A 114307-nucleotide genomic window follows, 5' to 3' on the forward strand; every position below is an offset into this window, starting at 1 on the left:
GCTGATTTACTTCGGTGAGGATAACTCTTTATTCTATTCTCCCTCGTTCATTACCTATTTGTGATTGCTGTATCAATGAGCCTACTGCTATTCAGCGAAAGTCAGAAGCTTCACAGGCAAACGATCACATTAGTCCAGAGACTCAACCTTTCACAGCCATTACTCCAGCACCACAAAATGCGGTCAACCGTTCAGCCGATGAGCAATCGACCTCAGTAGCTACACCGTCAGTACCATCCGAATCATCAGAGCCAAAATCATCAGAGTCAGGGGCGCAACCACCTTCTTCAACTCAGAGAAAGACTGAAAACAATCCAGCGCCTAGCGCAGCAACTCGTCAAGAGCGCTCCTTTTTACAGCGCTATTTTTCATCAGATCCAAAGCCCTCATCATCAAATTCAGCTAGTGCAGATTCCCCACAGCCTCAACCGTTAGATTCTAGTCAAGCTTTAAACAACCCGCCAGCTAATGAGCAGCCAAGCAACCAGCCAAATCCTGAAATAACTTCTACATCTAAAGCAGAGCCGATCATCAATCGCTCAGTAGAACAACCAAATTCTCTGCCTGTTGCAGAATCGGTTGAACAATCTTCACTCACGAACGCAGAACCCCACTCTGACCAAATTCAGCGCCAAGAATCATCAGCCAGTAGTGACATCGGTTCTACAGAAGTGCGATCGCACATTTCCCCAACTCAATCGTCTGAGCATCAGGGCATCTCTATCCAACAGCAGTCGCTGACAGATAGCGCTGGTGCAGAAGTGCGATCGCAACCCCAGCACTCTATTCAACGAGACACTGATATATCAGCAGCTACTTCTGAACCGCATACACCGTCGCAAATACAGCAAGAGCCAGAGAATCAACTTGAACAGGTTAATTTATCTACCGAATTATCGGCCACATTAGATAATCAGCCTTCTATTCAAGCTCAGCTTGAGCCAAGAAATATACTAGAAAACAATCAAATCGATCGGCCAAATAATCAGCAAGCTCGTTCCGCCCAGATTAATTTAGATCAAGTTAAGATTCAACAACAGTCTGACCCAGAGAGCATCAACAGATCAAGCTTAATTCCAGAACCACACAATATCTATTCAGAAGCAGATGACACAGCAAAAGACCAGATAATAGAAAAAAATCTAGAACCCACAACATCTACAAATCAACCTGTTGATTCGATACAACTTAAATCTGAAACAGCGACAAATCAAAGCATTGATTTTATACAAGCCCAAACAGATATATCTGGCCATGAATCTGTTAGTCAGACGCAACCTCAAATCCCAACAAATCAACCAGTTAAGCCAATTCAAAAAGTTGGCAATGCTGTAAATCGATTGATGCGATTTTTTGCAAACCAGGTCAATCCGTCCCCTACGAATCAGGCAAATCAACTCGATCAGACAGCAGCAGCAGAAGTCCAGCAACCAGAATCAGTCAATACATCTACGACTTTATCAGAAGATTCCAGAGTTGAATCGTCAACTCTGGCTAGTGATCTAGCTAGTAATTCAGGCACTCAGCCCATTCAACGATATTCTGATTACACCTCAGATCAAGGTCAGTCTGAAAATTTAAATTATCCTGAAGATAATGTCTCTTCATTACCCACTGAGTCAGAAACAACGTTTTCTACAAAATCAATAATTGAATCAGAAAATTTATCTTCTAAGACAGTCAGATTAAAATCGGATTCAGAGAATTCAAATATTGAGCAATCTTCACCTCTAAAGAATCAGATCATCTCTTCAGGTAGTGACACGGCAAATCTTCATGAGGCAGCAAAGCCGCACATACCTGATTCAGCCACGCCAAACCCTACTCCAGATATTCAACTTAAATCAGATCAAACTAAATCTGTTGATTCAGGTAATTCCCAAACCGACCTAGCTAAAGTCTCAGAATCGCCACCTAATCAGCAAATTCAAGCTTCAACTACTAGCTCTGTTACTAATTCAACAACTAGTTCAGCGACTTCTACAAGTATTGATAGTGAGGCTCAATCAGCTACATCAACTTCCAGCAATCAAATAGCGGAAGTTGATACTACATCTAGTCGTTTAGCTGCTGAGTTGCAAAGCCAGTCATCTAGCGCATTGCAACCTAATATGCTTCAGCGCTCTGAGCAGACAAAGATTGAAGCATTTACTGATTCTTCTACTACACCTTCAACAGAATCAAAAACTCTTTCTCGATCACCATCATCTAACCTTATAGGACAGCCAGATATAGGATCTACTGCTACTTCAGCTTCACCGATCAATGCCCCTAAGAATCAAGCGCTTACTCACTTAGCAGACGACACAATTCAAACAAAAACTGATGCTACTCAACCTACTTCTGATCTAGTTTCAGCTGATGCAGCAAATCAAGCAGCTCAGGTTAGGAATTCTATTTCAGAGCCAACAAGATCCGCAGAAAGTCAATCCGCTGATCATGTCCAGCGATCTAGCCAGGCTGAGGAATTCAGCAATGCTGTAGATGAGAATCTTGGCTCGGCTTCGGCTGGGAATATGACATCTGAGGATCAGCTAAGTGCTAAAGATGCGATCGCACCTGATCTATCATCAACCTTACACACTGACACGCCTCACGAACAGCCTCTTCAGCGCCAAATTGAAGATACTAGCAGCGTAATTGCTCAGGCAGATACTCATTTACAGCATAATATACATCAGTCTCATCAGCAGAATCATTCTGTAGAGCCATCTTCCAGCATCACGTTGGAAACGACAGCGGATTCTCAGCCCACCAACATACAACGTGCTTCAGCTTTAAGTATTGAAGATGCGATCGCATCTTCAGCTACTCCTACAATTCCAACTCCTGCCACTCCAAACGAAACTGTACAACGATTTACGGATTCAAACTTTACTGCTCCAGATGAAGCAGCCCAATCGTCTCACGCTATTGTTAGCAGTCTTTCTGAGCCTTCTCTAGACAATCCTATTTCAGCGGATAGTAGCTCAGTTTCTCCCGTAGTACAGCAATCCAGTACAGATCAGAATATTCTCAATCGAAACACAGATGAGATAACTTCAACTAGTGAACTATCTGCGGCTCAGCCGGTTTATGGTTCATCTGAGAGTTCTGCAATAGATGAGCGGCAATCTCTTTCAAATGAAGCATCTCAGGAAGCGCCAGGATCTTTGCTTGAAGAGGCATCTGGTATTCAAGCTAGCCATGTAACAATAACGCAAACTCCGAGTTCAGAACAATCGAATCAAGAGGTGCAGAAAGCGCCATTTGAAGGAATTCCCAGCATTCAAGCTAGTAGTGCACAAACAGTAGAATCACAAACTTCAGAGCAGCCAGATATTCAGCTACAACAGGATTCTGATCTGGGATTTAGATCTTTGCTTGAATTAGAGAACAATTTGCAGCGTAAATCTGAACCAGAAACCACTGACACATTTGAAACAGAGACAACAGCTAGGTCATCAGTTCAGCCTAATACGACGCCACAGCCAACAGCGCAAACACCATCTATTCAAGCACAATCAACGCAAGTAAACTCAATACAGGCAAGTTCAACGCAGACAAGTTCAACACAGGCAGTTCCAGAACAGCTAGCAACTCCAGACTTCAACCAGCCATCAGCACAGACACCAACTGTACAGGCTCAATCAACACAAACTGATTTAGAAAAAGCCACTATAAACCATCCAGAGCTGGCTGAACTAATACAGACTGATCCAGAACAAGTTGCTGTAAACCATCCAGAGCAGGCTCAATCAACGCAACTTCCTTCTGTACAAGCTAAGTTCACACAAGCAGATTCTGTAGAGGATCTAGACCAGGATCGGCTATCAACACAAGTTCCTTCTGTACAAGCTAAGCGTGAGCAGGCCGATCCAGAACCAACAGGTTCAGAGAACTTAGAGCCAAATCAGCCAGCGGCGGCAGCATCACCCGCACAACCATCACCAACACAGCCATCACCAGCGCAAACGCCATCCATACAGGCTCAAACTGTGCAGCCAGGTATAGAACAGGCAGATTCAGAACACGTAGACTTCAATCAGCTATCAACACCAGAACCATCCGTACAAGCCAAGTCTACACAAGCAAATTTAGAACAGACGGATTCAGAGGGCTTAGCACTCAATCAACCATCAATACCCGTACCGTCCGTACAGGCTAAGCCTACGCAAGTAAATCCAGGACAAGCGAGTTCAGAGGACTTAGAACTCAATCAGCCATCAACGCCAGAATCGTCTGTACAGGCTAAGCCTATACACACAGATTTAGAACCAGCGGGTTCAGAACAGTCAGTACCGTTGCAGCCATCGACGCAAATGCCATCAGTGCAGGCTAAATCTACACAGGTAAATTCTGTACAGCCGTCGTCAACACAAGCTCAATCATCACAGATCAACTCTGTACAACAACCTTTGGTACAGGCTAAGTCAGCGCAAACAAACGCTGAACACGAAGCAGCATCAACGACGGATCAGCAAGTTGACCAGACTCCAATTACCGTACTGCGACCGATTGGCATCTTGCAGTCTTTGACAACAACTCCTATTTCCACAACAGCCATTCAGTCTAAAGCAAGTCAGGATAAGCAAATTCAGCCACAAGCAAACACTGAGGCCAATATTCAGCACCAGAATGTGAGTTTGGCGACAGGTAGCTATCAAGATGAAACCTCTGCTGGAGAAAGGTTAGCAGGAAATAGCTTGCCTGCTCATACTGCTTCTAGTACATCTAACTTGCAGCGACAAATTGCGGCTACTAAGTTAGTTCTGAATGAGTCAATCGATGCTGTTCAATTTCAACAAACCGATCATAGCTATGCGGATCAACCTGAATCTCATCAAGGTTTAGCAGACATTCAGCGTCAGCCTAGTGATCAGATCAACCAGGTTAACCAGATTAACCAGACTAATCAGATCAACTCAAGTCCAAATCTTATAGAAAGCAGCCATTCAACTTCTCAGGCAGCAGAGCAGGATTCGAACGGTATGCCCACACCAGATTCGGTTCAACGCTCAATAGATTATCCAACAGCAAATCAAATTTCGACCGATCAGCCCAATCAACCTGTTATCAATCGATCTCTAGCCAATGCAGCTGATCCGGCTGCAAATCAGCAGGCTGCTCAATCTCAACCGTTGCTTGACACTTCTGTTAATCAAACTTCCGGTACATCGACTACGAGTGAAACAGGTAATCAGTCAGAAAGCTCTCGGCCAGAGGCACATAATCTACAAGCAAGCCCACAGATAGAGCAGTCAGAAAATTCTTTAACAGGATCACAGGAAGCAAGATCGACATCAGCAAACTTCGTTCAAAGATCCAAGGCTGAACAAACTGAGCAGGAAACACCCTCTCAGCTCAATCTTGCGCCAGATCAAATACAGCGCTCTCCATCAGCCGAGGCGCATCAAGCAGCAGATCCTTTAGCAGAAATTGTTCAGCTAGCGGATCAACAACCGGATAACATACAACGCGATCAGCTTACCGATAATAGTCAATCAGAAACGGCGACTCAGTCTGTTCAATCGTTTAGTCAAACACCAACTAACTCAATCCAGCGCGATCAGTTAGACAGTCCTCCACCAGCAGATTCTAGTCTAGAAGCGGGTGTTCCGACCCAATGGTCGAGTTTGGCTGACTTGGTTGAGCAAACGCAGCATTTATCGGCTCCCACGCCAACTGAATCTGCTCCAGGAGAAACTTTTGGACTTCCTGATGTTCAGCGCCAGGTAGATCCGTCCCGTGCTGCGGATTCTGAGACAATTCAAGATTCGACCGTCGATGTTCAAGAGAAAGGAGAGAGTGCGATCGCACCTCCTTCTTCCTCCGCACCTTCCTCTTCTCCCTCAATTCCTACACAATGGTCAAGTTTAGAAGACCTGGTGCAGCAGATGCCGTCCCTAGAGTCCTCTGCGGATACGGCTAGGCAACAGGCGGCAGCACCTCAACCCTCTCAAATTCAGCGGAAATCAACATCACAGAAAACGCCGCCGACCAGTTCAGTTTTATCGTCGCAAACAGAAACGCAGCCGAAATCGCAATCAACCCTGCAACCTGTTCGGCAGGCTGGTAAACCGCGATCAACCTTATCGGTTAGCCGAGTGGCACCTGCGCGATCATCCCGCAGTCTTCCGGCTACGCAGACCCAAGTGCAGGCCAAGTTCAGCCCGTCACACGCAAACTCAGGTGCAACACTAATTCAAGCGTCTGAGGATGAGCCGTTTGTGACGATTTCTCGCTCAGGGGGTAGCTCTGAGGCAGCGGCGGATTACGCTGAGGCATTGGAGTTGCTGGCTCAGGAAATCTATAGTCTGCTGCGGCAGCGGTTGGCGATTGAGCAGGAGCGCCACGGGGCTGGCTATCCGAATCGTTTCCGGTAGTTGTCGTCAAATGCGCTTGTAGGGAGGAGAAGCAATGACCAGTCTGGTGAAAGCGAAGCTGATTGCCCAAGGGGGCGGTGATGATATTGAGTTCATGTTTAACCCGACGGAGCTGGATTTCAGCCGCAGCATGAATCTGAATCGCTCGGATGGTGCCCGCACGGATGAGGGGTTACCAAAGGTGACGTTTGGTTCGCCGGAACCCTATAAGCTCTCGCTGAGCAATCTCACGTTTGATACCTATGAAACGGGCAAGAATGTCTACACGGAATACATCAGCAAGTTTCAGCAAGCGGTTGAGTTTTTGGATGATAAGGAACGCCCGCCGATTTATCTGTTCACCTGGGGCAGCCAGGAGTATCTGCGCTGTTTTGTGCAGTCGCTGAGCTACAAGCTGACGCTGTTTTTGGCGGATGGCACTCCCGTGCGAGCGGTGGTTAATTTATCCTTGGAGGAGATTGGCGAAACGACTTCCAATGGAAATACGAGTACGCCCAGTGGGAATCGCTCTAGCAGTAGTCGCTGGTAGTTGAAAATTGGCAGAGACTCACGATGGAATTTGAGTTTGATGACAATAAAAGCCAGTCCAATAAGCTCAAACACGGAATTGACTTCGTTGAAGCTCAAATCCTGTGGCAAGACAATAATCGCCTTGAAATTCCAGCTCGCACTGTAGATGAACCTCGTTCAATCATCATCGGTAGAATTGAAACAAAGATATGGGCTGCGGTTATAACCAATCGAAACGGAAAAACTCGAATTATTTCGGTGCGGCGGGCACGGCAGAACGAGGTGACACTTTATGAAAGCGGAAGAATTTGACCAAAAGTTTGACGATGGTGAAGAAGACATCATCGCTGATCTAGATTTATCTAAAATGAGACGACCTGCTTATGAGCAACGACCAATTAGCATCGATTTTCCGATCTGGATGATTGAAGCTCTGGATCGAGAGGCAAACCGTCTGGGAGTCAGCCGTCAATCAATTATCAAGGTATGGCTTGCTGAACGATTAGAACAGAGCGTGAGTGGATAACAATGTCAGTTGCCATCACTGAAGCAATTACGACGCTGGCAGAAGCAGAGGAGCGGTTTTCGCTGACTCGCACGGAAGACGATCAGTTTTTTCGGGAGTGGTATACAGATTTGCCTGAGCTGACAGATGCTGAAACGTTAGGGCTGGCTGAGATGCGCCGCCGCTATCTTTATCAGCGATGGTCAAAGACCGGTTCCAAGGAACCAACGCAGGGGCACTTGCTAGAGAGTACCGTGCTGCTGTTGTTTGCGTCGCCACTGTTGACGCTGGCTGGGTTTTACGATCCGCCGTTTCAGTTGAAGGCAGAGGAGTCTGTGCGGTTAACGTTGACCAATCCAGAGGAGGTTTTGCAGGGGCGTTTAGATGTGTTGGTTTTGAAGGAGCAGTTTTGGGTGGTGGTGCTGGAGTCGAAGAAAACAGCGCTGTCGGTTTGGTCTGTTTTGCCGCAAACGCTGGCCTATTTAACGGGGAATCCTCATCCTGAGAAACCTAGCTTTGCGCTGATGACGAACGGAGATGATTCGGTGTTTGTCAAGCTGGAGCAAGGGGAGGCAAGACAGTACAATTTCTCTCGCAGTTTTGCAGCCTTGGCCTCTGAGCAGGAACTGCATATGGTTCTACAAGTTCTAAAACGGCTCAGTCAAACGGTGGCTTAAGGTAACGTTTACTAGGAATTTTGTCTACAGAGCCAATACAAATTGCTTAAGAGAACTGAAATATCTTCTATAAAGTTAAGTTGAAGTGCAAAGCTCAATTTAAAGGATTGAAAATCGCCTTTTTACCTCTACACTCGGTTAGAAGCAAACAGAATATAATTATATCTCAAGAATAATGTTTATCGCATTTCGATACATCTAGATGAAAATTGTCAGTACAGATAAAAAGGCTGTAAGAGAACTAATAAAACAAAACAAGAAAAATGGGTTTTATGTTTATATTTTAATTCGACCAGATACAAATGATATTTTTTATGTAGGCAAGGGCAAACAATATAGATTATTTGCACATGAACAAGAAGCATTGCGACAAGAGGAAATAAATTCTTATAAGGTAAATATAATAAGAAAAATATTGAACCAAGGAAACCAAATTATTTATGGGATAGTTGATTTCTATATGGAGGAGGAGGATGCATTAGATCAAGAATGCAAACTCATAAAGGAAATAGGTCGATCTAATTTGGGTTCCGGCACTCTGACGAATCTTACAGATGGTGGAGATGGTTTCACAGGTTGGATGGATTTCGCAAAACATTCACGATCAGGAAGACCTTTAAGCAGAGAAGCTGGAAATCTAGACATCATGATGGAGAGAACAGAGGGGTTTTCAGAGGAGCAAGCTATTCTTTACCTCAAAGAAATTGGAATGGATGATGGTGAACCATGCTATGAATTATCTGAAGAGCCTCCCGAAGAGCTAAAGTGGATAGGCAAAAATTTTTGGAAAAAGCTTAGAACAGGATATGGAGCTAAAGACTACTTATATGACTATCTGTATGGAGAACTTAAAGATGTAATTTTCCAAAAAATAAATTTAGTCGAAAAGATAGATAATACTTTATTTCGAAGAGAAGATGAATTTTCCTGTATTATTAGACTGTTTTTAAGAGAAAAAAGCTGGATTAGTAAATCTGATATAGTTGATGTCCTTCTTGATTACATAGTTAAATTTAAGAATCTTGATAGGAAGGAAGCTGAAAGGATAGCTACTTACTTTTTAGAAGAATTAAGTAGATTGAACAAGATTGACAAAGAAGGCCAAAAGTTTAAGTGGAAGACAGAAAAGAAAGTATTTCAAGTTCAATGCGCTGACTTAAAGCCTTCCGAAATCATTGAGAAAATTGAGATCTTTTCGAAAGGCAATAAGAACATTTATGCCGCTTTTTTAGATCAGGAATACTCAGTGATAAAGGATTTCACCTTTTTCCCTCATCACTTTCGAAGCGGACTCAAAATCTTCTTCAGGCAGACAATTGTATTAACGATAAATACATACGATGTTTCGCATCTAAAAATAAGCAGCCTCTAATCGCGATCGCAGATCTCCTAGACAAGGAAGCCTAGCAGCTTTGCTCTGATGCGATTCTAGTTTTCTCAGGTTAAGTGCGATCTCACTTTTGAAAGCGCCGTACATCAAGTGGCACGATCGCAGATTTGGATGTGCATCAAGCGGCGCGATCGCAGATCTCCTAGATAAGGAAACCTAGCCGCTTTGCTTTGGTGTGATTCTAGTTTTCTTAGGTTAAGTGAGATCGCACATTTGAAAGTGCCGTGCATCAAGTGGCGCGATCGCAGATTTGAGAGTGCGATCGCAGAAAACTATCTTGCTATGATCAGGTCATCCCAACGGTTCCTAACTTCAGCCATGACCACACTTCTCAAGCCCTCGACCCTGATCCCAAAGGGATTGCGAGTTCAGCAGATCAATAACCTGCCCCTTTTTAAGTTCACCGATGAATTGGGTGAGCGGATGCAAATACTGCTGGATAAGAAGAAAGCAAATGATCTGACTCCAGATGAAGCCCTCGAACTAGAAGCGATTGGCGAGCTAGACGAAATTTTCAGCTACATCAACGCTGTCATTGCTGCTAGGGCAAATGGTCATTCCTAAATCGCTTTATGCAGCCATTCGCCAACGCGCCCAGTTTCGATGCGAATACTGTCACTATCCTGAACTGCTCAGTTCTGCTCCCCTCTCCATCGATCACATTCAACCCCAATCTCTTGGCGGTAGCGACGACTTAGACAATCTTGCCTTAGCCTGTCGTCGCTGCAACGAAAGACGTTATAACTTCACAACCGGAATCGATCTAGAAACGAATACTGAAGTTCCGTTGTTCGACCCACGTCAGCAAGAGTGGTCAGAACATTTTGTGTGGTCAGCAAATGCTTTAAAAATCATTGGCACAACCCCATCTGGACGTGCTACCTGTAATCGCCTCGATTTGAATGATGAACGTCGGGAAGAACCATTTATCCAAAATGCTCGACAGCAATGGATGGCTGCTCAGCTACATCCACCTGCCGATGATCCACAGCAATAACAGTGCGATCGCAGATCTACTAGAGAAGGAAACCTAGCAGCTTTGCTCTAATGCGATCCTAGTTTTCTCAGGTTAAGCACGATGATCGCAGTTCAAACTACGAGTCTTGCTCAACTAGCGGCCACAATATCCTCATCCAATCCCAGCCGCTCACACAGCGCCTCAACCGTTTCCGCTTCAACCGTATTCGCTTTAGCCCGATCTAGCGCCTTGAGCAGACGAGCTGCATTCGTGGGTGATTTCAGCAAATGTAGGGTTTCTAGTAAGCTGTTAAACTCCGTCTCAGAAATCAATACTGCGTTTTGCCCATCTTCTTGGGTAATCGTGATTGGCTGCTGTGTCGCAATGGCTTGCTGGCAAAGCTGTTTTAGATTTTTTTGAGCCTCAACTAGTGAAACTAGTTCTCTCATCGTTTTTACCTCTGAGGACACGCCACAGCATTACTTCAATTGTAGTGGTAGCGAGCTTGTAGAAAATTGATTTGTGCATCACTGACCAGATAAACGATCCGATGCTCTTTGCTGAGCCGTCGTGACCAAGCTCCAGACAAATTGTACTTGAGCGGTTCCGGCTTGCCAGTCCCTTCAAATGGATCACGCAGAATTTCCTGCACTAGCTTAATCAGACGTAGCGCCATCTTGCGGTCTGTTTTAACCCAAAACTCCATATCCTCAATAAACTCTGGCTGAAAAACAGCCTCACGTTTGCGCCGACTTGCACCCATCGATCATCGTGCGATCAAAAAAACATGCAGTAATCCTAACTCTGTTAATGGTGATCTAAAATCCCTGCTAGATTTAGCGCGATCGCAGATCTCCTAGATAAGGAAACTTAGCAGCTTTGCTCTGATGCGATCCTAGTTTTCTCAGGTCAGGTGCGATCGCAAATTTGAAGTGCATTAAGCAGTGCGATCGCACTTTTCAAAATCAGTGCAGCGTATAAAACTGCGATCGCACTTAACCCTTCTCTTATCCCTCAACCTGATCGCGATACTCGTCTGCCGAGAGCGCATCATCGAGATCTTCAATATTGTCCACTTTGACCTTGATCAGCCAAGCATCGCCGTAGGGATCATCGGCCAGTTGCTCTGGACTGTCAATTAGCGCTTCGTTGCGCTCTAGTACCGTTCCCGTCACGGGTGAGTTGAGTTCTTCAACCGCTTTTACCGATTCCACATTGCCGAAAGTTTCGCCTTTTTCGACCGTATCGTCTATCTCGGGTAGTTCAAGGAAGACAATATCCCCTAGCTGATCGACGGCAAACGCTGTAATCCCAATAGTGGCAACGTTGTCGTCGCTCAAGCGAACATATTCGTGGGTGTCGAGATATTTTAGATCGCTGGGATAATCAAAAGGCATCGTCAATCCTCACTTTTAGATAGACCGTACAGGGAACACTCATCAAAGACGTTGGAGCTAAGTGCTACTGAGAAAAGCAATATCCGATTCTTGTTTGGTGGGCGTTGTTCACCCAATTGATATTCAGTGCCACTCGACGAAAACGTTGCGTATTCTCCAAACTCTTGCAGAATAACATTTTGGCTGAAATCTAGACCGTATCGTTATGGAACCTCAAAGTATTTAATGTTGTGTCCATATTCCAGGGTCTTTTATATGACCAATGAATCAGATGGACAATGCCCACCCTACGAAGGACGTATCACAAGATACCAGCGGATTCATAAATCTGCCGTAAGACCGACAAGATCTTTTCGCCATATTTCGGATCTGCCGCCCAGCGACCACTGAGCTGGTCAACCAGGGGGGCAATGCCACGGGCCACAAAGCGAAATCTGGGATCAACAATTTCCTGCACTAGGGGAGCGGTACTAGCGTAGGCTTTCAGGTGCTGAACCTGGGCGCGGACACCAACGCGGGCACTGGGGAACGAGGCTCCTTGGGCATTGTTGCCAACTGCGCCTAGTCCGCCAAAGTTGTTCTGAGTAGGCTGCACGGTGCCGCCAAAGGTGAGGAAGCCAGTCTCGACGCACATTTGGGCAAAAGCGATGTCGTAGTTGACGCCTTCAATGGCCGCTTCTTGGCGATAGAGCTTGGGAAGTTCTGGGAAGCGGGTTAAACCCGTAGGATTGCGCGTTTCCAGAAAGACCCGCAGCTGTACCTCAGACGTGTTGCCCGCTCCCATAATTCGATCCACCTGCCCCGGACAAATTTGCAGCACCGATCGCAGCACAACGGTACGAGTTGGGTTTTCCCAACTGACAGAAATGGTGAATTTTCGCAGATCAACGGCTTTGACATAGACGACATTGCCGTAGCGGACGCGGTAAATACTAGGATCGGTGGCGATATTGACGCCAAGCTGATCGACCAGATCAACCGGAATGTAGGAGTTGCCGTTGATGATTAAGCCCTGTTCGGGATAGGTCGCTCCATTGATACGGATGTTGATGCCGGGGTAGACGGTGCCGGGGGGTGGATTGACGGTGGCGAGGGATTGGATGGGGATGGGGGACGGGGGAGTGGCGGGGGAAGTAGTTGAGGCTGTGGCTGTTGGAGCAGGGGTAGGGGTGATGGCAGAGGCTTGATTGTTAACCGCGCGACTCCAGACGGTAAGTCCTTCAGCGATGCCTTGGGCGAGGTCGCGGCGCTGGTTTTGCAGGATAAAGCGATCTTCGGCGTTGCTGAGGGAGCCAACCTGCATCAGCAGCGAGGGAATGACGGTTTGGCGACAAAAGGGCAGACTGCCAAGCGCCGACTGGGTATCGGGTTTAACTCCTTGGCTGGGCAACTGGGGAACTTGGCGCAGCAGGTTGAAGAGGAGAATTTCGGCGTGGCCTTTGCGTTCTTCGTTGTTGGCAATGTGGAAGACGCTGGCCCCCCGCAGCGCCACGTTAGAAAACGAGTCAGCATGGACTTCTAGGGCTACGTCATCAATTCGGCCCCGACCATTGATCCAGGCGATTGTCCCGTCGGTATCGAGGTCGTCCGGTACGGAGAGCACTTCTAAACCCTGCGATCGCAACATCGACACAATCTGATCCCTTAAGAGGATCATTTCCTGTGCTTCTGTGGTGCCACCTGCGATCGCACCCGCGTCATTAACCCCATTTTCCACGCCGCCATGTCCGGCAGACAAAAAGATACGTCCCATGCTTATCCTCAACTCCCCACATAATACGGAATCTGCTAGTAAAACCAATTTTGATTGTGTGTGACCGTCGAGCTTGGCTCGACGGTCACACACAATCAGTTTGGGATTTATCGCTAAATTTCGTATGTGCTTTTGCGTTTAGCGCAAAAAGCACCTAATGGTAGATCAATTTTGCAAAATCTGGGCAAGCCGTCGCATTTTGCAACGATAGGACGCTGCTCTCACCCCCCAGCCCCTCTCCCACAGGGCGAGGGGAGCCGGATCAGAAGCCCCTCTCCAGCGGGAGAGGGATTTAGGGTGAGGGCAATGCAGGATGTTTAGGTTGCGATCGCATAGTCGATCAGTTGCATAATTCGCTGGCGCAGGGTTTCTAGGCCAGTGCGATCGCGGGCGGAGATGAAGGCTGCTTGAGGGTATTCCTCTTTGGCCAGTTCGAGGTCTTCACTGCTGACCTGATCCATTTTGTTGAACACCAGTAGAATCGGCCCCGGAGTGACGGGCATATCGCCTAGAATTTCCATCACGTCACGGATTTGGTTTTGCCAAGCGGGATGGGAAACATCCACCACGTGCAGCAGAGCATCGGCTTCCGTCACCTCCTCCAGCGTGGCCCGGAACGCATCCACCAGCGAGGGCGGCAGTTCGTGGATAAAGCCCACGGTGTCCGTCAGCACCAGCGACGTTTGCTCATGGGTTTCCTCGTCGGTAATTGTCAGCCGTCGCGATGTCGGATCGAGGGTAGCAAAGAGCTGATCGGCGGCGTAGATGTCGGAATTGGTCAGCGCATTCAGCAGCGTGGATTTTCCGGCATTGGTGTAGCCGACCAGCGCAATCGAGGGCACATCCTGATTCTGGCGCTGTTGCCGCATCCGAGATCGATGCGCCTGGAGCTGAGTCACATCCTTTTGTAATCGCGAAATCCGTCGCTGAATGGCTCGCCGCTCGGTTTCCAACTTGGTTTCACCTGGGCCACGGGTGCCGATTCCGCCCCCCAGTCGAGACATCGTGCGACCCCGTCCAGCCAAGCGCGGCATCATATATTCCAACTGGGCCAGCTCCACCTGGAGCTTTCCGGCTCCGGTTTTGGCCCGCTGAGCAAAGATGTCGAGAATCACTTCAGTGCGGTCTACAACCCGGATGCCGATCTGCTGTTCCAGATTTCGCACCTGCGCGGGTGATAAATCGCGGTCAAACACGATCAGGTTTGCCCCTTTAGTCTGGGCGGCGAGGGCAATTTCCTGCACCTTACCCGCACCGACCACCGTTTGGGGATGAGGTCGCGATCGCGACTGACTAACGACGCCAACTACTTCAGCATTAGCCGATTCCACCAGCCGCTCCAGTTCAGCAATCAAATCCTGAAACCGCTGCGGCGTCAGGTCTTGCGTCATCAAGCCTACAATCAGCACCTGATCCTGATCCGGATCAACATGCTGCGCCACATATTCGCGGCGAAATTCTTCTTCTAGACCTTCGGCCAGCGCCAAAAAGTCCTGCTGCGCCACCTCATCCAGATCCAGCGGTGGCGATATCGTCCACTGAGCTTCGGGATGGGGCACGAGGTGAGCTAAGTAGGCTTCTTTCACGTAGCCCGTTGCGCCACCGCCGCGTCGCTCAAAACCTTCTCCAGTCAGCGTTAGCGTCAGCAGCACATCAAGTCGCTGGACGGCCATTGTGGTCAGTGTGGCATCGCTGGGCGGCTCCGTTTTGGTGCGAGTCGTAATACAGCGAATGCCACAGAGCCGCTCCGCACCATAGCGCGGCAGTTCCAGCATGGGAATCTGGGTTTGACGGAGATTACCCACGCCTACGCGGATCACCTGTCCCCGACGGTTGATATAGGCGGAAACAGGCTGGTTCAGGTCGGTACTCACGGCAGCGAGGCGCTGGGCGAATTCTGGCGTGATGATGCGATCGCCCGGTAAGCGCTGCTGGTAGAGTCGCCGCAGTTGCTTGAGTTGGCTCGGCTTTAGTCCTTTTAGGTTGCCGTAGATCGTTTCGATAGGCGTCACCTCACTTGGAGTAAGACTTGAGTGTGTATTCTCACATTTTGCATCAAAACCGAAGACTTCAGGGATCAAAACGGTACGGGTAGCCGTTCTGGAGTAGTCACAACGGGTGATGTTGTTGTCAAGGGATCGTAGCCAAGCTGTTCAGTGATGCGCTGTCTCCCTAATTCCCGATACTGCCAGAAATGTTCTCCTGCCGCACACAATCCGAGATACATATTCAGCATCTGTGGCTTATTCCAGAGGATGATCCAGAGCTGATGCCAAAATTGTTTCCGAATGCCCGGACGGCGAATTCCCTGATGCCAAATGAGTTGACTGACTAATCGTAATCCCCGACTCAGCGGAAACTGCATCATTTGCTTGCGACGCTCCAGCCCGCGAATCTTGAGGCACTGCTGTAAACAACGCCTGAGATAACGTTGGGGATCATACATGCGCCAAACTCCGTCCAGATATTCTCTGGCAATTTCTGCCGTTGGGCGGGTTGGGACAAAATTCATTAAGGTATTCTGGTCGCCAGTTGGATGGCCGTTACCTGCCATTAATCGCTGTTCTTGCTTGAGCCGATCCCATAGAGCCGTATTGGGTAACGCCTGGAGAATACCTAACATCGGCTGCGGAATGCTGGTTTGTTCAACGAAGGTCTGAATGCGATCGCCCGCACCGGATCGCTCTCCATCAAATCCAAGAATGAACCCAGCGTAGATGAGTAAGCCTGCATCATTAATCTTCTGGCAGGCTTCTATGAGGGGATTGCGGGTATTTTGCAGTTTTCGAGTCACTTGCAGGCTATCTTGATCGGGCGTTTCAATCCCCAGAAAGACGGCATAAAAGCCTGCTTCGCTCATCAGTTGAAGTAATTCATCATCTTCGGCCAAATTGACAGAGGCTTCGGTGATAAAACTGAACGGATAGTGATGCTGCTGCATCCAGGGAATCAGTTCTCTCAAAAACCGTTTGACGTTCCGCTGATTGCCGATAAAGTTGTCATCGACAATGAACAGTGAACCACGCCACCCCAAATCGTAGAGGGTTTGCAGTTCTGCTAGGGCTTGACTGGGTTCTTTGGTGCGGGGCTTGCGACCATAGAGAGAAATGATGTCACAAAACTCACAGTTGAACGGACAGCCGCGCGAAAACTGAATGGCCATCATCAAATAAGCCTCTCGCTTGAGTAAATCAAAGCGGGGCATGGGGCTTTGGGTGACGTCGGGTTTCTCACTGGCGCGAAAGATGCCTTCTGTCTGGCCTTGATGCAAAGCCTCAAGAAATAGGGGAACGGTGATCTCCCCTTCATCCAAAATCAAAAACTGTGCCCCAGCATCCAAGGCATCCTGGGGCACAGATGTGGGATAGGGACCACCAACGGCAACGGGTTTACCTAACTGAACGGCTTTGCGAATCAATGCTTGGAAATCGGGCTTTTGCACCAGCATGGCGGACAGGATAACGATGTCACACCACTGCCAGTCTGCTTCTGTTTCATATTCAACGTTGCGATCGCAAAACCGAATGTCCCAATCTGACGGTAAAAGGGCTGCAACCGTAATAATTCCCAACGGAGGAATGGTCGCCTTCAGTCCAGCAATCTCCATGAAGCGATCATAAGACCAAAAAGACTGGGGGAATCGAGGATAAAGCAGTAGGGCTTTCATAAGCTTCCTCATAATATTTTGGCTATGAAATCCAGCAAAAACCTAATTCTGTCAAAGGCTTGCGGTGCGAGCCTTTGACAGAACAAAGTTAGTGTTACCTAGAATTTGATATTCAGAAAAAGTTGGGCCTAGCGTCTGAAGAGGGCTGTGTACAAAAGACTTGTACAAATAGCTGTGTTGATTTGGGTTGAAGTTTTGAAAATATTGCTAATCCAACTTAATGATTCAACGTATAGCTTGATAATTATTTCTGGAAAAACTATCTAAAGGCAGATGTCGCGCCCATCTACCCGATCTGCGATCGCGCTTCACCCCGAAGCATTGTGCGATCGCACCGTGGCCGCAAAGGGAGTTGACCTGGATTCGTTTAAAGATTAAGTTATACAAACTTATCCAAAATCAGTTTTAGATGCTAAAGTGGCTTCAGAGAATAAATATCGGCTGCAGCATTTGTTTTTAGCATTAACGGTTTTTCACGTTTTTCCATTGACAAGCTTCTCTCCGAAATTTCACTCTCCATCCTTGCTATTTTGGAGACAATCCTATGTCAATCTATGTTGGTAACCTGTCCTACGAGGTTACAGATGCTGACCTAACTGCTGTTTTTGCAGAATATGGTTCAGTTAAGCGGGTTCAACTGCCCACCGATCGCGAAACGGGCCGTATGCGCGGCTTTGGCTTTGTAGAAATGGGTTCAGATGCTGAAGAAGCAGCTGCCATTGAAGCCCTAGACGGTGCAGAGTGGATGGGCCGCGATATGAAAGTTAATAAAGCCAAGCCTCGCGAACAGCGCGGTGGCGGCGGTGGTTCTTTCGGTGGCGGCGGTCGTCGCAACAATAGCTATTCCCGCAGCTACTAAATTGTCAGGCTGCATCTTGCTTTAGGCAAAATTAACCATCTTAACTAGGAGAGGCAAGCACATGTGCTTGCCTCTTTTCTTATCGCTTTATTGAATCGTTTTGTTGAAAACCTGCATCGTGAAACTGCCTACTGAGCAGGCAGTTTCACGATGCAAGCTTTTCCTGGGCTTCGCATTACTCGTGAATGCTGCCGTCTGGCATCTTGGTGCCCTTTAGATTAGCGGCATCAAGCTCTGCACCGTTGATTTTTGCCCAACTCAGATCTGCGCCGCGTAAATCAGCCCAGCGTAAGTCCGTCTCCCGGAGGTCAGCCCAGCGTAAATTAGCATGGCGCAAGTTAGCCCGAACTAAGTTCGCGCCTCGTAGGTCAATATAGCTGAGGCTAGCTGAACTAAGATCCACGTTATGAAAATCTCTTTCTCCCGCTGCGTAGAGCATTTGGAGTTCGGTGGTATCCATAGGCATGTGTGGCGATAGGTATACGCTTGTTGGTTGTATAGCAATGTAGCGTCCGCCATTGAAGATTGAGAGTTTTCGAGATGCAGCAGAGCTACTCTCTTAAATTTTAGTCAAACAACCCTTCTACCGTTTGCTGAAACGCAATTAAGGCGTACTGATCTTGCAGTGGTTTCAGTTGATCCATGATTTGGGATGCAACGTCGGCGGAAACAATCGTGGTGATTTCAATATTGGTATTGTAGCCAGCGATATCGCCCATGCGTCTGCCATGACTGCCTGCACCCTTGGCTGGAATGATGGTGTAGCCAGATACGTCTAATGTGGTGAGCATTTTGATCAGTCGATCTTGTAAAACGGCTTCACCAATGATCGTGACCAACGTACCCTGTGTTAATGACGAGGACATAAAATCTCCAAATAATATAGTGAGAGAATATTACTAAACGCTCTGGTCAACATCCTAATTGGCTCAATTATTGGCTCAATTTGACTCAATTAATGATGTAGAGACGATTAGGGTGCAGAGGGTTCTGAGAGTTGACCGACTACGTTGACCGAGTCGGCGTTGAGCTGAACTACGATTGCACTACCTGATCGAGGAACAATGTCGCTCAGAGCGGTAATATTCACTTGATGCGTCACCATCACAATAACACCAGAATCCTGTTGATTCGCCTTTAGATAATCTGTGACTTGAGCGGTTTGAGCATCAGCAGTACTGCGATCGCGGAAAAAGGAGTTCAACGGTGGAAAGGGTTCTACCGCACCAATATCCATCAGTTCTGCCGTCTCTAAACAGCGGCACCACTGGCTAGAGAGAACTTGCTTGACTGGAATGTTGCGATCGCGAAATGCTTGACCGATTGCTCTGGCCTGCTGCCGCCCCTCTTCCGACAGGTTGCGCTGAGTTGAACAGTCACCCAACTGAAAATTTGCTGGATCACCCGTGCCCGGTGCGATCGCATGTCGCAACAGCACAGCATAGGTTTCGTTTTCTGCATCAGCGTTTTGCAGCTTGGCCCAAATCTCTGCCTCTTCCGGTGGAATGCCTGCTTGATCTGCTTGAACCACTAGGATTTCCGGTTCAGCACTGGGTGAGGGTGCAGGACTGACGGTTTCTGGCGTGGCTGAGGCTAGCGGCTCTGGGTTTTCTGGGTTTTGGCTAATGTTTTGATTAGTGGCGCAACTGACGATGAGTAAATTGACAAGCAGACTAAAGCAAATGCCGCTCCATCGTCGAGTTTGAATCTGCATTCGGTCAAGATTCCGCATCAGCATCAGCGGGGCTAAGGATTACTGCATGTTTCTATTTGATAGCACAGTCATAAAATGAGGGCACTGGAGTATTGGCGGGTAATGGATGCCGAAAAGCATTGCCAGATAAGCATTTTGGGGATATTTTTAGGCAAACGGCTATAATTTCTGCTTCTAGTCAAGGCTCCTCGCAATTCATTACCTGTTTAAAGACTAGTACCGAGATGTGCTTGGGGTTACTGATTTTAGGGATGACAGCGATTTTGTTCGAGAACTTGGTATTGGTTAATGCGATCGCATCAGACTATTGAGTTTCTACATAGAATAGTACCTAAGCTGGCAGATTGATGAGGGTTAGCCCAAATGGTACAAGTCCCATCGAAAGCACTGACCTTAGCGGAGTTTTTGCAATTACCGGAAACAAAGCCGGCGAGTGAATACATTGATGGTCAAGTCATTCAGAAACCGATGCCGCAAGGGAAGCACAGTGTCATTCAAGGCGAACTGACGCCTGCCATCAATCGTGCCGTCAAGCCGCAAAGGATTGCACGCGCGTTTCCTGAGCTACGCTGTACCTTTGGAGGTCGTTCAACGGTTCCTGACATTGCTGTTTTTCTCTGGAACCGAATTCCTCGCGATCAGAATGGAGAAGTGGCAAATGTGTTTCCATCTGGGCCCGATTGGACAATTGAAATCTTGTCTCCCGATCAAAGCCAAACCAAAGTCACCAAAAACATTCTCCACTGCCTGAAGCATGAAACTCAGATGGGTTGGCTAATCGATCCAGATGAGCAAACGGTGTTTATCTATCGTCCGAAGCAAGAACCCGAAGTATTGGATATACCAACGGACGTTATCCTTGTGCCATCGTTTGCAAGTCATCTACAGCTTACGATTCAGGGGCTGTTTGCTTGGTTATTAGAGTAAGAAGAGAGATCTACAGTAACGTATTCGTCAAAAATGTCAGATTTAACAGATGCCTTGGAACGAATTCTTATTTATTTAGAGGAACATGAATCGTTAGAGTATGCTCGTTTTGAATCGCTTCAAGAAGGCCTGACCAGAGAAGAAATTGACGATCTTACAGCAGGATTACCCTTTCGTTTGCCTGTAGAAGTTTATGAACTCTACCAGTGGGGAAATGGAGCTTGGGTAGATGAAGAATGGCACGGACAATATTTTATGGGCGAGATATTTCTCCCATTAGAAACAGCAGTTGCAATCTACGAAGCCATAACGCAACCCCTTTCTAAGAAAGACTATGAGCAATATTACTATTTCTCAAGCGGCTACTCAGGTTTAATAGATCTAAATTGGGCTGATGAGTTGATAAACAGCATAGACGAAAGTACATTTGCCTGGGCACGTATTGTATGGCATCCTCGTCTTTTTCCAATTCTTTGGTCTTACGACACGGTTAAAGGATGTCATGCTGTCGTTGTTGATTCGGTACAACAAGATACAAGCCCTATCATCAGTGTTGATTTTGTAGGAGGAAAATATGATGAGTATCCCATTATTTATTCAAACTTGACTAAAATGGTGCAAGCAGAGGCAGAATGCTATGAAGCTGGCTTTCGACAGAAGTCTGATGAGCAACAAGAATCGTCAAAGATTTTGGGAAAGGTTTCAGAAATTCGCCGACAATATCAGGATTATCCTCAGAAATGGTGGTTGGTACCTGATTTCTAGATAAGTATTCCATTTTAAAAAGAGTATCTACGTATACAACACTCCGGACAGATTTAGGAGACTATCGCCCCGTAATCAAGCAGCTTTTGGTAATTAGGATGGGATTTAATTAAAGTCGGCTCCAAGTCAAACTGGTCAATAAATCGGTCTAAAAGATGTTGGTTGAGGGCCAGTCGTTTGAAAGAGGCGAGCGAGAAGCTCAGCGAATCATCGTCTTTCTGGTTGTTTTGCAACGCGACTTTAGCCAGGTTCAGTGCCATCAAACTGGCATTGACATGGGTGTCTATCGCTTCGGCAGAGCGAGCTTGACAGTCCACTAACCCGGTAAACTGACGAGCATCACGGAAAATAAATTCAATCTGAAATCGGGCCGTGTAGCACCGGTAAAGGAGGAACGGGTCAATGTTGAGGTCGGTAGAAAACAGCACGACATAACTGCGGCGACCCCGATGCTCTTTGAGCAGATAGGCCAACCGGATGTTGCGCTTGAGGCTGACCGACCAAACGATGGCGGTATAAAGATAAACTCCATCGTCCAAGCGTTTGACCAACTGAAATCGTCGGTGGTCTTGCAGGTTGACCTTGCCGTCAAAGCGTCGAGGAGCACCTCGCCCTTGGTATGGCCCCTCATAGAGGAACTTGAGGTTGGCATCACAGCGCAGTTTGCCAATCGCATGAAACCCGAGTTGCACCACGCCAGTGACCCACTTGTACTTGCTGTAAAACCCGTCGGCGACAATGTAGCGAATCCAAGTGGGGAAGAACGTCAGGCAGTAGGCCAGATGCCCCAGATAGAAGTCAATCCGGTTGCCCTTCGCGCCCTTTCCCTGTTTCGAAGACGCTCTCAAATGAGGTAAGTCTGCCTCGGTTTGCTGGGCAGACAGCGTGTACCCTGTATTCTGCTCCAGATCGACAATCGCCACCACTGACAGTTCTAAGCCCCGTTCTGGACGCTGGGTTTTACCGTTGTAGAACTGGTCTAGACCGTAGGTGTGCCGTCCACTTTTTTCCATAAAGGTGCAATCGACCACTGCGACCTGAACCGCCTCGTCTCGTCTTAATGGTTCTATCAGTGCTTGATTGAGTCCTTCGAAGCCAATGCCCCGTTCGAAGTGTCGACGGTAACTTCGCTCGCTTAAGTCACTGTAACGACTGAGGTTGGCGTAGTTCACCTTGCCACAGACCACGAAAATTGTGGTCATCAAGGTCAACAAAAACTGTTGTTGGGGTTTACCAAATGGCCTGCTGTCTCCAGCAAACCGGTTAGAATCCGATTGAGGCTATCCATTGGTGCGACATGTTAGGTACATTCGCACTCTACACGGTGGATAGCTTTCTTCGCACTCTCCCAAAAACTGTCCGGACTGTTGACGTATAGGTAAGAGATGCGATCGCGTTTTTAACAACACAAACATTATGATAAAAACTCAAGTTTTAGAAGCTATCAAACAAATGCCGAACGCAGAACGACTAGAGGTGATTGAATTTGCCTTACGGCTAGTGCGTGAAGATATGGAGAAGCCGGAAAAAACCAGCTTAGCAGCGGCAGCAGAAATTATGCGTCCTTTCTATATGGAGGGTAGCGAGTTGACTGAGTTTGTTGATACTGAGGATGAAGACTTTTGTGAGTATTCCGACTATGCGTAGAGGTCAAATCTGGATTTATGGTGCTGACCCTACCGTTGGTGATGAAATTGGCAAAACTCGCCCTTGTGTCATCGTTAGCAATGATGAGATTGGAATTCTCCGATTGAAAGTCGTTGTACCTATTACGGGCTGGAATGATGCATTTGCTCAGGTGCCGTGGATGGTAAAAGTTGAGCCGACGTCAGAAAATGGCTTAAGCAAGTTATCTGCCGTAGATACGTTTCAGGTTTGTTCCGTTTTCCAACAACGATTAACTAAGCAAATCGGCAAGCTTGATGAAGAAGTCATTCAAAAAGTCAGCCAGGCTTTAGCCATTGTTTTGAGCATTGGCAGCTCAGGGTAAATGAAGGCGCGATCGCACTTTCCGTACTTGCCCATTCGGTTTCCCTATCGCATTCCATTCAAGCGATTCATGTCGTCAGCGGGATCGGTTTGATACGATCAAGACGGAGGGAAACAAGCCATGAGAGACGCAGCATTTTTACAGGCCAAGAAGCATCGCGGCGAGAAGATTACGGCGCTGACCTGCTATGACTATCCCACTGCCGTGTTAGAGGAGCAGGCCGGGATTGACGTTCTGTTTGTCGGCGATAGCGTTGGCACCAACATTCTGGGCTATGACGATGAAACCCAGGTCACGCTGGACGACATCACCCATCACCTGAAAGCCGTCCGACGCGGCGCACCGGAATCCTACATTCTGGCCGACTTGCCTTACGCCACCTACGAGACGCCGGAGCAAGCGCTGACCAACGCTCAGCATTTGATGCAGAATGGGGCGGATGTTATCAAGTTTGAGGGAAATCGCACCGACATCGCGACGCATTTGATCCAAAACGGAATTCCAGTCTGCGGGCATTTGGGACTACAGCCTCAAACCCATTTAAAGAAGGCGGTGCAGGGCAAGACCTTTGAACAGGCAAAGGCCATCGTTGAAGATGCCCAGCGGCTAGAGCAAACAGGTATTCAGTTACTTGTTCTAGAGCTAGTGCCCGAAGAAGTGGCCAAGCTGATCACTGAAACGCTACAGATTCCGACCATTGGCATCGGAGCCGGACGCTACACCGATGGTCAAGTGCTGATTGTGAATGACATTCTGGGCATTACGCCGAGGAAGCTACGTCTCGCTAAGCGCTACCTCAGCTATGGTGAAACAACCCTAGCCGCCATGCAGCGCTATCAGAAAGATGTGGCTGAACAGTGGTTTCCGTCCGAAGACAATACTCGCCACATGCCCACCGAGGAGCTAGAGCTGTTCATCAACTGGGTGCGATCGCACTTCTGAATACTCGCGTAGATACTCACGCATCAGGCGCGGCCAAATCAGCAGAAAGAAGCCCATCCAGACGCCGACGGGTAGCGCCACCAGCAGCGTTAGCCAGCGCCAGTGAAACACCCACCAGCTCCCGCTAATCAGCGTTATGCCCGTCAGCGCAATTGACCAGGGCTGACACCACCAGGGCTTGTAGTGCCAGGGATTCAGCGAGTCAATCTCTGGCGCAAGTTCTTCTGGCATGAGTTCGGGTGGTTGTGAATCCGGTGAAGGGATAACGGCCATTCGCGACCTACACCTGCCACTTCAGGACGGATGCCTCAACGCCTTGTTCGCGCTTGATTTTGGCGTCGTTTTCAAACCAGGCAATGATCTGCTCGGTCGTCAGTTCTTCCACGGGCGTATCCAGGTCGTTGGCGATGTACTTAAGCAGCTTGTGCGTAGACAGGGTCAAGCGGGTTAAAAATTTTTCAGGCGAGGCCATCAGCGCAGCGTCAACTTGCGCGGATTCTTCGGGAGTCAGAAATTGAGCAGTTTGATCTAACATCGTACGGTTAAGGGTACAACTCAAGCTTCATTTCTATGATAAAGGAGGCGAAGGAGCAGGGGCGAGGGGAAGAAAGGGGAATAGTGAGATCGCACTTTTTGATTGCCCAAAGCGCGATCTCAGTTCTAGTTCCCAACTATCACGGCACAATGTAGCGGGTTAGAATCCGCAGGACTTCGCCTTCGACGGGTGAGGGCAGGGGCAGACTCCATTCGTGGATTTCGGCAAAGCCGAGCTGATGCAGCCGCAGGACGATGTCTTCAACGCCTGGGGGAATGCCGCAGACGAGCAGGCGGACGGGCTGTTTGCCTGTTGGGGCGTTAGGGATGGGCGTTTTGAGCAGCTCTGGCACGGAAATCGGCGCAGCAGAATCGGCGGGAGAGCTTTCCCGCAGTAAAGTGGCTATCATAATGGTTACCAAACGAATAAATGAACTCACCGCGATCGCACTTTTATCGGCAATGGAAGTGCGATCGCGTTTTTGTTGATGACGTTGAGTTTAATCCAAAGCCCTCCCAAAAATCAACCGCTGACGCTAATTAAATTTCTGATAACGCTATTTTTGCCACAGCTAAAAACGCAAAGTGATAGCATCTGCAAGCAAAGCAGCAGATTGGAAACGATTAGATTAAGTGGTAATTCACTGGCGATTGGCAGTTGTCATGGCGGAGCGAGACATCAGCAACAAGGAACTCGCACGCCAAATTGGGATGCATCCCACATCCGTTTCCAGGCTAAAAGTACGGCGACAATTTACCCGCATTGATGAAGCGACACTCAATGCCCTCTGCAAAGCCCTGAACTGTCAGCCAGGAGATCTGATGGTTTACGAAGCGGATAAGTGAGAGAAGTTGGAATGTGCGATTTTAATCACAACACAGATATATGGAGTGTTTTTCACTGTAGTTTGTATAAGACTCGCTTGAGCGGCTGCAAATAACTTTCGCCATGTACCAAGATCGGCTCTTCTGGGCACCTGGTGATAAGTAATGCTTATAACAAGCCTGGCAAGGGTTTCAGCCCCTTTGGCAAAAGCAGAGCATATCCTGTTATACAGCTTCAACCACAAATCCAGAAGAGCCCCAAGATCCTACGTCAGTCCGCTCCAAGCGAATTACTATACCGCACAAGTATGAAGTATTTCTTACAAAGAACTACTCTAACCTATGCTCGGATTGAAATTTATAAATTACCAAACCTTTGTTATACCTGTGGGAAGACCAACCCGCATGAAGAATCTAGCAAAAGCTTGAGACAAATGCTCCCGATAAGGAGGACGCAAGCGAAGTCTAGGCTGCTCTCTACTTTGCATGAGAGATTCAAGAAAAGTACGTGGCAAGGTAAATACATCATGAAAATCAACTACACGATGCGTTAAAACTAAATCTGCAACATTGCCTTCGTTCAACATAGAAAGGTTCCAGATATAGCCATTTTTGATGTCTTCACAGGTTCTTTGCCAAGCTTTTGAAGTTGGATTTTGGCTCATGGCTTTCATTGCTGCTTCCCACTCCTCTTTGTATTTATCCAACGACACATGAGGACAGAGAATTGCATTTTCTACTTTGTGTTGCTCTAAATCACAAGCTTGAGTTATTACAACAACATCGGCTAAAACAACCTCGATTGCCGACTTAAGGATCTCAAAACTGTCAACAGCACCAGGTTCAATAGATTTGGAAGCCCAACGAACAACAGGACAGTCAAGGATTATGTCTCCTTGTGTTAGTTCAATGTCTGCATTTACTACCTCATACCAGAGGTCATTCGTCATCATCTTCGAGGCGGTAACTATCAATTACAACATTGGGCTTCCAAACTGGTAACTCATCTACTCTAATTTCAATGTTCTCTGAAAATAAAACCTTCGTGCTATTTGACAAGGGAAAAACTCCTCTCCAAACTGCCTGCCCCTCATCTAACTCAGAATCTTGTAGCTTAGATTTTGGTTGTGGAAGATGAACAGAGGAAGAATGCAGTAGAGAAAACAAAAATCTTCCGCGTCTTAAGCTTGATAGTGGTTGAGCAAAACTAACATTTTGTCTCACGGTAGAGTGAGTTAGAGCGTGTACTGCAATATCATCAGACCTCAATTCTTTAGATTGATCCTCAATAGTTCTAAGTTCGTATGGTTGAGGTGGTAAAAATATACTTGCATAATCTATAAGACGTGGAGAGAGATAATAGCTTCTCGCATCATCAATGTCTTTGGCCGAAGTTTGTGCTATCGAACGTACTGAGCGAACTATTGCAATAGGGCGATTAGGAAACTTCTGTGCCGTTCGATTATTGAAAGTTGTTGAAACAGTTGAAAACTCTTCTTGTTCTTGTTCAAATACTTCAGATTGCGCCAGAATTGCAGTCATGGTCTTACTCCCTTCGCTTCCAAATTTTTGTTTGAGTCTCCTTATCTGTCAAATCAGCAAATGCACAAACAATCCACTCATGCGCCGTGTCAAACCAATTTTGCAATGTTTCTCGTGAAGTGTAACTCCCAATACCTCGCACAGTAAGTTCAAACAAAAGAGTTGCGTTTTCATTGAGAACGGCTGATTTGACTGAAGTATGTAGTCTGCCAACTGTATTAGGCAATTCAAAAGTGGTAGACCAGCTAATACTTTGAGGGTGGGCAAGAAACCTTGAAGAACTCACTTTCCAGCTAATATCAGGAAAAACTTTACCAATGTCTTCAAGGGTAACCCAAGCTTCTCCTTGTGGAATTTGATTTACATAAGTTAGTTCATACTGAAGTGGTTGAACCCTTCCCAGTTCAGCTTCCATCAAAAAATCATCAAAGTGTGCTAAATAATCCTGAAAAGATTTAATAAGACTGTCATACCTTGGATATTCAGTGTCTGTGCCAACTTTTCTCCAATTATGGATGAATCGATCCCGCTGAACCTGGATGATTCTTGTCCCATCCTGGTTAATAAACCAAACCCTTGGCAATGGTGGAACATTGCTTAGCTTCAATTGCGGCTCAACGTTCTGATCATCAAAAATTTCGACCCTTGATGCAATCGGAACAACATCATCACAAAATGGATATTCGGGCTGAAATCTTTGCCACAACAGTCCGATGTGGGGAGAAAGCAGTCCCTCAAGGGATGTAAACAGCACACTACAAGCCACTTCTGTAACGGGTGGCTGACCATAAGACGGTAGTTTTCCAGTGCTTGCTCCAACTGTCACATTAACTGTCCCACTTGCTCGGTTCACTGATTTATAGGTTATACCCTACTATCTAGACTAACTCAGGAGCAAGCAGATTCATCTAGCCTAAATTGCCGTACTAGCTTCGACAGTACAAAGAGAAATGGCACCTCAACAGCTTAAAGTTGCCTTTTGCAGATGGTTTAGCGGTCTAACTATCTATTCAACGTTAGATCTGATCGATAACACCTCTACTTTCCGTAGTTATACGTCAGATCTGATGGTTCACCTTGGTGACACAGGATATTATTATCCGTCAAAATTGCTGGATAACATCCTCTGTGCCGAAGTTATCCAGTTTATCCAGTATTTGTATCAGTGCTAATAAATAGTTGATAGATATGCGATCGCACGTTTAACAAGCAGTTGAGGGAGTTGCGATCTCATTTTCTTCGCCAGTCAGCACTAAGGCTCGTTCAACCCAGAAAGCGATTGACTGACACCTTGATTTCGGGAAAAGCCAAAGGACTCACCGTTCCCTCCGTTAGCTCAAATGTGCTCGTATAGTCTTGTCCAACTGGCTGACGAAACACCATTAGGCAATTGTCCGGCACATTCACCACCCAATACTCGCCAATACCCGCCGTAGCGTATATCTGTCGCTTTTGGTTCAAATCCGTCATCAGCGTCGTATCTGAAATCTCAATCAGCCAGAGGATATCATCAGCCCCCGGATGGCGATTGTCATAGCGATCCTCCGGCAACCGCACAATCGCCAGATCTGGCTCCGGTTCCGATTGCTGTAGCGTAATCGGATGCACCTCAGACACCAACGCCAACCCATTAAGCAAACTGCGGAGATAGTTGCCCACCTTCCGAATCCGTGACGCATGGATCGGCCCTTCTGGACTCACTTCGACAATATCTCCCGCTAGCAGCTCCACCCGACGATTTTGCAAGATTCCTGCCGCAATCATCTGGTGATAATCGTCAACTGACCATTTTATGAGCGTAGTCATCTTGAGAACTCCTCACGGCCTGCTGCATCACTATTTTACTGAACTGAATAGCTGTAGCTTGTGCAGAACCTCATCATCCTGATATGGCAGAAATCGACGTACAGTCAATCAGGACAGCCGTGCCGAAGCCGCTGTTGCGAGCATCCAGATAGGGAACAGCCTCCGACCATTCATATTCAACTTCGAGCGTATTGTGCTTATACGTGACTGTGCCCTCACCGCTGATTACCGCATCTGGACTTGCATCCGGAATATTGAGCACCCGAACAAGCGCATCTTTGAGTTGATGATGCAGTTGGGTGTCAGCCAGGGGACGGTGATCAAGATAGAACTGGATCAACCGTCCACCCCCAATCCAATCCGGGCCAATCTCACATCGCACAACCCACTTGACCCACAAGTCTGAAAACTCAATCTGGCCTAGCAGCGATTGGAGATCAGCAATAACAACAGTGTCAGACTCGGAATCTTCCATCAGTTCCTTACAAAGTTTGTTAGAAGCGCGATCGCACTTTACAACGAGCAGTTGAGAATGAGATCGCACTACAAAGAACGTGAGTAGTAGGTTTTGGCTACATTTACAAAATAGACTTTCTATATCTTTCTGTCGTCCATAAATCTATATTCCAAAACTCTTCGACTTTGTATTTGCCATCGACCCATCGTATTCCCCAGTGATAATACTGCACAGGTTCTACTGCATCGTTGAGTCCAATCGCTATGCAGCGACCAACGATATCAGCCTTTTCTCCTCTCTTATAGTATTTTTCAGCATTACATGCACTTGCAGACGGTATTCTGAAGCCCATATCTTGTTTAACTACTTGTATGAATGAATTAGCTAATTGCTCAAGCTTCTCGCTGACTTCCCATTTATATGTGTACTCTAGCTCTTCCATAGCACAACCAAGCATCATGGCAGTATATAGCGCTGCCGTTTCTCTGAGAGCAGCAACTACATAGGGCGAACCAAAAGCACAGGCCATACCAACAAGGGAGCAGTCATCATCGGAACACAGAGCTTTGGCCTCTTCTATCACCTTATTGAGGTTCCAATCTGGCGCAAGCTTCTCCAAAGATTTTGCAACTACATCTTTGCGTCTTGGCAATAGGCCAGATCTATCTTTATCGGGCTGTCCAAAAACTTTTGATCCACAGACTCTTGATAAACGTTCTAAGTTATTCTTGGATCTAATAACTTTGCTTTTACTGCTGCTATCAATATCCTGCAATCTCCTCACAAGCTTAAAATATTCTGTCAACTCTGGCGTCTCATGATAATATCCCTCTACGGGACAGTCTTTTGGTTCGATGCCCAATTCTGATGCAATATTTCTAGCGCATTCTAATAGCTCATTGGACTCAATAAATTTCATTTTATCTCTGAAAAAGTCATCCAGAGCAAGCAGAAAGATATCGTCCGTAACAACGCAAATATCAACCATACTGTCACCTATTCATAAGTAGTGAGAAAAGCGCGATCGCACTCTTAATGAACAGTAGTTGAAGGTGCGATCGCATCTACTGCATCAACCACTTCTCGAATCGATGAATAGCGATCGGTTCCCTCAAAGCTCATCGGTTCATTCTTGCTCAGCGCTTTCCAGCCGTAGAACAGATTCATGATGCCGCACATCATCATCGCTCCTCCGCGTAAGGTGAAGAGAGAGCGGCCAATTCTCCGCAAGACTGAGCGCAAACTAAACGCCGACCGCCATAAGTGCCGATGGGCCTGCAACAGCTCGGCGACGGTCATGTGATTAGGTAAGAACGTCACGTTATAGCCGTTGTAAAACTCCCAGCCGAGATGCGATCGCAACCGACCCGCATCCTGCATCTTTGCATAGGAGCGCGTGCCTTTGAAGGGCGTAAGAATGCTCAAAAACGGTACATCAACGCCAATTTCCTCCAGTTGATTTGCCATATCCCGAATGCTCTCCGGCGTATCACCATCCAAACCAGAGATGAACCCAGCCATTACGCCAATGCCGCGATCGTGCAGCTTTTGAATTTTGCTGCGGTACTCATTCACTTTATTTTGCCGCTTCCCCGCGTCGATTAGCGACTCCAGGCCAAAGGACTCAATGCCAAAGAAAATGCCGATGCAGCCGGAATCCCGCATCAGATCCAGCAGTTCATCATCCAGGGTGATGTCCATACTGGCTTGAGTCAACCACCACTTCCGCAGGGGAATCATCTGGCGCAGCAGTTCCTTGATATAGGGTCGATTGGCCGTTAGGTTATCATCCCAAAACCAGACCAGCTTGCGCTGCCACCACCACTTGAAATCGTTGTAGCGGATGTCGTTGAGCACCGCTTCAATCGGGCGGGTGCGAAAGCCTGGATTCAGGGTGGGAACGGTGCAAAAGGAGCAGGAAAACGGACAGCCGCGCGTCGCTTGCACCACCCGCCGCACAGCGTATTTAGGCGAGAGCAGGTCGTAGCGCGGTGTGGGAATGTCGGTCAGCGGCAGGGCTTCGCCGACGTAGCGGGGCTGCAACCGATTCTGTTCAATATCTTGAAACATCTGTGCCCAGACTGACTCGCCTTCGCCAATCACGACGCTATCGACAAACCGCAGCGCTTCCTCTGGCGCAAAGGTAACGTGTGGGCCACCCGCAATGGTGATCTTGCCGCGATCGCGATATTCAGTCGCCAAACGATAGGCTTCTGGTGCAAAGCCACTGAAAAACGAGAGCACAATTACGTCTGCATCGCTATCGAGGTTTACGGGCTCAACCTGCTGGTGAATCACTCGCACCGTATGCTGGGGCGGGGTCAGTGCTGCTAGGTGAATCCCGGTCAGCGGCGGCACAAAATCAGCCTCATGACCATTGCGATAGCGCTGAATGTAGACAATGACAATATCGATTTTCATAAGCTTTCCACCAACCGCACATTAGGCGTTGCTGGTTTTAAGTATGAATTGAGATTCGCAGTCTCAAACCGGAATAGATACAGTTCTTAGTTCTTTAAGAAGCTGGCGGTAGAGAAAGTGCGTAGAGGTGCGATCTCAACCGACTTGCGAAAAGATTTCTTACTGTAGTTTGTTTAACATTTCGCATCACCTACAAAAAAATAGGGTTAGGAGCGAACGGTATTTTTTGCTTACCAAGTATATACGATATTTTTGGCTTTATATTGAATCTTAACTCGTTGATATATAGTTGTCGCCAAATTCAAAATCTAATAGCTTCGTTGAATCTGAATCTTCAAAGCAAGACTCAATAAATGATATGAAGGTATTAGACGGTGTCGCTATACCGTAGCCAATTAAATCAGCCCGACCTTCAGCTCCTGCTGGTATTTGTGCAACAACACCTAACGCAAAACCGTCCTTTCCGACTATTGGTCCACCACTGTTACCGCCCTTTATTCTTGCTGTAAACAAAAAATAAGTTTGTTTATCTAGATAAGACTGCTCTAAACCCGTTAGCTGTCCAACTGTAGAACTCAAATAGCCAGATATATGTGCTTTTTCGGCAACTAATACGCTTTCAAATCCAGGAATTGGAGGATAACCCATCGTAATGATATCTTCTAAAATATTTCCTTCTCTAAATAAGAAACCAGGAACACCATCGAAAGGGTTTTTCGTGTTAAATTTCAAAAAAGCAAGATCTACGTTTTCTTCCAACGAAACATGAATGGCTGCCAAATTCTCTTCATTGAAACTCCAGCCTGGTATATATATTTTTCTCATTCCTTTTATACAATGTGCTGCTGTCGTAAAACCGCGAGTTGTAAAACTGTGATCAGACACTAGAAAGCCAGTTCCAATATCTTCTGTGCCATCTTCTCTTTCAACAATGATTGGAAGAACAGATTTTGAAAAGTAGTTACGAATATAAGGAAATCCAAAGCAAAGGAATTCATAAGTTCCATATTCAGCAAGGTTATCATCAAATCTATAGCAATAATAGTTATTATTCAAAGGAGGAGCACCTCTCAACTCTGAACCAGCAGGAACTAAAATATTTTCCGCTTCCAATCTCCTGCATATCTGGTACACATCAAAAAGGCATTGGATTTTTTGATTGTCATTTCCAATGAAGTCTCCAATCGATTTTGGACGTATGATTCCCTGAGCATCTCTTTTTCCATTTGCTATGAGAAAGTATCTTGCAATATCAGTTGCAGTTAATTGCAAATTTTCCATGATTTGTTATTCAAACACACATGCAAAGCTAGATTGAACAAGTAATACCCTTATACTTTGTAAGTATAAGCCAAAAATTATAGGCCAAACATAATAAGCTAGATCCCAATTTTCAGAAATTAGACAGATTTTTTGCTGTTTAGCTCTCCATTTTCAGGATGTTATTCATCAAAAATGCTAGATAGTATTCCAGATGCCGGAGTTATCCGACATTTTTCACGGTGTTGATAAGCAGATGGTGGAGGTACGATCGCAGGAGGTTTGTGAAATGAGAGTGCGATCGCATTTTTGATGAGTAGGTGGGTAAAGGTGCGATCGCACCTAGGGCGTGTCATCAATTAAGCCAGATGACGGTAGCCGCGAGATAAATCGCCCCTAGAAAGCTCTCGGCTAGCTTATCGTAGCGGGTAGCAATGGCTCGATACTGTTTTAACTTGGCAAAAAAGTTTTCAATCAGATGCCGGGCTTGGTAGAGTTCCTGGTCATACTCACGAGGCTGACGTCGATTGCGCTTAGGCGGAATCACGGGTGTGATGCCGTCGTGCTCTAAGCGCTTGATGACTCGCTCATCGGCATCATCGGCTTTATCAGCCAGCAGTCCATCCGCCTCCAAGTCGCTCAAGAGCACATCAGCTCCGTCTAAGTCACTCGCTTGTCCGGGGGTTAGATAGAAGGCGGTCGGATTGCCCAACGCATCGACACGGGCATGAATCTTGCTACTCAATCCCCCTTTACTGCGACCTATCGCTTGGGCAGAGGCATCCCCCCCTTTGCTCCGGCACTGTGCTGATGAGCGCGCACAATGGTCGAATCAATCATGGCATATTCATTATCCGGCTCATTGGCGAGCGCTTCAAATACTCTCAGCCAGACTCCCGTGCGACACCAGCGTCGAAATCGGGTATGGATTTTGCGGTAGTCCCCAAAGCGCTCTGGCAAGTCTCGCCATGGAATCCCGGCTCGATATCGATACAAGACCGCTTCCACGAACAGTCGATTGTCGCGAGCCGTCACGCCCACGCTGCCAGCTCGACCGGGCAACAGGTCTTTCATGCGCTCCCATTGGTCATCTCGTAGGGCATAGCGACGGGGCATCCTAACACTCCTAATTAGATCGATTGCTCAGCTGTGACTCTTGATTTTACGCTGTCACAGGTCTATTTGATGACACGCCCTAGCTCATTAACCATCGAAGGAGTTACTGTGAATGGCATGTTACTCCCCGATTTGATTCTTGCTGCCAGAGATCAGTCGTATCGTCGCGATCGGCTGCTGCTGCTTGCGATTGAGCCTCAATCGCAATGCTACGTCGAGCTTGAGTCAATCCGTTTGCTCAATACCGAGAAATCAGCAGAACTGCAAATCCTGAAAATTGTCCGAGCACCAGAATCTATCATTGTTGCGGCTCAGCCCCTACCCCGCACTGACGGAGACAAGAGCTGCTACCTGATTCAGCTTGATTTAACCCTGGCTGAAATCAAACGCATCGCGTTCAATAGCCTCACCGCATTAGAAACCGATGGAGAACACATTTTCATATCGGCAGAAGGCGATTTTATTGTCCTGAGCCTTGATTTAACAATTTTGAGCCGAGTTGAACTACAGGTTACAGGACTGGCCAAGAAAGATGCCCACGGTATAGTTGTCCATCAAAAAATTGCCTATCTTCTGGATAACATTTTTGTCCCTGTGTTTATTTTCAAATTTGATTGCTCCGATCCTAAAAACATTTACCTTTTGGATAAACAGGAGTTTGATGTTAGCCAGCCGCACCTGGATGCTCAGTGGATTGATGCCGCTGCCCAGCGCTGGTACGTCTTAGTTGACGACAGCAACCGATTCATCTCTGGACAACACCTTTACATCACTGAAGCGTCAAACCCGCTGGCTGAGATCAAATTTCATATGGTTCGTCAGGACACCGTGGAAATCTGGAATTATCTCAGCGATCGCACAGGTAATAAAATATTGGCCTCCACTCAGATGGTGCCACCGTGGGTTGTGGTTAAAGAAGGCACGGCGGCAAACCGATATCTTCCCGAAAAGCTCTACCTTGCTAAAGTGATCTGCGATCGCGAATTTGTCCGGATTGAGCCGTGGTTAGATTTGTATCCGCTCATTCTGGAAGGGGCAGCGGATGAAGCGCCAGTTTGGCATGACGACTTTAACAAGTTTCTAATTCACGCAGCAGGCAACCGTCTGATTCTAATTGCGTCCCGTCGCAATCGGTTAATCACGAAAGAAGAGTGGACTACCGCGACCCGTCAAGAAGAACAGATTACAGAATGGCTCAACGTTGATGAAGCCGTTCTGCTGGTCATCGACACTCAGAATCAGCCCCAAATTCTCCTGAACCAGCGTTTTGAAATTGATAATCACACTATCCAAGCATTTGCACTCAGGGCATGATGAATGTACTCATATTTTCTATTAACCCCCGAAAAGATAATTTGCCGCCGCGATACGGCGGCAAATTATCTTTTCGGATTTAGTCTGGGTAGTGGTATTCAGGTGATGATTTTGAGAACTGCCTTAGTCTGCAAGGTAGCAACAGATGCAAAATGTGGGTGTGCGAACTTGATGTAAAATTTACAGCTCTCTCTTCCTGAAACGAATAGTCTAAATAGTCATAATCTATCAACGCTAGCTGTGGATTCCGAGGGATATGTCCAAGGGTAAGGATTGGCTTGTTACAGAAACTGGGCAGTGCCAGCCCTGCCCGACTGCCCGCGAATGGGATCTGCTGGAAACACCCTACCGTTTCCATCGCTTCTTGACAGAGGTCGAAGATACCCTCAATCAAGCCACTACGGAGCATCAGTGTGATTGTTTTCCTGAACTACGCCGACTTGTGCGAAAACTGGTGCTGAATTCCTACTGGTTGCACACTCAACGCCCCGAACCTTCTCCCGGAACGGGAACAGCTATCCTTAACCTCTACGATGAAATTGGCTATCCCTTAACCGTTCAAGTTGAAACTCATAAACCCGGTACCCAATCATCCATTCACAATCATGGAACCTGGGGCATTGTGGCGATTTTGCAAGGGCAGGAACACAACAGGCTGTGGCAACGAACCCCCGAGCCTGAATGTCCTGACAAGGTCAGTCCAGTTGAAGAAAAAATTTTGGCAGTCGGAGATGTGATTAGTTTTACACCAGCCGCCATTCATTCAGTACAGGCAATCGGCGAAGAATGGTTGGTCACGTTCAACTTATACGGCGAAACCCACAGCCAACAGCGATTTGAATTCGATCCAATAACCTACCGAGCAAAGCATTACTGAATTGAATTTATGATGCTGTATTGTCCTGGAGACGAGTGCCCACTGCGCCGCGATTGCTATCGTCATACTCAACCCTCACCGGGGCGGGACAGCTTTGCGTCTGTGCCCTACGATCCTGTGACCCAAACCTGCGAATGGTTCACGTCCAATATTCCCAGTGCAGCGTTAATTCGTGAGACAGCCTATTATATTTGGCTACATCGTGGCCGTCCAGACAACTGCGCTGAGGAGCATTGGCAAGACGCGTATTTGAGTTTATGCCAGAACATGGGGCGAAATATCCTGGAACAGGACTAGTGCAACAGCCATTATCTTCAGCCGCTATTTGTCCAACAAAAAATCGACCACTTCGTCTAAGACAACTTGTGGGGCCTCCAACTGGGGCAGATGGCCCACATTGTCCAATGTCTTAAACGACGCATGATGGATGAGAGAATGCAGTGCTTCTCCTCGCTGGAGCGGGATCCAGGGATCATCTTTGCCCCACAGAATTTTTACGGGGCAGCGCACATCTCCGAATAATGGCTCAATTTCAGCCGTGTACTTTTCATCAGCCTGCGCGAACTGCCGATAAAAGCTCTTGCGGCCAGCTTCCGACAGCCAAGGCTCGATCAGCTGTTCTAGATCGGCACAGTCGATATCGTTGACCAACGCACCTTCGATATAGGCTCTGACGACAGCCTGATGGATATGTGGGGGGAGTCCAAGAAACGCATCGACGTGACGACCCACATGGTCGAAAAATTCTGAACCCCAGGGACGCATAGCAACAACATTCATTAAAACGTATCGCTCAAACTCACACCCGTGCAGCAAGTGAGCACGGAGAGTCATTGCGCCTCCGAAATCATGCGCGATGACCAAGGGGCGCTCCAGTCCCCAATGCTCAACCATCTCAGCAAAAATCTGCCCTTGTAAATCCAGTGATGTTCGCTGATTATCTGTTTTGGCGGATTTGCCGTAGCCGGGCATGTCATACCAATGGACGTGGAAGTGCTGCTCTAGTCCGGGGATAACGCGATGCCATGAAAAAGAAGACCACGGCCATCCATGCGCTAAGACCAGAGCAGGCCCGTCGCCAGCCGTACCCGCCGCGATCGCACCTGCACTGGTTATTACACGCTGATTAAGTTGCCACGGCATTTAGGTGTCCTGCTTTTTCTCATGTTTTCGCTAACGTTTCAACGTGCGATCGCATCCTGATTGCATTCTCAAAGTCGCGATCGCATCACGAAAATATCCTTATTTCATCGTTTTCCGGTCATTACCAGTGGCACTCCACCCGCAGGTGCCAGCGTGAAGCCCCGTCGCTGTAGCTTCACAGGTTTATTCTCCCCTAGGGCCAATTGATACTGAGCCAAAATCGTCGCCAGAACCAGCTTCATTTCTAGCTGAGCCAGGGCATAGCCCAAACAGCGACGATTGCCGCCGCCAAATGGTAAATATTCAGACGGGGAATATTCACGCTCAAAGAACCGCTCTGGCTTGAACTGCTGAGGATTGGGATAGAGATCCTCGCGATAATGCACCAGATAAATGCTAGGCATCAGCGTCGTTTCAGCATCAAACTGGTATCCGGCAATTTTCATAGACGACTTCGTGATGCGAGGGAAGAGGATCGGGATAACCGGATACATGCGCAGCGTTTCCTGACAGACGGCTGATAGATAAGGAAGCTTCGCAATATCTAACGGTGCTGGATTGTCTCCCAGGCTGTCTAATTCGTGCAGCAGTTTTTCCAGCACGTCTGCATGTCGATGAATTTGATAGAACGCCCAGGCAAGCGTTGTAGCCGTGGTTTCATGCCCAGCGAACAAGATTGTCAGCAGCTCATCTCGCAGTTCCGCATCGGCCATCGCCTGCCCATTTTCATCCCGCGCCGCCATCATCAGGCTGAGCACATCTGTTCCGCCTTCCTTACCTTGCGATCGCCGTTCATCAATTTCGGCTTGCAGCAGCTCATGAACCTGACGCTGTCGCCGCCTCATGCCGCCCCACGGTGTCCAAGCGCCCCAGTCTTGCTGTAGAAACCGCAAAAACAGGACGCTCGATCGCAGTGGAGAATCGGTCATATTGAGCCAGTCGGCTAGCAGAGGCTTGAGCTGTTCATACCGTTCCCCGGTGCTCAAGCCAAAGACCACCTGCAAAATCACCTCCAGGCTAATCTTCTGCATCGCCGTTCGTGCAACGAAGGGTTGACCAACCTGCCACTGCGCTGCCACTTGTTCCGTAATCAGGCAAATCTGCTGCGCATAGGTCTGTAGCCGTTCCCCATGAAACGGCGGCATCAGCAATTTTCGCTCGCGTCGATGGCGCTCGCCATCCAGCAGCATCAGCGAATTTGACCCAACCAGCGGTTCAGCCAGTGCATTACCTCGACCCACATCAAATTTGGCGCTTTGGCTAAAAATCTCCTGAATAACTTGCGGATCTCCCGTGACAACACAGATCGCAATTTGACCCAGCCGCATCGTGAATATGTCGCCATACTGCTGGCTGTATTGGTCTTGAAACCCAATTGGATCGGCAATCCACTTAATCAGCTGCCACCAAGGTGGGCTAGTGATGCAGTTCGGTAGTTGGCTCACCATGATCGTTCTCCACTGCGCTCAACGCATGATTTAACTCTACGTTAGCGCTAGGACAAGTTAGTCATGACAACAGTCAAGCCTTAATCTTTTGTGCGATCGCAGATTAATCAGTTCATCTGTGCAAATCGTCCATCGTGGTGCTTCTACAGCGAGCAGTGGCGCAACCAGTTCCAGCGTTCGTTGTTCCTTCTCGACTGACGGCAGAACATCGGCGCGTCGCGGAAGCCGCAAAACCCAGCGATCTCCCTCAGCGTCCGTCGCTAACGCAACCTGAAAATCAAGACCCGACTCGTTGAATTGCAGCGAATCTGCTTGAATGCTCAAACCATTCTGGTAAGCGAGCTTTAGTATTTCTGGCCGCGATCGCATTTCGTTAAGGATTGTGGATTGAATAACTTGTAAACCGTTCCATCCGTAGGGACACGGCATTGCCGTGTCCCTACCCCAAAGATTTCATCTTATTAAATCCGCGTTGCTAACCATGTCTTTACGCGTTGAGCCTTCAGAGTGATGACCTACAGCTTTTTGAAGTATCGAGCGACTGGAAACAGCTCAAAACCAACCTTTTCGTAAGTATGACGCGCTGGAGCATGACCAGGATCGCCGCCTGTTTCGACCATTGCAATTGACATTCCAGCGTTCTTCATCCAGTCCAGCGCAAACTCGATTAGAGCGCTGCCAATGCCCTGTCCCTGAGCGTCTGGATCGACGGCCACCATGTAAATTTCGCCCATATTGTCCTCTTGGTGGAGCTTTACGGCAATAAAACCAACGACGGAATTTGGAGAATTGGAAGAACCAGAGCCAGATGCGATCGCAACCCATACATGGATGTCTTCCGCCGCACAGACATCCTCGACAGCCTTTTGCTGACTCATCTGCCAACCATCGACATAGAATGCCTGGTACACCTCTGGATTCAGCGCTTGCCGAATTGAATCAAAGACTGGCGTCCATGCCCGCAGCGACAGACCAATCACAACATCAAGGTAGTGAGGAGCATAAGGTTCAATTTGCATCACCACATGAACTCCAGTTGACGGCACGTTCAATTAATATAATACAGCATACTACAAGGAGGGCGAAGGGCTGTAAAGGCTGTAAAGACTGTAGAGGGAATTGAGGAGGGGTTTTAGTTTCTTGTGGTGGGTTGAATTTGCGAAACTCGACATCGGTAATGAATCTGTTGGGTTTTGCGATCGCTTTGGCACAGCCGTGCCTATAGAGCTTCCTAAACTACGACTCGATGATTCTTAAATCAAGAGGGAGGAGCTGCTGCGACGCAGCAAACTCCTCCCTCTTGAGGTCATTAAGCACCCTGAAAAAAACGTTCTACTCTCTATTGCTTAGGAGTGGAATAGAGTTTGGGATTCGGCTTGGGTGCTTCTGCGGCAGGGCCTTGAGGCTCTGGGTTTTCCAGATACTTAAATTCACCCTTGCCATCCGGAGCAGTTCCTTTGGCCCAGCGTCCCTGCTGGCTTTCAGTACCTTCAGACAAGTTCCAGAACGTGTAAGACGCGTCCTGCTTCTCCTGTGACTGCGGGAATCGGCTGGGAACGGGCAGACTTTCCAATCCATCTGCTTTCAGTTCCTCAATCGCCGCCAACCACTGGTTTTGGTGCATGGTATCGCGAGCAATCATGTAGCTCAGCGTATCCTTGACGCCGGGATCAGTCGCCAGGGAGTAGGTCACCTTCTACAGAGAAAAACATCTCTGAGGTGAGAGCCTGCCGTTGAGGTAAGCACAACGATGCGCTAAAACCTGCGGCACCCGCTCAGCGTTCCAGGCAGCGCCAGGGATCTTCGTGCGTTGGTTAATTTGCTTCACCCAGGACTCAACATCCCCCGAGCCAATCGGCCACCCTTCTTCTTGGTAGTAACGATAATTGGGGATGCGGTCACGATGCCGCTCTAGATAGCCACAGAAGCGACGTGCTGCTTCCGACTCGCTCACCTCAAACACATTCATAGCAGCGTCTACTTGTCCCTGCCAAAGAAAGCTGCGAGCGGTTTCGAGTGCTTCTGGAGTGGCTTGGACTTGATGCAAATTTTCCATCAGGTGAAACCAATCGAGGATTTCGTGACGTTGGTGGTCGTTGCCAATCTGGGCATAGATGCCCCAAACCCCATCATGACCATCGCCCAGGCAGTCCACTATCGGGGCTAAGGGGAGGTCATTTGCCCACTCAATCAGGTGTTCGTTGTCTTTGAACCAGGCCATGCCCTGATGCTGCTCACCCAAATTCAAGGCTTTATATTCACGCCACTCAGCCGCTTCCCCCAGCGGCGTGCGCAAGCGAATCATGCCGCCATCCAGGCTCATTTGCTCAACCGGGACCTCACTCGTGGGCAGCTCGAAGTCATGGCGCGCCTCCAACCGCTGCTGCGTTTTCGCACTCACCCGTCGTCCCGTTTGCACCTCTACTTCAATCGCCGCTTGGGCATAAGAAACAATTGCGCTTTGGCGCAGACAGCACAGCTCTAAATAAGGGCTGACCTGTTGTCGGGGACGGACACCGAGTTGTTTGGCCTGTTCACTACTGAGGGATAACCGGCCCAGAATGCTCTCTAGTTGGCGGGGATATCCTTCGTCGGTGCCGGTAACGGTTTGGCAAAAAACTCCCCAATGACTGGCGTGACGTGTTCTTGCACTTGAGCGCGCACCGTTGATTCGATGGCTCCCAAATTTGCCATCGGCTGGTTTTGCTCACAGGCTTCCTGGTACAGTAGTTCCGCGATGCGTTGACTGCACTGTAAGAGTTCTTGGTGTTCCGCTGGCGTCATTAGAGCACCCTCAAAATATCGCTACAGTCTTACTCTAATTTTTCTCTCAAGAAAGTGACCTGCTCCCAGTCGCCATCTCATACAGGCGCACGGCCTGTAGACGACCCTGAGCTTCAGCCTGCACATTTGAGAAGAAGTCGGCCATCAAATTACCAGAGGCCACAATGTAGTTCCCGTTCCAGGGATATCCCACACTGTCAGCCGGTAAAGCGCCGCCGCCAGACATCACAGCATGTTTGGGATTCATACTTGCCATGATGATATCTTTAGCATTCATACCGCCCATGACCCCTTCAACAATTGGGTCAGCGGCAGACTTTTCTTGAACATCCGGTGGTGCTTTATCCACTAGATGCGCGATCAAATTAGCCAGCATTTCAATGTGACCAATTTCTTCGGTACCGATGTCCAGCATCATATCTTTGTACTTTGCAGGACCACGGCAATTCCAGCCTTGGAACAGGTACTGCATCATCACCGACATTTCGCCAAAAGGCCCACCAATTAGCTCTTGTAGCTGCTTAGCATAAACGGGATCTGGGTTTTCTGGCTTGGTGAAATATTGCAGGCGTTTTTTATGGTAGAACATGAAAATTGTTTAGTAATCAACATGAAAAAGCAGATAAGTTTCTGCCTTTTCTGGTACTTTCATGTTTGCAATCTCAAACCGTTTTCCCATCCGTCGAAAGAGCAGTAAAGTAAGCTTTTATTTAATCTGTCACTATTGTCAGAGAAGGCTTAGTTCTAAAGATTCAGAAGATTTACTCTCTCATCATTCTTTAGCAAGTTAACGCCTTGAACACTGGCTCGTTTCGATATTTTTTATGCAATAAATTAAAGGCTTATAACCAAAAGATGACGCGAAATATCGGTTGGAAAAGAAAAGGTTGCCAGCGATCGCACTCTGGCTAATCTAGATCCAAACAATCCGCTGCCTTGAACTACCGTCTTGTATGATTTACAACGGATCAACTGTCTTCAATTTGAATAATCCAAACTGCATTCCACCGATATACGCTGCGACCAGCAGATCAAAGCTGAGGCACATCAAAACGTACCAGGCTGGCGTAAAGCTCGCACCGCGCTCATAAAAATGTAGCCCCAGATCCCAGACGGGATGGAGCAGCCAACCGACCATTAGCCACCAGCGTGAGGAGTACAGTCCCAAAAGGGCAAATAGACCGTATATCGCTATGCCAGCCACTTCTACGGAGATCCATGCTGCGCTTGCCTGTCCTAGAATTGCAAAACCAATGTAGATGAATGCAGCAACCATCAGTCCTACTGCAAGCGTTTGAGTCTGAGTCTCAGGCGTCACAACTCTACAAATGATTAGAAAAATGGCTGCACCCAGCAAGCCAAGCAGCAACGCAAGAATGACCATCATGGGCTGGGAAATCTGAATATCTCACATCTTGCACCTTGCACTTTGAAAACCCGAAGAGGTTGTTTTGCCGCCGCGATGCGGCGGCAAAACAACCCTTCTGGGTTTTAGTGCAAGATGTGAGAATATCAAATACTACAAATGTAGCGCTTCTTTCAGTAAATCCTGATGCATCAGTGCCCGATCCACGAGGGATTGAATTTGATCATCGGTAAGCGGATTGCCATTGGCATAGAACTCAATCCAGGCTTGGCTAAGGTCAGTTGCCGTTGTCGGTAATAATGGCAGGTGCCAAGCGTCTTTCGAACTGGACTGAGCTGAACCCTTGGGATTCAAATCCCAGCCCTTGAGATTGAGCGATCGCATGAGCTGTGTCACCTTTGGATCATAGCTCAACCCCACGCAGCGACAGCCTTCTGCCGCTCCCATCACCAACGCATGAAAGCGCATACCAATGGTCATTTCTACACCGCGAAACACCCCTTTCAACTGGCGCGGCTGCTCCACAGGCAAAATCTTGCTTGGCCCTTTTAACTTGGCCTGAATGAATTCCGCGATCGCAGTATCCTGCACGGGCTGAAAGGGGATGAGTAGAATGCAGGTTTGCGTAGCTTGCTGAAAGGTAACTAACGCCTGAGTGATCAGTTCCAACCGATCGGGAGTGAGCCAGGGATGCGATCGCAGACAGACGGCGACTCGTGGTGCAGGCAAATCCCACAGTCCCGGCAGCGGTTCGGCTTCTAGTGCCCAGACCGGATCGGGAGCTAGCCAGAAGGGAACTCCCCAGTTGGCTAGGATTTCTGCCGACTGCTGATCGCGCACGCTGACAGCGCGACAACCGCGCAAAGCCTGCTGAGTAATCCAGCGTGAGGTGGAACGCCGCAGGGGGCCAACGCCTTGCGCCCAGGCAATGGAGCGCAATCCCATACGCTGGGCTAATCCCATCAGACCGCCGTAGTACACCGGATTGAGGACGCTGGTGCTGTCCTGCATCAAACTGCCGCCGCCCCAGATAAAAACATCGGCCTGCCGTAGGGCTTGCAAAACCTGAAAGGCCGACTTGCGCGGCACGGCATCTACGCCATAGCGATCGCGGGTTTGCTGGGTATTGCCGGATAGCACCACGGGCACCACGTGAGACGGCAACATTTGCAGCAGCGAGGCCAACAGCGCCTCGTCACCGCCATTGCCCTGTCCGTAATAGCCACACAAAACTGCCCTCATCATCGGTCGCTAACATTCTCTACGCTTGTCCCCTTACAATACCTTGCAGGGGAATCATCACCCAATGGTTTCTTAAATCACACAACACTTCAGAATTTATTCACACTAGTTGAATTCGCTATGCATGCTTTATCGATTCCGACTTGGATTATTCACGTTTCCAGCGTGATTGAATGGATTGCCGCGATTTGGCTGATCTGGACGTACAGCAACGTCAGCGGCAACACGGCTTGGCGAGCGCTGTCGTTTGGTATGCTGCCCGCATTGGTCAGCGCTATGTGTGCCTGTACCTGGCACTTTTTTGACAATCCGAATTCTCTAGACTGGCTGGTGACGCTTCAGGCCGCGATGACGGTTGTGGGCAACGTGACGCTATGTATCGCAGGCTGGTGGATTTGGAAAACGGCCAGATCAAAGCAGGCATAGAGATGGAAGTTATCAAGCAAATTAAAACTGGATTCTACAACTGGATTCACGATGATGTGAAACGCGAAGTAAATTCAGATTTTCATTATTTGAGGCAGATCAAAGGACAAACGGCAATAGTTGCCTGCCACTATTTTGACTCACTTAATCCTGCTGAGAGATTAGACTTTGCGATTTCTCTATCAAACAAGTTTTTAACAGAACGCAATAGTGAAATTATTGGGAAATCACCTAAGATAATTGATCGCGTCAGATGGGATAAATTTGAAAAAATAAATAATCAACCCTTTAATCAAGAAAATCTAGAAGAGTTCTACGAAAACAGATTTTTCAAGAAAACTGTAAAACCAAATCATACTCTCCTTGGCCAAGAAGTCAAAGCCGCGTGTGAACCTTGTCTCGGCAAGCCTAAAAGGCTTGGCTCTTCCTTTATTTACAAAACCAAAATCGATAATTTCGTCATCGGTACTGAAATTAAAATAGGTGGTCTTGATCAGCTTACGTATGTCCATTTTGTCAACTATGATAATGGTTTTAATCAACAAAAAGAGTTTCTTTTCCTGACCAATTTTTTAAGATGGCTAGGGATAGGGGAGATTGCTTAGAACTACATCACCGATGAAGATATTCCGAATACTGTAAGCACTTTAAGCGATTTATGTGGTCGCTTTATGAAAGGTATTCAGGATGTTATTTCTGACGCGGTATAAGCTTTTTGCTCGACTTTTGAATAAAAAATAGGACTCATGTTTAACATGAGTCCCCATACGCTGGAATAGGTTACTAGCATCAACCTCACATCGCAGAATCAATAAAGCTACTCACTTGATCCGCTGACGTGGTGTGCCACAACCCGTAGAACGATGATTGAACACCTACAGAGCTATCGTAGAAGTTCTTTCTTCGCTAACTATGCCCAAATTTGTGAGATTGATCACAGTTTGCTTGTGCTCTGAAGCAATTCGCTACGTTTCTTTGCGATCGCACATTTTTGATCACACACCAGCTATGTATGAAGCACCGTCTGCACAATCCGTAGCGATCGCGTCCGATTAATCGCTGCTGCCAGTTCAAAACGGCGACAGGTGACGATATCGCCCTCCGGTAGCCAAGTCATCGCGTCCCAGCCTTTGGTGGCAATGTCCTGCATCACCTGATCGAGGATTTCAGTTAGAGATTGCGACTCGTCCAGATAAGACTGGAGATGCACCATTGCAACTGCGATCGCGCGTACCTGTCCCGGTTCCACGATCTGCTCCAGTGCCGACAGATCGATGTCTTCTGTGCCAAAGGCAAGCTGGTCTACGCCGCGTACCGACCATTTGACAGACTTCTTGCCCCGACTGGGATCGAGGCAGTTAGCTGCGGGGATTCGTTTCGTTAATTCGCCAAAGGATTTTCCGCCTTCTGCCTGCCGATCGGTGGGATACTGCTGGGCAATCTGCCGCGCTTCTGCCGTCACCTCACGCGGCCCAAAATTCTCCATCGCAATCACCGTATCGGCCACGTCAAAGTAGTCACCGCTGCCGCCCATGACCAGGATGGTCGAAATATCCAGATCCTGCTTGAGCTGTCTTACCTTATCGATAAACGGCGTAATCGGCTCGTCATCCTTGGCAATCAGCGCCTGCATTCTGCGATCGCGAATCATGAAGTTGGTTGCAGCCGTATCTTCGTCTACTAGGAGTACCTGAGCCTGAGCTGCGATCGCTTCGATAATATTGGCCGCTTGCGACGTGCTGCCGCTTGCGTTGGGCGTGGAGAACGCTTGAGTATCACGACCTTGGGGCAGGTGGTTAATAAACGGCGAAATATTGACTCCGGCAACACTACGGCCATCCTCGGCGCGAATCTTCACCGCATCAGCATTCGTCACCACCCACTCGCGACCATCACCGGGAATATGGTTGTAAATCCCCAGCTCAATCGCCCGCAGCAAGGTCGATTTACCGTGATAGCCGCCACCCACAATCAGCGTCACTCCGGTGGGAATGCCCAATCCGGTAATCGTGCCATAGTGGGGTCGCTCAAAGGTCACTTGCAAGGATTCCGGCGCTTGAAACGGAATCGCTTCTTTGGCATCTAATGGCCGATCATCCACACCGCTGCGACGCGGCAGGATAGCACCGTTGGCGATGAAGGCAACTAGATTTTGGCAGGGGAGTTGCGATCGCAACCAGTCGGCATCTTCGGCAGTGTCTACGTGGGCTTGAATAGTCTTTGCATTGAGGTTCTCATAGATCAATGCCCGTTCAACCAGCGCGGGAATGTCATCACACAGCATTTCTGCCGCCTGCTGTCCGGCAATCCGGCGACCAAAGGCAGGTAGGCCGACGACGAATCGCGCTTCTACCCAGTCGGCATTGATCCAGACCGATGTGCGCTCTAAAGCCGCTTGTCCCGGCTGTGTCATCGAAATTAAGCCGCTTTTGCCGCTGCCGCGCCGCTGCCGTAAATCCTGAGTCGCCTGGTAGAACTGACGGGTGAGATAGTCTCTTACGGCAATTTCGCGACTGCGATTGTGGAACAGCGTTGATGGAAATCGGGCTTCATCCTGGGGTACCCGCACCCGTACTTGACTCGGTGCGGCAAACGGATCGCCCTGCACCCGATCAATAATCAGATCAAAGCCAGGAAAAGCATACTCGCCTTTGATGTCTCGATATGCTTTGTAGCTCCGCTGGTCAAGAGCAAGCAGCATTTGACGGAGAGCATTTTGTTGATCACCCATGTATATCTGATTCCGCTTTTGCTTCAATCTTCTAAAAATTCTTTAGCAATGTTCACATCCTATCGATAAAAGAGAGGCATTCGTCGGCATAAAATAACCTCTTCGGGTAATTGGTTTACAAGGTGCAAACTGCAAAAATACAAAGCACTATAAAGTCTAATATTCAAGACGTTAGTAATCTCAACTGGAAAATTGCAGGTGGGGGTGATTTTGATAGAGATGGTCGATTAAACGAGCTAGTCTGGCGCAATTATGAAACTGGAAAAAATGTTGTCTGGTCTGTAAATCCAGATGGAACGAAACAAACGCAATCTCTAGATTCACTTAGTAATCTAAATTGGCGAATTGAAGGAGTTTCAGATTTTGATGGGGATGGCTTTGCAGATGACTTGCTGTGGCATAACTCTACATTAGGTCGTACAAGTGTCTGGTTTATCGATGATGGTGCAGTAACAAGCGCAGCTCAGATCACGCCAGCAGTTCCTGGCGGTAGCTGGAGTCCAGTCATTTAACTTTAAGAACTCAATATACTCACATCTTGCACCAAAACTCAGAAGGGTTACTTTGCCGCCGCATCACGGCAAAACAACCTCTTCAGGCTCTCAACGTGCAAGGTGCAAGATGTGAGATATATCGAAATATGGTTTCAATGAGGCGAGCATTCAATAGGTGAGATTTCGGGCGTTGCTTTATTATGAGTCAGGATTGTTGACTCACGATAAAGCAGGTCACATGTCTCGTCCAGTTATTTATATTGCAATTACGAATCATGGCTTTGGTCATGCGACGCGCACGGCAGGGGTAGCCGCGACGATTCAGAAATTTTGTCCCGATGTGCTGCTGGCGTTTGTGACGACGGCTCCCCGCTGGCTGCTGGAGTCTTACTTACCGAATAGCGATTTTATTCATCGGCCCCGCAGCTTTGATGTGGGAGTGGTGCAGAGCGATAGTCTGACGATGGATAAGGCGGCGACGTTGGAGAAGCTAAAGCAAATCCGAGATCGCAGTTCTCAAATTATCAGCGCCGAAGCCAATTTTATTGCCCAAAATAAAGCCTGTTTAGTTCTAGCCGATATTCCGCCGCTAGCGGCTGCGATCGCAGAGGCGGCGGGTGTCCCCTGCTGGATGATGAGCAACTTTGGCTGGGATTTGATTTATCGGGAGTGGAGCGGCGAGTTCGTCGAGATGGCCGACTGGATTAGTCAGCAGTTTGCCAAGTGCGATCGCTTATATCGCTATCCGTGGCATGAGCCAATGAGTGCTTTCAAAAACGTGATTGACGTGGGGCTAACGGGTGGCGATCCGGGCCATGACGGGGATACGTTACGAGAAAAATTTGGCATCACCGCGCCCCAAGAACAAACGATTTTGCTCACCTTCGGCGGTTTGGGACTAGCGGGCATTCCCTACGGCAATCTGGCTCGGTTTCCGGACTGGCAGTTTATTACCTTTGACCGACAGGCTCCCGACCTGCCCAATTTGATTCAGGTGACGGAGCGCGCCTATCGGCCTGTGGACTTTATGCCGCTGTGTGGGCGGGTGGTTTCGAAACCAGGATTTGGCACCTTCAGCGAAGCCTGTCGGGTGGGCGTGCCGATTGTGACGATTACCCGTGAAGGATTTGCCGAAACGCCGTTTTTGCTGGCGGGTATTCAGGATAATGCCCATCACCTAATTGTGTCGCCCGAAGAGTTTACGGCAGGCGACTGGTCGTTTCTTCACCAGCCCATGCAGCCACCGCGACAGGCTGAGCCATTCCCAAAGGATGGCAATAGCGCGATCGCACAGGCGGTTGTGGACTACATTGCAGCAGGAGGCAGCGGATGAGGGAACGCGATGGCAATCAGCAGATGAGTGTGCGACTGAGATCGCTGTTGAATCAGGTGCAGGCGTGGTTCTCGCGGCGACAGGCTAGCCGTACTGAGCAGCAATCCGATTCACTGCCAGAAGATTTGGCCGATGCGATCGCGCATGATATCAAGCAGTTAAAGTGGCCAGAGATCTACTACACGACCGTACAAGACAAGCTGGCATCTACCATTCAGCAGTGGCAAGACGACCCGGACGATGAACCAAATCATTTGGTCGTTTTAAGCAGTCCTGTAGACTCACCAGCGGAATTGTTGAATACGCTGGCCGCCGAACAAACTGAGTTCACCGTCGTTTATCCGCTACCCTCGAAGCGGCTCACGCAGATCTCCAATCAGGCCAGTCAGCTACGGCGCATCCTAGAGGATCAGACGGAACAGCAAGAGATCACGATGCCGAATGGTAATGGGAAGCCCGATGAGCATGAAAAGAATGGCGCTGACGCTGCGGATGCCGTGCCCCCTCAGCCCCCCAAGCCGATTTTGATGGTGATCCCAGAACTGCACCAGAATTTTCTACGCAGCATTGGTGGCTGGCAAGAACTGATCGAAGTGCGGGATGCGGTGGTGCAGTATCCTCATGTGTTCTGGCTGATTGGCTGCAATGCCTGGGCCTGGGAATTTCTAGACCGCGTTTGCCAAATTCGCGCCTACTTTGGCTGTTGTACATCGCTACCCGATCTATCCGGCAAAGATTTACAGGACTGGCTCAGTGCGATCGCAACTCACCTGCTCGAACCCGACAGCGACGACCTAAATGCGCCATCCTTTGAGTCCGAATCCTACTGGAAAGGACTCGCCAACCTCTCACGCGGCGGCAGCCGCGCCGCCGCTCAACTCTGGCTCAAATCACTCCGCATCCGCACTTCCGACAAAACAACCGAGCCCCCCCACGATCCAACCCATCCGGCCAACCATCATTCATCCACCACCCCGCACCATCAATCCTCCAACCACTCCCCATCTTCACCACCCACCCATCCCTCATCCACCCATCCACCCATCCACCCATCTCCCCCTTCACCACCAACTCATCCTCCCACCCAACTACCCTCCCACTGGGCCAACAAACTCCATCAAACCCACCCCGTCCTGCCCAGCCTGCCATCGATCACCATGAAAGATCGCTATCTGCTGCACTCCCTGCTGCTGCACGGTGCCATGACGCGATCGCACTTGGCGCTGAGCTTGGGAGAAACAGAAAGTATTTTGCGATCGCAAGCCCAACTCCTACTCCGCCAAGGTGTTTTAGAACAGCACCAAGGACGGCTCGCCGTCAGCCCCAAGCATTATCCCCGGCTTAAAACGGAACTCGCGGACAATAACTTTCTAGTGGGAGAAATCTGATGGACATCACGCTACTGGAAACGGCGCTACAGCCCGATTTAGAGCACTTCATGCACTTCACGCACTTATCGGAGCTGCTTTCTCCCGTTTATTGGCTAGCGCAGGATGGCGACGGTCTACGACCACAGGACATCTTTACCGACATCACGGTACGTAAAATCATCAAAACCGTCTTGGTGATTCTGCTGGCCTATAGTCTGAGTCGCGCCGCCCAGTCTTTGACCAACTGGGTTTCGGAACAGGTTGCCCGTCGCTATCGGCTGATTGTCAAACAGTCGCTTCCCTTCTGGAAAGGACTGATCCTGATTGTGATCACGGCCTATCTAATCAACCTGTTCTTTGACTTATCTGAGGAAAATCTGTTTGCCGTGACCGGAACGATTGCCGTGGCGCTGGGTTTTGCCTTCAAAGATTACGTCACCTCGATCATTGCGGGCATTGTCGCTCTGTTTGAAGCGCCTTATCGAGTGGGCGATCGCGTGCGGATCGGCGACAGCTACGGCGAAGTGGTTAGCTACGGTCTGCGGAGCATTCGGCTGCGCACCCTGGATGACAATCAGGTCACGATTCCCCACAGCAAAACCTGGACAGACGCGATCTCCAATGCCAACAGCGGCAGTTTGGAAGCCCAAGTGATTACTCACTTTTATTTTGAACACGGCATCGATGTCGAACAGGTCTTTCAAATCCTTTACGAAGCCGCCTACAGCAGCAAATACACTCAGCTCAACTTGCCTATCGTTGTCGTTATGGAAGAACTCGCCTGGGCCACCCATTTTCGCCTCAAAGCCTATCCCATCGATGCCCGCGATGAAATCGTCTATCAAACCGATCTGACTCGCCGCGCCAAACAAGCCTTCGCCGAAGCTCAGCTTCAATATCCTAAAACTGCCCCTCTATCGAATGCACCTGAGTGATATCGCGTAAAAGCTGCATTGTGAACATCGGAGCAGGGGCAGAATTATTTCGTGTTCATCAACAAACATCTGAAAATATGACGTTGCGTAGGGGCGAATGGCCATTCGCCCCTACTGTCCTACGACGGAGGCGGGCAATGGAGCCGCATGGGTCGTCCCAATTGAAGACATCGGAGCTAAAAATTTCGCTAATACGATTGATGATGCGCGAATAGCCTCTCTCTACGTTGAACTTATCAGTACATCGAGAGGACAACCCCCTAATGGCAAAGCAGGCAAATCAGTTCAAACCGGGCGATCGGGTCGAATGGAGCGCTGGCTCCGGTACAACAACCGGCGAAATTCAAAAACAAGTGACCCAAAACACGACGGTACATGGTCAAACCGTTGCGGCCTCTGAGGATGATCCACGCTACCTGGTGAAAAATGACAGCACGGGCACTGTAACCGGACATCGTCCTGACACGTTGCGCAGGGTATCCGGCTCTCAATCTCAATCCAGATCCAAATCCAACACGTCAAAAGCAGACGCATCTAAATCAGACACATCAGACAAGACGGCTCACTCGTCTTCTGGACAGCAGCCGGACGCTGATGAACTGGATACCGCGCTGCAAGACTTTAAGGATGCCGTCAATATGACCGCCAAGGAAATTGAGCGCTGGCTTCAGACTGACGAAAGCCAGTCCGTTGGTCAAGATTCAGGCGATGGCGAGTCGAAGGGCCGCAAATCCGGGAAATACATCATCGAACTGCTCAACAAGAACAAGTCTGACTACGACGATGACGATGTTCACCAGATGAAACGGGTCGTCAGCTACGTGCATCGTCACTCAGCCCAGAAGCCTTCTGGCGATATTGAGGACACCAACTGGCGCTACTCCCTGATGAACTGGGGCCACGATCCGCTCAAGTCATAGCTAACATTCGTAGGGGCAAATGGCCATTTGCCCCTACAACCCGACATATAGCTGTAGTCAGCTAGGTTAAGACACGAACATTTTTGTAGTGCGGCGGAGCCGCGCTACAAAAATGTCCTAACCAACATGGCTACCGCTATAGAAGTTGCTGATCCATCGGCGCGTGTCCATCTAAGATGGATAAAGCAGATACTGTCACAACTTCACTTATGACAACGACGACCTCCAACACTCAGCATTTTCAGAAAAGTCTCAGCATTCGTACCTCGGGCAAATCACTCCACAAAATTACTGCCGAGGTTCGGGATGTGGTCAGCCAGTCGGGCATCCAAACCGGATTATGCACCGTCTTTTTACGTCACACCTCAGCCAGCCTCGTGATTCAAGAGAACGCTGACCCCGACGTGCTGCGCGACATGGAGCGCTTTTTCTCCAAGCTCGTTCCCGAAGATAACTCCTACATTCACAGCACCGAAGGCCCCGACGATATGCCCGCCCATCTGCGGACGGCTCTAACGCATACGTCCGAGAATATCCCAGTCGGCAACGGTCGGCTACTGCTCGGCACCTGGCAAGGCATTTACCTCTGGGAACACCGTGCCAGAGGCCATCACCGTGAAGTGATCGTACATGTCTCCGGCTATTAATTTTTTGCGGGTGAACTCGTAGGTTGAGCTGAAGCATAAAACCAACATCAGCAATCAATAAATCAATGTGCGATCGCAACATTGCTTTCATGATCGCAATTCCCTGAAGCTGTTGGGTTTCGCGTTGCTCAACCCAACCTACAGAGTTTCATGCCCTCTACAGCCCTTTACAACCCAAATTCCGCCTTCTATGACCGACTCTAATTCCGTGATTTCAAAAACTAATCCATTGTCAGATGCGATCGCAGATAATATTCCAGATAACACCGACACCGATACGCCAACTCCATCACTTGACTTTGGCCTGCCGCTGATTCCCGCTGCGCCGGAAGGATTCCGGTCGGGATTTGTCGGCATTGTCGGTCGCCCCAATGTTGGCAAGTCAACCTTGATGAACTATCTGGTGGGGCAGAAAATCGCCATCACCTCCCCTATTGCCCAGACGACGCGCAATCGGCTGCGGGGCATTCTGACAACCGACGCCGCGCAAATTATTTTTGTCGATACGCCGGGGATTCATAAGCCGCACCATCAGCTCGGAAAGGTATTGGTGCAAAATGCGCGGATTGCGATTCAGTCTGTTGATGTGGTGCTGTTTGTCGTGGAAGCGACAAGCGAAGCGGGCGGCGGCGATCGCTTTATTGCCGAGCTGCTGGCGGAGCAAAAAACTCCCGTCTTACTCGGTATCAACAAAATTGACCTGCAAGCCGACGACGCTTCAGTAGATGCCTCAATCATGGAGCGAAGCTATACCGCGATGGCTAAAGCTCACGGTTGGTCAATCCACAAGTTCTCAGCCGTGACCGGAGAAGGTGTAGAAGACCTGCAAGCCGCGCTGATTCAGCATTTGGAACCTGGCCCCTACTACTATCCGCCGGATCTGGTCACCGATCAGCCGGAGCGGTTCATTATGGGTGAGCTAATTCGGGAGCAGATTTTGCTGCACACGCGGGAGGAAGTGCCCCACTCAGTTGCGATCGCAATTGACCGGGTGGATGAGGAACCGGATATTACGCGCATTTTGGCGACGGTGAACGTGGAGCGCAAGTCGCAAAAGGGCATCATCATCGGCAAGGGCGGTGCCATGATCAAAGCCATCGGCTCCGATGCGCGGCAGCAAATTCAAAAGCTAATTGCTGGAAAGGTTTACCTGGAGCTGTTTGTGAAGGTGCAGCCCAAGTGGCGGCAGTCGCGATCGCGGTTGGCGGAATTGGGGTATCGGGTGGAAGAATAATCGTAAGAAAAAAGCGCTGCGTTGCAGCGCTTTTTTCTTACCAGTTAAATCGTCGTCAGTGTCCGCTGACGATATCGGTAGTAGGCCGCACAGGCTCCTTCAGATGACACCATTGGTGCGCCGAGGGGATGATCGGGGGTGCAGCGGGTGCCGAAGGCGGGGCAGGTTTCCGGTTTGCGGAGTCCCTGGAGAATGAGACCGCTGATGCATTCAGTGGCATTGGTAGCGGGCTGCACCGGAGTGGTCAAAATTCCCTTTTGCAGGGCATCAAACTGGGCATACTCTAGGCGTAGACCAAGGCCGCTTTGAGGAATTTCGCCGAGGCCGCGCCAGATTTGGGGCACGACTTGAAAGACCTGCTGAATCACCTGCTGAGCGGTGGTGTTGCCCTGCTGCCGGACGGAGCGGCGATACTGGTTTTCCACTTCGGCCCGACCGGATTCGAGCTGCTGAATGCAGAGATAAACGCCTTGCAGAATGTCCACAGGTTCGAAGCCCGTGACGACAATAGGCACCTGGAACCGATCTGAGATCGCACCATACTCTTCATAGCCCATCACGGTGCAGACGTGACCCGCTGCTAAAAAGCCCTGCACCTGACAGTCTGGTGAGGAGAGTAACGCTTCCATGGCGGGCGGCACTAATACATGGGATACGAGTAACGAGAAATTGTCTAAGCCCTGCTGTTTGGCTTGATAAACGGCCATTGCGGTAGCGGGTGCAGTGGTTTCAAAGCCGACAGCGAAAAAGACGACTTCTTTGTCGGGATTGGCTTGGGCAATGGTCAGGGCATCCAGCGGCGAGTAGACCATGCGGACATCGCCGCCGTTGGCTTTGACGCTGAGCAGGTCGGTGGGGACGGGTGCGCCGCTGGCCGAGTCAGGGACGGAACCGGGGACGCGCAGCATGTCGCCGAAGGAGCAGAAGATCACATTGGGCTGACGAGCCAGTGCGATCGCAGTGTCGATCACTTCGGCGGAGGTGACGCAGACAGGGCAGCCGGGGCCATGAATTAGGGTAATTTCAGGCGGGAGTAATCTATCCAGGCCGTATTTGACGATGGCGTGGGTTTGGCCGCCGCAGATTTCCATCAGTGTCCAGGGGCGGGTGGTGAGATCTGCGATCGCGGTTGCGTAGTGTTGGGTGAGATCTGCGTCGCGGTATTCGTCAACGAATTTCATGGGTGGTTTAGGTGTTGCTTTGGGGCGCTTTTGTTAAATGGTTTTGTTGGGTGGGAAAAACCCCGTTTGTGGGGGCGCTTGCCCCCACGCCCCCGCTGGAGGACGGTCGCGTCCCCCAGACCCCCTCCGAAAAAACTAATCTGTGGGTGTCAATGGTTGGGGGTCATGGGGGGTATGGGGTGTTTCTCTGTGGCGTAGGGGCAAACGGCGTTCGCCCTTTGGAAATATAGAGGCTTAAAGAAATCTAGACGATTGTTTACAGAGCCTATTATGTGATGACAATCAGCATGGCATTGCCTTGATTGCTTGCAGAAACGTAGTAGTCAACAAAATCCTGAAAAAATTGCTCAAAGCTGATATCGTCTTCATCCCAAGACTCATCTAAATCTATCTCTAGAAGCTCAAGTCGTTCCTCAAGGCTTTCACAGATTTCGGACAGCAAAGTCGAAACTTGTACAACCTCATCCGCTGTCAAAAAACGATAAATGTCACCGTACTTAAATTGAGTCACACCAAGTACTGCATTGACACAGATACAGTTGCGACCTTTGATGAGCTTTTCAGTCGTAAGGTATGAAACCTCCTCCGTATCATAGTTCAGAACATCATGAAGCTCTCGCCATCCATTACATAAATCGAATCGCTGATTCCTTTTACCTTCTTCAACAATTTGAGCAAGGTTAATTTGATGAACCTGGACTTTCAGGCGATCTCCGTCGGATAGATTAAATTCAGCCTCAATTTCCTCAATATTGTTTGAATCTGCGATTCTGTCAGCACGCAAAAAGACATCAAGGAAGTTTTCGCCTTGCTGGATATATTCCAGAACTTGAGGCGATAACTGCTGCAAACCAACCTGTATGGACATATCATCTCAAAGCTCAACAACACTCTGAGTAAAAGTTTTCCCTGGATTTGCTTCTGCAAATCAAAGATCACACAGGCAGTGTCGGATGGTAGGTTTGAACGGCTTTCATGTATTGCACGCGTTCGAATTCGCTGGGGTCGGGGCAGGCGCGTTGGCTCATGGTGCCGATTAGGGATTGGTAGGATTCGTATTCGTGGTCTTCTAGCCAGCGGACGAGTTCGGTTTCGATGTCGCGCAGGTGGTGAATGCCGTGGCGCAGGAGGGCGCTGACGATGTAGGAGATTTTGGCTCCGGCCATGCCCATGCGGATGACATCCACACCGTGGTGAATACCGCCCGTAGCGGCAAAATCAGCGCTGACCCGTCCGTACAAAATGGCGATCCAGCGCATGGGTAGGCGCAGATCTTGGGGGGTGCTGAGCAGGACGTGGGGTTTGACTTCTAGAGCCTCTACGTCGATGTCGGGCTGATAAAAACGATTGAACAGGACTAGGCCGTCAGCACCGTTCGCAGTAAGCTGATCGGCGACATGGGCCAGGCTGGTGAAGTAGGGGCTGAGCTTGACGGCAACGGGGATGGTCACGGCGGCTTTGACGGCGCGGACGATGGCGTAATACTGCTGCTCAATGTCGCTGGCGGAGAGGGTGATGTCGGTAGGAATGGCGTAGATATTGAGTTCTAGGGCATCGGCTCCGGCCTGTTCAATTTGGCGAGCGTAGTCTGTCCAGCCGCCCATGCTGGTGCCGTTCAGACTGGCAATAATCGGCATCTGCACCATTTCTTTGGCGCGGCGAATATGCTCCAGATACAGCGACGGGCCAACGTGAAACACGTCGGGTTCGGGGAAGTAGGTGAGGGCTTCAGCAAAGCTGTCGGTGCCCTGCTGCATGTGGTGATGCAGATCGAACATGTCTTGCTCAATTTGCTCTTCAAACAGGGAGTGCAACACAACTGCCGCTGCGCCAGCGTCTTCCATCCGCTTCAGATTATCCAGGTCTTCGGAGAGGATAGCCGCTGCACCTACAACCAGGGGCGATCGCAAGTTTAATCCCAGATAGGTAGTCGTTAAATCCATGTGGTTTCTCCTGACCAATTGATAAATAGCGAGCGAATCAATGAAGGGAAAGGTGCGATCGCATATTTACAACACCTGCGATCGCACCGGGACGCGAGGACTAAACGGTTGAACCCGTTGGCGGTGCGGATGAGGACGAATCCGAGGCGGGTTTGTGACCGTTACCCGATTCTTGTCCGGCATCGTGACCATTGGTTTGCATGTGCCGAGCGGCCAGAGACTGGTACAGTTGCCAACGCGTGTCTACGTCGGACTGGGCTAGCTCGGCCAGTTGCTTAGCGGCTTCCGGCTTGGTGCGGGTCAGCAGCTTGAAGCGGTTTTCGCTATACATGGCCTGTTCCACGGGCAGCTTGGGCGAGCGGGAATCAATCACCAGCGGGTTTTCGCCCTGCTCTGTCCGGCGAGGGTCATAGCGGTAGAGCAGCCAGCGACCGGAATCCACCATTGCTTTTTGCTGCTTCAGACCGTCAGCCAAGTTAATGCCGTGGGCGATACAGTGCGAATAGGCAATGATCAGGGATGGCCCCTCATAAGCTTCGGCTTCCATAAAGGCGCGTAGGGTATGCTCATCGCGGGCACCCATGGCGACGCTGGCCACGTAGACGTTACCGTAGGTCATCGCCATCAGCCCCAGATCCTTCTTAGGTGCAGGTTTGCCACCTGCCGCAAACTTGGCGACGGCACCCCGTGGAGTGGACTTGGACATTTGGCCGCCCGTGTTCGAGTACACCTCCGTATCAAGCACCAGAACGTTGATATTGCGTCCGCTGGCCAGAGCGTGATCCAAACCACCGTAGCCGATGTCATAGGCCCAACCGTCACCGCCAATCAGCCAAACGCTCTTCTTGACCAGGTAGTCGGCCACCGCTTTCAGAGCCATCAGTTTCTGGCGCTGACTGGCTTCGGTGGTAGCGGCCAGTGCTTGTTCAATCTGCTGCTTCAGCGTGGCGACCCGCCCCCGCTGTTCAAAGATTTCGGCTTCGTCCGTTTGGTTGGTAGCCAGGATGGCCGTTGCCAAATCGCGGGGAATCGGGCCAGTATCGGTCAAGGCAAGCTGCTGCACTAGCTCGCGGGCATATTCCGTTTGCTTGTCTACCGCAACGCGGAAGCCCATGCCAAACTCGGCGTTGTCCTCAAATAGGGAGTTCGACCAGGCTGGCCCCCGTCCTTCGGCGTTGTAGCTCCAGGGGGTGGTCGGCAGGTTGCCGCCGTAGATAGAGGAGCAACCCGTAGCATTGGCCACCAACATGCGATCGCCAAATAGCTGCGTCGCCAGTTTGATGTACGGCGTCTCACCACAGCCCGCACAGGCACCGGAGAACTCAAACAGCGGCTCCTGCATTTGCTGGTGAGCAATTTTATGCAGATTCAAGCCTTGGCGGTCAGGATTGGAGATATTGAGGAAGAAATCCCAGTTTTCCCGCTCTTGCTCCCGCAAGGGTAGCTGTGGCTCCATATTCAGCGCTTTCTTGCGCGGTTCCGCCTTGTTCTTAGCGGGGCAGACATCGACGCAGAGGGTGCAGCCCGTACAGTCTTCGGCAGCGACTTGGATGGTGAATTTTTCGCCTGACCAGTCGCGATCGCGGGCATCGGTACTCTTAAACGTAGCGGGTGCGCCTTCAAGCACGTTAGGTTCATAGACCTTGGCTCGAATGACCGCGTGGGGACAGACCATGACACACTTGCCGCACTGGACACAGACATCGGGGTCCCAAACCGGAATTTCATCGGCGATATTGCGCTTCTCCCATTTGGCCGTGCCGCAGGGATAGGTGCCGTCTACGGGCAGGGCGCTGACCGGGATCTCATCGCCCTGCCGCGCCATCATCTTACCGAGCACGTTGCGCACAAAGGCGGGCGCGGTGTCGGGCACCCAGGAACCGGGAGCCGCACCGTCGGCAGCGGGAATCGCTGCGTAGCTCTGGTAATCGACTTCGTACAGGTTATCCAGGGTCTGATCGACAGCGTTCAGGTTCATCTGCACCACCGCTTCGCCCTTCTTGCCATAGGTCTTGCGGATGGACTGCTTAATTTGAGCAATCGCATCTTCTCGCGGTAGTACACCTGCGATCGCAAAAAAGCACACCTGCATCACGGTGTTGATCCGCTGCCCCATACCTGCATCTTTAGCGACTTGAGAAGCGTTAATCACGTAGAAGCGGAGCTGCTTGCGGATAATCGCTTCCCGCTGAAACTCCGGCAGTCGCTGCCAAGTTTCTTCTGGGCTGTAGGGACTGTTGAGCAGGAATGTGCCCTGGGGATTCGCTGCTGAGAGCAGGTCAAACTTTTCTAGGAATTGCCACTGGTGACAGGCGACAAAGTTGGCGCTGGACACCAGGTAGGTGGAGCGAATCAGCTCTGGCCCAAAGCGTAGGTGCGACACGGTCACGGAGCCGGACTTCTTCGAGTCGTAGACGAAGTAGCCCTGGGCGTAGTTATCGGTTTCTTCGCCAATGATCTTGATCGAGTTCTTGTTGGCTCCAACGGTACCGTCCGAACCGAGGCCGTAGAAGATGGCACGAACCACTTGATCCGATTCCGTCGAGAAGGCGGGATCAACGGCAAGCGAGGTGTGGGTAACATCGTCGTTGATGCCGACCGTGAAGTGATTTTTCGGCTCAGCAGCGGTCAAGTTATCGAAGACAGCCTTAACCATTGCAGGCGTGAATTCTTTGGAGGACAGGCCATAGCGACCGCCCACCACTTTCACCGCTGATCGCTGCGCTTCAGCCAGCGTGCCAACCACATCCAGGTAGAGCGGTTCGCCCGTGCTGCCCGGTTCCTTGGTGCGATCCAAGACGGCCAAAGCCTTCACAGTGCTGGGTAGGGCATCGACAAAGCTTTGCAAATCAAATGGACGATAGAGCCGCACTTTCAGAACGCCGACTTTCTCATCTTGAGCCACCAGCGCATCCACCGCTTCATGGGCCGTTTCGCAGCCGGAACCCATCAGCACCACCACTCGCTCGGCATCGGGCGCACCGTGATAGTCGTACAGGCGATACTGCCGTCCGGTCAGCTTGGCAAAGTCATCCATTGCCTGCTGCACAATTTCGCTGGCAGCGTTGTAATAGGTGTTGACGCTTTCCCGCGCCTGGAAGTAGACATCCGGGTTCTGAGCCGTACCGCGAATCACGGGTCGATCCGGCGTGAGCGCCCGTGCCCGATGCGCCAGCACATAGTCATCAGAAATGAACTCCCGCAGGATCTCGTCCGGCAGCAGCGACACCTTCTGAATTTCGTGCGAGGTGCGGAACCCATCAAAGAAATGCAGGAAGGGAATGCGCGATTCCAGCGTGGCCCGAGTTGCGATCGCCGCTAAATCCTGAGCTTCTTGCACCGACGCGGAACAGAGCAGCGCACAGCCCGTTGACCGCACAGCCATCACGTCACTGTGGTCGCCAAAAATGGACAATCCCTGAGCCGCTAGGGAACGAGCCGCAATGTGAATCACGGCTGGGGTCAACTCTCCCGCAATTTTGTAAAGGTTGGGGATCATCAACAGCAGCCCTTGAGACGCGGTAAACGTCGTGGTCAACGTGCCCGCCTGGAGTGCCCCGTGGACAGCTCCGGCTGCACCCGCTTCGCTCTGCATCTCAACCACTGATGGAGTCGATCCCCATAGGTTGGGTTGGTCTGCGGATGCCCAAGCATCGGCCCATTCGCCCATGGGTGAAGCGGGGGTGATGGGGTAGATGGCGATGACTTCACTGAGGCGATAGGCAACGCGGGCAACGGCTTCGTTCCCATCCAGCGTGGCAAAGGTTTGAGATAGCATGGCTCTTTCCTCGCGAGAAAGCTTGACGATGAATGGATGCACAGGATGAGTTAGACTCACCCGGCTACATCTGGTGGTTGTCGCTGCAAACGAGTTGGTAGACTCTTTGGCAAACTCTGCCATATCGCAGTGGTGCAAACGACAAATAAATTGCGAAAAATCTTTGAATGACCTGCGAAACTATCAATCTATAAGTCGGCTATGAATCGGGCCAGCAAATCGGGCCAGTAAATCGGGCTAGTGAATACACTGAATCAGTCTTGATCAAGTCAGGATTGAGTCTGAAATTTTTCCTTGATCAGTCTTCTTGCAACAAAATCTTAGATCGGGATTGGGCTTTATATCGTTCCATCCAATACATTAAATGGCTCATCTGCCAAGAATAATAATTAAGAAATGATTGACAGAAGCTGGCAAAAATCCTGGCAAAAATTAATAACGACGACAACAGCAAACAGTTAATTAATCCTTAATACTTCAACCAACCTCGTATCAATAAAAAGATCAATTAACCAAGCCATACTTCCACTATAGTTCTGATTAATTAGTCGGATTGAGCTGATCCAAGTAACTTAATGTTTCGGCAGCTTCTGTTTCATCAATGACGCTGAGGGCAAAGCCAACATGCACCAGCACATAGTCCCCCACCTGAGCCTCTGGAACGTAGGCCAGGCTGACCTCTCGCAGCACACCGCTAAAGCTAACCTTGCCCATGCGCCACAGCGATGAGTCGTCAGAGTCCTGATTTTGACTGCTGATTTGATCAGTAATACTAACAAGCTTTCCGGGTACTGAAAGACACATAATTAAATGCCCTAAAAATGTCGTAATTAATGCGAATGAAATGGTCTATTTAGCAACCAAATGATTGTTTAATTTGCTCAGCGCCTGAACGTCTTAATCTTCAACTCTATTTGACAACTAACTGATTGTTTAACTCAATCAGTGCTGCCATTGTTTGCCCAGCCGAAATGCCGCCGTCATTGGTGGGAATGGTTTGATGCCAACCAACCGATAGATTCATGGCCTGGATCTGCTGAATGGCGCGGTTCAACAAATAGCGATTTTGAAAACATCCGCCTGTGAGAGCTACTTTCTGTAGTTCTGGATACCGCTTACATAAATGCTGAATGATTTCCACTAATGCGGCAATTAAAGTATTGTGAAATGTTGCTGCAGTGTCCGCCGTTGACCCTCGATTCGCCAGGTCATCCAAAATCGCCAGCACCATCGGACTCGGATCGAACTGAAGCGAAGAATCCGGCAAGTGATGCAGCGCATAGGGATAGATTTGATCTGTGGGATGGTCTATAGGATGCGCGATCGCAAATTCCAGCGCCATCGCCGCCTGCCCCTCAAAACTAGCCTGCTGGCAGAGTCCCAGTAGTGATGCCACCGCATCAAACAGTCGTCCCATACTGGATGTGAGCGGCGCATTTAAGCCTCGGCGCAGCATTTGGCGCAGCACCGTCTGCTCTTGAGCGGTAAACGCCTGGAAGCAGGGCAAATGCGAATAGTCAAACGCGCGATCGCCCAGGCAACTGTAGAGCAGCCCAATCGCCGATCGGCGCGGCTCCACCGCCGCCCGCTCACCCCCCGGCAGCGGAAACGGCTTCACTTGCCCCACCCGCTCAAACCCCGGCGCTGGTGCATTGGCCGACGGAATCCACAGCAGCTCACCGCCCCAAATCGTGCCGTCTAGCCCATACCCCGTGCCGTCCCAGGCAACGCCCAGCACAGGCGGCTGCCACTGGTTATCGACCATGCAGGACAGAACATGAGCATAGTGATGTTGGACAGGTATTAGTTTTGGAGCGTTATTTATTGCCTTAGCAAGCTGCGTCGAGTAGTAATCGGGATGGGCATCATGTGCGATCGCATCTACATCCGTGGGCTGCAAATCGTACAAACCACAGAGATGCTGAATTGTTTCTTTAAAGCGATCGCACCCTTGCGGTGTGTCTAAATCTCCCAAATGCTGACTGATTAAGGTTTGGCCATGCAGATGCAGGGCAACCGTATTTTTCAGGTGACTGCCAACGGCGAGAATAACAGCGTTTTTGCGTTGTGTAACACCCCGAACCGATCCCCCTAAATCCCCCTCAATAAGGGGGAACTTTGAGTCAGTTCCCCCCTTTTTAAGAGGGGCTAGGGGGGATCTCAACGCCGAACTAGAACCCAAAGTCTTCGTATCGTCAGGGAGCGGAACGTCCAGCATAACTACATCTTGTTGTCGTTCGGCGTTTGTGGCCCTCACCCTAAATCCCTCTCCCTGTGGGCTACTGCTTATACACATCCTGAATAGTCCTTCTAAATCCCAGACTGATCCCCCTAAATCCCCCTTAAAAAGGGGGAACTTTGAGCCAATTCCCCCTTTTTTAAGGGGGGCTAGGGGGGATCTCAACGTCGAAACGAAGTCTAGGAGACTTATGTATAAACAGTAGCCTTTTGGGAGAGGGACTTCCGGAGAATTGCTCCCTTCTCCCTGAGGGAGAAGGGCTGGGGATGAGGGCACAGGCGGCATCACCGGAAATGGCGCGTAGCCCCTGGCTCGCCGCAGCGTCACGGGCTGATCCTGCACCATCTGCACAATCGAATCGTCCACCGGACGGGCAATTGGGCGATTGTGTACCAGGAAACTATCGGCAATCTGGCCCAGACGCTCCAGAGCGTCCCGCTCATCAATACAAATTGGTTCACCGGACAAATTACCGCTCGTTGCCACAACGGGGCGATTCACCTCCGCCAGCAGCAAATGATGCAGCGGAGTATAGGGCAACATCGCGCCGATAGAGGGATTGCCGGGAGCTAACCCAGGCGAGAGCATTGCGCCATCCGTGCGCAAGGGCAACAGCACAATCGGAGCCGCCGCCGATTGCAGCACCTGCGCGGCGGCATCGGATACCTCACAGTAATCGCGCAGCATTGCCAACGACGGAAACATGATCGCCAGCGGCTTATCTGGTCGATGCTTCCGCTGTCGCAGCGTTTGCACCGCCGCTTCGTTAGTGGCATCCACCATCAGGTGAAAACCACCCAGACCCTTCAGCGCCAGGACTTGACCCTGTAACAGTGCCGCCGCTGCCTGCCGAAGCGCTGGATCAGATTGCTCTAAACAGTTACCTTCTCGATCCCACAGTTCCAGATGCGGGCCACAGGTGGGGCAAGCATTCGGCTGCGCGTGAAATCTGCGATCGCAGGGGTCTTCATACTCTCGCCGACAGTCAGGACAAAGCGGAAATCCTGCCATTGTCGTATGCGGTCGATCATAGGGTAGCGATCGCACAATGCTGAACCGGGGGCCACAGTGGGTGCAGTTGATAAACGGATAGCGATAGCGGCGATTCGTCGGCTCCCACATTTCTGCGAGACAGGTGGGACAGGTGGCCAGATCGGGCAGAATTAAAGCCGTTTTCGCCGCTGTTTCAGAAGACGGGAGGATTCGAAAGTCCTGATCGCCCATACTCTCTAACGGCGTGACCTCCACTCGCTGAAGCCACGCATGTTCCGGCTTCTCCGCCTCCAACCGCTGCTGAAACGATTGCAGTTGCGCCGCTGTCCCTTCAATTTCAATAAACACACCCTGCGCCGTATTCTGCACCCAGCCCGTCACCCCCACCGACCGCGCCAGCGTATACACAAAAGGCCGAAAGCCCACACCCTGCACAATCCCCTCCACATGAAGACTCAAACGCTGGCGAATATTTAATTTGGAACACGGTATTGTGACCATAACAACACCCTTCAGATCACTCTTAGGAACATGGATTTAATAAGGTGAAATTTTTGGGTAGGGACACGGCAATGCCGTGTCCCTACGGCTGGAATGATTGACAGGCTATTTAATTCACAATCCTTAATTAACCCAACAGGTTATTTTTTCGGAGGGGGGCTGGGGGACGCGACCGTCCTCCAGCGGGGCGTGGGGGCAAGCGCCCCCACAAACGGGGTTTTTCCCACACCTCAACTACATCAAGGTAAATCCGTGAACGGTGCGTTACGCTTCGCTTTAGCGTAGCCATGCCCGAAGGGCTATACACACCCTACAACGTTTATGAAATCAAGGTGGTTTTAGGCTTACGCTCAACCTGCCCAAGCTGACCCAGCAGATATTCATACCAATCGGTTAATCCTGCGCCTGTGCGGGCTGAGACTGCAAACACCTTGGCTTGTGGGGCGACTCGTTGAATATTGGAGAGGGCCAAAGTGCGATCGCAACCCACGGCTTCGGCAATATCCACCTTCGTCAGCAACACCACATCCGCACTCTTAAACGTGGCCGGATACTTCAGCGGCTTATCTTCTCCCTCTGTCGTAGACAGCAACACCACCCGCAGCGTTTCACCCAGGTCATAACTGGTTGGGCACACCAGATTACCCACATTTTCAATTACCAGCAGATCGAACTCCGGCCACTGGTCTAATCGGGTTAGCGACTGCGCCACCATTTCCGCTTCTAGGTGACAAGCATTACCCGTTGTAATCTGCACCGCTGGCGCACCTGCCTGCCGCAGTCGCTGAGCATCGTTGTCCGTCGCTAAATCGCCCACAACAACGCCCATTTTGAGAGACTGCGGCCCATCTTGAGGCGTTTGCGCGGCTAAATCTTGAGCTAAGCGTTCAATAAGCGCCGTTTTTCCGGCTCCTGGGGAGGAGAGAACGTTGAGGACTAGGACACCTGCTGCTTTGAATGATTGGCGATTTTGGGCGGCTAAGCGATCATTTTTGCTCAGGATGCCTTGATGAACTTTTAGGGTGTGGGAATGGTTGTGATCGGGTGGGTGAGTATGAGGGTGGATGGGTGGATGGGTAGATGGGTGATCGGGTGGGAGGGTAGGAGAGTGGGAGGGTGAATGGGTATGAGGATGATCATGCATGTGATCGTGGGCGTGACCATGCGTATCCTCATGTGAATGCGCGGGCATTTCTATACCGTCAATCGTCACCGCGCCAACTTGGCTACAGCCGCAGTCCTGACACATCTTAAGACACCTCCAACGATACAAGTTCTAATTCTTTGCCCTGCCGCAGTTCCGTCGCTAGCCCGTGACAGTGGGGACATTCATAGATGATGTCCGGTGGCTGAAAGTCGCGATCGCAAACGGGGCAATGACACACCGCAGGCACCGATTCAATGGTTAACTTGGCCGCTGCCGCCATCGTGCCCTGGGCCACCACATCAAAGGCAAACCGCAGCGCCTCCGGAATCACTCCCGACAGCTCACCCACCCGCAGCGTCAACTGGTGAATCCGCGTTGCGCCCTGCTGCTGGGCCGACTGCTCCGCCAGTTCCAGCGTGCTTTCCATGATGCTCACTTCATGCATTCGCGTAGCCTCCCATTGCAGAGGATTGCGTGTCTTCACACATCCGGCGTAACTGCGCCAGCGCTAGTCGTTTGCCCTCAGCCGTCACAGGCGACAGGCTTTCCGTAAACTCAAACTCAATCGCTGGAATCGTCAGCTGATACGCCACAGGTGTCGCGTCATAAAGCCACTTCGCTAAGGTCAGCAACGCCGAGGGCGTAGACGCATGGGTCGTAAACGGGTTTTGCTCACTCGGTTCAACCCGCGCCAGCGTGATATCCGATGAGGTGGTGACAGATGCGATCGCAGCATCTACGAAAATAATGGATTGGAAAGTTGCGATCGCATCCGCCAACTCCGGCGTCAACTGATGACAAGCCACCGCCTCCACACCAGCCAACCCCCAATCCTGCACCTCCTCCGCAATCTCATACCCCACCGCATCATCCCCCCGCAACGTATTGCCATACCCAACCACCAACACCCTCACCATCTCCTTACCCCCCTTACTCCCTACATCGCAACCACCACCCATCCCCACTCCCACCCCCTTTCTCACCTACTCCCTACTCCTTACCCATCCACTCATCTACCCATCCACCCTCCCACTCCCTCTCTCCCCTGCTCCCCCTCACCTAGCAATACTCCACCATCACCTCCTTCTGCCCCGCCCTCAGCACATCGACCAGCGTTTCAACCAAACTGCGCCGAATCGAGATGTTCTTGGGCAGCAGCGGATTTTGATAGAACTCATTGATGCTTTGGCCAACCAGAAAGTGAATCGAATCCGCCTGCAAAATCTCTTTGCTGAGCAAGTAGGCACCGTTATTGTCAAACTGAAGCTGGCTCACATCACAGTGACAGTTGCGGATATACTCCGTCGCCTTCGAGAGCGTCAAAATCCCTTCCGTGACCAAATCCACGCAGCTCAACATGCCAATGGGTGGCAGTTCCCGCCGCATGGTGGACAAATCCATGTCGATCATTTCGCCCAGGAAATTTGCCACGATGTTGCCAGTCGTACCGCCGCAAATCACCTTGCGCCCTTCAAACTCCAGAAAGCGGCTGACGTAAACCTCATCCTGCTCCGCATCCAGCGGTGGCCCCGTAAAAATCAGCAGCGGCTTGCGTTGGCGAACATACACCCCAACAAACGTGGCATCATCCCCGGTTGCGCCTTGATACAGCTCATGGGTATGCCGAATCACCTCGCGAATAATGGTGCGAGCCGTGTGAGCGCGATTCACCAACACCTGCTCAATATGACTCGCGATATTCTCCCAGCCCCAGCCAAAATTCAGCGTAATGCCCATGCCCGCATAAAGCACCCCGTCACTAATCGCGCCCAGAAAATCGCCCCGTTGCAGATAGCCTTCACCAATTTGGATTTTACGACCGAGGATTTCCTGCGTTTTCAGCTCTAGCTTGACGGCCTTACCCTGGTGGAAATAGAACGGAGCCGGATTGTCGAAATTAATCACGCGAAAGTGGTTACTGGCCGGATTAATCCGCAAAATCGTGAACGTGGAGTAGGCAATCTTTCGCACCTGACAGATCGGCAGCGTCGCAATTACTGTCTTCAGGACTTCTTCCAGCGGCACATCCGCATTCAGCATCGTGATCAGAATTTCGGTGGTGAGCGTGGCCAAAATATTTGCCTTCACGCCGCTGCCCAAACCGTCTGACAGGACGATAATCACCTGATCATCGGTTTTTAGGTACTTCACCTTGTCGCCGCACAGCTCTTCGCCTTGCTTATTCAAACTGCTGACTGCAATATCGAGAAAATTGTCGGCTTCCATCACAGCAGTCAGAGGCGAAGAACGAACGGTGGCATCCACATCGACATCGGCCCGTGTTGAAGACAAAATCTGTTCCATGTCACGGCTGCTCATCGGGATTCAACAACGGCAAAGAATCGCTCGTTTCCTGCTGTAGCATCTGAATAATCTTCAGCAGGCTGACCTTGGTTTCGGCGGTCGTTTCGCCCAGCAGTCCGGCGATCTCCTGCACCACTTTCATTTGGTGATCGACGACTTCGTTAACCTGCTTAATCGTCTCGTGCTTCAGTTTGGTGAGCGCCTGCTTTTGCGCTAGCTGATGGCTGAAGTCGGTCATGATGCAGGCAATGATGCCCTCATCTGCAATGGAGAAAATCACCTGGTTGAGCAACAGCAGCGGCTGCGTATACTGCTTGAGCTGATTGCGAATCACCGTGCCCGTTTCCCACACCCGCTTAAAGTCGCTGACATCGTCTAAAATCGTTTCCGCTGGCTGACCGATGGCATCATCTGGCTGAATGCCAAACATCTCACAAAAGGCCGGATTCACCAGCTTGATATACAGATCGGCATCCACCACGATTAGACCATTGGGGTCATATTCCCAGAGGAGTTGCCAGAGGTGATTGGGTACGTTAGCAGTCACGGTAGGTATCAGCATGGTGCAACAAGCTGAGAATGGGGACTGGAAGCATTAAATCGGGTAGGGGCGAATGGCCATTCGGTATGCATTGAGCGTGGCACTTTGCTAGATCCCCCTAAATCCCCCTTAAAAAGGGGGAACTTTGAGCCGAAGTTGGAATAGCCCCTTTTTTAAGGGGGCGGCGACAGCGGGGGATCATACAGCTACGCTAAACGCATACGCCATTCGCCCCTACCCCTAACCTAAACCGCCGACAGAGCTGACTGAATTTCCGGCAGAATTTCGGCTTCAAACTTAGATTCGACATTTTGAGGGCTGATGTTGGAAAAGCAGGTGTCGTGGAACTTCATGACGATGCCTTGGCTACAGGTTTCCAGACAGAATGACCCCTTCAGCTCAATCTCCTGTTCAAGACCGTGCTTTTGGATGAGGGCTTGCAGCTTGGGCAGTACGTCATAGACACCCAGTTGATGACAGGCCGATCCCATACAGAGAAATAAGTTTTCTTTGGCCATCTGGCTCTTCCCTCCCTAGTAGCAACATGGGCAGATTTGGAGAAGTGCGATCGCACCTCTCTTCCTCTCTCAGTTAATCGCGATACATCTCTTTCGCCACCGAACCATCCGGCTTCACCAGTTGAATGTGCAACGGCATTTGGCCCACCGCATGAGTTGAGCAGGAAAGGCAGGGATCATAACAGCGGATGCCTGCTTCGACGCGGTTCAAGAAGCCTTCGGGAATTTCTTCGCCATGAATGTAGTGCTGGGCAATCTGGGTGACGGTTTTGTTCATGGCCAGATTGTTGTGTCCGGTGGCAATAATCAGGTTGACCTTTTTGATTAGGCCATTTTCATCCACCTGATAGTGATGGAAAAGCGTACCCCGTGGTGCTTCGCTGACACCGATGCCGACCAGGGAATTCACGCCCGCTTCGGAACGAACTCGGCTAGACATCATATCCGGATCATCCATCAGCACCTGAATTTTTTCGAGACAGGCCAGAATCTCAATCAGCCGCGCATAGTGGTAGAGGAACGACGAAGTGGGTACGCCGCCCGCATACTCCCGAAAGGCTTGCAGTTCGGCATTGGCGCTGGGAGTGCCAATGTGGCTACAGTTGTTCAACCGCGCCAGTGGCCCCACCCGATAGATGCCGCCGGGATAGCCCAGGGGTTTGTAATAGGGGAATTTCAGGTACGACCAGTCTTCCACCGCCTCACCCAGGAAGTCCTGATAGTCATCCTCACTCAGGTGATCGGCGACGATATTGCCGTTGCTGTCGGTAAAGCGCAGATAGCCATCGTAATGCTCCCACTCGCCGTCTTTACCAACCAGGCTCATGAACAGCGACGGGAATTCGCCAAACACGTTCACTTCTTCCTGCATCGGGCCGTTGATTAGCCCTTTGAAGATATCCAAGGCTTTGCGGACGGTAGCAAGGGATTCCGGTAGCCGATCGACAATCCAGGCCCGACCCTCTTCGCTCAGCGGGGAGCGGACTCCACCGGGCACCGTCCAAGCGGCATGAATCTTGCGCCCACCCAGGATTTCGATGATCTGTTGACCAAACTGACGCAGGCGAATGCCCGCTCTGGCCAGTTCTGGATCAGCGGCGATCAGTCCAAACACATTGCGCTTGGCCGGATCGCTGTCCCAGCCGAGTAGAAAATCGGGACTGCTCAAGTGGAAAAACGAAAGGGCGTGCGACTGGGTAATTTGGGCCAAGTTCATCAAGCGCCGCAGTTTGTCTGCCGCGACTGGCACTTTCACCGCCAGGATTTTATCGCCCGTTTTGGCAGCACAAATTAGGTGGCTCACGGGGCAAATCCCGCAGATACGAGCCGTAATTCCAGCCATTTCGGTGAAGGGGCGGCCTTCGCAAAATTTCTCGAATCCCCGATATTCCACCACGTGAAATTGGGCTTTATCGACTTCTCCGGCATCGTTGAGAAAGATGGAGATCTTGGCGTGACCCTCAATCCGAGTGACAGGATCAATCACAACCGTTTTAGACATTTCGTAAACCTCCCTTCACCCCTGGTCAAACACGGGGTATGGCTTGTGGGCATAGCTTGTGGGCATAGATAGATCGGCGAGCCGCGGTTTAGTCGTCGTACATGCGGGCTTCCGGCGCGTCGGGATGCTCGTCTACATATTTCTGAAAATTAGATGTCGGCGACGCTTGATGCTGGTGGGATACCTCAGCTCGCATTTCTTCAACGGCATCCCAGGCGGCGGCACATTCCGGTGAGTCCGCTCCTTTTTCGGCTTGGATGCGATGGGCTTCTGCGATCGCATCATCGAGTTCGGCTTGGAATTTTGTACTGTCAACGCTCATGGCCAGGTCTCCTTCGCTTCTCCCAGTCAAGTGAAATCAATAAATTAACTAAATTAACCAAATTTGATCATGTCGCGGCCTACCATTTCCGGTGTTTGACCCTGGAGCAGCGGTTCCAAGGTGGCGCGAATCCGATCTGCTGAGGGTGGACAACCGGGCATGAAAATATCAATGGGTACGACTTCATGCACTGGTAAAACGCGATCTAGCAGTTCCGGCACGATGCCCGGCGCGTGGGGTAAATGGGGATTTTCGTCCGCCAGTTCCAAATAGCCGCGCTCTAGAACGGGCTTAGCGCCCTCCCGCAGCAGGTTCCGCATGGCGGGCACGTTGGCCGTCACCGCGCAGTCACCAAAGGAAATCAGCAGTTTGGTGCGGCGGCGCACGTGGTAAATCAGCTCCAGGTTTTCTTCGTTGGCTACTGCGCCTTCCACCAGGCAAACATCCACGCCTTCGGGATACTCTTTCAGATCCGATCCGACCGGACTGTAGACCACATCTACTAAACCCGCCAGCTCAATCAAAAACTCATCCAGATCGAGAAATGACATGTGGCAACCGGAACAGCCCGCTAGCCAAACCGTGGCAAACTTTATCTTGTCCATTCGTGTTTCTCCCGTGCGGTGGATAGGAAAGCGAACTTGTCGCGATCGCGGATTTTTTCGCCTGTGGTTTCGCCCTTGTGGAAAATCGATCCGGTGGGGCAGGCATCGACGCATTTGCCGCAGGAGGTGCAGGCGCTGACATCGCCCCAGGGCTGATTCAGACCGGAGACGATGTAGCAAGCCGCGCCCCGATTGGCCACATCCCAGACATGTGCCCCCTCAATCTCGTCGCAGACGCGGACGCAGCGGGTGCAGAGGATGCAGCGGTTGTGGTCAATGCCAAACAGGTCGTGGGACAAATCGACGCCCCGATCCGGGAAGCGATAGGCAAAGCGGGAGTGATCCATGCCGACTTCGATGGCGACATCTTGCAGTTCGCAGTTGCCGTTGGCGACGCAGATTGAGCAGACGTGGTTGCCCTCAGCAAAAATCAGCTCGACGGCCATGCGGCGATACTCTTGCAGCTTGGGCGTTTGGGTATGCACCACCATGCCTTCGGCCACTTCGGTGACGCAGGCGGGCAAAAGTTTATTGCTGCCTTCGATTTCCACCAGGCAGAGACGGCAGGCTCCCACAGAGCTGACCCCTTCCAAGAAGCAGAGGGTCGGAATCCGTACGCCCGCTTCTTTGGCGGCCTCCAGGATAGACGCGCCTTCTGCGATCGCAATATCCTGATCGTCAATTTTGAGTGTTTTAACTGCCATACCATTTCCCCTCAAACGTTTAATTAGAGATTGCGATCGCATCTTCCACCACAACTTACCTAAATCTTGACCTCCTCATGCGTCCAGTCTGAGGCATGACCATTGTGACCATTGCTCAGTTGCAGCGCCTGATTCAGATCGAGCACAGCCACAGGGCTTTCCCCTTCAAAGGCTTGGATATACAGCTGCTTCAGGTCTTCAATCAGCGGATAGCGGGGATTCGTGCCCGTGCATTGGTCGTCGAAGGCTTGCTCGGCCATATCCTGCACCATCTGGTAAAAGTCTGCCGTCTTAGCCGGAATCACATCGCGGATGGCGGTGGGAATGTCAACAGCAGCCTTAAGCTGCTCAATGGCGGCGATTAAGCGATCCACTTTTTCATCCTCGTCGGCTCCACCGAGCTGCAGGTAATCGGCAATCCGGGCGTAGCGCCACTTGGCATTGGGATACTTGTACTGCGGGAAGATGGCCTGCTTAAACGGCGCATCGGTGGCGTTGTAGCGGATGACGTGGGAAATCATCAGCGCATTGGCCAAGCCGTGGGGAATGTGGAACGTGGAACCCAGCTTGTGGGCCAGCGAGTGGCAGATACCCAGGAAGCCGTTGGCAAAGGCCATCCCCGCCATCGTCGCTGCATAGTGAACCTTCTCCCGCGCCTTCGGATCGTTGGCTCCGTTTTTGTAGGCACTGGGCAGATATTTGAACAGCAGGCGAATCGCTTCTAGGGCTTGCCCATTCGTGAATTCCGAGGCACAGACCGACACATAGGCTTCCAGCGCGTGAGTCAGCGCATCAATGCCACCAAACGCCGTCAGCGACTTGGGCATGTTCATCACCAACTGGGGATCAACAATCGCCATGTGCGGCGTCAGCGCATAGTCGGCAATGGGATACTTGATCCCCGTCCGGTTGTCGGTCACAACGGCAAACGGCGTCACCTCGGAACCCGTGCCAGAAGTGGTCGGAATGCAGACCAGCGTAGCTTTTGCGCCCAGCGTCGTCGGGAACTCATACACCCGCTTGCGGATATCCATAAACCGCATGGCCATCCCTTCAAACTCGATGTCCGGCTGTTCATACATCAGCCACATCACCTTGGCCGCATCCATCGGCGACCCGCCACCAAAGGCGATGATCACATCGGGATTGAAGCGGTTCATCAGCGCCAAGCCCCGATTCACGGTATCGAGCGAGGGATCGGGTTCGACATCGTAGAAGATGTCGTATTTGATGCCGATGTCGTCCAGCACGGCTTCCACGGTGCGGGTCATGCCCAGCTCATAGAGCGGTTTGTCGGTCACGATCAGTGCCCGCTGTTTGCCCGCCAGATCCCGCAGTGCCACAGGTAAGCAGCCGTACTTGAAGTAAATCTTGGGCGGAATACGGAACCACAGCATATTTTCTCGCCGCTCGGACACGCTCTTGATATTGAGCAGGTGCTTTGGCCCCACGTTTTCGCTGACGGAGTTGCCGCCCCAGGTGCCGCAGCCCAGGGTGAGCGAGGGATCGAGCCGGAAGTTATACAGGTCGCCAATGGCTCCTTGCGAAGACGGCGTGTTGATTAGCACCCGGGCCGTCTGCACCGCCTGCTCAAACTTTTCAATCCGCTGCTGATTGGCGGGCGCGGTATACAACACCGACGTGTGGCCTCGACCACCCAGATCAACGAGCCGTTGGGCCTTACTGACCGCATCATCAAAGGACTTGGCTCGGTACATGGCCAGGATCGGCGATAGCTTTTCATAGGCAAAGGGTTCATCGTGGTCAATTGCATCCACTTCGCCCACCAGCACCTTGACGTGATCCGGAATCGTAATTCCTGCCAAATCTGCAATGCCGGATACCGATTGACCCACAATTCCGGCATTTAAGCGTCCGTTGACGATAATCTGCTGGCCTACCTTTTCTTTTTCATCGGTAGTCAAGATATAAGCACCGCGATCGCACAGTTCCTGTTTCACTTCATCGTAAATTTCATCGACGACGACGATGGACTGCTCCGAGGCGCAGATCATGCCGTGGTCAAAGGTTTTACTGAGCAGAATCGACGACACCGCCATCTTCAGGTGAGCCGTTTCGTCAATCACCGCTGGCGTGTTGCCTGCGCCAACACCCAAGGCCGGGTGGCCTGAAGAATAAGCTGCTTTCACCATGCCGGGGCCGCCCGTCGCCAGAATCAGCTTCACTTCCGGATGCTGCATCAGCGCCTGAGACAGCTCAATCGTCGGATCATCCATCCAGGCGATAATATGCTCCGGCGCACCCGCTTCTACTGCCGCTTCGAGCACGATGCGAGCCGCTTCCGCCGTACAGCCCTTGGCGCGGGGATGGGGCGAAAAGATAATGGCGTTGCGGGTTTTCAGCGCCAGTAATGCCTTGAAAATCGTCGTCGAGGTGGGATTCGTCACCGGGATGATTCCTGCTAGAACCCCAATCGGTTCAGCAATTTTCTGGAAGCCGTAGGTGTTATCTGTTTCAATGGCTCCGCAGGTCTTCTCGTTCTTGTATTTGTTGTAGATGTACTCAGACGCAAAGTGATTCTTGATCACCTTGTCCTCCACGATGCCCATCTGAGTTTCAGCGACAGCCAGTTTGGCCAGAGCGATACGAGCATCATTCGCTTTGAGCGCCGCCCGCTTGAAGATTTGATCAACTTGGTTCTGAGTAAAGTTGGCATATTGCGCCTGCGCCGCTTTGACTTGAGCAACCAGGGCATTGAGATCGTCGATAGTGTTGACCTTCATGATTAAAGAATCCCGTTTTAGCGATAGGCGTTGAAACAACGCTGGATATATCGAACGCGAAAGGTTGGTCGTGCGTATCGTAAAGGCGAGTTTTGTGGATTAGATGTCGATCGAAATTCCCATTCATGGGCTAAACTCGCCCCTACCAGGCGTTTCGTAGGGGAAAACAGTTAGGAGGCTGAAACGGTCGCGGCATCGGCAGATTTGCCGTTATGCGTGGCGTCTAAATAGGCAGGCGATCGCAACAGCACTTGATATTCTTCGGGGAAGAAGTGCAGCGTACTCAAAATCGGGTTGGGAGCCGTCATGCCTAAGCCGCAGAGGCTGGTTTCTTTCACCATGTAGCAAAGGGCTTTCATCCGCTCCAGCTCCGCTTCGGTGGCGTCTCCATTCACCAGCTTGGTCAGCATGGCGTAAAGCTGCACCGTCCCCGTCCGGCAGGGAACGCACTTGCCGCAGGTTTCCCCCCGGCAGAACTCCATATAGAAGCGAGCTACCTCAACCATGCTGGTGGTTTGATCCATCACCACCATGCCGCCAGAACCCATCATCGAGCCAATCTGCATCAGGGAGTCATAGTCCACTGGCGTATCTAGCATGGAAGCCGGAATGCAGCCACCGGACGGGCCGCCTGTCTGCACCGCCTTCACTTCGCCATCGGGCACGCCGCCGCCCATTTCCTCCACAATTTCCCGCAGCGTGATCCCCATCGGCACTTCAATCAGGCCATTGTTGAGAATCTTGCCTGTCAGCGCAAAGATTTTGGTGCCCTTGCTCTTTTCCGTACCGATGCTGGCGTACCAGTCAGCGCCTTTCTGGACGATAGTGGCGATATTGGCAAAGGTTTCGACGTTGTTGATCAGCGTTGGGCAGTCCCACAAACCGGACTGAGCCGGATAGGGCGGACGGGGACGCGGATTGCCGCGCTTGCCTTCAATCGAGAAAATCAGCGCCGTCTCTTCGCCACAGACAAAGGCACCTGCGCCAATCCGAATGTCTACCTTGAAGTCAAAGGGCGAGTCAAAAATCTGGCTGCCCATCAAGCCATACTTTTTCGCCTGCTGAATCGCTTTTTGCAGCCGCTTAATCGCCAGGGGATACTCGGCCCGCACGTAGATGTAGCCATGATTAGCCCCAATCGCATAGCCTGCGATCGCCATTCCTTCCAGAACCAGGTGGGGATCGCTCTCCAAAACGCTCCGATCCATAAACGCACCGGGATCGCCCTCATCCCCATTGCAGATAACGTACTTCTGATCGCCAGGCATTTTGGCCACCGTCGCCCACTTCAGCCCCGTGGGATAGCCACCGCCGCCCCGACCGCGCAGACCGCTGTTGCTGATTTCCGCCACCACCTCTGCCGGCGTCATCTCATACAGCGCTTTATACAGCGACTCGTAGCCACCCACGGCGATATACTCTTCAATCCGCTCCGGATCAACCTTGCCGCTGTGCTTCCGCACAATTTTCTGCTGGCGAGCAAAAAATGGATGCTGCGGATCACCCTTAATCGGCTTCGCTTCACCACCATTTAGAGCACCGATGATACTGGCCGCATCCTCCGGTACGACTTCCTCATACAGATCATCACTGGGATCAACCTGCACCAGCGGCCCTCGCCCACAGAACCCCATGCAGCCCACGCCCACCACTTCAATGCGATCGCACAATTCAGCTTCTTCCACAGCCGCCTGCATATTCGCCATCACCGCTGTGGACTGGGCAGCTCGACAACCTGTGGAGGTGCAGCAGTGAACTCGAATCGGCTTTTGGCGCTCTCTCTCAGCCGCAGCAACTTCTCTTAATTCGGTTAAATCCATAATCAAAATTCTCCTTGTTCACCGTTGCAGACTCATCATGTCGAGAATCATGCCGATAGGTGGGGTTGGTGTCATAACGTCAGCCGTTCGCGTTGATGCAGATCGTCTTGACTCGTTTTCTTGACTCGTTATTCCTGCTCCCAGGCTTTGACCTTCGCCAAAGCAGTATTGGCATCCAACTTGCCCGCCACTGTGCCATCAAATACAGCCGCCGGAGCAATACCACAGGCTCCCAAGCAGCGGGCCGCCATCAGCGAAACCTGACCATCCGGCGTGGTTTCTCCAGCCTCGACACCCAGCTCAGCCTGCAGTGCATCCATCACCTTGCCGCTGCCTTTGACATAGCAGGCGGTGCCCATACAGACGACGCAGCTATGGGCACCGCTGGGCTTCAGCGAAAACAGATGGTAGAACGTGGCAACGCCGTACACCCGGCTCAGCGGCAGCTTCAGGCCCTGAGCGATATAGGCCAGCACATCTTCTTCGAGATAGCCAAAGGCATCCTGAGCCGCATGTAAAACTTCAATCAAGGCATCCCCTCGGTGTTGATGCCGCTTCATCGTCATGTCGAGCCGCTTAAAACGACGATCGGCAGCAGGCTGTTCCGACGTTGTCTTAGCCTTAGTTTTGCCTGTGGGCGTGGTGCTAGAGGTGGCAATCATAAACATTTCCTCATTAAGCAACGAAGGGAGCAGGGATGAAGGAGCAGTCAGACTTAAGCAATTATTTACATTTGAAACGCAGGCTAAAGCCAAGATTGGATCACCCCAATATCTCCGAATCTGAGCTGTTAATCGTCTTAAAGCGAGCATTGACAAGACACGAATATTCTAATCGCCAACTAAAGCTCTAAAGAGTACCAACTGCCTTAAGAAAAAATAAAATCTGAACTGCTTTTTGTGAATCAATGCGTGACATTTAACTGGCCCAAAAGTGAGCAATCTGCTCTTCTATTCAGTCGCTTTTCTATCTAATTGCGATTGCATCAATGTCAGGATGATGTCAAGATTTTGCTACAGCGACTTTTGCTCAATTTGTGTTGTTTTAGTCTCTCTTCAGATCCTTGACCCAATTCTAGTCTGCCCATATTTTTGATACTCACCAACACGTGTCAATCTATGATTCATGCGGAATTTGATATCAATACTGAGAAAGCTGAGCAGAGAAATAGCCAAATTGTTTAAGTCCATTTAGCTCCATCAAAGGGCTATTTTTATGAACATATTTTCCAAGCTGATTTTTGTTCAGAAAATGTTGTTTTAGTCTCTCTTCCAAACTGTTCCTACAACCTCACGGTATCTGATTTATCACGGCGTATGTAGACAAGTTTTACAGAACTATAAATTGTTAGGGTTATGTGAGGTCTATCTGTCATCAGATCGTTAAGTCGCGCGAGTAAAACCCTTCATAAAGCCTTCGGCAATAATTTTTAAGGCACCGTAAACTCCTATAGCTCAAATCGTGAAATCTAGACGAATCAACCGTTTTACGGTTCTCATTCGCCTAACGCTACAGCAGATTAAAAGATGTGGCAGTGTAGGAAAGGAAACACGCCACTCTCGTACAGCGTCCAGTGGGTTGGGTGGCATGAACTCCTAGGGGAATTCACATCACCCAACACACTGGGGCCAACCACTAGCTTTGCTATCCGGATTTATTAACTGGGTTTTACTTATGCGCCGAGGACGTCGTTGGTTTATTGGACTCGCTTTTGCCACGCTGCTGATTGTAATGACAGGATCTTGTGCTTTGTCTTTCTTGCAGCAAACCGACCGCTTACCTGTGCAGCAGGTGTATACCGTTCGGCAGGATGTACTTGTGATCGCAGTTGAAAATGGTGAAGTGAACTATGCCGAACAGCTTCCCTATCAGCCTCAGCCCGGCGACCAGCGCCCGACGAAAGATGACCAGCTACAGCCACAGGTTCAGCGTAACGGCCAAACGATCGGCACGCTGATTGGTAAAGATGAGGATATTTTGTATACCTATGACCGGGTGGAAGGTGAGTTTCTCAGTCCCAACTGGGCCGATCGCACCAGTAGCTATCAGATTGTTTCCCACACTGATCCGGCCTACCGTCAACCGATGACACCCACAGCGGTCTACCGTAAAACTCGCCCAACCGACTGGGCACAAACTGGGCCAAATACACATGAATGGCCGCTTGAGCACCGCATTTACTTACAGTTGCCCACCGATCTGACACCGGGCAATACCTATGATGTGCAGTTTCAAGACGGGCGCTTGCAAAACATCACGTTTGACTATCAGCCGCAGTCTATCCGTAGCGAAGCGGTGCATGTCTCCCAAATTGGCTTTCGGCCCGATGATCCGGCAAAGGTGGCGTTTCTCTCCCTCTGGATGGGCAACGGCGGCAGCTTAGGCTATCCAAACACGCCATCATTTTCCTTGGTTGACGAGGCAACCGACCAAGCAGTCTATACCGGACAAGCCCAGCTGACGCATCGAAAAGACGCCAAGGAAGATCCGCGCGATCGCAACTATACCCTAACGGATGTTTATACCCTCGACTTTAGCGAGTTCAACCAACCGGGCGAGTATCGCGTTTGTGTCGATACCGTGGGCTGCTCGTTCTCCTTTCCCATTGAAATGGGCGCTTGGCAGCAGGCATTTGTCACCTCTACGCGCGGTCTTTATCATCAGCGCAGCGGCATTGAACTCGGCCCACCATACACCACGGTTAAGCGCCCTCGCCCCTTCCATCCTGATGATGGCGTCGCGGTGTATCAGTCCGACGCGAAGCTGATGGACACCAATATGGGTATTGGTGAGCAAAATGCCTTTGCAGCCCTCTTAGAGGGTAAGACGAATGAGGTTGTACCCAATGCCTGGGGTGGCTATTTCGACGCTGGCGATTGGGATCGACGGATTCAGCACTTGCAGATTCCCCGGCTGCTGTTTGAACTGGCGGAGCAGTTTCCCAATCAGCTCAGCTCAATCAGCCTGAATATTCCTGAATCAGACAATGCCTTACCGGATGTAATTGACGAAGCGCTTTGGAGCCTCGATTTCTTTAAACGACTACAAACGCCCGATGGGGGTATCCGTGGAGGCATTGAAACAGCAGAACACCCCGAGTATGGCGAAACTAGCTGGCAGTCTTCGTTAGACGTGATGGCCTACGCGCCAGATATATGGTCAAGCTACATGTATGCGGGTGTTGCAGCGCGCGCCGCTCACTGGCTCCAGTCACGACAGCCGGATTTAGCAGCGGAGTATCAAGATAGTGCGCAACGGGCAATGGCCTACGCCGAACAGGTTTATCAGCAAGAAGATTACGCTGATGATTACCGGATTCGCGATGAACGCAACCTCGCAGCCGTCGAACTGTATCGCCTGACGGGTGATAATCTCTGGCACGGTATTTTCCTAGAAACAACGGTGTATACCGATGCCGATGTGCCGACGCGCGAGTGGAGAAGCCATGATCAACGAGATGCGGCTTATGTGTATGCTCAGCTCGAACCTGTTGCCGGCGCAGAAGCGATTCACGAGCACGCCTACCAAGCCCTCCTGCGAGAAGCCGATCAGTTGGTGAAATTTGGTCAAGATACCGCTTTCCGCTGGGTGAAAACGAATCCTTATGCTCCCATCGGCTGGGGTCAAAGCATCGGTACCCCACAAGTCCTGCCGATTCTACGTGCCCATGCTCTGACTCAAGATGACAAGTATCTAAAGGCCGCACTTCTCGGCACCCAATTTGTCGCTGGTGCCAATCCCCAAAATCTTGTCTACACAACGGGTTTAGGTCAGCAGAGTGTGCAGCATCCAAACGCTATCGATCAGCGCGTTATGGGCGAACCACCACCGCCCGGCATCACCGTCTTTGGCCCTCTGGATTTGACTCAGTTTGGTGATTATTGGACGGTTCAGCTATTTGAAGATGAAACCTTTCCTGACCCGCGAGAATGGCCAACCGCAGAAGCTTATTTTGATGTCTACAAATTCTTGGCCGCCACCGAGTTTACGGTGATGGATACCATCGCGCCCACGGCTTACACCTGGGGCTATTTGGCGATACGTGGATAAAGAGTAGCGACTACCGCAACACCTGACGGTGCTTGAGCCGATTCATGACGCGTTCGCAGCTTTGTAGTGCTTCCTGGAAACCGGATTTAAGCTGTACAGCCCGATCGTAGGAAACTACTGCTTCTTCCAGTTGACCAATCTGTTCCAACATGCGACCGCGATCGTGCCAAGCCCAACAGTTTTCAGGCTGGAGTTCCACCACCTGGTTATAGGCGGCCAGTGCGTCCGCATAGCGGTCAATCTTTTCCAGCACCGAGGCTTGCTTGTACCAAGCTAGGTGATCCGAGGGCTGCAAGCGCGTCACCCTAGCGTAGGAAGAGACAGCGGCTTTAAGCTGGCCCAAGTTCTCCATTGCCATACCGCGCATCAGCCAAGCCAGCGAGTTATCTGGCTCCTGCTCAATCAGCTGATCACAAGATGCGATCGCATCTTCGTAATGCTGCAACTGATAGAGCTGCTCGACCCGTTCTAGACGGTTCAGCAAGCGCTTACGGCTATCGATGGCTAGTTGAAAGTCGGGCTTAATCTGCACCGCTTTTGTGTAAGCGGCGATCGCGGCTTCCTGATTCTGTAACTGTTCCAAAACCTGACCGCGATCGTGCCACACCCAGTAGTTATTGGGCTGGAGGCGGGTAACTTCCCTATAGGCTGCTAAAGCTTCTTGCCAGCGTTCGAGGACTTCCAGCGCTTTGCCCTGCCGATACCAGGCCAGATAGTCATTGGGACGCAACCGAATCACTTGCTGATAGGACTCTGCGGCGCTGGCATACTGCTGCATATTTTCCAGTGCGATCGCTTGTTTAAACCAGGCCAAGTAGTCCTCTGGCCGCGCCTGGGTAATCCGCTCATAGCAGGCCAGCGCCGCCCCAAATCGCTGACTCTGAAACAGCTCGTCACCCCGCTCCATCCAGACCAGCAGATGGCCCTCCGACTGGTTGAACACCACGCTGCCCTGATACAGTTCCAGCGTCTGCTCATCCTCTGATGCAGCCTCATCCAGCCCAATATGCTCCAGTTCGGTATCTTGCTCAGATTCATCAGTTGAACAGACAGCCGCTAATGGCGGCGATACCGCTGGTGCGATCGCAATAGTTTCATCAGCCTCAAATTCATCATCGTCCTGAGCTTGACGTAGGGCAAAGAGCGCTTCTGCGGCTGACGAATACCGCTGGCGAAAGTCATAGCGCACCATGCGGTCGATAATGTCAGCCAGCCAGTCGCTGACCACGGCCTGATCGCGCCACAGAATTTCGCTGGTGCGCACATCTTTCTTCAGCGTTTTGGGATCAATTCTCGTCAGCGCCTGAATCGCTAGCATCCCCACCGCATAGATATCACTACTCAAACAGGGCTGCCCCGCTAGTTGCTCATTCGGCATATAGCCCAGTGAACCGACGGCGATGGTAATACTTACCTGACCCTGCTCTTGTGCGATCGCAGATAAATGGCCCACCTGTTTGACAGAGCCAAAGTCAATCATCACAATCTTTTGATCCACTTGTCGCCGAATCAGATTCGACGGCTTGATATCGCGATGAATTACCCCCTGCTCATGCACAAAGGCCAATGTACTCAGCAAATCGTCGAGCACATCAATCACTTTGGCCTCGCTCCAGCAGCGGCCCGAACCCAATTCTTGGCTCAGCAGTTGGCCTTCAATCAGTTCTTGGGCCAGATAAAACTGCTGATTTTCCTCAAAGTGCGCTAGCAGCCGGGGAATGCGATCGTGACTGCCCAATGCATATAGCGCCTGCGCCTCTGTATCGAATAGACGACGGGCTGATTGTAATGTAATCGGATCTGCAACCTTCGGTTTCAGTTGCTTGATGACACATTTCGGACAGCCTGGTAAGTGGATATCCTGAGCCAGATAGGTCTGCCCAAAACCTCCACCTCCCAAATATTCCTGAATTTGATATCGTCCACCAATTGTGTCACCCAGCATAATATTCAGCCTGACGCATCCCTAAGCTAAACAGCACCGTGTTTACATCGAATCTTGTGTATTTCGACGTTTGCGCATAAACGAGCTTCCGGGGGCCTGAAATTCATCACTACCGCAGAATTCGGCAGTTCGACACATAAAAGTCTACTTCAATCGGATTCTGCATGATTGTAGATGCGCACTCAATTAGATCGAGGCTAAGGTTATAGACAACGTAGTAGCCACAACCTATTTACATGGTGATGATTGATACGTCTTTGTTGCTGTGATCTGAATTCGCCACTCTTTCAGACGAGTGTCAACCAAGACGAACCTTTGTTATCCAGTGTTCCCAACTGCAAGTTTGGTCTGTCATCCGGCTAGCTGTAGTGTGTAACAATTTTGTGAAGAAACGATACACCCCATGAAGTTAAATCGCACCGTATCGGTTAATACCCACCTTTTATAACGACGAACATAAACTTGTGTAAAATATTCGGAGCGATTAGGTTAACTTTTGCAACAAGACGAGTAGTCGAGTTCGCTATTCGTCATTCGTCAATCCAGGACTAGGTAATAAGGAAACGACCGCCATGACGCAGCAACAACTCTCTAGCCAATCAAGCCGAACAACCGCAAATTCTCACCATATCGTGATTGTAGGTGGAGGGTTTGGCGGACTCTATGCAGCGAAAGCGTTAAGCGGTTTGCCTGTCCAAATAACCCTAATCGATAAGCGCAATTTTCACCTCTTCCAGCCGCTGCTCTACCAAGTGGCAACAGGCGGACTGTCTGCAGGTGATATTTCTTCGCCAATTCGTGCTGTCCTGAATCATCACAAGAATGTGCAGGTGCTGATGGGTGAAGTTATCGACGTTGACGCCGATGAGAAGAAAGTTATTCTCAAAGATGGCAAAGAGGTGAGCTACGACAGCTTAATTCTGGCAACAGGCGTTAGCCACCACTACTTTGGCAACGATCAGTGGGCCGACGTTGCACCAGGCATGAAAACCATCGAAGATGCCTTGGAAGTCCGTCGCCGCATCTTCTTGGCATTTGAAGCAGCTGAAAAGGAAACAGATCCGGAAAAGCGCAAAGCCTTACTAACCTTTGTCGTCGTGGGTGGTGGCCCAACGGGAGTTGAGTTAGCTGGTGCTTTAGCTGAACTTGCCTATGGGACTCTGCGCGATGATTTCCAGTCGATCAACACGTCCGAAACGCGCATTTTGCTCTTAGAGGGAATGGATCGGGTGTTGCCTCCCTATCCACCCGAACTATCAGCAGAGGCTGAAAAATCACTGGCTCAACTTGGCGTCACGGTGCAAACGCGATCGCTAGTGACCAATATTGATGGCGATGTGGTCACGATCAAACGGGGCGATGATGTTGATGAGATGCGCTCCTGTACAGTTCTATGGGCAGCTGGCGTTAAAGCATCCCCCATGGGCCGCAAGCTTGCTGAGCGGACGGGAGCAGAACTGGATCGAGTTGGTCGCGTCATTGTGAGTCCTGACTTGAGCTTACCGACCTACCCCAATATTTTTGTGATTGGCGACTTGGCTCATTATGCTCATCAGGACAATCGTCCACTACCCGGTGTGGCTCCGGTGGCAATGCAGCAAGGTCAATATGTTGCGAAGGCAATTCGCGCTCGGCTGAAAGGTGAACAAATTCAGCCCTTCCACTACAACGATATGGGCAGTTTGGCCGTGATCGGTCGCCATGCTGCTGTGGTCAATATGAAAGGAGTCAAGATGAAGGGCTTCTTCGCTTGGCTGATCTGGATCTTTGTTCACATATATTATCTAATTGAGTTCGACAACAAGCTGCTGGTTATGCTCCAGTGGGGCTGGAACTACTTCACCCGCAAGCGGGGCGCACGCTTAATTACTGGCGACGACGAGCTGCCTTCTATCCCCGATCAGAACATTCCCGATAAAACGGAATCACGATTGACAGAATCAGTGGCCAAGGTTTAGCAACGTTAAACGGATTAGCAGCGCTGAGCGCTGTTGCATACCCAGAGCGATGCACAGAATACCCTAGTCCAAGGGCAAGGAATCTGAGATTTCTTGCCCTTTCGTTAATCTGGAAACCGAGAGGAGTGATTTTGCCGCCGCGATGCGGCGGCAAAATCACTCCTCTCGGTTTGACTGTCCTGGTACAGTTAAAGTGGTCTTGCATTGGGCTTGCACAAATTTAAGCCCACCATAGGGACACAGCAGTGTCTTGTCCTGATCAAAAACATTCCTCAAATGTGCAAGACCGTAAAAGTTGACAATCGTAACGCCTACAGCTCATGCCGCCGTTACCGGACTACACACCCAAACATCTCAGTCTTGGCTCGCTCGAAGCCGAGATTCTGAGTATTCTTTGGCAGCGCCAAACCGCCACTGTGAAAGACATTCACGACCAGATTTTGGCCGATCCTGACCGGGAGCTGGCCTATGCCTCCGTCACCACCGTATTGAATCGGCTAGCCAAGAAAGGCTGGGTGAGACGCCAAAAGCAGGGCAAAGCCTTTTGCTGGCAGCCCCGCATTTCCCAGGTAGAGGCCAAGGTGCTGCACTCCCATGATCAGCTACAGAAATTCCTTGCGGTCAGCAATCCCGACATTGTGGCCGCCTTTGCCGATAGCTTAGATGCGGCCAGCTTGGAACAACTAGATACGATCGCACAACAGATTCAAGCGGCACGTCAACGACGGGAGGCGCAATCATGACCATGCACGCTGGATTAATGCAGTTCGGCTGGATGCATTTGGGCTTAGTTGTTGCCACGCTGGTGGTGTCGATCATTCTCCGACTGAGCTGGCGAGTTGCTGGTTCCTATCAGCGGCGGTGGCAGCAGGCGCTGATTCGCTTTCTCGTGCCCGCTTGTTTACCCGTGATGACTGCGATCGCAATTATTCTGATGGGGCCATCGGGGCACATGGTCACCTACTGGGAAGGCTGGAGCATTTACAGTTTGGCCTGGGGATTTGTAGGACTGGCGATCAGCCTGGGGCTGGTGTCTGGGGTGTCCGGTTGGCAGTCGGTGCAATCGGCAAAAGCGCAGCCCTGCCAGGAACTTTACGGTTATCAATGCCGCGTTTTGGCCACCCATTTGCCTTACAGCGCCCAAGTTGGCTTCTGGGAGCCAGAGCTGATGGTGAGCCGGGGACTAATGGAATCGTTGACCGATGCTCAGCTGCAGGCGGTGCTGGTACACGAGATGGGCCACTATGCCTATCGCGATACCTTCTGGTTTTTCTGGCTGGGCTGGCTGCGGCGACTGACGGCTTGGCTACCGAATACGCAGGCACTTTGGGAAGAGTTACTCCTCCTGCGCGAAATTCGGGCCGATCAGTGGGCGGCTCAGCAGGTCGATCAGCTCGTGCTCGCAGAATCGCTCGTCCAAGTGGCCAAAGCACCCCTGATGCAAACCTGCTCGTTATCCGCAGCCTTTAGCTGCCAAGCCGTCGGCAACCGGATGCAAGAGCGCATTAATGCCCTGCTGTCGGATTCCGGCGAATTTGACTGGCAGCGCCCGCTGAATGGCTGGACATGGTGCTGGCTGGCCTGGATTATCTTGCCGCTTTTGACGGTGCCGTTTCATCACTAAAATACCACTAGACTTCATCTAGTAGGCTTATCGTAGAGCCCGTACTCGTTCTGGGCCGGAAATCGCTAGAATTAGTGAAACGTTTACTTGGGGACGCAGAACTTCCATGATTCCAACCGTTATCGAGCAGTCAGGTCGTGGTGAGCGCGCCTTTGATATTTATTCTCGACTCCTGCGAGAGCGCATTGTCTTTTTAGGTGAACAGGTCACATCCGATGTCGCGAATCTGATTGTGGCGCAAATGCTGTTCCTTGAAGCTGAAGATCCAGAGAAGGACATCTATCTCTATGTCAATTCACCGGGTGGTTCCGTGTTAGCCGGACTCGGCATTTACGACACAATGAACCACATTCGCCCGGATGTCTGCACGATTTGTGTAGGACTAGCCGCTAGCATGGGCGCTTTTCTACTCAGCGGCGGTGCCAAGGGCAAGCGGATGAGCCTACCGAACTCCCGCATCATGATTCACCAGCCGATTGGCGGTGCGCAGGGACAGGCAACGGATATTGAAATTCAGGCTCGCGAAATCCTGTATCTCAAGAGCTATCTCAATTCGTCGTTGGCGCATCACACGGATCAGCCACTCGACAAAATTCAGGAAGATACGGAGCGCGATTTCTTCATGTCACCCACCGAAGCGATGGAGTATGGCCTCATCGATCAGGTGATCGATCGTCATGCAGTGGGTAGCCGTCCGGCAGTGAATCAAGACTAGTTTTCTGAGCTAAAAACTCAGTCCTAACTGAAAAGGGCGATTTTGCTACAGTGCAGCAAAATCGCCCTTTTCAGTTAGGACTGAATTAGAGGTTAATCTGCGATCGCACTATTCATTTTCCGCTCATTCTCCGTCAGCCAAGTTTCTAAATCCGTAATGGACTCGAACTGGAGAAGTGCGATCGCACTTTTCCCTCTCAATCCCACGTGCTTTAGAAACCGAGTTTCTTGAAGAAACCCGGTTTCTGGCCCGTAACGGATCAGCTCAGATAGCGGGTGAGGATGCTGATTTGGTCATCGGGTTGGCGCTGGGCAAGGATACGGGCAACATCGCCTGCACTGGGACAGGGGATGGGCTGGCTCCAGTCGTTGGCTTCGGCAAAGCCGCGCCGATGCAGGTTTTTGATGGTGACAATGATGTCGGGGCGGGAGCCGAGCAGGATAATCCGCAGGGGATGGCGACCATCGCGAGTTGGCTGGCTGGGACGGAGCGCAGCAGGTTGTGGCGCTGCGTTGGAGGCAGCACCGAGGATGAGGTATGTCATTGTGTTTCCTTTGATTTTTGGACTTTCGGGAGGAAAGCCAAAAACCTAGCCACGCCCGCAATCTGAAGTGCAATGCAGGGTGGCTCTGGGGTATTATTCCCCAAGCCGTCGCGTTGCTCGTTCCAACGTAGCGGTTAGCTATCCAGGGTTGCTTGCACCAACTCTGGGTAGCGCTGACTAGATTTTTGGTATCCAGTTGCGATCGCAACTTAACGTTTCACAGTACGAGATTTGACCTATGGAGTCAATACAGGTTCATTGACAGACACAGGGAGAATAGGCTGTTGGATTTTATTCTTACACCCACAGAAGTTGCGACTCACTGATAGCAGCTTCATCAGCTTTAAGATCCATAATTTGGAGCTAGAATAGCTAAAATGAAGGATTACTGCATCAACATTAAAATGGCCAAAAATTATATGGTGCTCGAAGTAGTACTTAATTAGTTGCTTGACCTGGGTGGACCCAAGATCGAATGAATAAATGATTCACCAGCGTATCCAGCTAAAAAACCAATGAATATTCCGCCCCAAAAGTCTTCAACTGAAACGATTTGCTGAACCTCGCTCTTTCGTGCGAAAGCAACAACAATAATTAAAGCAAAGATAATTGTACGTGCAAGATCTACTAACAGATCTCTTATTCCGTCAGAAGATTGAAATTGAGAACTACTAACAAAGTACCCTAATATACTGCCAATAATTGAGCCTAACATAGAGGACTTGATTGGGGCTCTAATGATCAAAGAAAAAGGAAGTGTGTCTACCTGTTTCAGATTATCTAATTCATATCTAACTTGGATTTGAAAAGTATGAGATATCGGAGTAAAGGTGATCCATCTCATTGTTTTTAGGATAAAGTGTTTGACAACAGAATTACCTGGATTAAGAGTAATAGGTTGTCCACCTCTTACATATTCATTAATATCCCAAAGCATATCTCTAATTTCTTCGTGAGACATGTTTGAGAAGCTAAGATCCCAACTTGATCCCTGTACTATTCTTAAATTATTATTCTCACCACTTAACTTAACGTCTCTAACTTCTATATTTTTACCTAATTCGTCCTCAAATTCCTTTTCCTTTAAACTTAAAGGGCTTACTGCAACAGCTACACGAGGGCCCCTATCTCTCCGCAAAGCTCTAATTAGCTCCTCTGCGTAGAATTCAGACTTAATAACTATTCTTTGAAAAAGATGATCGAGAGTCTTCAACTCCATAATGCTCAACGGGTAGTCTCCTAACCTCCTTTTAAAGTTCTGATATCTTTTAGTTCTTTCCTGCTGCCTCCATATTTCATCGGAAAGCTCAACAGGTATATGTGTTTCTGTACTGTAAATAGTAACTGGAACAGGAAATGGATTCCTTATTACAACATAAATAGAAAACTCCATCCCAGCGGTTACATCTGGGGTTGAAGTGGATGCTTCTATCTTCAGAGCGCCCCGTAAAGATGAAAAACTCTTTTCAAAATCCTGAGATTGATGTTCTGAAAAAGAATTTGTGCTGTGAAGATCTTCATTAGACATATGCTTAACCCTAGCAAACAATCTATAGCGAAATTATAGGTTCTATGGGTATGTCATCTGATTTAACCTTATTGTTACTTATAGTACTGATATTGTTGTAACGCGTGGTTTTATACACTAACTGTATATTAGTGCGATCGCACCTTTTACAAGTCAGTTTGAAGCGTGAAAACCAGTAACCGCATGGGTTACGCTAACGCTAACCCATCCTACAAAGATAGTTAATCAAATCTCCCATATCAAAAGATGCGATCGCACTTTTCGGATGCTTGAATGTGCGATCGCACAACTGCCTAACCTTGATTGCCCAGCAGCAACCGCTTATTCCTCAGCAGGAAAGCATATCTCACTTGCCGCTAACGCTTATCGGTTTGCCGCTAGCGTACAAGCGAAACCAGCAACTGCTTATTGCCCAGCAGCTAACGCTTATAGGTTTAGCGCTAACGTATAAGCAAAACCTCAAAACGTTTATTGCTTAGCTGCTGACGCTTATCGATTTGGCCCTAACACATAAGCAAAACCAGCAACTGCTCATTGCTGAGCCGCTAATCCTTATTCCGCAACAGCAAAACCTGACTCAAGAGCAGTTCACAGCATTTCAACCAAGCTAAGCGGCTTTCCATACTGCGATCGCGGGTGGGAAGAGGTGCGATCGCATCTTAAACCTCAAGCAGCACCATAATCCGTATATTGCCGTTTATAAGGAGGCTGTAAGCCCAGCACAATATCTTCCCTCGGCACACCCATTTCGACCAGTTCTTCTGCCGGATTTTGATCCGTTAGATTCTGCTGAAGCCAAATTTTTCCATCCTTAAATATCGAAATGGATGATGCAACGATAAACCCGGCTCAATCCCTGCCAGCCCACATTCATCCATTGGTAATGATCTCGCTCAGCATCAAAGATAAGCTGAACATCAACCTCATTGTCCGAAGCATCCTCCTCGGCGTACTGACGTAACAATGCCTGAACATATTCTCGATACTGGTCTAACTTGTCCATTGCACAATCACCTCGTTGGTTGGGTCATACACAATTATCAAGACCTGATATCGTTTGTTCTTTTTGCAGCGCTTGTTTAACGGCTTCGTGAAAAATATCTCTCGCAGACACAGCTTAATTTTGACACTGTATCCCGATCATATAGTGCCAGCTACATTGAGAGGGGAAGTGCGATCGCATCTCTCCTTCTCGTGGTCAACAATCATCTGCTGTGACGACCTTCGAACCCAGTCCTATTCAGACATCACTATTGGGTAACCTAATGGGGCAATATCGGTATACACCCTGTGATAGCAGCATCTACCAGCCCCGTTATGCATAAAACCGATGCCAATTGGTATACGCAACTGCTCGACTTTCGCCAAGTTTCCCTTTGGCAGCAAGCCATTGCAGCAATCGCCTACTTCGGTCTGGCTTACCTCTCGAATTTGGCCGTCGATCCAGTATCTGGCTTTAGCGCGATTTGGCTCCCCACTGGCGTCAGCGTCGGACTCATCTACATCTGGGGATACCCTACCTGGTTAGGCTCAATCCTTGGGGTACTGCTGACGCAAGCGGTTCTTTATAACGGCCTCGCCACCCTCACCGATGCCCTGCTCACGATCCTGATCATCACCATTGGTACGATTGGTACACTGCTCGGCGTTTACTGGACAACCGCCTTAACCCATAAGCGATACATTTTGGGCCATGCCCGCGATACGACGGCCTTCATTATCTGCAACTGCTTTCTCAGCCCCCTGTTTGCCGCCGTGCTCACGCCCTTGCTGCTCTGCCTACTCGGCAAATTTGCCTGGGCGTATTACCTGCCCATTGCTCTGAGCTTGTGGATGGGTGATGCCTTCGCGATCATGACCGTCACGCCCTTAATCATGGCTTGGCATCACGATGCATCCATCTTCAAGCGTCTACTCCACCAACAGCCCGTGGAGGGAATGCTGATTGTATTCTTGATGCTGGTTGTGAGCCAGATCGCCTTCGGTCACGGCTATCCGGTGGCTTACCTGGTGGTGCCGTTAATCCTGTGGGCAGCCTTTCGGTTTGGCGAAGTGGGTGCAACGCTGCTGATGGTTGGGATAGCTGCGATCGCAATCATCGGCACCATTCATAACCGTAGCCTCTTCGCCCAAAGCTCCCTCAGCTCATCACTGACCTTACTGCAATCCTTCATCGCCTTTATTAGTATTACAACCTTGATTGTGAGCGCTGTTTTGAACGAAAACAATCGGGCTAAAGCTGAATGGCACTGACATAAGAGAGCAAAAAAGGCTTCAAGCGCCTGATTTGTCAGAATCAAACCGTTGAAGCCCATAACCTTGCCTCTATGATGCCGAATCGTGCGGACGTTCTCAAGGCCAACTATCAGAGCAGCATCGGTCTACCCTTTGCTGAGATGCTGCCGGAAGCAGAGATTGAAACTGTGCTGAGCGAGCAGGGAATCCGATATCGACAAGTCCTCTACACTCCCATGGTCGTCCTGTGGAGTTGGCTCTCCCAAGTGCTGGATGCCGACAGCAGTCTCAGCCATGCAGTCAAGCGAGTGGTGACCTGGATGAGCGTGTCGGGATTGGAGGTGCCCTCAGCCGATACCGGGGGCTATAGTAAAGCACGAAAACGCCTTCCCGAGTCGATATTTCCGCCCCTGTTCGAGCGGGTGGTGAGGGCGTTGCAGCGCCAAGTCTCCCCAGAGCAACGCTGGTGTGGCCGTCCGGTTAAAGCCTTTGATGCGACGACGGTCTTGATGAGTGACACGCAGGCCAACCAAGCCGAGTATCCTCAACACAGCAATCAGAAAGAGGGCTGCGGCTTTCCGATTCTCAAACTCCAAGTGTGGTTTTGTGTCACCACGGGAGCGGTTATGGCCGTGGCGATGGCTCCGTTGCGGGTGAGTGAATGGCGTCTAGCCCGCCAACTCTATCAGAAACTGCGCCCCGAGGATGTGGTGGTGGCCGATTCAGCCTATGGCACCTATGTAGATTTGGCCTGGGTCGCCCGGATGGGAGCCGATGCTGTCTTTCGCAAGCATCATCAGCGCCGCTGCGATTTCAGACGGGGCAAAAAACTGGGCATTGGCGATCACATCGTCCGCTGGCAGCGCCCGAAGCAATGCCCTCAAGCCCTCAAGCCGCAGGAGTTCGAGGCTCTGGCGGCATCCATTGAGGTGCGGGAAGTGTATCTCTTCATTCAGGTTCCTGGGTTTCGCCCGACCAACTTTGTGGTGGTAACGACGCTACTCGATCCCAACCGCTATCCCAAAGCTAAACTTGCCGAACTCTATCAGCTCCGCTGGCAGGCCGCCGAAGTTAATCTCCGGCATCTCAAAACCACCTTAGCCATGGAGATGATTGCTGCCAAAACACCCACCATGGTGAGCAAAAGTATTTGGGTGCATCTGTTGGCCTACAATCTGCTTCGCACCCTGATGTGGGAGGCGACAGCCGACGGCGAGGTCGGGGTGTTGCGAGTCTCTCTACAAGGTGCTCGGCAACAGTTCAATCACTTCCGGCCTGAGTTGCTGCATCTAGCTCCATCCGAACGACGGCGAGGCTACCAGGCCTTGTTAAACGTGGTGCGAGAGTTGGTGATTCCGTTTCGACCCAACCGTTCAGAACCCCGAGTTGTAAAGCGCCGTCCCAAACCGTTCCCAAGAATGCAGGAACCTCGCTCCGTCTTGAAAGCCAGGTTGCTAGCTTGATACAGCTTATGTCAGTGCCATTCGGCTAAAGCTGACTTGAAGCAAACCAATGCAATGCTGAATCAGTTTCTCAACGCCTTGCCAGTCGGGGTCAGCGTTCATAGCCCAGATGGAACTGCTCTGTATATGAACCCGATGACTGAACAATTACTTCAGTCCAGTCAAATTCATCCCAATCAAAGCATGAAGACCGATCAATCAGGCGAACAGAATTTAATCTATCGGGCTGGCACAAACACTCTATGTCCCCCTGAACAACTGCCGATCAGCCGAGCGTTGAAAGGTGAGTATCTACTGGATGATGATCTGGAAGTTCGGCATCCAGACCGGACGATTCCCCTCGAAGTGCAGGGAACCCCCATTCTGGATGAACAGGGAACGGTGACATCTGCGATCGCGGTTTTGCAGGATATCACTGAACGCAAGCGCACTGAGGCTATCTTGGCAAACTACACTCACGAACTAGAGCAGGAAGTCAGCCATCGAACTCGCGAACTGGCCAGCGCTAATCAGCAGTTGCAGCGAGAAATTCAACAGCGGGAACGCGCTCAGGCCGCCCTCCACGACGCAGTACAGGCTCTACAGCAACTGGTTAATCTTGACAGTCTGACCCGCATTGCGAATAGACGCTGTTTTGATGAACGACTTCAACAAGAGTGGCAAAAATCGGTGCGGGAGCAACGTCCTTTGGCCCTTATTCTGCTCGATGTGGATTATTTCAAGCGCTATAACGACTTTTATGGTCATCAGGCCGGGGATGAATGTTTGGTAAAAGTGGCCCAGACCGCTGCTCAAGCGGTGAAACGTTCAGATGACCTAGTGGCCCGCTATGGAGGAGAAGAATTCGTCATCATTCTGCCCAATACTGACCAAAACGGCGCAGTTCGGGTTGCTCAGCGCCTGCAAAATTTAATTCAGGATTTAGCCATTGCTCACGCTCAATCTGAAGTTAGCCAAACCGTCACCATCAGTATGGGCATCGCTCAAATTGTGCCTCAACTCGACGGCAGCACAGACGCCTTGGTTCATCTAGCCGACCAAGCTCTCTACCAAGCTAAGCAGTTGGGCCGTAATCGATATGTGGTTGTGCAATCGTGAATATGAGATGGTTGGGCAATGGCAGGCAGTACCCACCCTTCTAGACTAATTCAACTGCTGTGCTACCTCATCCGTTTTCGCAGCCATAATGAAATCGTTCTGGTGTAGACCATTGATCGCGTGCGTCCACCACGTAACCGTCACCTTACCCCACTCCGTCACCAGCACCGGATGATGGCCTTCCTGTTCCGCCACATCCCCCACCTGCTGCGTAAACTCCATCGCCTTCTGGAAATTACTGAAAAAGAACACCCGATGCAGCCGAGGCGAACCATCCACACGGGTAATGTGCCAATCCGGCACCTGCTGCTTCATCTCCTCAATTTCTGCCTCCGTCGCCGGAGGAACCCCACCCTCGCAAGGAACGCATTTCTGTTCGCTGAGTGCCGCCATCTTTTCTGTCTCCTAATTACGCCTTTTACCCACTATTTCAGCGCAGTATATCTATTAGCCACCCACTGATAATCAACAATTTAGATTCTCGGCTCACTCCTCTCACCTTACTTTCTCTACAGCCTCAAAACCCTCTACATCCCATGCCTCCCCTCCCCCCTAAGTCCAACACCCTAACCGAGCATACCCGTCTTTGCAAAAAGATTGAGATCAACTATCAGCGCAACAAAGCCCAGGATCATACACAGCTCCTCGATCAAGCGGCTCAGCGCTTCAACTATGCCGACTGTCGCGATCAGTATTGGCAGACTGAAGAGTTTTCGCTGCTCTACGGCACGCCCGTCTGGGAACAGGCCAGCAGCAGCCAGCGCGTGATTCTCAACCATCTGTACTGGGTGGCCTACTACAGCCAAATTATCTCCGCCGAAATCGCCACCATTTACTTCAATCAAACTAGCGCTGCCGGACTGTTTGCCCAGGACGACTTTCGGCAGGTGTGCGACATGCTGGACTTGGAATCCAACCAGGAACGGGCACATATTAGTGCTTTCAAAACCGTATCGGAACAAGTGGAACTGGCGCTGTTTGGGCAGCGGCTGTTTTCTTATCCTATGCGATCGCTGTTTACCGAAACAATGATTTTTGCCGATACGAATCGGTTCAAGCGATTCTGGAAAAAGCTCCAGCTCCACGCCTTTGGTCTGATGTCGGCGGACAATACGTTTCTGGCCTGCCAGTATTTCACCGTGCGGGGACTGCGAACGTTGAACGGCAAGCTGGTGCAGCACAAGCTGAGCAACTTCTATCAACAGCACCCCGATCCAGAGCGCGCGCCGATTCCCAGCCAGATTTCCTACTATCACTTTATGGACGAGAGCTTCCACTTCAGTAGCTCGACCATCCTCTCCCATGAAGTCGTCAAGTGCTTGCCTGCACCGACGAAATGGGAAACCTGGGTCGCCAATCTCGGCATTCAAGGCTGCCAAAAAGACCACTTCCATGTTTCAGCCGCCATCAACGGCATTTTCTGGTACGACCCAGCACTGTACGGCGCAATTTATCAGGTTCTCACTTCACCCGTATTTGATTTGGACGATGCCGCAGCTAAAGACCTCATGCGCCGCTGTTTCACCGAAGAATCTGAAGGATTACATCGCAGCTTTGAAACTCATGAAGATGCGATCGCATCTTACCGAGCCTACCTAGAACCCATCGATTACGCCTGGAAAACCAATCGCGACATGTCCATCATGGCCGGAAACTCTATCGAATGCTACCTTAAAACACAGCAACGAATTTGGGCCACGAATCCTATATGAGATGATTGCACGGCATCAAAATTGTTTAGGTTACGCTAAAAGTGTGTCAGTCAGGTGGCTCTTATGAGTGTTGTTATTTCAGATGAAATTTTGCAAGCCTCTCAGCTTACACCCAGCGAATTTCGCCAGGAAATTGCCATACACCTCTTTCAAACGGGGCGGTTAACACTTGGTTATGCTACAGCAATCTCAAACAGGACATGAACAGTAACCATACATGAAGGCTTTCTCAAAGATGAAGGTTTGCAGATGAGTCGCCAGATAAAAGAGGAGTTTGACCGAGCGAAAGGAGTGGCACAAGCGGGCAAATTTACGACTAAATCGCTTGGCCTGTAACCAAACATCTTCGACCGGATTTTGCTCGGGTGCATTAGGCGCAAGCTGAATGCAAGTGAGTTTCCAGTGCTGCTCTCGAGTACCATGATTCTGTTGACTCAGGTAGTTGCGAACCACCTTGGAACGGTGGTAGCTGGCTCCATCCCAGATGATGAAAAAGCGAGTGGACTCATCATACTGAGATTGAAGATACTTCAGAAAGGCCACGGTATTGTGCTGATTGCCTGCCTCATACTCATGAATAACAAAGCTCTTGCTCAAATAGTCCAAGGCTCCATAGTAGGTCTGCCGCTCTCGAATGGAGGCAATGGGGATGTCCACTCGCTGATTGCGCCGACTCCATCCATATCCACGGAGGTCTCCCCAGAGCAGATGGCACTCATCGAGAAACATCACTCGCACCTGCCCACTGGCAATCTCGGCTCGCCACTGGACCAGCAACTGTTGAATCTCGGCTTTTTTGCCTCGACTTTGGCCTCCTCTTGGCCCGGATGCACCGAGTGGGATTTCTTCCAGCTAAACCCTGCGTCTTTGAGCAGTTGGGTATAGCTTTGGGCTGAGCGATAGAGCACTCCATAGCGCTCTTCAATCTGCTCAACAAGCTCCTCTAGTGTCCACCAGTTTTTCTGCTGCAACCACTCAAAGATGTCCTGTTTCTGCTCGGCGCTTAAATAGCCTTGGGTGCCCCAGTAGTGGGATTTCAGTCCCTCGACTCCTCGCTCTTCATAGCGCTGGTGACTCGCACTAATAAATCCCAGAGAAACCTGTAGGATATCTCGGATCGCCCGATAGCTTTGACCTCTCTGGTGCAGTTGCACGGCCAAGGCGCGTTTCAGTTCTTGGGCAGAGGGATTACTTTGGATAAATTCTTCCAGGGAGGTCATGGCTGATTTACTTCGGTGAGGATAACTCTTTATTCTATTCTCCCTCGTTCATTACCTATTTGTGATTGCTGTAGCCGTTTGGCTGATATGCCATTGAATGAATTTCGTCAACTGCTGAAGCAGCGAAATATTCTACTGTATTCCTACGATGTTGAAGATTTTGCGTTGGATTTGAAAAACCTACACGAGCTGGAGCGATTGTGATTGTCATCAGCGACACGTCTGCAATCACAAATTTGGCAGCAATCAACTATCTAGAACTTTTGCCTCTTTACATCACCAAGCTAAAATAGGTAAAAGCTGTTAAAAATCAATGATACGTATTCTACAAAGCCTGAGTAACAAAGCCTAAGTAAGTAAAAGTTTTATTATGTCTAACTTTGTATATGTTGATAATTCTAATGTTTTCATTGAGGGAAAGCGTGTCAGTGCAGTAAGAAAAGGCTACGCAGTAAATCTCGCGGGGCGCTCAAATTCCTATCCCCGCCGCAAGCGGACGGGGCATTACGGAATTTGCCCTTCGGGACGCACTCCCGCGCTACCACTAACGTGGCAAGCCACGGGGAATTAGACCCACAGAGATTAAATATATATGATGCAATGAATAATCGCGTCATTGATAATACTTATAGGCTAGATTTTGGTAAATTACACAGCTTTACAGCCGGAAGTGATCCTTTAAATATCAAAAGAGCGGTTTTGTTTGGATCTCGTCCTCCATCAAGTGATTCGCTGTGGAGTATTGCACAAAATGTTGGCTTTGAACCTGTTATAGTTGATCGCAATGTTGCCAACAAAGAGAAGAAAGTCGATACAGGTATCGTGACAGAAATGATGCGCGATGCATACACAAAAGCCGATAAAATTGAGGACATTATTATTTTAGTAGCAGGAGATTCTGATTTTGTTCCTACTATTGAGAGTCTTCGAAATGACGGCTACACTATTGAAGTATTCTTTTGGGATCATGCTGCGCAAGAATTAAAGGAGGCTTGCAATAAGTTTGTTCCTCTTGATTCACACCTTGATTATTTAAGTTACTAGTCTTGAAAAGACCACGCTAAAAGATTTGTTTGAAGCAAGCTATTAAGAACTTCTAGCTTAAACAGTTCAAGAATAGAGTTTATCATCATTAACTCAACTTAATTCTTAAGCCTTAACTAGTTTTCCAATGCGATTTCTAAAGATGCTTTTTCGTATTCCAAACTAATTCAGTAGTCAAATCTAAATTTTTCATGCAATCGCACTTTCTCATGTTTAGGCTGAAGCTTTATCCTTTTCTAATTCCATATCGGTAGAGATATCCAGTTTTTTGGAAATCCCATCATTGATGCATCAGTTTCGGTGTATTCATTCAGCAATTGTTCTAATCTATCCTCCCAGTGAGAATCCTGAGAAATTTCTCTGAGAAGCCTAACAACTACGAAAACTTGAGCAAAAAATCTGTCATCTTGAGGCACATAAACTTTGCACTCTTTTAGGATTTTAGGTTTGATTGTAAATATACGATTCCAGAGCCTAGAATGATGAGCACACAGGTTTCTAAGATATGATATTGTATGCAGCCACGATTCCAGAATGCTGTAGTGAGCTGAAAAGTCAGCAGCGATTTCTTTTTTTAGTTCTGGTTGCAGGTACTTATATACGAGCGATACTGTCCCTAGCGAAAGCATTTCAAATATCATCCAGCTAGGCGGAAGCTCCGGATCGCCGTAATTATTATTGTAATGTTGAATAAATGTCTCTGATTTATTAGATGAAATATCGCTTTTAATTTTTTCTAGAAAAGAATCATGTTTGAATTTTTTTGTAAACAACTCTCGTCTCAAAAACCAGTGAGAACCATATTTAACACTAGCAATATTTGATATTTCTGCCTTTACAGCTACTTCGATACGTTCGACAGCATCCATGACAAGTAGACGTAGCTTGCGATCAAAAATATATGTCTCCAGAATTTGCTCAAAGCTCGTACTGTATTTGAAATCATGTCTATTAGAGCCGCTTCCACCGTACTGGAAGGGAATACAGTAAGCTGAGAGCCTATAATAACCAATGAATTTCAAATAGTGGCTTGCTATCTCTCTATTATCAATATTGAGTCCTCGTACAACTAGCAAATCAACTTGCTGCTCTACTGTTAAGGCTGGCTTACTAAATTTGCCTTTGATTTCAGCCATTCAAACTTTTAAGGGCTTTAACCACAAATAGTTAAAAACCCACCTGGTGCGCTTCTGGGAGAGGCGTGGTGGGTGTTGTTAACTAGATGATAGACATAACTCAAGATTCTGTCAATACTTAAAATGCATCCACTGTCCTAACAGGCAGAACCCTAGATTTTTGCGATCATACTTTTCCCAGCAGTCTTTAAGCAAGGTGAGATCGCACTTCATTTCGCAGAGGCAAAATTTAAAGCTTGACGAATGTCTTCTTCTTCCAGTTCTGGATATGCGTCTAAAACATCTTGAATTGATAGCTCACTAGCCAGCAGTTTTAGGACAAATTCAACCGTAATCCGCATTTCCCGAATGGTCGGTTGTCCAAGACATACATTGGGATCAACAGTAATTCGGTCTAACCCGCTCATTGTCGTAGAACTCCTAATCCAGTGTTGCTGCCCCTTCCATCATGCTACAAGATCTGCGATCGCACTTTCTCACAGCGCGAGTTGGGTAAACTGCGATCGCACTAAAATAGTTGGTAGTTTGGCAAAAAGGTTTATATGAGTATTAATCTCACTCCTGACCAGGAACGCTTTATCCAAACCAAGCTGCAAGCGGGTAAATATCACTCCGCCGAAGAGATCCTGGAAACCGCTTTGCGGTTGCTCGATGAGTACGATCGCTCCGAAGCGGAGTGGGTCGAAAACGTTCGGGCAAAGGTTGATGCAGCAATTGAAGCCTCAAAGCATACGGCTCCGGTTGATGGCGAAACGTTTGTCAACGGCATTTTGGAGCGCTTCCAGCAGGCAAACCAGGAATGAGTCGCTATGTTATCAACGTTCTGGCTAGCCAAGACCTGAACGAAATTGCTGATTACTTTGCCGCAAATAGCCTCGAAGCGGGTGAAAAGTTTTTCCGTGCTTTCAATCGCAAGTGCCAGCAGCTTGTAGCATTTCCCAGCAGCGGCAAAAGCTACGCAGCTGTTCGTCCTGAACTCAGAGGACTGTCGCTGGACGGTTACATCATCTTTTACAGAATTCTGGACGATGGTATTGAAATCCTAAGAGTTGTGAGTGGTCGCCGTGATTTTCCTTCTCTCTTTGAGGAATCCAACTGATGTTCTTGCTGTTCCTCCATTGCAATCGGCAAGAATCCAGATTTTTAGTGCGATCGCACTTTTTCACAGCGAGGATTGGCAAACTGCGATCGCAACTCAGCAGCAAGAGTGCCAAATGTCATAATGTAGACAGCTATTTTCTCTTAGCCAGCTCTTATGGACTACCAACACATCATCACGATTGAGCCTGGAAAGCGCAGTGGGAAACCGTGTATTCGTAGAATGAGAATCACAGTTTATGACATCCTAGAATATTTGGCTGGTGGAATGACCGAGGCGGAAATTCTGGAAGACTTTTCTGAACTTACCTCGGAAGATATTAAAGCTTGCCTTGCATTTGCAGCAGATCGTGAGAAAAAGCTATTTGTGGCACCGCTGTGAAACTGCTACTGGATGAAAATCTATCAGACCGAATAATTCCAAGAATTACCGATTTGTATCCAAATTCTCAACATGTAAAAAACTTGGGATTGATTAATACAGAGGATGCGGAGATCTGGGAATACGCAAAGGCAAATGAGTTTGTGATTGTTTCCAAAGATGCTGATTTTCATCAGCGCAGTCTACTCTATGGTCATCCACCTAAATTTATCTATCTGCGGGTCGGCAATTGCCCAACATCAAAAATTGTTCAAATTCTGAGAAACAACTTGGAAACAATCCTTCAGTTTGAACGTAGCGAAACAGAAAGCCTTCTGGTGTTGATGTAGCGTGAAGCCAATACCTTTGCTGTTGTGTTATCAAATCAGTCAGCAGAACCCCAGTTTTTTGCGATCGCATTTCCTCAGAGCAGGGATTGGCAAACTGCGATCGCACTTCATTTATCTTGTAGCTTTGCCAAACTCATGTTCAATCAAAGACAATGAGGGGCTTGTTGTACAAGCCCCTCACAAAACGTTAACGTTGCACAGGCGCTACGAAACCACTGGTGCAGCGGTGCTTTCAATGACCACTTCCGTTTTAATCTCTGCATTCAAACTGGCTGCAACCGCGCAATATTGCGTCAACGCCAATTCTGCAACACGCTGAAACTCAGCTTCTGTCAAATCTTCACCCTGAGCAACATGCCGCACCATAATTGAGGTATAACGCTGCGGTTGGCTTTCAGCCTGCTCGGCTTCAACTTCGATTTGATAATTTTCAAATGCCTGCGGGTTAGCCTGCATCAAACTGAGGACGTACTGCGCGACGCAGGAGCCAAGCGCCACGAGTAGCATTTCCATTGGTCCCCATGTCGCCTTTGCTGGATCGCCCACAACGATTGTATTCCCTGCAGCATTAGCTCCAACCCATTGATGATCGTGGGACTTGTGTAACTTGACTAATTTTGTCGCCATGGATAGTTCCTCCCAGGGATAGTGCGATCGCAATGCAGTTTATCTCAGCACCACTTGATCCTTATTGATCCGTACCAACATCAAGAATAGGTTAAGCAGATCATTCAGACGCAGATATGAAGCAAATCCGATCTGACTTGATCTGAACAGTAGGCTATTCCGATGTCATGAAACAGGCTGCCACTGACCAGGAGCGAGCATAACCAGGACAGCAGCAAAACGCTATTTTGCTTGAATTGTGAATGCTGTGTGAGTCGTAGGTGTAAGTCGTAAAAGAAGTCGAACGGCTAGAGACGAATGGAAAACAGATGACTGATAGCAGCCTTAGGATTTTTTGCTGGCAACAAAGCCACTATCGCACCTATATCTACGCTGCATACGGACTGCTTGATGTATGTAGTCTAACCTGCCGCACCTAAATTGCATGGGTAGTTAATATAGACTCGCGTTTCACGCAAACTATCTTGACATTTTGTAATATTAGCGTTACATTAATTTACAACAGCTCAGGATACTTAGGAGTTCAACATGATTAACCTAATTGTTCTTGCCATTCTCTTCGTTACAGGTTGGGTAGCCGTAGCTCTGATCGGTTCTCAAGCATATTTTCGCGGTGAGCAAAGCAAGCCAATTCACGAACGCAACTGGCGCTCCGAGTCTTTTGCAAACCTGTCTGAAAGCTTGACGGGCAAAGCACTGGACTTCAACGAAAGAACACCTGGATTCCGCTCCGACAGCTACAGTCGCCAACTCCTGCCCGAGCAATAGTTCCAGCGTAAAACGGTGAGATGGTTAACTCGCGATCGCACCAGTAACACCGCAACTGAGTCACGCATGGGAAACACGTATCAGTAATACGCATTCAGCTTTCCTTCTAAGTCAAGGACAACGTCGCAAGAGTAGATTTCTCCTCCTCTATAGGGATTAGCAACCTTATGGGGCAACCTCAGGATCCTGGCAGCTGCCAGGATTTTTTTTGCCGCCTTAAAGTCAGCCATTTCATATCTTGTAATTGGCCAATTCAAAACTCGAAGAGGTGACTTGACCGCTACACCACGCTAGCTAAGTCACCTCTTCAGGTTGAACGCAGGATATCAGCCATCCCATTTTTGAAGTTCGATACGCTGACCCCGTCCCGCTTTCAGATAAGATGGGAAAATGCTCAAAAATGAGTCAATATTATTGCCGCAGTGATACCAAGGAAAAGATCATGAGCCAAGAGGACATTTACGCAAAGGTTTCTAAGATTGTTGCTGATCAACTGAGCGTTGACGAAGCTGAAGTTAAGCCTGAAGCTAGCTTTGCTAATGACTTGGGTGCCGACTCGCTAGACGTAGTCGAACTCGTAATGGCGCTTGAAGAAGAATTCAACATTGAGATCCCAGACGAAGCGGCTGAAAACATTGCAACTGTTCAAGCTGCCGTCGATTACATTCAAGATAAAACGGCTGCCTCGGCCTAACCGCATCTGCTAAACGACTAAGCGTGTTGCACTGCCCCTGACTCATCAGGACTTTAGACACTAATTCAGATAATTTTAGATTAGCGCTAGATTCAGAGCAGGGAAGCGAAAATAGAGTTGGAGGCACATCCTAAGAGCTGACGTTAGATCATCATGGCCAATTCAGAATTAAAACGTGTTGTTGTCACCGGGTTGGGGGCCATTACGCCGCTCGGAAACAACCTGCAGGACTATTGGGATGGATTACTCAGTGGGAAAAATGGCATCGGCCCCATTACTCACTTTGATCCGTCACGTCATGCCTGCAAAATTGCGGGTGAGGTCAAAGGCTTTGATCCACAAGACTATATGGATCGCAAAGATGCAAAGCGCATGGATCGGTTTGCTCAATTTGCGATCGCAGCCAGTAAGCAAGCGATTGCCGATGCCAAACTGGAAATCACCGACCTCAATGCTGAGCAAATTGGGGTTCTAATTGGCACTGGCATTGGTGGACTCAAAGTCCTCGAAGACCAGCAAGAGGTTTATTTAACCCGTGGCCCCGATCGCTGTAGTCCATTCATGATTCCCATGATGATTGCCAACATGGCAGCCGGATTAACCGCGATTCATGTGGGAGCCAAAGGGCCAAACTGCTGTACCGTTACGGCCTGTGCCGCTGGTTCCAATGCGGTCGGCGATGCGTTTCGGCTGGTGCAGCGCGGCTATGCTCAGGCCATGATCTGCGGTGGCACCGAAGCCGCTGTTACACCGCTATCTCTAGCGGGATTTGCGGCCTGTCGGGCATTGTCACTCCGCAATAATGATCCAACCCACGCTTGTCGTCCGTTCGACCGCGATCGCGATGGCTTCGTCATGGGAGAAGGAGCCGGCATGCTTGTTCTAGAGGAGCTAGAGCACGCACTCAGTCGAGGAGCCAAAATCTACGGTGAAATTGTCGGTTATGCAATGACCTGCGATGCTTACCACATGACGGCTCCCGTCCCTGGTGGAGAAGGCGCTGCTCGCGCCATTTCTCTGTGCCTGAAGGATGCTGAACTAGCCCCAGACCAGGTTAGCTATATCAATGCTCACGGCACTAGCACGCCAGCTAATGATTCCACTGAAACCAAGGCCATCAAGACAGCACTGGGCGACCATGCTCACAACATTACGGTCAGTTCCACCAAGTCCATGACAGGACATCTACTCGGTGGCTCAGGTGGTATCGAGGCCGTAGCCACCGCGATGGCTGTGAAAAATGACCGAGTACCGCCCACAATCAACCTGGAAAACCCTGATGACGAGTGCGACCTAGACTACGTCGCCCATCAAAGTCGGGAGCAGGTTGTCAATGTTGCTTTATCGAATTCGTTTGGCTTTGGCGGACATAACGTCACGTTGGCCTTCCGAAAATATGATGAGTAGGTATAATAACCTACAGAATTAGATCGATCAGGTCGGTAGCTGCTGAGGTTGCCTACCTGATTTTGTTTATCCGAATACCTCAATTGCTCTTGCTCAGGATTCCAGACTAATGGGAAGATGTTTGGGAACTGCAAGGGTAATTTGTGTTCACATTTAAGTAAGCTGGCATAAATAAATGCACTTTTAAAAACCGGGGAAACGCCCCGGAGGGACGTTTCCCCGGTTTTTAGGTGTTGCAGTTATTTATATGCGGCGACTTATCTCCACAGGTGGTGCTTGGCTGTAAATCGCTGTGGTTCATCTGGTGGAACGTACCATCACACCGTTGTTGAGTAGATAGAGACTATGGCTGTCGCAACCCAATCACTTGAAGAACTTTGTATTAATTCGATTCGCTTCTTAGCCATTGATGCGGTTGAGAAGGCAAACTCTGGTCACCCCGGTCTACCGATGGGCGCAGCCCCAATGGCCTTCGTCCTCTGGGATAAATTCATGAAATTTAATCCCAAGAACCCCAAGTGGTTCGACCGCGATCGCTTTGTCTTGTCTGCGGGTCATGGCTGCATGTTGCAGTATGCCATGCTGTACCTGACGGGCTACGACAGCGTCACCATTGAGGATATCAAGCAGTTCCGTCAGTGGGGTTCAAGAACGCCTGGACACCCCGAAAACTTTGAAACCGAGGGTGTGGAAGTCACCACTGGCCCACTAGGTCAGGGCATTTGTAACGGCGTTGGCTTAGCGATGGCTGAGGCTCATTTGGCTGCTCGCTTCAACAAGCCCGACTGCGAAATCATCGACCACTACACCTATGTAATTTTGGGCGATGGCTGCAACATGGAAGGGGTTTCCGGTGAAGCCTGCTCCTTGGGTGGCCACCTGGGCCTGGGTAAGCTGATTGCTCTCTACGACGACAACCATATCTCCATTGATGGTTCCACCGACATCTCCTTTACAGAAGATGTTTCGAAGCGCTTTGAAGCTTACGGATGGCACGTTCAGCACGTTGAGAACGGTAATAGCGACCTAGATGCGATCGCAGCCGCAATTGAGAAAGCAAAGGCCGTTACCGATAAGCCTTCGCTGATCAAAGTCACCACCACCATCGGTTTTGGTTCTCCCAACAAGGCCAACACCCATGACGTTCACGGTGCAGCTCTGGGTACTGACGAAGTACAGGCTACCCGCGATCACCTGGGCTGGAGCCATGCACCGTTTGAAGTGCCTGAAGATGCGCTGGCTCGCTTCCGTAAGGCAGTTGATAAGGGCGCAGAAGCTGAGGCCGCTTGGAACAAGAAGTTCGAAGAATACAAGTCTAAGTATCCCGAAGATGCGGCTGAGCTAGAGCGGATGATGGCGGGTAAGCTGCCTGCTAACTGGGCTGATGCGCTGCCTACCTACACCCCCGCTGACAAAGCTGACGCGACTCGTAACCTGTCCGGTGCAACCCTAAATGCGATCGCAGGTGTGGTTCCCGAGTTTCTGGGTGGTTCCGCTGACCTAGCACCGTCGAACAAGACCCTGCTCAAGTCCTCCGGTGACTTCCAGAAGGGCGCGTATGAAAACCGCAACCTCCGCTTTGGCGTGCGGGAGCACGGCATGGGTGCCATCTGTAATGGAATTGCTCTACACGGTGGTTTGATTCCCTACTGTGCAACCTTCTTGGTGTTTGCTGACTACATGCGGGCCGCGATTCGTCTATCTGCTCTGTCTCAGGCTCAAGTGCTCTATGTCATGACCCACGACTCCGTGGCGCTGGGTGAAGACGGCCCCACCCACCAGCCAGTAGAAACCATCGCATCACTGCGGGCAATCCCCAATCTGACCGTGATTCGTCCGGCAGATGGAAATGAAACCTCCGGGGCGTATAAAGTTGCGATCGAAACGCAAGATGCTCCGACCCTGATGGCATTCTCCCGTCAGAATCTGCCCCAAATCGAGGGTACGTCGATTGAGGGAACAGCCAAGGGCGCTTATGTTATTTCTGACAGCGATGGTGATGCAGATATCATCCTGATCGGCACAGGTGGTGAGCTAACCCTTTGCGTGGATGCAGCTGAAAAGCTACGGGCAGAAGGCAAAAAGGTTCGGGTGGTTTCCATGCCGTCTTGGGAACTGTTTGAAGCACAGGACGCAGCCTACAAGGAATCCGTTCTGCCGAAGTCCAACACTAAGCGTCTCGTCGTTGAAGCAGGTTCGAGCTTCGGCTGGTGCCGCTACATCGGCTTCGAAGGCGACATGATCAGCATTGAGCGCTTCGGTGCATCTGCTCCTGGCGGCACCTGCTTGAAGGAGTTTGGCTACACCGTTGACAACGTGATCAGCCGCGCTAAAGCGCTGATGGGCTAAGCCAATTCGCTTGTGCGTAAGTGAATGACTAGGGTTAGGGACACGGCAATGCCGTGTCCCTACGTTTTAGGTGTCTAGGATCAATGGTCTGCTGGTGTTGTTACACTGCGATCGCACCCACTCGTGCTATACAATCCCTATACTCACACCTTGCACTTTGAAAATCCGAAGAGGTTGTTTGGCCGCCGCGATGCGGCGGCCAAACAACCCTTCTGGGTTTTGGTGCAAGATGTGAGTGTAAAAATCTGATAAAAATAGACGTTTGAGTAGGGTGCAAAAGCTATCCCGCGCAAACGTTTGATAGTCTTGTTGCAGTTTCACTTGTTTGTAGCCCACATGGTAGAAGCTTCTCATCAGCCCCTTCTTGACGTTCAAGATGTCTATGCAGGCTACATCAAAGATCTCGACATTTTACAGGGCATTAATTTCCGCATTTTCCCTGGTGAACTGGTCACGGTAATCGGCCCCAATGGTGCAGGTAAATCCACACTGGCGAAAGCCATTTTTGGTCTAATTACTCCACACACAGGCACAATCACGTTCAAAGGCGAGGACATCACCAAGCTTAAGTCCAACCAAATTGTGGAGCGCGGCATGTGCTACGTGCCCCAGATTGCCAACGTGTTTCGTTCTCTCTCCGTCGAAGAAAATCTCGAAATGGGCGCGTTCATCCGGGGCGGTTCCCTGAAAACGCTGAAGCAGAACATTTACGATACATTTCCCGTCCTGGCCGAACGTCGTCGCCAAAAAGCAGGCACGCTCTCCGGTGGCGAACGGCAAATGCTGGCGATGGGTCGAGCGCTGATGCTAGAACCGAGCCTGCTGCTGCTGGATGAACCCTCTGCTGCTTTGTCGCCCATCCTGGTGAATAACGTGTTTGATCAGGTGCGACAAATTAATCAAACCGGAACGGCAATTGTTCTCGTGGAGCAGAACGCGAAGAAAGCGCTGGAAATGGCCGATCGCGGTTACGTCCTCGAATCCGGTCGCGATCGCTTTGAAGGCCCCGGTCAGGATCTACTCAATGATCCGAAAGTGGGTGAGCTGTATTTAGGTGCAGGACATGCAAGTTAGGTGCGTGGCGAGAGGAGTGAGAAGTGAGGAGTGAGGGGAATTACGAGTCAGCACTGAACTCATCGGTAGTGCATCATTGCAGAACTGGTATGATCACTATCGCCTAACGTAGGCTACAAAATCGACAAAAACTATCCTGTATTGGGTGCTGAAGTGGCTCAATTTGTTCTCTACGTGGCAACTAGTCTAGACGGGTACATCGCCCGCAGCGATGGCAGTTTGGACTGGCTACCCGCTCCCGACGAAGCCCAGGATGAGGACAGCTACACCCAGTTTTATGAAACCGTTGATGCACTGGTTATGGGCGCGACCACTTATGAGCAGGTTTTAGGCTTTGGCGATGAATGGCCCTATCCTGGCAAGCTGACCTATGTGCTGACTCATCGCGATCAGCTCAAACAACCGACTGATCCAAAGGCTGCGATCGCACTTCAACCCGATGTCAAGAGCATCATCAGCGATGCTAAACAACAGAACTTTCAACGAATTTGGCTAGTCGGCGGCGGCAGCGTCGCCGCTGCGTTCATGCAGCAGGGCTTAATCGACGAGTACGTCATCGTTGTTATTCCCATACTATTAGGCGAAGGCATTTCGCTCTATCAGTCCATCCCAGAAATCAAGCTGAAATTAATTAACTCCCAGTCTTTCTCATCTGGCGCAGTTGAGCTGCACTATTGTGTGCACAAGTGACGATTTCCATACAAGCGGGTCAGCGCGTTATGATAAATAATTGCGCGATGCGAATGCCACCTGAAGTTTACCCCTCGTTTTGCTATTTCCTATGACTGCTCGTCGCTATCACATCACTACTTTCGGCTGCCAGATGAATAAGGCCGACTCGGAACGCATGGCTGGAATCTTAGAAACGATGGGCTTCGAGTGGACAGAAGATCCCAACGAGGCCAAGGTGGTTCTCTACAACACCTGCACCATTCGCGACAACGCCGAGCAGAAAGTCTACTCTTATCTCGGTCGACAAGCCAAGCGCAAGCATGAAGAACCCGATTTGACGCTGATTGTGGCTGGCTGCGTGGCTCAGCAGGAGGGCGAACAGCTTCTGCGTCGCGTTCCTGAATTGGATTTGGTCATGGGGCCGCAACATGCCAATCGGCTCCAGGATTTGCTGACTCAGGTATTTGACGGCAATCAGATCGTCGCGACAGAACCCATTCATATTGTGGAAGACATCACCAAACCCCGGCGTGATAGTACCGTCTCAGCTTGGGTGAATGTGATTTACGGCTGCAATGAGCGCTGCACCTACTGCGTGGTGCCCAATGTGCGAGGTGTGGAGCAGTCACGTACCCCAGAAGCCATCCGAGCCGAAATGGAAGAACTGGGACGGCAGGGCTTCAAAGAGGTGACGCTGCTGGGACAGAACATTGACGCCTATGGGCGCGATCTACCTGGAACGACAGCGGCAGGCCGCCACCAGCACACGCTGACCGACCTGCTGTACTACGTACACGATGTGTCAGGAGTGGAGCGGATTCGCTTTGCCACCAGCCATCCCCGCTACTTCACGGAGCGGCTGATTAAAGCCTGCAACGAGTTGCCTAAAGTCTGCGAACATTTCCACATTCCCTTCCAATCCGGTGACAACGAGCTGCTGAAAGCAATGGCGCGGGGCTATAGCCACGAGAAATATCGCCGCATCATTGATACCATTCGTCACTACATGCCGGATGCCGCGATTAGTGCCGATGCCATTGTTGGTTTCCCTGGCGAAACGGAAGCGCAGTTTGAGAATACGCTAAAGCTGGTCGAGGATATTGGCTTTGACCAACTCAATACGGCAGCCTACTCGCCTCGACCCGGTACGCCAGCGGCGCTGTGGGACAATCAGCTCTCGGAAGAGGTGAAAGCCGACCGTCTCCAGCGACTCAATCATCTAGTTGCCATCAAAGCCGCTGAGCGATCGCAACGCTATCGCGATCGCATCGAAGAAGTGCTGGTGGAAGACACAAATCCGAAAGACCCAACTCAGGTCATGGGCCGCACCCGCACTAATCGCCTTGCATTCTTCACGGGCAACATCGACGAACTGCGCGGTCAGTTGATCAAGATTAAAGTCACAGAAGTGCGAGCCTTTAGTCTGACGGGAGAACGGGTTGACGTTCCCGTAGCCGTTGGTTAATCAGTCCAAAAGCAGAATCGCCGCGCAGTGCGCGGCGATTCTGCTTTATGGGTTTTATGCCTTTAAATTGGCCCAGTGCTGCTGTAAATCTTGAATCGAGAAAATCGCCTCAAACTGAAGACCTTTTTCGGCATAGAGTTCTGCGCCACCTTCTTGACGATCGACTAAGGATAAAACTCGTTCAACCGTATAGCCAGCCTGCTGCAGCCGCTCCACCGCTTTGAGAGCTGATTGCCCCGTTGTAACGACATCTTCCAGGACAACTACTTTGCTTCCTTCCGGCAGCTCTGGGCCTTCGATATAAGCCCGTGTGCCATGCCCTTTCGCCTCTTTACGAATAATCAGCGGCGTAATCGTTCGATTCTCATACACGCCGACGGTACTAACCGACGAAACAATCGGATCGGCACCCAAGGTTAGACCTGCGATCGCAACTGTATCATCCGGTAATTTAGATAACATTAAACGCCCAACCATCACCGCACCAAGCGGATGAAGCGTGACCTGTTTTCCATTGATGTAATACGTACTTTTTTTCCCAGAAGACAGAGTAAAATCACCTTCTTTGTAGGCATTCTGACAAAACAAATCCAGCAGCATTTGCCGCAGGGTTTCTAAATCAACTTGCGTCACATTCATGGGCCTATTCTTCGCAAAAAATGAAGCGGTCATAGTATAGCGTTTGCCGTCTAGATCAAAAAACTATTAAGGCGGCAGAGCGCTGTATTTAGCGTTCAGTGCCCTGATGTTAGTAGCAACAGCTATAAATGTTGAGAAATACACCAAGAGCGATATTTTTGTTCCACTTTTGTCCACAATAATTCTATGTCCATTCGTTCGTTCACCATTCGTGCGTTAACATGGACAGCAAAATCTACACAAAATTTGAGGAGTGAGGCCATGAGCATCGGATTAAAACATTACCTTGGTGCGGCTGGTGCGGCAGCGTTAGTTGCGTCCTCAATTGCACTTCCCCAAGCCGCTAATGCTCAGGAAGCGGTCGATGTTGTTGAAGTGAATTTGATCGAAGTTGTTCCGATTCCTGAAGTTGTAGACGACGAGTTTTTTGATGTCTCAGGTGATTATTATCGGCAGCGCACCATTCCGGATCAAGTGCGATCGCTCTTGGGCTTAGGCGTACCCGCCACTTTCCCAGAATTGGCCATCGAAGCCGATGCTGAAGATATCAATGAACTGTATAGAGAGCTGCTGGAACTACAGGCATCGTCTGATCCCGTTTTGCGGACACCGGACTTACCTAATCCGTTTGCCACTTCACTCCTACTGCTACCGTCATATGGTGCCAATTTCGATATCGTCGGGCCTGAGTTGGTACCTGAATTCCGCCGTCCAGTTATCCAAGAGGAAGATCCGGCTGTCAGAGCGCTCTACTAGGTTGAACACTTTGCCCGACTTGTCCTCCCAAAATTGAAAGTTGAAAAGCGCTGGGTAGTCATATTGTGGCTACCCAGCGCTTTTCAACTTTCAAAGATAAATCCAGGGTGCAGGAGTTGAACCTGCCTAAGGCGAATTATGAGTTCGCTGCCTAATCCGCTCGGCCAACCCTGGCTAACCGTCTGTGCTCAGTTCACATTTGATACGCAAACAAGATAAGACACAAACAGAAGTGACTTCGGTCTTCGACCAACTATCTTAACCAATTTAGCACTGCGATCGCACGTCTTGTCCTTAAAAAACCTCCCCAACGTCCAGAAAGCACTGAGGAGGTTTTAATTTCAAGATTTCTAACAATTTAACTTTTCGTGATACACCCAAACTGTGCAATCAATTTTGGATCACCTTTGCTTCTACCTGTAATGTACAGCGACTTTCGGGAACTGCACACACCCTGGCATAACTATACTTTCAATAAAATAAGCCGCTTAAGTCCAATGTCTGAAACAAAGCCATTCAGAAACTGGCCTAAACCCTGATCATTTTTTCAATCACGTAGGCATGCACTAACTTGATGCTTCAATTTGCTCAAATTCAACAATGGGCAAATTACGATGGCGAGACTTCCATAGCTCAACACCAGATAATGGCAGCGCTAAGGGCCAAATCAGGGATGCAACTAACACCACCAACCACGAACCAACATGGGTAATTGATGTCGTTTCATCCATCAAAAACGCAACCAGTAGCAGAGTACCAGTTGTCAGAGCGCCAAGTAAGTAAATGATCATCAACATGTAGTTTGCCTAATGCTTACTTCAACTAACTGCTTTTGCTTACTTCCCTGGTCAAGAACATCGGTCGCTTAAGACAGCTTGCTCTACCGCAAGAAGACGCTAAAGATTCCGTAATGTTTCCATTATCGAGAAACCCGATTAGCTGCAAAACAGTTAAATTCCTGAACTTTTAAGCTGGATAGCCCTCATCTCCGACGACCTATCCGCATAATTACGAGGTGGTCTGAGATGAGATGGTCAGCAAGCACCCAACCAGTATTATAAGAGGATTATCAAGACAGGTGTCCAGTTTTGTAAAGAAACGATGAAGTTGGTTCATCATCAAGCCCACACATCTCGCAAACTGGGCTTAGCGCTGTCCCGCTACTTTCAGGAACATCCAATTGTTAACTTGAAGTTTTCAGCAGCAGAGGATTAATCTTTGCCGTCGTTACCCTGTGACCGCTATGAGCAACTCGTCGTCGCTGGTTTCAGTTCCAAATCCGAGTTTGGAGTGCCCAAAATGCGGCAAACATACGATTGTGCAGCAAAGCAACTCGCTCTATAGCTGCATCAATTGCGACTTTAAACGGGAGCTAAACCAAGAAAATTCTTCAGGATTAGGTACTGTTTTTACAGCTTTGTTGGCTGTCATCTTGGTAATGCTGCTTTTCTAGGTCATCTCTGTAACGCTGATCGATGTCACACTGAATCGAATCCATCCATCAGATCGGAAACAAAAGAAAATCGGTAGTCTGCTAGTAGACTACCGATTTTCTCTAATCAATTTGTTGAATTGAGGAGGTGAGGAGGAGTTTGAAATTACCAGATTTCGTCTTGGAATCGATCAACACAGACCGCCAAAACGTCTTGATCCATTTCACTTAAGTCAGAGATGTGATGCATGCCTGCTAACTGTAGCCCAGGTGCAGCACCACCTTCAGCATTAGCAATTTCGGCTGATTGGGCACGTGCGATCGCATAGGGATATTCGCCTTCGCCATAGCTGTTGATCACGGTCATCGCCAGTTCATTTTCAGCAATTGAGCCATACATACAGTCAAATGACGAGTGGGGCATATACAGCGCGCCGATTACCTGCTGATTACGAGATTCGAACACCACATAACCAGAACCGATCTGGTCAGGTTCGGGAGATTGCCCATAGAGATAAACACCATCTTGTAAAGAGTCGCTACTCAGTTGAGCGACTTGTTCAGCCGGCTGATTTGATACATCTGCGATCGCATTGGGCGCTTGTGGCTCAAGCATACCCTCAGATTGCTGGGCTTGGACCACCGACATCGTGCCAATTGTAATCGTTAGCGCCAACAGCGAACCCGCTAGCGACCGACGCCGCTGCAACCAACTGATCACTGGCTGAACCGAACGTGACGTAAAACGTGATGTAAATTGATTTTGAAAACTCAACACCGCACTTCTCCTCCCAAGCAAAGATTATTCAATTAAGTATTTGGTTTGGAAAAACTGGCCACACGCTGTGCAGAGACTCG

118 protein-coding genes and 1 tRNA gene are annotated in these 114307 nt (G+C 50.0%); 51 read left to right on the forward strand and 68 right to left on the reverse strand.

Annotated elements, in window-relative coordinates; translation table 11 throughout:
* Positions 1-442: 442 nt before the first annotated feature.
* Both AC286M_RS07190 and AC286M_RS07195 read right to left on the reverse strand, forming a co-directional pair.
* A complete protein-coding gene (locus AC286M_RS07190) occupies positions 443-598 on the reverse strand; it encodes a hypothetical protein (protein WP_488203725.1) in 156 nt (51 codons plus the stop codon).
* A gap of 43 nt (positions 599-641) precedes the next feature.
* Complete coding sequence (locus AC286M_RS07195) at positions 642-791, reverse strand: hypothetical protein (RefSeq protein WP_488203726.1); 150 nt, start codon at positions 789-791, stop codon at positions 642-644.
* A 1725-nt stretch (positions 792-2516) separates the two neighbouring features.
* Here AC286M_RS07195 and AC286M_RS07200 point away from each other — a divergent pair.
* The 8 genes from AC286M_RS07200 (at position 2517) to AC286M_RS07235 (ending at position 10444) form a co-directional block, all read left to right on the forward strand.
* On the forward strand, positions 2517-6365 hold the full coding sequence (locus tag AC286M_RS07200; RefSeq protein ID WP_488203727.1) for a hypothetical protein: 3849 nt from the start codon (positions 2517-2519) through the stop codon (positions 6363-6365).
* 34 nt (positions 6366-6399) lie between these two features.
* Entirely contained in the window at positions 6400-6894 is a 495-nt protein-coding gene (locus AC286M_RS07205; RefSeq protein ID WP_488203728.1) for a CIS tube protein, read from the forward strand.
* Positions 6895-6917: 23 nt separating this feature from the next.
* Complete coding sequence (locus tag AC286M_RS07210) at positions 6918-7187, forward strand: BrnT family toxin (RefSeq protein WP_488203729.1); 270 nt, start codon at positions 6918-6920, stop codon at positions 7185-7187.
* A complete protein-coding gene (brnA, locus tag AC286M_RS07215; protein ID WP_488203730.1) occupies positions 7168-7401 on the forward strand; it encodes a type II toxin-antitoxin system BrnA family antitoxin in 234 nt (77 codons plus the stop codon). Before AC286M_RS07210 ends, brnA begins: the two co-directional genes overlap by 20 nt.
* 2 nt (positions 7402-7403) lie before the next feature.
* Complete coding sequence (locus AC286M_RS07220) at positions 7404-8057, forward strand: type I restriction endonuclease subunit R (protein WP_488203731.1); 654 nt, start codon at positions 7404-7406, stop codon at positions 8055-8057.
* Positions 8058-8259: 202 nt separating this feature from the next.
* Positions 8260-9429, forward strand: a complete 1170-nt coding sequence (locus AC286M_RS07225; protein WP_488203732.1) for a GIY-YIG nuclease family protein — start codon at positions 8260-8262, stop codon at positions 9427-9429.
* A 336-nt stretch (positions 9430-9765) separates the two neighbouring features.
* Positions 9766-10011 (forward strand): hypothetical protein, encoded by a 246-nt coding sequence (locus tag AC286M_RS07230; RefSeq protein WP_488203733.1) that lies wholly within the window; start codon positions 9766-9768, stop codon positions 10009-10011.
* Positions 9998-10444 (forward strand): HNH endonuclease, encoded by a 447-nt coding sequence (locus AC286M_RS07235; RefSeq protein ID WP_488203734.1) that lies wholly within the window; start codon positions 9998-10000, stop codon positions 10442-10444. The genes AC286M_RS07230 and AC286M_RS07235 overlap by 14 nt, the downstream gene beginning before the upstream one ends.
* A gap of 110 nt (positions 10445-10554) precedes the next feature.
* On the opposite strand, the gene AC286M_RS07240 is transcribed toward AC286M_RS07235, so the two are convergent.
* The 6 genes from AC286M_RS07240 to AC286M_RS07265 all read right to left on the reverse strand — a co-directional run bounded on the left by AC286M_RS07240 (position 10555) and on the right by AC286M_RS07265 (position 17222).
* Complete coding sequence (locus AC286M_RS07240; RefSeq protein WP_488203735.1) at positions 10555-10854, reverse strand: type II toxin-antitoxin system Phd/YefM family antitoxin; 300 nt, start codon at positions 10852-10854, stop codon at positions 10555-10557.
* A gap of 35 nt (positions 10855-10889) precedes the next feature.
* A complete protein-coding gene (locus tag AC286M_RS07245; protein WP_488203736.1) occupies positions 10890-11168 on the reverse strand; it encodes a Txe/YoeB family addiction module toxin in 279 nt (92 codons plus the stop codon).
* Positions 11169-11412: 244 nt separating this feature from the next.
* Positions 11413-11802 (reverse strand): glycine cleavage system protein GcvH, encoded by a 390-nt coding sequence (gene gcvH / locus AC286M_RS07250; RefSeq protein WP_488203737.1) that lies wholly within the window; start codon positions 11800-11802, stop codon positions 11413-11415.
* 301 nt (positions 11803-12103) lie between these two features.
* Positions 12104-13555 (reverse strand): N-acetylmuramoyl-L-alanine amidase family protein, encoded by a 1452-nt coding sequence (locus tag AC286M_RS07255; RefSeq protein ID WP_488203738.1) that lies wholly within the window; start codon positions 13553-13555, stop codon positions 12104-12106.
* A 317-nt stretch (positions 13556-13872) separates the two neighbouring features.
* Complete coding sequence (gene hflX, locus AC286M_RS07260) at positions 13873-15567, reverse strand: GTPase HflX (protein WP_488203739.1); 1695 nt, start codon at positions 15565-15567, stop codon at positions 13873-13875.
* Positions 15568-15632: 65 nt separating this feature from the next.
* A complete protein-coding gene (locus AC286M_RS07265) occupies positions 15633-17222 on the reverse strand; it encodes a B12-binding domain-containing radical SAM protein (protein WP_488203740.1) in 1590 nt (529 codons plus the stop codon).
* Positions 17223-17766: 544 nt separating this feature from the next.
* Between AC286M_RS07265 and rbp the strand changes: the two genes are divergently transcribed.
* The gene (gene rbp, locus AC286M_RS07270; RefSeq protein WP_488203741.1) at positions 17767-18081 is read left to right on the forward strand and encodes an RNA-binding regulator; all 315 of its coding nucleotides are present in this window, start codon (positions 17767-17769) and stop codon (positions 18079-18081) included.
* 175 nt (positions 18082-18256) lie between these two features.
* Here rbp and AC286M_RS07275 read toward each other — a convergent pair whose 3' ends face one another.
* From AC286M_RS07275 to AC286M_RS07285, 3 genes are all read right to left on the reverse strand, one after another.
* Entirely contained in the window at positions 18257-18541 is a 285-nt protein-coding gene (locus tag AC286M_RS07275; RefSeq protein ID WP_488203742.1) for a pentapeptide repeat-containing protein, read from the reverse strand.
* A gap of 106 nt (positions 18542-18647) precedes the next feature.
* The gene (locus AC286M_RS07280) at positions 18648-18947 is read right to left on the reverse strand and encodes a P-II family nitrogen regulator (protein ID WP_488203743.1); all 300 of its coding nucleotides are present in this window, start codon (positions 18945-18947) and stop codon (positions 18648-18650) included.
* Positions 18948-19054: 107 nt separating this feature from the next.
* Positions 19055-19795 (reverse strand): histidine phosphatase family protein, encoded by a 741-nt coding sequence (locus tag AC286M_RS07285; protein ID WP_488203744.1) that lies wholly within the window; start codon positions 19793-19795, stop codon positions 19055-19057.
* 363 nt (positions 19796-20158) lie between these two features.
* On the opposite strand from AC286M_RS07285, the gene AC286M_RS07290 reads away from it, so the two are divergent.
* Together AC286M_RS07290 and AC286M_RS07295 are read left to right on the forward strand one after the other, a co-directional pair.
* Positions 20159-20722, forward strand: coding sequence for a Uma2 family endonuclease (locus AC286M_RS07290; protein ID WP_488203745.1), 564 nt, complete (start codon positions 20159-20161; stop codon positions 20720-20722).
* Positions 20723-20755: 33 nt separating this feature from the next.
* A complete protein-coding gene (locus AC286M_RS07295; RefSeq protein ID WP_488203746.1) occupies positions 20756-21487 on the forward strand; it encodes an SMI1/KNR4 family protein in 732 nt (243 codons plus the stop codon).
* Between the two features lie 53 nt (positions 21488-21540).
* Here the strand turns inward: AC286M_RS07295 and AC286M_RS07300 are convergent, their stop codons facing one another.
* The gene (locus AC286M_RS07300) at positions 21541-22689 is read right to left on the reverse strand and encodes a transposase (RefSeq protein WP_488203420.1); all 1149 of its coding nucleotides are present in this window, start codon (positions 22687-22689) and stop codon (positions 21541-21543) included.
* A 250-nt stretch (positions 22690-22939) separates the two neighbouring features.
* Here AC286M_RS07300 and AC286M_RS07305 point away from each other — a divergent pair, with 250 nt between their 5' ends.
* The 3 genes from AC286M_RS07305 (at position 22940) to panB (ending at position 24419) form a co-directional block, all read left to right on the forward strand.
* Positions 22940-23134, forward strand: coding sequence for a hypothetical protein (locus AC286M_RS07305; RefSeq protein ID WP_488203747.1), 195 nt, complete (start codon positions 22940-22942; stop codon positions 23132-23134).
* Positions 23100-23477 carry a type II toxin-antitoxin system PemK/MazF family toxin gene (locus AC286M_RS07310; RefSeq protein ID WP_488203748.1) on the forward strand — a complete coding sequence of 126 codons (378 nt, stop codon included), beginning with the start codon at positions 23100-23102 and terminating at the stop codon, positions 23475-23477. Before AC286M_RS07305 ends, AC286M_RS07310 begins: the two co-directional genes overlap by 35 nt.
* Before the next feature lie 120 nt (positions 23478-23597).
* Positions 23598-24419 carry a 3-methyl-2-oxobutanoate hydroxymethyltransferase gene (panB, locus tag AC286M_RS07315; protein WP_488203749.1) on the forward strand — a complete coding sequence of 274 codons (822 nt, stop codon included), beginning with the start codon at positions 23598-23600 and terminating at the stop codon, positions 24417-24419.
* Here panB and AC286M_RS07320 read toward each other — a convergent pair.
* The 3 genes from AC286M_RS07320 to AC286M_RS07330 form a co-directional block, all read right to left on the reverse strand.
* The gene (locus tag AC286M_RS07320; protein WP_488203750.1) at positions 24381-24692 is read right to left on the reverse strand and encodes a DUF6737 family protein; all 312 of its coding nucleotides are present in this window, start codon (positions 24690-24692) and stop codon (positions 24381-24383) included. The genes panB and AC286M_RS07320 overlap by 39 nt on opposite strands.
* 7 nt (positions 24693-24699) lie before the next feature.
* On the reverse strand, positions 24700-24954 hold the full coding sequence (locus AC286M_RS07325) for an NDH complex assembly factor CRR9 (protein ID WP_488203751.1): 255 nt from the start codon (positions 24952-24954) through the stop codon (positions 24700-24702).
* A 139-nt stretch (positions 24955-25093) separates the two neighbouring features.
* Positions 25094-25363, reverse strand: coding sequence for a hypothetical protein (locus AC286M_RS07330; RefSeq protein WP_488203752.1), 270 nt, complete (start codon positions 25361-25363; stop codon positions 25094-25096).
* 223 nt (positions 25364-25586) lie between these two features.
* Between AC286M_RS07330 and AC286M_RS07335 the strand changes: the two genes are divergently transcribed.
* Positions 25587-25799, forward strand: coding sequence for a helix-turn-helix domain-containing protein (locus AC286M_RS07335; protein WP_488203753.1), 213 nt, complete (start codon positions 25587-25589; stop codon positions 25797-25799).
* 344 nt (positions 25800-26143) lie between these two features.
* Here the strand turns inward: AC286M_RS07335 and AC286M_RS07340 are convergent, their stop codons facing one another.
* From AC286M_RS07340 to AC286M_RS07380, 9 genes are all read right to left on the reverse strand, one after another.
* Positions 26144-26731: a hypothetical protein gene (locus AC286M_RS07340; RefSeq protein WP_488203754.1), complete on the reverse strand. Its 588-nt coding sequence runs from the start codon at positions 26729-26731 to the stop codon at positions 26144-26146.
* A complete protein-coding gene (locus AC286M_RS07345; RefSeq protein ID WP_488203755.1) occupies positions 26718-27320 on the reverse strand; it encodes a hypothetical protein in 603 nt (200 codons plus the stop codon). The genes AC286M_RS07340 and AC286M_RS07345 overlap by 14 nt, the downstream gene beginning before the upstream one ends.
* 4 nt (positions 27321-27324) lie before the next feature.
* Positions 27325-28146 carry a TIGR04255 family protein gene (locus AC286M_RS07350; protein WP_488203756.1) on the reverse strand — a complete coding sequence of 274 codons (822 nt, stop codon included), beginning with the start codon at positions 28144-28146 and terminating at the stop codon, positions 27325-27327.
* Positions 28147-28583: 437 nt separating this feature from the next.
* Positions 28584-29126: a Uma2 family endonuclease gene (locus tag AC286M_RS07355; RefSeq protein ID WP_488203757.1), complete on the reverse strand. Its 543-nt coding sequence runs from the start codon at positions 29124-29126 to the stop codon at positions 28584-28586.
* Positions 29127-29199: 73 nt separating this feature from the next.
* Entirely contained in the window at positions 29200-29670 is a 471-nt protein-coding gene (locus AC286M_RS07360) for a hypothetical protein (RefSeq protein WP_488203758.1), read from the reverse strand.
* Between the two features lie 34 nt (positions 29671-29704).
* The gene (locus AC286M_RS07365) at positions 29705-30571 is read right to left on the reverse strand and encodes a hypothetical protein (protein WP_488203759.1); all 867 of its coding nucleotides are present in this window, start codon (positions 30569-30571) and stop codon (positions 29705-29707) included.
* A gap of 44 nt (positions 30572-30615) precedes the next feature.
* The gene (locus AC286M_RS07370; protein ID WP_488203760.1) at positions 30616-32004 is read right to left on the reverse strand and encodes a B12-binding domain-containing radical SAM protein; all 1389 of its coding nucleotides are present in this window, start codon (positions 32002-32004) and stop codon (positions 30616-30618) included.
* A gap of 270 nt (positions 32005-32274) precedes the next feature.
* On the reverse strand, positions 32275-33285 hold the full coding sequence (locus AC286M_RS07375; protein WP_488203761.1) for a S1 family peptidase: 1011 nt from the start codon (positions 33283-33285) through the stop codon (positions 32275-32277).
* A 334-nt stretch (positions 33286-33619) separates the two neighbouring features.
* Positions 33620-34380 (reverse strand): IS5 family transposase gene (locus tag AC286M_RS07380; RefSeq protein WP_488203762.1). Its coding sequence is split into 2 segments (ribosomal slippage): positions 33620-34053 and positions 34053-34380, totalling 762 coding nucleotides; the frame shifts between segments, so codons are not numbered across the junction.
* 108 nt (positions 34381-34488) lie between these two features.
* Here AC286M_RS07380 and AC286M_RS07385 point away from each other — a divergent pair.
* The 3 genes from AC286M_RS07385 to AC286M_RS07395 all read left to right on the forward strand — a co-directional run bounded on the left by AC286M_RS07385 (position 34489) and on the right by AC286M_RS07395 (position 36868).
* Positions 34489-35694: a hypothetical protein gene (locus tag AC286M_RS07385; RefSeq protein WP_488203763.1), complete on the forward strand. Its 1206-nt coding sequence runs from the start codon at positions 34489-34491 to the stop codon at positions 35692-35694.
* A gap of 256 nt (positions 35695-35950) precedes the next feature.
* On the forward strand, positions 35951-36571 hold the full coding sequence (locus AC286M_RS07390) for a cysteine dioxygenase family protein (RefSeq protein WP_488203764.1): 621 nt from the start codon (positions 35951-35953) through the stop codon (positions 36569-36571).
* Positions 36572-36580: 9 nt separating this feature from the next.
* Complete coding sequence (locus AC286M_RS07395; RefSeq protein ID WP_488203765.1) at positions 36581-36868, forward strand: DUF2934 domain-containing protein; 288 nt, start codon at positions 36581-36583, stop codon at positions 36866-36868.
* A gap of 24 nt (positions 36869-36892) precedes the next feature.
* Here AC286M_RS07395 and AC286M_RS07400 read toward each other — a convergent pair whose 3' ends face one another.
* The 9 genes from AC286M_RS07400 to csaB form a co-directional block, all read right to left on the reverse strand.
* A complete protein-coding gene (locus AC286M_RS07400; RefSeq protein ID WP_488203766.1) occupies positions 36893-37714 on the reverse strand; it encodes an alpha/beta fold hydrolase in 822 nt (273 codons plus the stop codon).
* 104 nt (positions 37715-37818) lie between these two features.
* Entirely contained in the window at positions 37819-39162 is a 1344-nt protein-coding gene (locus AC286M_RS07405; RefSeq protein ID WP_488203767.1) for a cytochrome P450, read from the reverse strand.
* Between the two features lie 57 nt (positions 39163-39219).
* The gene (locus AC286M_RS07410; RefSeq protein ID WP_488203768.1) at positions 39220-39591 is read right to left on the reverse strand and encodes a phosphotransferase; all 372 of its coding nucleotides are present in this window, start codon (positions 39589-39591) and stop codon (positions 39220-39222) included.
* Positions 39592-39677: 86 nt separating this feature from the next.
* A complete protein-coding gene (locus AC286M_RS07415) occupies positions 39678-40181 on the reverse strand; it encodes a GNAT family N-acetyltransferase (protein ID WP_488203769.1) in 504 nt (167 codons plus the stop codon).
* A gap of 320 nt (positions 40182-40501) precedes the next feature.
* Positions 40502-40855 (reverse strand): manganese catalase family protein, encoded by a 354-nt coding sequence (locus tag AC286M_RS07420; RefSeq protein WP_488203770.1) that lies wholly within the window; start codon positions 40853-40855, stop codon positions 40502-40504.
* A 3-nt stretch (positions 40856-40858) separates the two neighbouring features.
* Positions 40859-41946 (reverse strand): ISKra4 family transposase gene (locus tag AC286M_RS07425; RefSeq protein WP_488202786.1). Its coding sequence is split into 2 segments (ribosomal slippage): positions 40859-41775 and positions 41775-41946, totalling 1089 coding nucleotides; the frame shifts between segments, so codons are not numbered across the junction.
* Between the two features lie 46 nt (positions 41947-41992).
* Positions 41993-42535 (reverse strand): manganese catalase family protein, encoded by a 543-nt coding sequence (locus AC286M_RS07430; protein WP_488203771.1) that lies wholly within the window; start codon positions 42533-42535, stop codon positions 41993-41995.
* Between the two features lie 369 nt (positions 42536-42904).
* Positions 42905-43333, reverse strand: coding sequence for a DUF6010 family protein (locus tag AC286M_RS07435; RefSeq protein ID WP_488203772.1), 429 nt, complete (start codon positions 43331-43333; stop codon positions 42905-42907).
* A gap of 132 nt (positions 43334-43465) precedes the next feature.
* Positions 43466-44557, reverse strand: a complete 1092-nt coding sequence (gene csaB, locus AC286M_RS07440; RefSeq protein WP_488203773.1) for a polysaccharide pyruvyl transferase CsaB — start codon at positions 44555-44557, stop codon at positions 43466-43468.
* Positions 44558-44674: 117 nt separating this feature from the next.
* Between csaB and AC286M_RS07445 the strand changes: the two genes are divergently transcribed.
* Together AC286M_RS07445 and AC286M_RS07450 are read left to right on the forward strand one after the other, a co-directional pair.
* On the forward strand, positions 44675-44980 hold the full coding sequence (locus tag AC286M_RS07445; protein ID WP_488203774.1) for a DUF2499 domain-containing protein: 306 nt from the start codon (positions 44675-44677) through the stop codon (positions 44978-44980).
* Positions 44950-45585: a hypothetical protein gene (locus tag AC286M_RS07450; protein ID WP_488203775.1), complete on the forward strand. Its 636-nt coding sequence runs from the start codon at positions 44950-44952 to the stop codon at positions 45583-45585. The genes AC286M_RS07445 and AC286M_RS07450 overlap by 31 nt, the downstream gene beginning before the upstream one ends.
* A 401-nt stretch (positions 45586-45986) precedes the next feature.
* Here AC286M_RS07450 and AC286M_RS07455 read toward each other — a convergent pair whose 3' ends face one another.
* Entirely contained in the window at positions 45987-47711 is a 1725-nt protein-coding gene (locus AC286M_RS07455; RefSeq protein WP_488203776.1) for an ABC-ATPase domain-containing protein, read from the reverse strand.
* 122 nt (positions 47712-47833) lie between these two features.
* Here AC286M_RS07455 and AC286M_RS07460 point away from each other — a divergent pair, with 122 nt between their 5' ends.
* The 7 genes from AC286M_RS07460 (at position 47834) to era (ending at position 54644) form a co-directional block, all read left to right on the forward strand.
* A complete protein-coding gene (locus AC286M_RS07460; protein WP_488203777.1) occupies positions 47834-48223 on the forward strand; it encodes a hypothetical protein in 390 nt (129 codons plus the stop codon).
* Positions 48224-48443: 220 nt separating this feature from the next.
* A complete protein-coding gene (locus AC286M_RS07465) occupies positions 48444-49538 on the forward strand; it encodes a glycosyl transferase (RefSeq protein ID WP_488203778.1) in 1095 nt (364 codons plus the stop codon).
* Positions 49535-50926 (forward strand): hypothetical protein, encoded by a 1392-nt coding sequence (locus tag AC286M_RS07470; protein ID WP_488203779.1) that lies wholly within the window; start codon positions 49535-49537, stop codon positions 50924-50926. The genes AC286M_RS07465 and AC286M_RS07470 overlap by 4 nt, the downstream gene beginning before the upstream one ends.
* Positions 50926-51843, forward strand: a complete 918-nt coding sequence (locus AC286M_RS07475; protein WP_488203780.1) for a mechanosensitive ion channel family protein — start codon at positions 50926-50928, stop codon at positions 51841-51843. Before AC286M_RS07470 ends, AC286M_RS07475 begins: the two co-directional genes overlap by 1 nt.
* 263 nt (positions 51844-52106) lie before the next feature.
* Entirely contained in the window at positions 52107-52763 is a 657-nt protein-coding gene (locus AC286M_RS07480; RefSeq protein ID WP_488203781.1) for an HVA1 family protein, read from the forward strand.
* 209 nt (positions 52764-52972) lie between these two features.
* The gene (locus tag AC286M_RS07485; protein ID WP_488203782.1) at positions 52973-53410 is read left to right on the forward strand and encodes a secondary thiamine-phosphate synthase enzyme YjbQ; all 438 of its coding nucleotides are present in this window, start codon (positions 52973-52975) and stop codon (positions 53408-53410) included.
* Between the two features lie 208 nt (positions 53411-53618).
* Positions 53619-54644: a GTPase Era gene (gene era / locus AC286M_RS07490; protein WP_488203783.1), complete on the forward strand. Its 1026-nt coding sequence runs from the start codon at positions 53619-53621 to the stop codon at positions 54642-54644.
* Positions 54645-54688: 44 nt separating this feature from the next.
* On the opposite strand, the gene hypD is transcribed toward era, so the two are convergent.
* The 19 genes from hypD to hoxE form a co-directional block, all read right to left on the reverse strand.
* A complete protein-coding gene (gene hypD / locus AC286M_RS07495; RefSeq protein ID WP_488203784.1) occupies positions 54689-55825 on the reverse strand; it encodes a hydrogenase formation protein HypD in 1137 nt (378 codons plus the stop codon).
* A 268-nt stretch (positions 55826-56093) separates the two neighbouring features.
* Positions 56094-56693, reverse strand: a complete 600-nt coding sequence (locus tag AC286M_RS07500; protein ID WP_488203785.1) for a hypothetical protein — start codon at positions 56691-56693, stop codon at positions 56094-56096.
* Positions 56694-56760: 67 nt separating this feature from the next.
* Positions 56761-57768, reverse strand: coding sequence for a dihydroorotate dehydrogenase-like protein (locus AC286M_RS07505; RefSeq protein WP_488203786.1), 1008 nt, complete (start codon positions 57766-57768; stop codon positions 56761-56763).
* Between the two features lie 100 nt (positions 57769-57868).
* On the reverse strand, positions 57869-61546 hold the full coding sequence (nifJ, locus tag AC286M_RS07510; RefSeq protein ID WP_488203787.1) for a pyruvate:ferredoxin (flavodoxin) oxidoreductase: 3678 nt from the start codon (positions 61544-61546) through the stop codon (positions 57869-57871).
* A gap of 540 nt (positions 61547-62086) precedes the next feature.
* Positions 62087-62350, reverse strand: coding sequence for a HypC/HybG/HupF family hydrogenase formation chaperone (locus AC286M_RS07515; RefSeq protein WP_488203788.1), 264 nt, complete (start codon positions 62348-62350; stop codon positions 62087-62089).
* A 106-nt stretch (positions 62351-62456) separates the two neighbouring features.
* Positions 62457-65279, reverse strand: a complete 2823-nt coding sequence (gene hypF / locus AC286M_RS07520; RefSeq protein WP_488203789.1) for a carbamoyltransferase HypF — start codon at positions 65277-65279, stop codon at positions 62457-62459.
* Between the two features lie 319 nt (positions 65280-65598).
* Entirely contained in the window at positions 65599-66528 is a 930-nt protein-coding gene (gene hypB, locus AC286M_RS07525) for a hydrogenase nickel incorporation protein HypB (RefSeq protein ID WP_488203790.1), read from the reverse strand.
* 1 nt (position 66529) lies between these two features.
* Positions 66530-66871, reverse strand: coding sequence for a hydrogenase maturation nickel metallochaperone HypA (hypA, locus tag AC286M_RS07530; RefSeq protein ID WP_488203791.1), 342 nt, complete (start codon positions 66869-66871; stop codon positions 66530-66532).
* Positions 66864-67409, reverse strand: coding sequence for a hydrogenase maturation protease (locus AC286M_RS07535; protein ID WP_488203792.1), 546 nt, complete (start codon positions 67407-67409; stop codon positions 66864-66866). Before AC286M_RS07535 ends, hypA begins: the two co-directional genes overlap by 8 nt.
* A gap of 76 nt (positions 67410-67485) precedes the next feature.
* Positions 67486-68730 (reverse strand): SpoIIE family protein phosphatase, encoded by a 1245-nt coding sequence (locus tag AC286M_RS07540; RefSeq protein WP_488203793.1) that lies wholly within the window; start codon positions 68728-68730, stop codon positions 67486-67488.
* 1 nt (position 68731) lies between these two features.
* A complete protein-coding gene (locus tag AC286M_RS07545) occupies positions 68732-69292 on the reverse strand; it encodes a PAS domain-containing protein (protein ID WP_488203794.1) in 561 nt (186 codons plus the stop codon).
* Positions 69293-69516: 224 nt separating this feature from the next.
* Positions 69517-69789 carry a (2Fe-2S) ferredoxin domain-containing protein gene (locus AC286M_RS07550; RefSeq protein WP_488203795.1) on the reverse strand — a complete coding sequence of 91 codons (273 nt, stop codon included), beginning with the start codon at positions 69787-69789 and terminating at the stop codon, positions 69517-69519.
* 73 nt (positions 69790-69862) lie between these two features.
* The gene (locus AC286M_RS07555; RefSeq protein WP_488203796.1) at positions 69863-71290 is read right to left on the reverse strand and encodes a Ni/Fe hydrogenase subunit alpha; all 1428 of its coding nucleotides are present in this window, start codon (positions 71288-71290) and stop codon (positions 69863-69865) included.
* Positions 71291-71378: 88 nt separating this feature from the next.
* On the reverse strand, positions 71379-71612 hold the full coding sequence (locus AC286M_RS07560; protein ID WP_488203797.1) for a CP12 domain-containing protein: 234 nt from the start codon (positions 71610-71612) through the stop codon (positions 71379-71381).
* A gap of 53 nt (positions 71613-71665) precedes the next feature.
* Positions 71666-72217: an NADH-quinone oxidoreductase subunit B family protein gene (locus AC286M_RS07565; protein WP_488203798.1), complete on the reverse strand. Its 552-nt coding sequence runs from the start codon at positions 72215-72217 to the stop codon at positions 71666-71668.
* Positions 72205-72921 (reverse strand): bidirectional hydrogenase complex protein HoxU, encoded by a 717-nt coding sequence (hoxU, locus tag AC286M_RS07570; protein ID WP_488203799.1) that lies wholly within the window; start codon positions 72919-72921, stop codon positions 72205-72207. The genes AC286M_RS07565 and hoxU overlap by 13 nt, the downstream gene beginning before the upstream one ends.
* 59 nt (positions 72922-72980) lie before the next feature.
* Entirely contained in the window at positions 72981-75665 is a 2685-nt protein-coding gene (gene adhE / locus AC286M_RS07575) for a bifunctional acetaldehyde-CoA/alcohol dehydrogenase (RefSeq protein WP_488203800.1), read from the reverse strand.
* A gap of 170 nt (positions 75666-75835) precedes the next feature.
* On the reverse strand, positions 75836-77485 hold the full coding sequence (locus tag AC286M_RS07580) for a NuoF family protein (RefSeq protein ID WP_488203801.1): 1650 nt from the start codon (positions 77483-77485) through the stop codon (positions 75836-75838).
* Between the two features lie 128 nt (positions 77486-77613).
* Complete coding sequence (hoxE, locus tag AC286M_RS07585; RefSeq protein ID WP_488203802.1) at positions 77614-78147, reverse strand: bidirectional hydrogenase complex protein HoxE; 534 nt, start codon at positions 78145-78147, stop codon at positions 77614-77616.
* A gap of 1069 nt (positions 78148-79216) precedes the next feature.
* Between hoxE and AC286M_RS07590 the strand changes: the two genes are divergently transcribed.
* Positions 79217-81535 carry a glycoside hydrolase family 9 protein gene (locus tag AC286M_RS07590; protein WP_488203803.1) on the forward strand — a complete coding sequence of 773 codons (2319 nt, stop codon included), beginning with the start codon at positions 79217-79219 and terminating at the stop codon, positions 81533-81535.
* Positions 81536-81545: 10 nt separating this feature from the next.
* Here the strand turns inward: AC286M_RS07590 and AC286M_RS07595 are convergent, their stop codons facing one another.
* Positions 81546-83480: a tetratricopeptide repeat protein gene (locus AC286M_RS07595; RefSeq protein ID WP_488203804.1), complete on the reverse strand. Its 1935-nt coding sequence runs from the start codon at positions 83478-83480 to the stop codon at positions 81546-81548.
* 572 nt (positions 83481-84052) lie between these two features.
* On the opposite strand from AC286M_RS07595, the gene AC286M_RS07600 reads away from it, so the two are divergent.
* The 4 genes from AC286M_RS07600 (at position 84053) to clpP (ending at position 87777) form a co-directional block, all read left to right on the forward strand.
* On the forward strand, positions 84053-85438 hold the full coding sequence (locus tag AC286M_RS07600; RefSeq protein ID WP_488203805.1) for an NAD(P)/FAD-dependent oxidoreductase: 1386 nt from the start codon (positions 84053-84055) through the stop codon (positions 85436-85438).
* 320 nt (positions 85439-85758) lie between these two features.
* The gene (locus tag AC286M_RS07605; RefSeq protein WP_488203806.1) at positions 85759-86181 is read left to right on the forward strand and encodes a BlaI/MecI/CopY family transcriptional regulator; all 423 of its coding nucleotides are present in this window, start codon (positions 85759-85761) and stop codon (positions 86179-86181) included.
* Positions 86178-87062, forward strand: a complete 885-nt coding sequence (locus AC286M_RS07610; RefSeq protein WP_488203807.1) for a M56 family metallopeptidase — start codon at positions 86178-86180, stop codon at positions 87060-87062. The genes AC286M_RS07605 and AC286M_RS07610 overlap by 4 nt, the downstream gene beginning before the upstream one ends.
* Before the next feature lie 106 nt (positions 87063-87168).
* Entirely contained in the window at positions 87169-87777 is a 609-nt protein-coding gene (clpP, locus tag AC286M_RS07615) for an ATP-dependent Clp endopeptidase proteolytic subunit ClpP (RefSeq protein WP_488203808.1), read from the forward strand.
* 259 nt (positions 87778-88036) lie between these two features.
* On the opposite strand, the gene AC286M_RS07620 is transcribed toward clpP, so the two are convergent.
* Entirely contained in the window at positions 88037-88321 is a 285-nt protein-coding gene (locus AC286M_RS07620; protein WP_488203809.1) for a hypothetical protein, read from the reverse strand.
* Positions 88322-88763: 442 nt separating this feature from the next.
* Positions 88764-89849 carry a hypothetical protein gene (locus AC286M_RS07625; RefSeq protein ID WP_488203810.1) on the reverse strand — a complete coding sequence of 362 codons (1086 nt, stop codon included), beginning with the start codon at positions 89847-89849 and terminating at the stop codon, positions 88764-88766.
* Positions 89850-90124: 275 nt separating this feature from the next.
* Here AC286M_RS07625 and AC286M_RS07630 point away from each other — a divergent pair, with 275 nt between their 5' ends.
* Positions 90125-90328, forward strand: a complete 204-nt coding sequence (locus tag AC286M_RS07630; protein WP_488203811.1) for a hypothetical protein — start codon at positions 90125-90127, stop codon at positions 90326-90328.
* A 187-nt stretch (positions 90329-90515) separates the two neighbouring features.
* On the opposite strand, the gene AC286M_RS07635 is transcribed toward AC286M_RS07630, so the two are convergent.
* Together AC286M_RS07635 and AC286M_RS07640 are read right to left on the reverse strand one after the other, a co-directional pair.
* On the reverse strand, positions 90516-90689 hold the full coding sequence (locus AC286M_RS07635) for an element excision factor XisI family protein (RefSeq protein ID WP_488208820.1): 174 nt from the start codon (positions 90687-90689) through the stop codon (positions 90516-90518).
* The gene (locus tag AC286M_RS07640) at positions 90661-90852 is read right to left on the reverse strand and encodes an element excision factor XisI family protein (protein WP_488203812.1); all 192 of its coding nucleotides are present in this window, start codon (positions 90850-90852) and stop codon (positions 90661-90663) included. Before AC286M_RS07640 ends, AC286M_RS07635 begins: the two co-directional genes overlap by 29 nt.
* Before the next feature lie 314 nt (positions 90853-91166).
* On the opposite strand from AC286M_RS07640, the gene AC286M_RS07645 reads away from it, so the two are divergent.
* The 3 genes from AC286M_RS07645 (at position 91167) to AC286M_RS07655 (ending at position 94645) form a co-directional block, all read left to right on the forward strand.
* On the forward strand, positions 91167-92102 hold the full coding sequence (locus tag AC286M_RS07645; protein WP_488203813.1) for an MASE1 domain-containing protein: 936 nt from the start codon (positions 91167-91169) through the stop codon (positions 92100-92102).
* A 74-nt stretch (positions 92103-92176) separates the two neighbouring features.
* Positions 92177-93547, forward strand: a complete 1371-nt coding sequence (locus tag AC286M_RS07650; RefSeq protein ID WP_488202900.1) for an IS4 family transposase — start codon at positions 92177-92179, stop codon at positions 93545-93547.
* Positions 93548-93601: 54 nt separating this feature from the next.
* Positions 93602-94645, forward strand: a complete 1044-nt coding sequence (locus tag AC286M_RS07655) for a diguanylate cyclase domain-containing protein (RefSeq protein WP_488203814.1) — start codon at positions 93602-93604, stop codon at positions 94643-94645.
* 45 nt (positions 94646-94690) lie between these two features.
* Here the strand turns inward: AC286M_RS07655 and AC286M_RS07660 are convergent, their stop codons facing one another.
* Positions 94691-95038, reverse strand: a complete 348-nt coding sequence (locus AC286M_RS07660; RefSeq protein WP_488203815.1) for a 4a-hydroxytetrahydrobiopterin dehydratase — start codon at positions 95036-95038, stop codon at positions 94691-94693.
* Positions 95039-95181: 143 nt separating this feature from the next.
* Between AC286M_RS07660 and AC286M_RS07665 the strand changes: the two genes are divergently transcribed.
* Positions 95182-96357: a P-aminobenzoate N-oxygenase AurF gene (locus AC286M_RS07665; RefSeq protein ID WP_488203816.1), complete on the forward strand. Its 1176-nt coding sequence runs from the start codon at positions 95182-95184 to the stop codon at positions 96355-96357.
* Between the two features lie 189 nt (positions 96358-96546).
* Here AC286M_RS07665 and AC286M_RS07670 read toward each other — a convergent pair whose 3' ends face one another.
* Together AC286M_RS07670 and AC286M_RS07675 are read right to left on the reverse strand one after the other, a co-directional pair.
* Entirely contained in the window at positions 96547-97134 is a 588-nt protein-coding gene (locus AC286M_RS07670) for a transposase (RefSeq protein ID WP_488203438.1), read from the reverse strand.
* A complete protein-coding gene (locus AC286M_RS07675) occupies positions 97086-97577 on the reverse strand; it encodes a helix-turn-helix domain-containing protein (protein ID WP_488203817.1) in 492 nt (163 codons plus the stop codon). The genes AC286M_RS07670 and AC286M_RS07675 overlap by 49 nt, the downstream gene beginning before the upstream one ends.
* A gap of 15 nt (positions 97578-97592) precedes the next feature.
* On the opposite strand from AC286M_RS07675, the gene AC286M_RS07680 reads away from it, so the two are divergent.
* Complete coding sequence (locus AC286M_RS07680; protein ID WP_488203818.1) at positions 97593-97781, forward strand: UPF0175 family protein; 189 nt, start codon at positions 97593-97595, stop codon at positions 97779-97781.
* 396 nt (positions 97782-98177) lie between these two features.
* On the forward strand, positions 98178-98621 hold the full coding sequence (locus AC286M_RS07685; RefSeq protein WP_488203819.1) for an NYN domain-containing protein: 444 nt from the start codon (positions 98178-98180) through the stop codon (positions 98619-98621).
* 236 nt (positions 98622-98857) lie between these two features.
* Here the strand turns inward: AC286M_RS07685 and AC286M_RS07690 are convergent, their stop codons facing one another.
* Positions 98858-99757 carry an Abi family protein gene (locus AC286M_RS07690; RefSeq protein ID WP_488203820.1) on the reverse strand — a complete coding sequence of 300 codons (900 nt, stop codon included), beginning with the start codon at positions 99755-99757 and terminating at the stop codon, positions 98858-98860.
* 209 nt (positions 99758-99966) lie between these two features.
* Complete coding sequence (locus tag AC286M_RS07695; RefSeq protein ID WP_488203821.1) at positions 99967-100164, reverse strand: DUF433 domain-containing protein; 198 nt, start codon at positions 100162-100164, stop codon at positions 99967-99969.
* 135 nt (positions 100165-100299) lie between these two features.
* Here AC286M_RS07695 and AC286M_RS07700 point away from each other — a divergent pair, with 135 nt between their 5' ends.
* The 4 genes from AC286M_RS07700 (at position 100300) to AC286M_RS07715 (ending at position 101566) form a co-directional block, all read left to right on the forward strand.
* A complete protein-coding gene (locus tag AC286M_RS07700) occupies positions 100300-100560 on the forward strand; it encodes a ribbon-helix-helix domain-containing protein (RefSeq protein ID WP_488203822.1) in 261 nt (86 codons plus the stop codon).
* Positions 100557-100856, forward strand: coding sequence for a type II toxin-antitoxin system RelE/ParE family toxin (locus AC286M_RS07705; RefSeq protein WP_488203823.1), 300 nt, complete (start codon positions 100557-100559; stop codon positions 100854-100856). Before AC286M_RS07700 ends, AC286M_RS07705 begins: the two co-directional genes overlap by 4 nt.
* A 156-nt stretch (positions 100857-101012) precedes the next feature.
* Positions 101013-101237 (forward strand): DUF433 domain-containing protein, encoded by a 225-nt coding sequence (locus tag AC286M_RS07710; protein WP_488203824.1) that lies wholly within the window; start codon positions 101013-101015, stop codon positions 101235-101237.
* The gene (locus AC286M_RS07715) at positions 101234-101566 is read left to right on the forward strand and encodes a DUF5615 family PIN-like protein (RefSeq protein ID WP_488203825.1); all 333 of its coding nucleotides are present in this window, start codon (positions 101234-101236) and stop codon (positions 101564-101566) included. Before AC286M_RS07710 ends, AC286M_RS07715 begins: the two co-directional genes overlap by 4 nt.
* Positions 101567-101770: 204 nt before the next feature.
* Here the strand turns inward: AC286M_RS07715 and AC286M_RS07720 are convergent, their stop codons facing one another.
* Positions 101771-102193 (reverse strand): OsmC family protein, encoded by a 423-nt coding sequence (locus tag AC286M_RS07720; RefSeq protein WP_488203826.1) that lies wholly within the window; start codon positions 102191-102193, stop codon positions 101771-101773.
* A gap of 528 nt (positions 102194-102721) precedes the next feature.
* Here AC286M_RS07720 and AC286M_RS07725 point away from each other — a divergent pair.
* The 7 genes from AC286M_RS07725 (at position 102722) to miaB (ending at position 110622) form a co-directional block, all read left to right on the forward strand.
* Positions 102722-102961, forward strand: a complete 240-nt coding sequence (locus tag AC286M_RS07725; protein ID WP_488203827.1) for a photosystem II protein, Psb35-related — start codon at positions 102722-102724, stop codon at positions 102959-102961.
* 442 nt (positions 102962-103403) lie between these two features.
* A complete protein-coding gene (gene acpP, locus AC286M_RS07730) occupies positions 103404-103655 on the forward strand; it encodes an acyl carrier protein (protein ID WP_488203828.1) in 252 nt (83 codons plus the stop codon).
* A 153-nt stretch (positions 103656-103808) separates the two neighbouring features.
* Positions 103809-105062, forward strand: coding sequence for a beta-ketoacyl-ACP synthase II (fabF, locus tag AC286M_RS07735; RefSeq protein ID WP_488203829.1), 1254 nt, complete (start codon positions 103809-103811; stop codon positions 105060-105062).
* Between the two features lie 345 nt (positions 105063-105407).
* Complete coding sequence (gene tkt, locus AC286M_RS07740) at positions 105408-107411, forward strand: transketolase (RefSeq protein WP_488203830.1); 2004 nt, start codon at positions 105408-105410, stop codon at positions 107409-107411.
* 336 nt (positions 107412-107747) lie between these two features.
* Positions 107748-108485, forward strand: a complete 738-nt coding sequence (locus tag AC286M_RS07745) for an ABC transporter ATP-binding protein (RefSeq protein ID WP_488203831.1) — start codon at positions 107748-107750, stop codon at positions 108483-108485.
* Positions 108486-108638: 153 nt separating this feature from the next.
* Positions 108639-109175 carry a dihydrofolate reductase family protein gene (locus AC286M_RS07750; protein WP_488203832.1) on the forward strand — a complete coding sequence of 179 codons (537 nt, stop codon included), beginning with the start codon at positions 108639-108641 and terminating at the stop codon, positions 109173-109175.
* A gap of 91 nt (positions 109176-109266) precedes the next feature.
* Positions 109267-110622 carry a tRNA (N6-isopentenyl adenosine(37)-C2)-methylthiotransferase MiaB gene (miaB, locus tag AC286M_RS07755; RefSeq protein WP_488203833.1) on the forward strand — a complete coding sequence of 452 codons (1356 nt, stop codon included), beginning with the start codon at positions 109267-109269 and terminating at the stop codon, positions 110620-110622.
* Between the two features lie 54 nt (positions 110623-110676).
* On the opposite strand, the gene pyrE is transcribed toward miaB, so the two are convergent.
* The gene (pyrE, locus tag AC286M_RS07760; protein ID WP_488203834.1) at positions 110677-111261 is read right to left on the reverse strand and encodes an orotate phosphoribosyltransferase; all 585 of its coding nucleotides are present in this window, start codon (positions 111259-111261) and stop codon (positions 110677-110679) included.
* Between the two features lie 261 nt (positions 111262-111522).
* Between pyrE and AC286M_RS07765 the strand changes: the two genes are divergently transcribed.
* A complete protein-coding gene (locus AC286M_RS07765; RefSeq protein WP_488203835.1) occupies positions 111523-112017 on the forward strand; it encodes a hypothetical protein in 495 nt (164 codons plus the stop codon).
* Between the two features lie 101 nt (positions 112018-112118).
* Here the strand turns inward: AC286M_RS07765 and AC286M_RS07770 are convergent.
* The 3 genes from AC286M_RS07770 to AC286M_RS07780 form a co-directional block, all read right to left on the reverse strand.
* A tRNA-Ile gene (locus AC286M_RS07770) sits at positions 112119-112191 on the reverse strand.
* A gap of 392 nt (positions 112192-112583) precedes the next feature.
* Entirely contained in the window at positions 112584-112814 is a 231-nt protein-coding gene (locus AC286M_RS07775; protein WP_488203836.1) for a hypothetical protein, read from the reverse strand.
* Positions 112815-113615: 801 nt separating this feature from the next.
* Positions 113616-114170: a hypothetical protein gene (locus tag AC286M_RS07780; RefSeq protein WP_488203837.1), complete on the reverse strand. Its 555-nt coding sequence runs from the start codon at positions 114168-114170 to the stop codon at positions 113616-113618.
* Positions 114171-114307 lie beyond the last annotated feature (137 nt).

The organism is Thainema salinarum CENA647, from assembly GCF_057732415.1.

What these genes read in the sequence shown, in the direction of transcription:
- AC286M_RS07405 (WP_488203767.1), bottom strand. Translation starts at nt 39,162, where the DNA reads ATGGTGAGCCAACTACCGAACTGCATCACTAGCCCACCTTGGTGGCAG.
- AC286M_RS07295 (WP_488203746.1), top strand. Translation starts at nt 20,756, where the DNA reads ATGTCAGATTTAACAGATGCCTTGGAACGAATTCTTATTTATTTAGAG.
- hypB (WP_488203790.1), bottom strand. Translation starts at nt 66,528, where the DNA reads ATGTGTCAGGACTGCGGCTGTAGCCAAGTTGGCGCGGTGACGATTGAC.
- hypD (WP_488203784.1), bottom strand. Translation starts at nt 55,825, where the DNA reads ATGAAATTCGTTGACGAATACCGCGACGCAGATCTCACCCAACACTAC.
- AC286M_RS07705 (WP_488203823.1), top strand. Translation starts at nt 100,557, where the DNA reads ATGAGTCGCTATGTTATCAACGTTCTGGCTAGCCAAGACCTGAACGAA.
- AC286M_RS07545 (WP_488203794.1), bottom strand. Translation starts at nt 69,292, where the DNA reads ATGCTGATACCTACCGTGACTGCTAACGTACCCAATCACCTCTGGCAA.
- AC286M_RS07340 (WP_488203754.1), bottom strand. Translation starts at nt 26,731, where the DNA reads ATGATGACGAATGACCTCTGGTATGAGGTAGTAAATGCAGACATTGAA.
- AC286M_RS07330 (WP_488203752.1), bottom strand. Translation starts at nt 25,363, where the DNA reads ATGATAGCCACTTTACTGCGGGAAAGCTCTCCCGCCGATTCTGCTGCG.
- AC286M_RS07465 (WP_488203778.1), top strand. Translation starts at nt 48,444, where the DNA reads ATGTCTCGTCCAGTTATTTATATTGCAATTACGAATCATGGCTTTGGT.
- AC286M_RS07455 (WP_488203776.1), bottom strand. Translation starts at nt 47,711, where the DNA reads ATGGGTGATCAACAAAATGCTCTCCGTCAAATGCTGCTTGCTCTTGAC.
- AC286M_RS07200 (WP_488203727.1), top strand. Translation starts at nt 2,517, where the DNA reads ATGACATCTGAGGATCAGCTAAGTGCTAAAGATGCGATCGCACCTGAT.
- panB (WP_488203749.1), top strand. Translation starts at nt 23,598, where the DNA reads ATGAGAGACGCAGCATTTTTACAGGCCAAGAAGCATCGCGGCGAGAAG.
- AC286M_RS07695 (WP_488203821.1), bottom strand. Translation starts at nt 100,164, where the DNA reads ATGAGCGGGTTAGACCGAATTACTGTTGATCCCAATGTATGTCTTGGA.
- AC286M_RS07300 (WP_488203420.1), bottom strand. Translation starts at nt 22,689, where the DNA reads ATGACCACAATTTTCGTGGTCTGTGGCAAGGTGAACTACGCCAACCTC.
- AC286M_RS07595 (WP_488203804.1), bottom strand. Translation starts at nt 83,480, where the DNA reads ATGCTGGGTGACACAATTGGTGGACGATATCAAATTCAGGAATATTTG.
- AC286M_RS07210 (WP_488203729.1), top strand. Translation starts at nt 6,918, where the DNA reads ATGGAATTTGAGTTTGATGACAATAAAAGCCAGTCCAATAAGCTCAAA.
- AC286M_RS07745 (WP_488203831.1), top strand. Translation starts at nt 107,748, where the DNA reads ATGGTAGAAGCTTCTCATCAGCCCCTTCTTGACGTTCAAGATGTCTAT.
- csaB (WP_488203773.1), bottom strand. Translation starts at nt 44,557, where the DNA reads ATGATGAGGGCAGTTTTGTGTGGCTATTACGGACAGGGCAATGGCGGT.
- AC286M_RS07515 (WP_488203788.1), bottom strand. Translation starts at nt 62,350, where the DNA reads ATGTGTCTTTCAGTACCCGGAAAGCTTGTTAGTATTACTGATCAAATC.
- AC286M_RS07375 (WP_488203761.1), bottom strand. Translation starts at nt 33,285, where the DNA reads ATGGAAAATTTGCAATTAACTGCAACTGATATTGCAAGATACTTTCTC.
- AC286M_RS07400 (WP_488203766.1), bottom strand. Translation starts at nt 37,714, where the DNA reads ATGCCGTGGCAACTTAATCAGCGTGTAATAACCAGTGCAGGTGCGATC.
- AC286M_RS07355 (WP_488203757.1), bottom strand. Translation starts at nt 29,126, where the DNA reads ATGACTACGCTCATAAAATGGTCAGTTGACGATTATCACCAGATGATT.
- AC286M_RS07675 (WP_488203817.1), bottom strand. Translation starts at nt 97,577, where the DNA reads ATGACCTCCCTGGAAGAATTTATCCAAAGTAATCCCTCTGCCCAAGAA.
- AC286M_RS07550 (WP_488203795.1), bottom strand. Translation starts at nt 69,789, where the DNA reads ATGGCCAAAGAAAACTTATTTCTCTGTATGGGATCGGCCTGTCATCAA.
- AC286M_RS07500 (WP_488203785.1), bottom strand. Translation starts at nt 56,693, where the DNA reads ATGTCCATACAGGTTGGTTTGCAGCAGTTATCGCCTCAAGTTCTGGAA.
- AC286M_RS07555 (WP_488203796.1), bottom strand. Translation starts at nt 71,290, where the DNA reads ATGTCTAAAACGGTTGTGATTGATCCTGTCACTCGGATTGAGGGTCAC.
- adhE (WP_488203800.1), bottom strand. Translation starts at nt 75,665, where the DNA reads ATGAAGGTCAACACTATCGACGATCTCAATGCCCTGGTTGCTCAAGTC.
- tkt (WP_488203830.1), top strand. Translation starts at nt 105,408, where the DNA reads ATGGCTGTCGCAACCCAATCACTTGAAGAACTTTGTATTAATTCGATT.
- AC286M_RS07565 (WP_488203798.1), bottom strand. Translation starts at nt 72,217, where the DNA reads ATGGACAAGATAAAGTTTGCCACGGTTTGGCTAGCGGGCTGTTCCGGT.
- AC286M_RS07395 (WP_488203765.1), top strand. Translation starts at nt 36,581, where the DNA reads ATGATGCTGTATTGTCCTGGAGACGAGTGCCCACTGCGCCGCGATTGC.
- AC286M_RS07275 (WP_488203742.1), bottom strand. Translation starts at nt 18,541, where the DNA reads ATGGATACCACCGAACTCCAAATGCTCTACGCAGCGGGAGAAAGAGAT.
- AC286M_RS07305 (WP_488203747.1), top strand. Translation starts at nt 22,940, where the DNA reads ATGCCGAACGCAGAACGACTAGAGGTGATTGAATTTGCCTTACGGCTA.
- AC286M_RS07655 (WP_488203814.1), top strand. Translation starts at nt 93,602, where the DNA reads ATGCTGAATCAGTTTCTCAACGCCTTGCCAGTCGGGGTCAGCGTTCAT.
- AC286M_RS07710 (WP_488203824.1), top strand. Translation starts at nt 101,013, where the DNA reads ATGGACTACCAACACATCATCACGATTGAGCCTGGAAAGCGCAGTGGG.
- AC286M_RS07220 (WP_488203731.1), top strand. Translation starts at nt 7,404, where the DNA reads ATGTCAGTTGCCATCACTGAAGCAATTACGACGCTGGCAGAAGCAGAG.
- AC286M_RS07645 (WP_488203813.1), top strand. Translation starts at nt 91,167, where the DNA reads ATGCATAAAACCGATGCCAATTGGTATACGCAACTGCTCGACTTTCGC.
- AC286M_RS07485 (WP_488203782.1), top strand. Translation starts at nt 52,973, where the DNA reads ATGACAACGACGACCTCCAACACTCAGCATTTTCAGAAAAGTCTCAGC.
- hoxE (WP_488203802.1), bottom strand. Translation starts at nt 78,147, where the DNA reads ATGATTGCCACCTCTAGCACCACGCCCACAGGCAAAACTAAGGCTAAG.
- AC286M_RS07290 (WP_488203745.1), top strand. Translation starts at nt 20,159, where the DNA reads ATGGTACAAGTCCCATCGAAAGCACTGACCTTAGCGGAGTTTTTGCAA.
- AC286M_RS07285 (WP_488203744.1), bottom strand. Translation starts at nt 19,795, where the DNA reads ATGCAGATTCAAACTCGACGATGGAGCGGCATTTGCTTTAGTCTGCTT.
- miaB (WP_488203833.1), top strand. Translation starts at nt 109,267, where the DNA reads ATGACTGCTCGTCGCTATCACATCACTACTTTCGGCTGCCAGATGAAT.
- rbp (WP_488203741.1), top strand. Translation starts at nt 17,767, where the DNA reads ATGTCAATCTATGTTGGTAACCTGTCCTACGAGGTTACAGATGCTGAC.
- AC286M_RS07660 (WP_488203815.1), bottom strand. Translation starts at nt 95,038, where the DNA reads ATGGCGGCACTCAGCGAACAGAAATGCGTTCCTTGCGAGGGTGGGGTT.
- AC286M_RS07685 (WP_488203819.1), top strand. Translation starts at nt 98,178, where the DNA reads ATGAATAATCGCGTCATTGATAATACTTATAGGCTAGATTTTGGTAAA.
- AC286M_RS07480 (WP_488203781.1), top strand. Translation starts at nt 52,107, where the DNA reads ATGGCAAAGCAGGCAAATCAGTTCAAACCGGGCGATCGGGTCGAATGG.
- AC286M_RS07650 (WP_488202900.1), top strand. Translation starts at nt 92,177, where the DNA reads ATGATGCCGAATCGTGCGGACGTTCTCAAGGCCAACTATCAGAGCAGC.
- AC286M_RS07415 (WP_488203769.1), bottom strand. Translation starts at nt 40,181, where the DNA reads ATGCAAATTGAACCTTATGCTCCTCACTACCTTGATGTTGTGATTGGT.
- AC286M_RS07610 (WP_488203807.1), top strand. Translation starts at nt 86,178, where the DNA reads ATGACCATGCACGCTGGATTAATGCAGTTCGGCTGGATGCATTTGGGC.
- AC286M_RS07470 (WP_488203779.1), top strand. Translation starts at nt 49,535, where the DNA reads ATGAGGGAACGCGATGGCAATCAGCAGATGAGTGTGCGACTGAGATCG.
- AC286M_RS07605 (WP_488203806.1), top strand. Translation starts at nt 85,759, where the DNA reads ATGCCGCCGTTACCGGACTACACACCCAAACATCTCAGTCTTGGCTCG.
- brnA (WP_488203730.1), top strand. Translation starts at nt 7,168, where the DNA reads ATGAAAGCGGAAGAATTTGACCAAAAGTTTGACGATGGTGAAGAAGAC.
- AC286M_RS07580 (WP_488203801.1), bottom strand. Translation starts at nt 77,485, where the DNA reads ATGGATTTAACCGAATTAAGAGAAGTTGCTGCGGCTGAGAGAGAGCGC.
- AC286M_RS07720 (WP_488203826.1), bottom strand. Translation starts at nt 102,193, where the DNA reads ATGGCGACAAAATTAGTCAAGTTACACAAGTCCCACGATCATCAATGG.
- AC286M_RS07600 (WP_488203805.1), top strand. Translation starts at nt 84,053, where the DNA reads ATGACGCAGCAACAACTCTCTAGCCAATCAAGCCGAACAACCGCAAAT.
- AC286M_RS07560 (WP_488203797.1), bottom strand. Translation starts at nt 71,612, where the DNA reads ATGAGCGTTGACAGTACAAAATTCCAAGCCGAACTCGATGATGCGATC.
- clpP (WP_488203808.1), top strand. Translation starts at nt 87,169, where the DNA reads ATGATTCCAACCGTTATCGAGCAGTCAGGTCGTGGTGAGCGCGCCTTT.
- AC286M_RS07475 (WP_488203780.1), top strand. Translation starts at nt 50,926, where the DNA reads ATGGACATCACGCTACTGGAAACGGCGCTACAGCCCGATTTAGAGCAC.
- AC286M_RS07365 (WP_488203759.1), bottom strand. Translation starts at nt 30,571, where the DNA reads ATGGTTGATATTTGCGTTGTTACGGACGATATCTTTCTGCTTGCTCTG.
- AC286M_RS07325 (WP_488203751.1), bottom strand. Translation starts at nt 24,954, where the DNA reads ATGTTAGATCAAACTGCTCAATTTCTGACTCCCGAAGAATCCGCGCAA.
- AC286M_RS07430 (WP_488203771.1), bottom strand. Translation starts at nt 42,535, where the DNA reads ATGTTCTACCATAAAAAACGCCTGCAATATTTCACCAAGCCAGAAAAC.
- AC286M_RS07725 (WP_488203827.1), top strand. Translation starts at nt 102,722, where the DNA reads ATGATTAACCTAATTGTTCTTGCCATTCTCTTCGTTACAGGTTGGGTA.
- AC286M_RS07240 (WP_488203735.1), bottom strand. Translation starts at nt 10,854, where the DNA reads ATGAGAGAACTAGTTTCACTAGTTGAGGCTCAAAAAAATCTAAAACAG.
- AC286M_RS07690 (WP_488203820.1), bottom strand. Translation starts at nt 99,757, where the DNA reads ATGGCTGAAATCAAAGGCAAATTTAGTAAGCCAGCCTTAACAGTAGAG.
- fabF (WP_488203829.1), top strand. Translation starts at nt 103,809, where the DNA reads ATGGCCAATTCAGAATTAAAACGTGTTGTTGTCACCGGGTTGGGGGCC.
- hoxU (WP_488203799.1), bottom strand. Translation starts at nt 72,921, where the DNA reads ATGGCAGTTAAAACACTCAAAATTGACGATCAGGATATTGCGATCGCA.
- AC286M_RS07505 (WP_488203786.1), bottom strand. Translation starts at nt 57,768, where the DNA reads ATGGATTTAACGACTACCTATCTGGGATTAAACTTGCGATCGCCCCTG.
- gcvH (WP_488203737.1), bottom strand. Translation starts at nt 11,802, where the DNA reads ATGCCTTTTGATTATCCCAGCGATCTAAAATATCTCGACACCCACGAA.
- AC286M_RS07700 (WP_488203822.1), top strand. Translation starts at nt 100,300, where the DNA reads ATGAGTATTAATCTCACTCCTGACCAGGAACGCTTTATCCAAACCAAG.
- nifJ (WP_488203787.1), bottom strand. Translation starts at nt 61,546, where the DNA reads ATGCTATCTCAAACCTTTGCCACGCTGGATGGGAACGAAGCCGTTGCC.
- AC286M_RS07245 (WP_488203736.1), bottom strand. Translation starts at nt 11,168, where the DNA reads ATGGGTGCAAGTCGGCGCAAACGTGAGGCTGTTTTTCAGCCAGAGTTT.
- AC286M_RS07320 (WP_488203750.1), bottom strand. Translation starts at nt 24,692, where the DNA reads ATGGCCGTTATCCCTTCACCGGATTCACAACCACCCGAACTCATGCCA.
- acpP (WP_488203828.1), top strand. Translation starts at nt 103,404, where the DNA reads ATGAGCCAAGAGGACATTTACGCAAAGGTTTCTAAGATTGTTGCTGAT.
- AC286M_RS07775 (WP_488203836.1), bottom strand. Translation starts at nt 112,814, where the DNA reads ATGTTGATGATCATTTACTTACTTGGCGCTCTGACAACTGGTACTCTG.
- hypF (WP_488203789.1), bottom strand. Translation starts at nt 65,279, where the DNA reads ATGGTCACAATACCGTGTTCCAAATTAAATATTCGCCAGCGTTTGAGT.
- hypA (WP_488203791.1), bottom strand. Translation starts at nt 66,871, where the DNA reads ATGCATGAAGTGAGCATCATGGAAAGCACGCTGGAACTGGCGGAGCAG.
- AC286M_RS07310 (WP_488203748.1), top strand. Translation starts at nt 23,100, where the DNA reads ATGAAGACTTTTGTGAGTATTCCGACTATGCGTAGAGGTCAAATCTGG.
- AC286M_RS07265 (WP_488203740.1), bottom strand. Translation starts at nt 17,222, where the DNA reads ATGAAAGCCCTACTGCTTTATCCTCGATTCCCCCAGTCTTTTTGGTCT.
- AC286M_RS07620 (WP_488203809.1), bottom strand. Translation starts at nt 88,321, where the DNA reads ATGACATACCTCATCCTCGGTGCTGCCTCCAACGCAGCGCCACAACCT.
- AC286M_RS07410 (WP_488203768.1), bottom strand. Translation starts at nt 39,591, where the DNA reads ATGCCGTGTCCCTACGGATGGAACGGTTTACAAGTTATTCAATCCACA.
- AC286M_RS07590 (WP_488203803.1), top strand. Translation starts at nt 79,217, where the DNA reads ATGACAGGATCTTGTGCTTTGTCTTTCTTGCAGCAAACCGACCGCTTA.
- AC286M_RS07765 (WP_488203835.1), top strand. Translation starts at nt 111,523, where the DNA reads ATGAGCATCGGATTAAAACATTACCTTGGTGCGGCTGGTGCGGCAGCG.
- AC286M_RS07445 (WP_488203774.1), top strand. Translation starts at nt 44,675, where the DNA reads ATGCATGCTTTATCGATTCCGACTTGGATTATTCACGTTTCCAGCGTG.
- AC286M_RS07255 (WP_488203738.1), bottom strand. Translation starts at nt 13,555, where the DNA reads ATGGGACGTATCTTTTTGTCTGCCGGACATGGCGGCGTGGAAAATGGG.
- AC286M_RS07540 (WP_488203793.1), bottom strand. Translation starts at nt 68,730, where the DNA reads ATGGAACAGATTTTGTCTTCAACACGGGCCGATGTCGATGTGGATGCC.
- AC286M_RS07280 (WP_488203743.1), bottom strand. Translation starts at nt 18,947, where the DNA reads ATGTCCTCGTCATTAACACAGGGTACGTTGGTCACGATCATTGGTGAA.
- AC286M_RS07230 (WP_488203733.1), top strand. Translation starts at nt 9,766, where the DNA reads ATGACCACACTTCTCAAGCCCTCGACCCTGATCCCAAAGGGATTGCGA.
- pyrE (WP_488203834.1), bottom strand. Translation starts at nt 111,261, where the DNA reads ATGAATGTGACGCAAGTTGATTTAGAAACCCTGCGGCAAATGCTGCTG.
- AC286M_RS07435 (WP_488203772.1), bottom strand. Translation starts at nt 43,333, where the DNA reads ATGATGGTCATTCTTGCGTTGCTGCTTGGCTTGCTGGGTGCAGCCATT.
- AC286M_RS07625 (WP_488203810.1), bottom strand. Translation starts at nt 89,849, where the DNA reads ATGTCTAATGAAGATCTTCACAGCACAAATTCTTTTTCAGAACATCAA.
- AC286M_RS07225 (WP_488203732.1), top strand. Translation starts at nt 8,260, where the DNA reads ATGAAAATTGTCAGTACAGATAAAAAGGCTGTAAGAGAACTAATAAAA.
- AC286M_RS07390 (WP_488203764.1), top strand. Translation starts at nt 35,951, where the DNA reads ATGTCCAAGGGTAAGGATTGGCTTGTTACAGAAACTGGGCAGTGCCAG.
- AC286M_RS07640 (WP_488203812.1), bottom strand. Translation starts at nt 90,852, where the DNA reads ATGGACAAGTTAGACCAGTATCGAGAATATGTTCAGGCATTGTTACGT.
- AC286M_RS07665 (WP_488203816.1), top strand. Translation starts at nt 95,182, where the DNA reads ATGCCTCCCCTCCCCCCTAAGTCCAACACCCTAACCGAGCATACCCGT.
- AC286M_RS07205 (WP_488203728.1), top strand. Translation starts at nt 6,400, where the DNA reads ATGACCAGTCTGGTGAAAGCGAAGCTGATTGCCCAAGGGGGCGGTGAT.
- AC286M_RS07345 (WP_488203755.1), bottom strand. Translation starts at nt 27,320, where the DNA reads ATGACTGCAATTCTGGCGCAATCTGAAGTATTTGAACAAGAACAAGAA.
- AC286M_RS07370 (WP_488203760.1), bottom strand. Translation starts at nt 32,004, where the DNA reads ATGAAAATCGATATTGTCATTGTCTACATTCAGCGCTATCGCAATGGT.
- AC286M_RS07235 (WP_488203734.1), top strand. Translation starts at nt 9,998, where the DNA reads ATGGTCATTCCTAAATCGCTTTATGCAGCCATTCGCCAACGCGCCCAG.